At 70.1% G+C, this 110058-nt stretch carries 111 protein-coding genes, 5 tRNA genes, 1 other RNA gene and 1 pseudogene (2 of these 118 cut by a window edge); 64 read left to right on the top strand and 54 right to left on the bottom strand.

What is annotated here, in order from left to right; translation table 11 throughout:
- Positions 1-1113: the 3' portion of a bifunctional diaminohydroxyphosphoribosylaminopyrimidine deaminase/5-amino-6-(5-phosphoribosylamino)uracil reductase RibD gene (gene ribD / locus VB738_RS09960; RefSeq protein WP_323305597.1), read on the top strand. 21 nt of this gene lie to the left of the window's left edge; only the last 1113 of its 1134 coding nucleotides appear in the window; the start codon falls outside the window, past its left edge; it ends in the stop codon at positions 1111-1113.
- Here ribD and VB738_RS09955 read toward each other — a convergent pair.
- From VB738_RS09955 to VB738_RS09945, 3 genes are read right to left on the bottom strand one after another with little or no spacing between them, the layout of a single operon-like run.
- Positions 1079-1561, bottom strand: a complete 483-nt coding sequence (locus tag VB738_RS09955) for a DUF427 domain-containing protein (RefSeq protein ID WP_323305596.1) — start codon at positions 1559-1561, stop codon at positions 1079-1081. The two genes, ribD and VB738_RS09955, sit on opposite strands and share 35 nt — an antisense overlap.
- A 5-nt stretch (positions 1562-1566) precedes the next feature.
- The gene (locus VB738_RS09950) at positions 1567-1821 is read right to left on the bottom strand and encodes a Nif11-like leader peptide family RiPP precursor (RefSeq protein WP_323305595.1); all 255 of its coding nucleotides are present in this window, start codon (positions 1819-1821) and stop codon (positions 1567-1569) included.
- A gap of 26 nt (positions 1822-1847) precedes the next feature.
- A complete protein-coding gene (locus VB738_RS09945) occupies positions 1848-2564 on the bottom strand; it encodes an SOS response-associated peptidase (protein ID WP_323305594.1) in 717 nt (238 codons plus the stop codon).
- Positions 2565-2671: 107 nt separating this feature from the next.
- Between VB738_RS09945 and ftsH the strand changes: the two genes are divergently transcribed.
- From ftsH to VB738_RS09910, 7 genes are all read left to right on the top strand, one after another.
- Entirely contained in the window at positions 2672-4564 is a 1893-nt protein-coding gene (gene ftsH / locus VB738_RS09940) for an ATP-dependent zinc metalloprotease FtsH (RefSeq protein ID WP_323305593.1), read from the top strand.
- A 61-nt stretch (positions 4565-4625) separates the two neighbouring features.
- The gene (locus VB738_RS09935) at positions 4626-6149 is read left to right on the top strand and encodes a hypothetical protein (RefSeq protein WP_323305592.1); all 1524 of its coding nucleotides are present in this window, start codon (positions 4626-4628) and stop codon (positions 6147-6149) included.
- Between the two features lie 57 nt (positions 6150-6206).
- The gene (locus VB738_RS09930; protein WP_323305591.1) at positions 6207-7739 is read left to right on the top strand and encodes a hypothetical protein; all 1533 of its coding nucleotides are present in this window, start codon (positions 6207-6209) and stop codon (positions 7737-7739) included.
- A 46-nt stretch (positions 7740-7785) separates the two neighbouring features.
- Positions 7786-8748 (top strand): ornithine carbamoyltransferase, encoded by a 963-nt coding sequence (argF, locus tag VB738_RS09925; protein WP_323305590.1) that lies wholly within the window; start codon positions 7786-7788, stop codon positions 8746-8748.
- An 83-nt stretch (positions 8749-8831) separates the two neighbouring features.
- Complete coding sequence (gene lexA, locus VB738_RS09920; protein WP_416233169.1) at positions 8832-9446, top strand: transcriptional repressor LexA; 615 nt, start codon at positions 8832-8834, stop codon at positions 9444-9446.
- Between the two features lie 63 nt (positions 9447-9509).
- A tRNA-Ala gene (locus VB738_RS09915) sits at positions 9510-9582 on the top strand.
- Positions 9583-9721: 139 nt separating this feature from the next.
- Positions 9722-10108, top strand: coding sequence for a hypothetical protein (locus VB738_RS09910; RefSeq protein ID WP_323305589.1), 387 nt, complete (start codon positions 9722-9724; stop codon positions 10106-10108).
- A 1-nt stretch (position 10109) separates the two neighbouring features.
- Here VB738_RS09910 and VB738_RS09905 read toward each other — a convergent pair whose 3' ends face one another.
- Both VB738_RS09905 and VB738_RS09900 read right to left on the bottom strand, forming a co-directional pair.
- Positions 10110-12710: an arylsulfatase gene (locus tag VB738_RS09905; protein ID WP_323305588.1), complete on the bottom strand. Its 2601-nt coding sequence runs from the start codon at positions 12708-12710 to the stop codon at positions 10110-10112.
- The gene (locus VB738_RS09900; protein ID WP_416233172.1) at positions 12703-13653 is read right to left on the bottom strand and encodes a formylglycine-generating enzyme family protein; all 951 of its coding nucleotides are present in this window, start codon (positions 13651-13653) and stop codon (positions 12703-12705) included. Before VB738_RS09900 ends, VB738_RS09905 begins: the two co-directional genes overlap by 8 nt.
- A gap of 360 nt (positions 13654-14013) precedes the next feature.
- On the opposite strand from VB738_RS09900, the gene VB738_RS09895 reads away from it, so the two are divergent.
- From VB738_RS09895 to VB738_RS09875, 5 genes are all read left to right on the top strand, one after another.
- Positions 14014-14538 carry a type IV pilin-like G/H family protein gene (locus VB738_RS09895; RefSeq protein ID WP_323305587.1) on the top strand — a complete coding sequence of 175 codons (525 nt, stop codon included), beginning with the start codon at positions 14014-14016 and terminating at the stop codon, positions 14536-14538.
- Between the two features lie 66 nt (positions 14539-14604).
- Complete coding sequence (locus tag VB738_RS09890; protein WP_323305586.1) at positions 14605-15669, top strand: AraC family transcriptional regulator; 1065 nt, start codon at positions 14605-14607, stop codon at positions 15667-15669.
- Positions 15670-15766: 97 nt separating this feature from the next.
- Entirely contained in the window at positions 15767-16474 is a 708-nt protein-coding gene (locus VB738_RS09885; protein WP_323305585.1) for a hypothetical protein, read from the top strand.
- A 162-nt stretch (positions 16475-16636) separates the two neighbouring features.
- Complete coding sequence (locus tag VB738_RS09880; protein WP_323305584.1) at positions 16637-18202, top strand: mechanosensitive ion channel family protein; 1566 nt, start codon at positions 16637-16639, stop codon at positions 18200-18202.
- Positions 18203-18258: 56 nt separating this feature from the next.
- Positions 18259-19314 carry a mechanosensitive ion channel family protein gene (locus VB738_RS09875; protein ID WP_323305583.1) on the top strand — a complete coding sequence of 352 codons (1056 nt, stop codon included), beginning with the start codon at positions 18259-18261 and terminating at the stop codon, positions 19312-19314.
- A 23-nt stretch (positions 19315-19337) separates the two neighbouring features.
- Here the strand turns inward: VB738_RS09875 and VB738_RS09870 are convergent, their stop codons facing one another.
- A complete protein-coding gene (locus tag VB738_RS09870; protein ID WP_323305582.1) occupies positions 19338-20813 on the bottom strand; it encodes an apolipoprotein N-acyltransferase in 1476 nt (491 codons plus the stop codon).
- Between the two features lie 68 nt (positions 20814-20881).
- Between VB738_RS09870 and VB738_RS09865 the strand changes: the two genes are divergently transcribed.
- From VB738_RS09865 to VB738_RS09855, 3 genes are all read left to right on the top strand, one after another.
- The gene (locus VB738_RS09865) at positions 20882-21223 is read left to right on the top strand and encodes a hypothetical protein (protein ID WP_323305581.1); all 342 of its coding nucleotides are present in this window, start codon (positions 20882-20884) and stop codon (positions 21221-21223) included.
- A gap of 37 nt (positions 21224-21260) precedes the next feature.
- Complete coding sequence (locus tag VB738_RS09860; RefSeq protein ID WP_323305580.1) at positions 21261-21932, top strand: FKBP-type peptidyl-prolyl cis-trans isomerase; 672 nt, start codon at positions 21261-21263, stop codon at positions 21930-21932.
- A 69-nt stretch (positions 21933-22001) separates the two neighbouring features.
- Entirely contained in the window at positions 22002-22601 is a 600-nt protein-coding gene (locus VB738_RS09855; RefSeq protein WP_323305579.1) for a superoxide dismutase, read from the top strand.
- 54 nt (positions 22602-22655) lie between these two features.
- Here the strand turns inward: VB738_RS09855 and queA are convergent, their stop codons facing one another.
- The 5 genes from queA to lipB are packed head-to-tail and all read right to left on the bottom strand — an operon-like array spanning position 22656 to position 28397.
- Complete coding sequence (gene queA, locus VB738_RS09850; protein ID WP_323305682.1) at positions 22656-23777, bottom strand: tRNA preQ1(34) S-adenosylmethionine ribosyltransferase-isomerase QueA; 1122 nt, start codon at positions 23775-23777, stop codon at positions 22656-22658.
- Between the two features lie 31 nt (positions 23778-23808).
- The gene (locus VB738_RS09845) at positions 23809-25155 is read right to left on the bottom strand and encodes a dihydrolipoamide acetyltransferase family protein (RefSeq protein WP_323305578.1); all 1347 of its coding nucleotides are present in this window, start codon (positions 25153-25155) and stop codon (positions 23809-23811) included.
- Positions 25156-25201: 46 nt separating this feature from the next.
- Positions 25202-25645, bottom strand: coding sequence for a YlqD family protein (locus tag VB738_RS09840; protein WP_323305577.1), 444 nt, complete (start codon positions 25643-25645; stop codon positions 25202-25204).
- A gap of 59 nt (positions 25646-25704) precedes the next feature.
- Positions 25705-27654 (bottom strand): AMP-binding protein, encoded by a 1950-nt coding sequence (locus VB738_RS09835; RefSeq protein WP_323305576.1) that lies wholly within the window; start codon positions 27652-27654, stop codon positions 25705-25707.
- A gap of 26 nt (positions 27655-27680) precedes the next feature.
- Positions 27681-28397 carry a lipoyl(octanoyl) transferase LipB gene (lipB, locus tag VB738_RS09830; protein ID WP_323305575.1) on the bottom strand — a complete coding sequence of 239 codons (717 nt, stop codon included), beginning with the start codon at positions 28395-28397 and terminating at the stop codon, positions 27681-27683.
- 63 nt (positions 28398-28460) lie between these two features.
- Here lipB and hpf point away from each other — a divergent pair, with 63 nt between their 5' ends.
- The 7 genes from hpf (at position 28461) to VB738_RS09795 (ending at position 35144) form a co-directional block, all read left to right on the top strand.
- On the top strand, positions 28461-29048 hold the full coding sequence (gene hpf, locus VB738_RS09825) for a ribosome hibernation-promoting factor, HPF/YfiA family (protein WP_323305574.1): 588 nt from the start codon (positions 28461-28463) through the stop codon (positions 29046-29048).
- Entirely contained in the window at positions 29011-29715 is a 705-nt protein-coding gene (gene deoC, locus VB738_RS09820) for a deoxyribose-phosphate aldolase (RefSeq protein WP_323305573.1), read from the top strand. Before hpf ends, deoC begins: the two co-directional genes overlap by 38 nt.
- Positions 29708-30514: a DNA repair protein RecO gene (gene recO / locus VB738_RS09815; protein WP_323305572.1), complete on the top strand. Its 807-nt coding sequence runs from the start codon at positions 29708-29710 to the stop codon at positions 30512-30514. The genes deoC and recO overlap by 8 nt, the downstream gene beginning before the upstream one ends.
- The gene (locus tag VB738_RS09810; protein ID WP_323305571.1) at positions 30511-31851 is read left to right on the top strand and encodes an MFS transporter; all 1341 of its coding nucleotides are present in this window, start codon (positions 30511-30513) and stop codon (positions 31849-31851) included. Before recO ends, VB738_RS09810 begins: the two co-directional genes overlap by 4 nt.
- A gap of 48 nt (positions 31852-31899) precedes the next feature.
- Positions 31900-33087 (top strand): glycosyltransferase family 4 protein, encoded by a 1188-nt coding sequence (locus VB738_RS09805; RefSeq protein WP_323305570.1) that lies wholly within the window; start codon positions 31900-31902, stop codon positions 33085-33087.
- A 75-nt stretch (positions 33088-33162) separates the two neighbouring features.
- Positions 33163-33642 carry a response regulator gene (locus VB738_RS09800; protein WP_323305569.1) on the top strand — a complete coding sequence of 160 codons (480 nt, stop codon included), beginning with the start codon at positions 33163-33165 and terminating at the stop codon, positions 33640-33642.
- 14 nt (positions 33643-33656) lie between these two features.
- Positions 33657-35144 (top strand): HAMP domain-containing sensor histidine kinase, encoded by a 1488-nt coding sequence (locus tag VB738_RS09795; RefSeq protein ID WP_323305568.1) that lies wholly within the window; start codon positions 33657-33659, stop codon positions 35142-35144.
- Here the strand turns inward: VB738_RS09795 and VB738_RS09790 are convergent.
- The 3 genes from VB738_RS09790 to VB738_RS09780 form a co-directional block, all read right to left on the bottom strand.
- On the bottom strand, positions 35138-37000 hold the full coding sequence (locus VB738_RS09790) for a glycosyltransferase family 39 protein (protein ID WP_323305567.1): 1863 nt from the start codon (positions 36998-37000) through the stop codon (positions 35138-35140). The two genes, VB738_RS09795 and VB738_RS09790, sit on opposite strands and share 7 nt — an antisense overlap.
- A 114-nt stretch (positions 37001-37114) precedes the next feature.
- Positions 37115-37279 (bottom strand): hypothetical protein, encoded by a 165-nt coding sequence (locus tag VB738_RS09785; protein WP_323305566.1) that lies wholly within the window; start codon positions 37277-37279, stop codon positions 37115-37117.
- Positions 37280-37364: 85 nt separating this feature from the next.
- The gene (locus VB738_RS09780) at positions 37365-38327 is read right to left on the bottom strand and encodes a DMT family transporter (protein ID WP_323305565.1); all 963 of its coding nucleotides are present in this window, start codon (positions 38325-38327) and stop codon (positions 37365-37367) included.
- A 97-nt stretch (positions 38328-38424) separates the two neighbouring features.
- On the opposite strand from VB738_RS09780, the gene sppA reads away from it, so the two are divergent.
- The 12 genes from sppA to VB738_RS09720 all read left to right on the top strand — a co-directional run bounded on the left by sppA (position 38425) and on the right by VB738_RS09720 (position 47498).
- Positions 38425-39237, top strand: a complete 813-nt coding sequence (gene sppA, locus VB738_RS09775; protein ID WP_323305564.1) for a signal peptide peptidase SppA — start codon at positions 38425-38427, stop codon at positions 39235-39237.
- Between the two features lie 4 nt (positions 39238-39241).
- Complete coding sequence (gene aroH, locus VB738_RS09770; protein WP_323305563.1) at positions 39242-39658, top strand: chorismate mutase; 417 nt, start codon at positions 39242-39244, stop codon at positions 39656-39658.
- A 56-nt stretch (positions 39659-39714) separates the two neighbouring features.
- On the top strand, positions 39715-40332 hold the full coding sequence (locus VB738_RS09765) for a DUF2808 domain-containing protein (protein WP_416233171.1): 618 nt from the start codon (positions 39715-39717) through the stop codon (positions 40330-40332).
- Positions 40333-40360: 28 nt separating this feature from the next.
- The gene (rpmH, locus tag VB738_RS09760; protein WP_015108935.1) at positions 40361-40498 is read left to right on the top strand and encodes a 50S ribosomal protein L34; all 138 of its coding nucleotides are present in this window, start codon (positions 40361-40363) and stop codon (positions 40496-40498) included.
- 18 nt (positions 40499-40516) lie between these two features.
- Positions 40517-40927, top strand: coding sequence for a ribonuclease P protein component (gene rnpA, locus VB738_RS09755; protein WP_323305561.1), 411 nt, complete (start codon positions 40517-40519; stop codon positions 40925-40927).
- On the top strand, positions 40902-41348 hold the full coding sequence (locus tag VB738_RS09750; protein ID WP_323305560.1) for a PH domain-containing protein: 447 nt from the start codon (positions 40902-40904) through the stop codon (positions 41346-41348). Before rnpA ends, VB738_RS09750 begins: the two co-directional genes overlap by 26 nt.
- A 75-nt stretch (positions 41349-41423) precedes the next feature.
- Positions 41424-42563 (top strand): membrane protein insertase YidC, encoded by a 1140-nt coding sequence (gene yidC / locus VB738_RS09745; protein ID WP_323305559.1) that lies wholly within the window; start codon positions 41424-41426, stop codon positions 42561-42563.
- Positions 42560-43048: a DUF177 domain-containing protein gene (locus VB738_RS09740; protein ID WP_323305558.1), complete on the top strand. Its 489-nt coding sequence runs from the start codon at positions 42560-42562 to the stop codon at positions 43046-43048. The genes yidC and VB738_RS09740 overlap by 4 nt, the downstream gene beginning before the upstream one ends.
- Before the next feature lie 3 nt (positions 43049-43051).
- Positions 43052-44542, top strand: a complete 1491-nt coding sequence (locus tag VB738_RS09735; protein WP_323305557.1) for an AAA family ATPase — start codon at positions 43052-43054, stop codon at positions 44540-44542.
- Between the two features lie 160 nt (positions 44543-44702).
- Positions 44703-44891 carry a hypothetical protein gene (locus VB738_RS09730; protein ID WP_094585404.1) on the top strand — a complete coding sequence of 63 codons (189 nt, stop codon included), beginning with the start codon at positions 44703-44705 and terminating at the stop codon, positions 44889-44891.
- Positions 44892-44969: 78 nt separating this feature from the next.
- The gene (locus VB738_RS09725) at positions 44970-46172 is read left to right on the top strand and encodes an SGNH/GDSL hydrolase family protein (RefSeq protein WP_323305556.1); all 1203 of its coding nucleotides are present in this window, start codon (positions 44970-44972) and stop codon (positions 46170-46172) included.
- Between the two features lie 162 nt (positions 46173-46334).
- Positions 46335-47498: an aminotransferase class V-fold PLP-dependent enzyme gene (locus VB738_RS09720; protein ID WP_323305555.1), complete on the top strand. Its 1164-nt coding sequence runs from the start codon at positions 46335-46337 to the stop codon at positions 47496-47498.
- Here VB738_RS09720 and aqpZ read toward each other — a convergent pair.
- The 4 genes from aqpZ to yidD all read right to left on the bottom strand — a co-directional run bounded on the left by aqpZ (position 47480) and on the right by yidD (position 50486).
- On the bottom strand, positions 47480-48202 hold the full coding sequence (gene aqpZ, locus VB738_RS09715; protein WP_323305681.1) for an aquaporin Z: 723 nt from the start codon (positions 48200-48202) through the stop codon (positions 47480-47482). The two genes, VB738_RS09720 and aqpZ, sit on opposite strands and share 19 nt — an antisense overlap.
- A gap of 100 nt (positions 48203-48302) precedes the next feature.
- The gene (locus VB738_RS09710; protein ID WP_323305554.1) at positions 48303-49832 is read right to left on the bottom strand and encodes a UDP-N-acetylmuramoyl-L-alanyl-D-glutamate--2,6-diaminopimelate ligase; all 1530 of its coding nucleotides are present in this window, start codon (positions 49830-49832) and stop codon (positions 48303-48305) included.
- Between the two features lie 55 nt (positions 49833-49887).
- Entirely contained in the window at positions 49888-50154 is a 267-nt protein-coding gene (locus tag VB738_RS09705; protein ID WP_323305553.1) for a glutaredoxin family protein, read from the bottom strand.
- Positions 50154-50486: a membrane protein insertion efficiency factor YidD gene (gene yidD / locus VB738_RS09700; protein WP_323305552.1), complete on the bottom strand. Its 333-nt coding sequence runs from the start codon at positions 50484-50486 to the stop codon at positions 50154-50156. Before yidD ends, VB738_RS09705 begins: the two co-directional genes overlap by 1 nt.
- Positions 50487-50550: 64 nt before the next feature.
- Here yidD and rpsD point away from each other — a divergent pair, with 64 nt between their 5' ends.
- Positions 50551-51159, top strand: a complete 609-nt coding sequence (gene rpsD, locus VB738_RS09695; protein WP_094585400.1) for a 30S ribosomal protein S4 — start codon at positions 50551-50553, stop codon at positions 51157-51159.
- Between the two features lie 109 nt (positions 51160-51268).
- A complete protein-coding gene (locus VB738_RS09690) occupies positions 51269-52030 on the top strand; it encodes a class I SAM-dependent methyltransferase (RefSeq protein ID WP_323305551.1) in 762 nt (253 codons plus the stop codon).
- Here VB738_RS09690 and VB738_RS09685 read toward each other — a convergent pair.
- The 7 genes from VB738_RS09685 to VB738_RS09655 form a co-directional block, all read right to left on the bottom strand.
- Positions 52002-53837 (bottom strand): V-type ATP synthase subunit A, encoded by a 1836-nt coding sequence (locus VB738_RS09685; protein ID WP_323305550.1) that lies wholly within the window; start codon positions 53835-53837, stop codon positions 52002-52004. The genes VB738_RS09690 and VB738_RS09685 overlap by 29 nt on opposite strands.
- A gap of 8 nt (positions 53838-53845) precedes the next feature.
- The gene (locus tag VB738_RS09680; protein WP_323305549.1) at positions 53846-54529 is read right to left on the bottom strand and encodes a hypothetical protein; all 684 of its coding nucleotides are present in this window, start codon (positions 54527-54529) and stop codon (positions 53846-53848) included.
- Positions 54530-54536: 7 nt separating this feature from the next.
- Positions 54537-55238, bottom strand: a complete 702-nt coding sequence (locus VB738_RS09675) for a hypothetical protein (RefSeq protein ID WP_323305548.1) — start codon at positions 55236-55238, stop codon at positions 54537-54539.
- Between the two features lie 80 nt (positions 55239-55318).
- On the bottom strand, positions 55319-55771 hold the full coding sequence (locus VB738_RS09670; RefSeq protein ID WP_094585394.1) for an ATP synthase subunit C: 453 nt from the start codon (positions 55769-55771) through the stop codon (positions 55319-55321).
- Complete coding sequence (locus tag VB738_RS09665) at positions 55768-57576, bottom strand: V-type ATP synthase subunit I (RefSeq protein ID WP_323305547.1); 1809 nt, start codon at positions 57574-57576, stop codon at positions 55768-55770. Before VB738_RS09665 ends, VB738_RS09670 begins: the two co-directional genes overlap by 4 nt.
- On the bottom strand, positions 57573-58175 hold the full coding sequence (locus tag VB738_RS09660; protein WP_323305546.1) for a V-type ATP synthase subunit D: 603 nt from the start codon (positions 58173-58175) through the stop codon (positions 57573-57575). The genes VB738_RS09665 and VB738_RS09660 overlap by 4 nt, the downstream gene beginning before the upstream one ends.
- 5 nt (positions 58176-58180) lie before the next feature.
- Positions 58181-59545, bottom strand: a complete 1365-nt coding sequence (locus VB738_RS09655; RefSeq protein ID WP_323305545.1) for a V-type ATP synthase subunit B — start codon at positions 59543-59545, stop codon at positions 58181-58183.
- A gap of 326 nt (positions 59546-59871) precedes the next feature.
- On the opposite strand from VB738_RS09655, the gene VB738_RS09650 reads away from it, so the two are divergent.
- Positions 59872-60774: a polyphosphate kinase 2 family protein gene (locus VB738_RS09650; protein WP_323305544.1), complete on the top strand. Its 903-nt coding sequence runs from the start codon at positions 59872-59874 to the stop codon at positions 60772-60774.
- 28 nt (positions 60775-60802) lie between these two features.
- Here the strand turns inward: VB738_RS09650 and trpC are convergent, their stop codons facing one another.
- The 5 genes from trpC to VB738_RS09625 form a co-directional block, all read right to left on the bottom strand.
- A complete protein-coding gene (trpC, locus tag VB738_RS09645) occupies positions 60803-61687 on the bottom strand; it encodes an indole-3-glycerol phosphate synthase TrpC (protein ID WP_323305543.1) in 885 nt (294 codons plus the stop codon).
- A gap of 1 nt (position 61688) precedes the next feature.
- Entirely contained in the window at positions 61689-63176 is a 1488-nt protein-coding gene (locus VB738_RS09640) for a dihydrolipoyl dehydrogenase (protein ID WP_323305542.1), read from the bottom strand.
- A gap of 21 nt (positions 63177-63197) precedes the next feature.
- The gene (locus VB738_RS09635; protein ID WP_323305680.1) at positions 63198-64022 is read right to left on the bottom strand and encodes an RNA methyltransferase; all 825 of its coding nucleotides are present in this window, start codon (positions 64020-64022) and stop codon (positions 63198-63200) included.
- 32 nt (positions 64023-64054) lie between these two features.
- Positions 64055-64303: a hypothetical protein gene (locus VB738_RS09630; RefSeq protein ID WP_323305541.1), complete on the bottom strand. Its 249-nt coding sequence runs from the start codon at positions 64301-64303 to the stop codon at positions 64055-64057.
- A 10-nt stretch (positions 64304-64313) separates the two neighbouring features.
- Positions 64314-64397: transfer RNA gene (locus VB738_RS09625), tRNA-Leu, on the bottom strand.
- A 177-nt stretch (positions 64398-64574) separates the two neighbouring features.
- Between VB738_RS09625 and murA the strand changes: the two genes are divergently transcribed.
- The 5 genes from murA (at position 64575) to VB738_RS09600 (ending at position 69080) form a co-directional block, all read left to right on the top strand.
- Positions 64575-65882 carry a UDP-N-acetylglucosamine 1-carboxyvinyltransferase gene (gene murA, locus VB738_RS09620; protein ID WP_323305540.1) on the top strand — a complete coding sequence of 436 codons (1308 nt, stop codon included), beginning with the start codon at positions 64575-64577 and terminating at the stop codon, positions 65880-65882.
- Positions 65883-65894: 12 nt separating this feature from the next.
- A tRNA-Leu gene (locus VB738_RS09615) sits at positions 65895-65976 on the top strand.
- Entirely contained in the window at positions 65952-67193 is a 1242-nt protein-coding gene (locus VB738_RS09610; protein WP_416233168.1) for an aspartate aminotransferase family protein, read from the top strand. Before VB738_RS09615 ends, VB738_RS09610 begins: the two co-directional genes overlap by 25 nt.
- Positions 67194-67206: 13 nt before the next feature.
- A complete protein-coding gene (locus VB738_RS09605; protein WP_323305539.1) occupies positions 67207-68535 on the top strand; it encodes a bifunctional folylpolyglutamate synthase/dihydrofolate synthase in 1329 nt (442 codons plus the stop codon).
- Positions 68532-69080: a pentapeptide repeat-containing protein gene (locus tag VB738_RS09600; protein WP_323305538.1), complete on the top strand. Its 549-nt coding sequence runs from the start codon at positions 68532-68534 to the stop codon at positions 69078-69080. The genes VB738_RS09605 and VB738_RS09600 overlap by 4 nt, the downstream gene beginning before the upstream one ends.
- An 18-nt stretch (positions 69081-69098) precedes the next feature.
- Here the strand turns inward: VB738_RS09600 and VB738_RS09595 are convergent, their stop codons facing one another.
- From VB738_RS09595 to VB738_RS09585, 3 genes are read right to left on the bottom strand one after another with little or no spacing between them, the layout of a single operon-like run.
- Positions 69099-70499 (bottom strand): FAD-binding oxidoreductase, encoded by a 1401-nt coding sequence (locus VB738_RS09595; protein WP_323305537.1) that lies wholly within the window; start codon positions 70497-70499, stop codon positions 69099-69101.
- Complete coding sequence (locus tag VB738_RS09590; protein WP_323305536.1) at positions 70492-71766, bottom strand: amidohydrolase family protein; 1275 nt, start codon at positions 71764-71766, stop codon at positions 70492-70494. Before VB738_RS09590 ends, VB738_RS09595 begins: the two co-directional genes overlap by 8 nt.
- Positions 71767-71822: 56 nt before the next feature.
- Positions 71823-72257 carry a DUF4359 domain-containing protein gene (locus VB738_RS09585; RefSeq protein ID WP_323305535.1) on the bottom strand — a complete coding sequence of 145 codons (435 nt, stop codon included), beginning with the start codon at positions 72255-72257 and terminating at the stop codon, positions 71823-71825.
- Positions 72258-72303: 46 nt separating this feature from the next.
- Between VB738_RS09585 and VB738_RS09580 the strand changes: the two genes are divergently transcribed.
- Positions 72304-72376 (top strand) — tRNA-His (locus VB738_RS09580).
- Positions 72377-72390: 14 nt separating this feature from the next.
- Here VB738_RS09580 and VB738_RS09575 read toward each other — a convergent pair.
- Both VB738_RS09575 and VB738_RS09570 read right to left on the bottom strand, forming a co-directional pair.
- Positions 72391-73470: a DUF1611 domain-containing protein gene (locus VB738_RS09575; RefSeq protein ID WP_323305534.1), complete on the bottom strand. Its 1080-nt coding sequence runs from the start codon at positions 73468-73470 to the stop codon at positions 72391-72393.
- Complete coding sequence (locus VB738_RS09570; RefSeq protein ID WP_323305533.1) at positions 73457-74536, bottom strand: dipeptide epimerase; 1080 nt, start codon at positions 74534-74536, stop codon at positions 73457-73459. Before VB738_RS09570 ends, VB738_RS09575 begins: the two co-directional genes overlap by 14 nt.
- A 79-nt stretch (positions 74537-74615) precedes the next feature.
- On the opposite strand from VB738_RS09570, the gene miaB reads away from it, so the two are divergent.
- The 5 genes from miaB to ftsZ all read left to right on the top strand — a co-directional run bounded on the left by miaB (position 74616) and on the right by ftsZ (position 79780).
- On the top strand, positions 74616-76025 hold the full coding sequence (gene miaB / locus VB738_RS09565) for a tRNA (N6-isopentenyl adenosine(37)-C2)-methylthiotransferase MiaB (RefSeq protein ID WP_323305532.1): 1410 nt from the start codon (positions 74616-74618) through the stop codon (positions 76023-76025).
- A 26-nt stretch (positions 76026-76051) separates the two neighbouring features.
- Complete coding sequence (locus VB738_RS09560) at positions 76052-77164, top strand: D-alanine--D-alanine ligase family protein (RefSeq protein WP_323305531.1); 1113 nt, start codon at positions 76052-76054, stop codon at positions 77162-77164.
- Complete coding sequence (locus tag VB738_RS09555) at positions 77161-77571, top strand: hypothetical protein (protein WP_323305530.1); 411 nt, start codon at positions 77161-77163, stop codon at positions 77569-77571. The genes VB738_RS09560 and VB738_RS09555 overlap by 4 nt, the downstream gene beginning before the upstream one ends.
- 29 nt (positions 77572-77600) lie before the next feature.
- Positions 77601-78464, top strand: a complete 864-nt coding sequence (locus VB738_RS09550; protein ID WP_323305529.1) for a cell division protein FtsQ/DivIB — start codon at positions 77601-77603, stop codon at positions 78462-78464.
- A 227-nt stretch (positions 78465-78691) separates the two neighbouring features.
- Positions 78692-79780, top strand: coding sequence for a cell division protein FtsZ (gene ftsZ, locus VB738_RS09545; RefSeq protein ID WP_015108978.1), 1089 nt, complete (start codon positions 78692-78694; stop codon positions 79778-79780).
- 16 nt (positions 79781-79796) lie between these two features.
- On the opposite strand, the gene ffs is transcribed toward ftsZ, so the two are convergent.
- An RNA gene (gene ffs / locus VB738_RS09540) (signal recognition particle sRNA small type) lies at positions 79797-79893 on the bottom strand.
- Between the two features lie 45 nt (positions 79894-79938).
- On the opposite strand from ffs, the gene panB reads away from it, so the two are divergent.
- The gene (gene panB / locus VB738_RS09535) at positions 79939-80781 is read left to right on the top strand and encodes a 3-methyl-2-oxobutanoate hydroxymethyltransferase (RefSeq protein WP_323305678.1); all 843 of its coding nucleotides are present in this window, start codon (positions 79939-79941) and stop codon (positions 80779-80781) included.
- Here the strand turns inward: panB and hemW are convergent.
- Positions 80693-81922 (bottom strand): radical SAM family heme chaperone HemW, encoded by a 1230-nt coding sequence (hemW, locus tag VB738_RS09530; RefSeq protein ID WP_323305528.1) that lies wholly within the window; start codon positions 81920-81922, stop codon positions 80693-80695. The two genes, panB and hemW, sit on opposite strands and share 89 nt — an antisense overlap.
- A 93-nt stretch (positions 81923-82015) precedes the next feature.
- On the opposite strand from hemW, the gene VB738_RS09525 reads away from it, so the two are divergent.
- The 6 genes from VB738_RS09525 to cbiB all read left to right on the top strand — a co-directional run bounded on the left by VB738_RS09525 (position 82016) and on the right by cbiB (position 87757).
- Positions 82016-83179 (top strand): PIN/TRAM domain-containing protein, encoded by a 1164-nt coding sequence (locus tag VB738_RS09525; protein WP_323305527.1) that lies wholly within the window; start codon positions 82016-82018, stop codon positions 83177-83179.
- A gap of 31 nt (positions 83180-83210) precedes the next feature.
- Positions 83211-83882 carry an ATP-dependent Clp protease proteolytic subunit gene (locus VB738_RS09520; RefSeq protein WP_323305526.1) on the top strand — a complete coding sequence of 224 codons (672 nt, stop codon included), beginning with the start codon at positions 83211-83213 and terminating at the stop codon, positions 83880-83882.
- A 114-nt stretch (positions 83883-83996) separates the two neighbouring features.
- A complete protein-coding gene (locus VB738_RS09515) occupies positions 83997-84608 on the top strand; it encodes an ATP-dependent Clp protease proteolytic subunit (protein ID WP_094587343.1) in 612 nt (203 codons plus the stop codon).
- Positions 84609-84661: 53 nt separating this feature from the next.
- On the top strand, positions 84662-85657 hold the full coding sequence (gene ilvC / locus VB738_RS09510; RefSeq protein WP_323305525.1) for a ketol-acid reductoisomerase: 996 nt from the start codon (positions 84662-84664) through the stop codon (positions 85655-85657).
- A 10-nt stretch (positions 85658-85667) separates the two neighbouring features.
- Positions 85668-86747, top strand: coding sequence for a hypothetical protein (locus VB738_RS09505; protein WP_323305524.1), 1080 nt, complete (start codon positions 85668-85670; stop codon positions 86745-86747).
- Positions 86744-87757 carry an adenosylcobinamide-phosphate synthase CbiB gene (gene cbiB, locus VB738_RS09500; RefSeq protein ID WP_323305523.1) on the top strand — a complete coding sequence of 338 codons (1014 nt, stop codon included), beginning with the start codon at positions 86744-86746 and terminating at the stop codon, positions 87755-87757. Before VB738_RS09505 ends, cbiB begins: the two co-directional genes overlap by 4 nt.
- A gap of 23 nt (positions 87758-87780) precedes the next feature.
- Here cbiB and VB738_RS09495 read toward each other — a convergent pair whose 3' ends face one another.
- Both VB738_RS09495 and VB738_RS09490 read right to left on the bottom strand, forming a co-directional pair.
- The gene (locus VB738_RS09495; protein WP_323305522.1) at positions 87781-88497 is read right to left on the bottom strand and encodes a sugar transferase; all 717 of its coding nucleotides are present in this window, start codon (positions 88495-88497) and stop codon (positions 87781-87783) included.
- Between the two features lie 65 nt (positions 88498-88562).
- Positions 88563-89756 carry a glycosyltransferase gene (locus VB738_RS09490; protein ID WP_323305521.1) on the bottom strand — a complete coding sequence of 398 codons (1194 nt, stop codon included), beginning with the start codon at positions 89754-89756 and terminating at the stop codon, positions 88563-88565.
- 107 nt (positions 89757-89863) lie between these two features.
- Here VB738_RS09490 and VB738_RS09485 point away from each other — a divergent pair, with 107 nt between their 5' ends.
- Positions 89864-90106 (top strand): hypothetical protein, encoded by a 243-nt coding sequence (locus VB738_RS09485; protein WP_216916086.1) that lies wholly within the window; start codon positions 89864-89866, stop codon positions 90104-90106.
- Between the two features lie 46 nt (positions 90107-90152).
- Here VB738_RS09485 and VB738_RS09480 read toward each other — a convergent pair.
- Positions 90153-90237 (bottom strand) — tRNA-Ser (locus VB738_RS09480).
- Between the two features lie 64 nt (positions 90238-90301).
- On the bottom strand, positions 90302-92302 hold the full coding sequence (locus VB738_RS09475; protein WP_323305520.1) for a ComEC/Rec2 family competence protein: 2001 nt from the start codon (positions 92300-92302) through the stop codon (positions 90302-90304).
- 153 nt (positions 92303-92455) lie between these two features.
- On the opposite strand from VB738_RS09475, the gene VB738_RS09470 reads away from it, so the two are divergent.
- Positions 92456-94072, top strand: a complete 1617-nt coding sequence (locus tag VB738_RS09470) for a mechanosensitive ion channel family protein (RefSeq protein ID WP_323305519.1) — start codon at positions 92456-92458, stop codon at positions 94070-94072.
- Between the two features lie 3 nt (positions 94073-94075).
- Here VB738_RS09470 and VB738_RS09465 read toward each other — a convergent pair whose 3' ends face one another.
- The 7 genes and pseudogenes from VB738_RS09465 to VB738_RS09435 all read right to left on the bottom strand — a co-directional run bounded on the left by VB738_RS09465 (position 94076) and on the right by VB738_RS09435 (position 99008).
- Positions 94076-94225 (bottom strand): hypothetical protein, encoded by a 150-nt coding sequence (locus VB738_RS09465; RefSeq protein ID WP_323305518.1) that lies wholly within the window; start codon positions 94223-94225, stop codon positions 94076-94078.
- A gap of 27 nt (positions 94226-94252) precedes the next feature.
- Positions 94253-94702: pseudogene (locus VB738_RS09460) on the bottom strand (Uma2 family endonuclease); the annotation flags it as partial.
- A 97-nt stretch (positions 94703-94799) separates the two neighbouring features.
- A complete protein-coding gene (locus VB738_RS09455) occupies positions 94800-95666 on the bottom strand; it encodes a bile acid:sodium symporter family protein (protein WP_323305517.1) in 867 nt (288 codons plus the stop codon).
- A gap of 32 nt (positions 95667-95698) precedes the next feature.
- A complete protein-coding gene (locus VB738_RS09450) occupies positions 95699-96094 on the bottom strand; it encodes a YidH family protein (RefSeq protein ID WP_323305516.1) in 396 nt (131 codons plus the stop codon).
- Between the two features lie 9 nt (positions 96095-96103).
- The gene (locus tag VB738_RS09445) at positions 96104-96508 is read right to left on the bottom strand and encodes a DUF1622 domain-containing protein (protein ID WP_323305515.1); all 405 of its coding nucleotides are present in this window, start codon (positions 96506-96508) and stop codon (positions 96104-96106) included.
- The gene (locus tag VB738_RS09440; RefSeq protein ID WP_323305514.1) at positions 96505-97416 is read right to left on the bottom strand and encodes a formylglycine-generating enzyme family protein; all 912 of its coding nucleotides are present in this window, start codon (positions 97414-97416) and stop codon (positions 96505-96507) included. Before VB738_RS09440 ends, VB738_RS09445 begins: the two co-directional genes overlap by 4 nt.
- Positions 97417-97502: 86 nt before the next feature.
- The gene (locus tag VB738_RS09435; protein WP_323305513.1) at positions 97503-99008 is read right to left on the bottom strand and encodes an arylsulfatase; all 1506 of its coding nucleotides are present in this window, start codon (positions 99006-99008) and stop codon (positions 97503-97505) included.
- A 64-nt stretch (positions 99009-99072) separates the two neighbouring features.
- On the opposite strand from VB738_RS09435, the gene VB738_RS09430 reads away from it, so the two are divergent.
- On the top strand, positions 99073-100110 hold the full coding sequence (locus VB738_RS09430) for a helix-turn-helix domain-containing protein (RefSeq protein WP_323305512.1): 1038 nt from the start codon (positions 99073-99075) through the stop codon (positions 100108-100110).
- A 26-nt stretch (positions 100111-100136) separates the two neighbouring features.
- Positions 100137-101057 (top strand): hypothetical protein, encoded by a 921-nt coding sequence (locus tag VB738_RS09425; protein WP_323305511.1) that lies wholly within the window; start codon positions 100137-100139, stop codon positions 101055-101057.
- A 3-nt stretch (positions 101058-101060) separates the two neighbouring features.
- Here VB738_RS09425 and VB738_RS09420 read toward each other — a convergent pair whose 3' ends face one another.
- From VB738_RS09420 to ubiE, 3 genes are all read right to left on the bottom strand, one after another.
- On the bottom strand, positions 101061-101243 hold the full coding sequence (locus VB738_RS09420; protein ID WP_323305510.1) for a hypothetical protein: 183 nt from the start codon (positions 101241-101243) through the stop codon (positions 101061-101063).
- Positions 101240-102118, bottom strand: coding sequence for a glycine--tRNA ligase subunit alpha (glyQ, locus tag VB738_RS09415; protein WP_323305509.1), 879 nt, complete (start codon positions 102116-102118; stop codon positions 101240-101242). The genes VB738_RS09420 and glyQ overlap by 4 nt, the downstream gene beginning before the upstream one ends.
- Before the next feature lie 62 nt (positions 102119-102180).
- The gene (gene ubiE, locus VB738_RS09410; protein ID WP_323305508.1) at positions 102181-102882 is read right to left on the bottom strand and encodes a bifunctional demethylmenaquinone methyltransferase/2-methoxy-6-polyprenyl-1,4-benzoquinol methylase UbiE; all 702 of its coding nucleotides are present in this window, start codon (positions 102880-102882) and stop codon (positions 102181-102183) included.
- A gap of 134 nt (positions 102883-103016) precedes the next feature.
- On the opposite strand from ubiE, the gene VB738_RS09405 reads away from it, so the two are divergent.
- On the top strand, positions 103017-105035 hold the full coding sequence (locus VB738_RS09405) for a tetratricopeptide repeat protein (protein ID WP_323305507.1): 2019 nt from the start codon (positions 103017-103019) through the stop codon (positions 105033-105035).
- Positions 105036-105059: 24 nt separating this feature from the next.
- On the opposite strand, the gene VB738_RS09400 is transcribed toward VB738_RS09405, so the two are convergent.
- Both VB738_RS09400 and hisF read right to left on the bottom strand, forming a co-directional pair.
- Complete coding sequence (locus VB738_RS09400) at positions 105060-105401, bottom strand: hypothetical protein (protein ID WP_323305506.1); 342 nt, start codon at positions 105399-105401, stop codon at positions 105060-105062.
- Positions 105402-105463: 62 nt separating this feature from the next.
- A complete protein-coding gene (gene hisF, locus VB738_RS09395; protein WP_323305505.1) occupies positions 105464-106261 on the bottom strand; it encodes an imidazole glycerol phosphate synthase subunit HisF in 798 nt (265 codons plus the stop codon).
- A 43-nt stretch (positions 106262-106304) separates the two neighbouring features.
- Here hisF and VB738_RS09390 point away from each other — a divergent pair, with 43 nt between their 5' ends.
- The 3 genes from VB738_RS09390 to VB738_RS09380 are packed head-to-tail and all read left to right on the top strand — an operon-like array spanning position 106305 to position 109744.
- Positions 106305-106517: a DUF2862 domain-containing protein gene (locus VB738_RS09390; RefSeq protein WP_094586115.1), complete on the top strand. Its 213-nt coding sequence runs from the start codon at positions 106305-106307 to the stop codon at positions 106515-106517.
- A 12-nt stretch (positions 106518-106529) separates the two neighbouring features.
- Complete coding sequence (gene chlG, locus VB738_RS09385; RefSeq protein ID WP_323305504.1) at positions 106530-107546, top strand: chlorophyll synthase ChlG; 1017 nt, start codon at positions 106530-106532, stop codon at positions 107544-107546.
- Positions 107543-109744 carry a PBP1A family penicillin-binding protein gene (locus tag VB738_RS09380; protein ID WP_323305503.1) on the top strand — a complete coding sequence of 734 codons (2202 nt, stop codon included), beginning with the start codon at positions 107543-107545 and terminating at the stop codon, positions 109742-109744. The genes chlG and VB738_RS09380 overlap by 4 nt, the downstream gene beginning before the upstream one ends.
- Positions 109745-109749: 5 nt before the next feature.
- Here the strand turns inward: VB738_RS09380 and VB738_RS09375 are convergent, their stop codons facing one another.
- Positions 109750-110058 carry the 3' portion of a 16S rRNA (cytosine(967)-C(5))-methyltransferase gene (locus tag VB738_RS09375; protein WP_323305677.1) on the bottom strand. 1119 nt of this gene lie beyond the right edge of the window, so 309 of the gene's 1428 nt are visible here — the last part of the coding sequence; the start codon falls outside the window, past its right edge; it ends in the stop codon at positions 109750-109752.

The following is a 110058-nucleotide window of genomic DNA, read 5'->3' as shown; positions in this document are numbered from 1 at the left end:
CGCCGGTGGATGGCCCGGGCCCTGCAGCTGGCCGCCCTCGCCGAGGGCCGCACCAGCCCCAATCCCCTGGTGGGCGCCCTTGTGCTCGACACAGGCGGACAGCTGGTGGGGGAGGGATTCCATGCCCGTGCCGGCGAAGCCCACGCGGAGGTGGGGGCCCTGGCCCAGGCGGGCGAGCGGGCCCGGGGCGGCACCCTGATCGTCACCCTGGAGCCCTGCTGCCACCACGGCCGCACCCCCCCCTGCAGTGAGGCGGTGCTCGCCGCCGGCATCGCCCGGGTGGTGCTGGCCATGGCCGACCCCAACCCCCGGGTGGCCGGCGGCGGCATCGCCCGCCTCCGGGCCGCGGGCCTGGAGGTGATCGAGGGGGTGATGGAAGCCGAGGCGCGGCGGCTCAACCGGCCCTTTCTGCACCGGATCGCCACCGGCCGGCCCCTGGGGATCCTCAAATGGGCCATGAGTCTGGATGGCCGCACGGCGCTCCCGAACGGCGTCAGCCAGTGGATCAGCGGGCCGGGGGCCCGGGAGTGGGTGCACCGCCTGCGGGCCCGCTGCGATGCGGTGATCGTCGGTGGCGGCACGGTGCGGGCCGACGACCCCCTGCTCACCAGCCGGGGGCGACGCAGCCCCGAACCACTGCGGGTGGTGCTCAGCCGCGGCCTGGATCTGCCGGAGAAGGCCCGGCTCTGGGATCCGGCCCCGGCGCCGACGCTGCTGGTCCATGGGCCGGAGGCGCCGCAGGATCGCCGCGAGCGGTTCGATCGGCTGGGGGTGGAGCGCCTGGCTCTGCAGGCCTGCGAGCCGGCGGCCCTGGCGATCGCCCTGGCCGAGCGGGGCTGCAACCGGGTGCTGTGGGAGTGCGGGCCGGAGCTGGCGGCGGCGGCCCTGCGCCAGGACTGCGTGCAGCAGCTGGCCGCGGTGATCGCCCCGAAACTGCTCGGCGGCCACGCGGCCCGCACCGCCCTGGCGGACCTGGGTCTGGAGAGCCTGGAGGGAGGCTGGTCCCTGCGGGACGCGGCCATCGGCTGGCTGGGCCCGGACCTCCTCTGGCAGGGCGCGGTGGATCGTGGCCCCGCGCTCAGCGCAGCTCCGGATGCCGCGGATCCCCCTTGAACGGGCCCTCCACGGCGCTGGTGATCCAGCCGCCGTAGAAGCCGCCGGGCTGGGGGATGACCCGCTCCCCGTCCACCCAGCAGCCGTCCATCAGCGCCGGGTAGCAGGCCAGCCAGCCAGCCAGGGCCTCGAAGGCCGGGGTGGGTGAGGGGTAACTCCACAGCGCCCTTCGCAGGCGGCGCTCGCCACCCGCGCCGTCCGGGGCCACCAGGTCGAAGTAGCGGGCCACACCCTTCCACTCGCAGAAGCTGGAGCCGGCCGCGGGCTCCAGCAGGCTCAGGTCCACATCCTCCGGAGAGAGATAGAAGACGGGGGGATGGAAGGTTTCGAGCACCCGCAGGCTGCGGTGGGTGTCGCACAGCACCCGGCCCAGGGCCTCCACCCGCACGTGCTGGCTGCAGGGCAGCAGCGCCGGGGGTCGGGGAAAACTGGCGACGCGCTCGGCCATGGGGATCAGCCGGGGATGAAATGACGCAGGCGCCGCGCCTCGGCCCCTGCCCGGGCCTGCAGCTCCTCATCGCTGAGGCCGGCCTCGGCCCGCTGCTGGGCGGCGATCACATCGGCCTCGTCGACGGCGTAACCGGCGCCGCGGGCCAGGGCCAGAAAGGCCGCCAGATCGGGGGGGTCGGCCGGGTCGTGGAGGCGGCGATCAAGGGCGGCATCGGCGCGGGCGTGGGCCAGAAAGGCATCCAGCTGGTCGAGGCTCATGGGACCGGCATCAGGGCCATCCCTCTCTAGCCGCCCGGCCGGTCGTCCGCCGGGTCGTCCGTCGTGGCGGCCAGCAGATCGAGCTGAACGGCGGCCGGCGGCCTCGCCTCCAGCTTCACCGCCTCCCACGGCGCCGGGTCCCAGGGGGCCGTCAGGGGTTCCAGGGCCCGCAGGGCCGGACCATCGACGGGCTCCAGCCAGGCCTCCTCGAGCCCGTCGGGGATCACCACCGGCATGCGGTCGTGCACCCGGGCCAGCAGGTCGTTGGGGGCGGTGGTGAGCACGACGCAGGTCTCGAGCTCACCACCGTCCGCCCCCAGCCAGCGGTCCCAGAGCCCGCCGAGCCAGAAGGGTCGCCGGTCCCGCCGCCGGAACAGCCAGGGCTGCTTGACGGCACGGCCGTCCACCGTCTTCGCCTGCCATTCGTAGAAGCCATCGGCGGGGATCAGGGCCCGGCGGTGGCGCCAGGCGCCGCGGAAGAAGGGTTTCTCCCCCACCGTCTCGCTGCGGGCGTTGATGGGTCGGCGGCGGGCGCCGGGGTCAGGGCACCAGTCCGGCACCAGCCCCCACAGGGCCAGGGCCACCTCCAGGCGGCCGTGCTCCTGGCGCTGCAACAGCAGCGGCTCCCCTGGCCGCACCTGGGGGCGGGGGGCGTAATGGGCCTCCAGCCCAGACGGCAGCGGGCCCTTCAGCCGGGGCAGCAGCCGGTCGAGGCTGGTGGCCAATGAGTAGCGGCCGCACATGGGGGGTGGGAAGCCGAGGGGGCGGGGCGTTCGGTTCTCCCGACCGGGGGTGGGAACGGCGGGTGACGACCAGACCTAGCTTGGGCCCATTCGACGTTGCGCGCAGCATGGCCATCCGTCAGGACGACAACCGCCCCACCCGGCGTTTCGGACTCGTCAACCTGCTCCTGATCGGCTTCGGTGTGCTGCTGCTGTTCAGCAACTTCCTGCCCAACCCCGCCACCCAGGTGCCCCGGGTGCCCTACTCCCTGTTCATCGACCAGGTGAACGACGACAACGTCAAGCGGGCCTACATCACCCAGGACCAGATCCGCTACGAGCTCACCAAACCCCCGGAGGAGGGCGCCCCCACGGTGCTCTCCACCACGCCGATCTTCGACATGGACCTGCCCCAGCGGCTGGAGCAGCACGGGGTCGAGTTCGCCGCGGCGCCGCCGAAGCGGCCCAGCTTCATCACCACCGCCCTGAGCTGGGTGGTGCCGCCGCTGATCTTCATCCTGGTGCTGCAGTTCTTCGCCCGCCGCAGCGGCATGGGCGGCGGCGCCCAGGGGGCCCTCAGCTTCACCAAGTCGAAGGCCAAGGTCTACGTGCCCGATGAGGAGTCGCGCGTCACCTTCGCCGATGTGGCCGGCGTCGACGAGGCCAAGACCGAGCTCACCGAGATCGTCGACTTCCTCAAGACGCCCCAGCGCTACATGGACATCGGCGCCCGCATCCCGAAAGGTGTGCTGCTGGTGGGCCCTCCGGGTACCGGCAAGACCCTGCTGTCCAAGGCCGTGGCCGGGGAAGCCAGCGTGCCCTTCTTCATCATCTCCGGCTCCGAATTCGTGGAGCTGTTCGTGGGGGCCGGCGCCGCCCGGGTGCGCGACCTGTTCGAGGAGGCCAAGAAGAAGGCGCCGTGCATCATCTTCATCGACGAACTCGACGCCATCGGCAAGAGCCGCTCGGGTTCGATGGGCGTCGTGGGCGGCAATGACGAGCGGGAGCAGACCCTGAACCAGCTGCTCACCGAGATGGACGGCTTCACCGCCCAGGACAAGCCGGTGATCGTGCTGGCGGCCACCAACCAGCCCGAAACCCTCGATGCCGCCCTGTTGCGTCCCGGCCGCTTCGACCGCCAGGTGCTGGTGGACCGTCCGGACCTCTCGGGCCGCAAGATGATCCTCGACATCTACGGCAAGAAGGTGAAGCTGGCTGAAGGCGTGGATCTCGACAAGATCGCCCAGGCCACCAGCGGCTTCGCCGGCGCCGACCTGGCCAACCTGGTGAATGAAGCGGCCCTGCTGGCCGCCCGGGCCTATCGCACCACCGTGGAGCAGGCCGACCTCAACGAAGCGATCGAACGGGTGGTGGCGGGTCTGGAGAAGAAGAGCCGGGTGTTGCAGCCCGACGAGAAGAAGGTGGTGGCCTACCACGAGGTGGGTCACGCGATCGTCGGGCACCTGATGCCCGGCGGCAGCAAGGTGGCCAAGATCTCAATCGTGCCCCGCGGCATGGCGGCCCTCGGCTACACCCTGCAGCTGCCCACCGAGGAGCGCTTCCTCAATTCCAAGGAGGATCTCGAAGGCCAGATCGCCACGCTGCTGGGCGGGCGGTCCGCCGAGGAGGTGGTCTTCGGTGAGGTCACCACCGGCGCCGCCAACGACCTGCAGCGGGCCACCGACATCGCCGAGCAGATGATCGGCACCTATGGCATGAGCGAGACCCTCGGCCCCCTCGCCTACGACAAGCAGGGCGGCAGCCGCTTCCTGGGGGGCAACTCCAACCCCCGCCGGGCCGTGAGCGATGCCACCGCCCTGGAGATCGACAAGGAGGTGCGCGGTCTGGTGGATCGGGCCCACGAGCGGGCCCTGGCGATCCTGAACCACAACCGCGAGCTGCTGGAGACCATCTCCCACAAGATCCTCGAGAAGGAGGTGATCGAAGGCGAGGAGCTCAAGGAGCTGCTGGCCTCCAGCCAGCTGCCTGATGCGTCGGTGCTCGAGGGAGCCGCCGTTTGAGGGGGAATCGGGGAGGGAATGCGACCTAGATTCCCTCCCAAAGTTTCAACGTTTCCAGGTGATGGCCGACCCGACAGATCCGTCGGACCCGACACACCTGAAGCACCTGTCCTCGCGCTGGTTGCCGCCGGCGCTGAGCGCTCTGCTGATCCTGTTCTGTCTCTGGCAGGCGGGCCATGGCCTTGGAGAGGCCTACTCCTACTGGTCCGATGAGCTCTGGTCCGTGGCCGCAAGCCGCAGCGACTGGGGCATTCTGGTGCGGGACTGGCTGCTCCCCGACGTCCATCCGCCCCTGTACCAGATCCTGCTGAAGCTCTGGATCGGGGCGTTCGGTGACGGGGAGCCCGCCACCCGCAGCCTCAGCTTTCTGATCGCCGCCCTGGGCCTGGTGGCGGCGGCCGTGTGCAGTTCAGGGCGCGGTGCGGGCCGGCGCCTGTTCACGGTGGCCTTCCTGGGCACCAGCCCTTCCTTTCTCTTCTATGCCCAGGAGACCCGCAGCTATGCCCTGTCGCTGACCCTGTCGACGCTGATGCTGGGCACGGCCCTGCTGCTGCGCCAGCGAACAGGACGCCACGAAGCCACCCTGCGCTGGGGGTTCGGGATCTCCTGCCTGCTCCTGTCCCTCACCCACTACTTCTCGCTGATCTTCGTGGTGGTGGTCCTGGCGGTGGCCACCGCCGAGGGAACGGTCTTCCGATCGCGGACCGATGCGATCCCCCTGCTGCTGCTCGTGATGCTGTGGCCGCTCCTCCACGCCCTGCTGAGCCCCCCCGCGCAGAATCTCACCCGCATCGACTGGATTGGGGTCACGCCCATCAGCGGCACGATCACGCAGTTCCTTGCCGGAACGCTGCCGCTGCTCGATCCACGACAGGGTCCGCGAGGCCTGCTGATCCTGATCGGCCTCGTCGGCGGCATCGGGGCCGCCACCTTCCCCCTGCTCAAGCCCGGAGCCTGGAGCCGAAGGGCACCCGCCACAGGGGAAGCCCGCTTCCTTCTGACGCTAATCATCACCTTCGTGGCACTCATTCTGGCGATCGATCCGGTCCGGCCGCTGTCCCAGAGCCGCTACTACATCGTGGTGCTGCCGGCCCTGGCCTACCTGGTCGGAATCGGCTGGGACATCAGCGTCGGTCTCGGCCGCGTTCGCCGCATCGCCCTGGCCAGCCTGCTCTGCGCCGCGCTGCTGCTGCAGCTGCGCATCGGCACCCAGCACCTGGCCGTCAAGCAAGGCCCCCTGGAGAACCACAAGCTCCTGGCCAGCTTCGTGGCCGAACGAGATCTCTGCCGGAAGGGCGAGGGGTGCTGGTCCAGCGGATGGTTCCTGGCGGCGCTGACGAACACCTATTTCAGTTCCCGCGAGCTGATGGCGTTCGATCCCGGTACGCCGCTGGCCGAGACGCGACTGGATCGTCCGCTGCTCGGCTTCCGCAGGGCCTACCCGAAGCTGAAGGGCCTCATGGCCAACAACCCCACCATGGCCTGCTGGGAAGCCCCAGGGTCCTGGAAGGCCACCTCCTTCATCCTGTTGCCCCGCACCAGCCCGGCGCAGCCGGCGCGCCACGGCCTGCGCCCCTGCCCTTGATGCGAAAGGCGTGAATCAGGCCTAGGGTCCCGCCACGGGTCTCAGTTCAGCCGTGTGATGGTGGTCGGGACAGAGGCTTCGGCGCCCCCACCCGCCAGCCGATCGCTGCAGCGGCCTCCCCGCCGGCTTCTGACCGCCGTCCTGATCCTGTGTTGTCTCGGGTTCGCCGGGCAGGGGCTGACCACGCCCTATTCCTACTGGTCCGATGAGATCTGGTCGGTGGCCGCCAGCAGCGCCGACTGGAGCGTGCTGTTCCGGGACTGGCTGATCCCCGACACCCATCCCCCCCTGTACCAGGTCCTGCTGAAGCTCTGGATCGGGGTCTTCGGCCGCGGGGAGACCGCCACCCGTGGCCTCAGCTTTCTGATCGCGGCCCTCGGCCTGGGGGTCGCGGCCCTGGGCAGTTCCGGGCGCGGCAGCGGTCGCCGTCTGGCCACGGTGGCCTTCCTGGGCACGAGCCCCTCCTTTCTCTTCTATGCCCAGGAGACACGCAGCTACGCCCTCTCGCTGACACTCTCGACGCTGATGCTGGGCACGGCCCTGCTGCTGCGTCAGCGCACGGGACACCACGAGGCCGCCCTGCGCTGGGGATACCTGCTCGCCTGTGTTCTGCTGTCCCTGACGCACTACTTCTCGCTGCTGTTCGTGCTGGTGGTGCTGGCGGTGAGCGCCGTCGATGGACGGGTGCTGCGGCGACGGCGGGACGCGGCCGTCCTGGGGCTGCTGCTGCTGCTGCCGCCCCTCGCCCATGGCCTGGTGAGCCCGGTGGGCGCCAAGTTCAAACGGATCGACTGGATCGAGGTGGAGCCGATCATCGGCACCCTGATGCAGTTCAGCCGCGGCCTGCTTCCCCTGCTGGACCTGCACCAGGGACAGCTGGCCCAACTGGGCCTGATCGGACTGGTGGTGGGGATCGGCTGCGCCTTCGGCTCCTGGCGGAACCTGCGCCGCTTTCTGGTGGGGCCCACCCGGCAGCTGCCCAAGGCCCTGGGGGAGGCCCGCTACCTGCTGCTGGTGATCGGCCTGTTCCTGGCGCTGATGCTGGTGATCGATCCGATCAAGCCCATGAGCCAGGCCAGGTACACCATCGTGGTGCTGCCGGCCGTGGCCTATCTGGTGGGGACGGGCTGGGAGCTGGCTGCCGGTCTGGGCCGCTTCCGTCGCAGCTCCCTGGCCGTTCTGCTGGTCGCCGTGCTGCTGCTGCAGCTGCAGATCGGCCAGCGGATGCTGGCGGACAAACGGGCACCACTGGAGAACTATCGGGCCATGGCGGCCTTCGTGAACAGCACCGGCGTCTGTGAGGGCGGCTGCTGGAGCACGGGCTGGCGCCCCGATGCCCTGATGGGCGCCTACTTCCGGCCCGGCCAGCTGCGGGATCTCGAGGAGCGCGACCCAGCGGACCCCGGGCCCCTGCAGCAGCCGCTGCTGGCGTTCCACGGCAGCCGGGAACGGATGAAGGAGCTGGGCGGCGCCAACCCGCAGCTGGCCTGCTGGGAAGCGCCGGGAGCCTGGCAGGCCAAGTCGTTCATCCTGCTGCCCCGCACCAGAGCGGAGCAGCCGGCACGCCACGGCCTGCGGCCCTGCCCTTGACGTGGGGGGGGTCGATCTCGCATAAGGGTTCTTTGGGACGTGGGCCATGGTGTCCCCCTCAGCCCCGCTCGCCGCCCTCAGGGGCCGCGATCTGCTCTCCTCGGCCGACCTCGACGGCCCCCAGACCCTCGCCCTGCTGGAGCTGGCCCGCCAGCTGAAGGTGGGTGAGCGGCGCATCGACCTGGCCGGCCGGGTGCTGGGGCTGATCTTCTCCAAGGCCTCCACCCGCACCCGGGTGAGCTTCATCGTCGCCATGGCCCGGCTCGGCGGTCAGACGATCGACCTCAACCCGGCCGTCACCCAGGTGGGCCGGGGCGAGCCGATCGCCGACACCGCTCGGGTGCTGAGCCGCTACTGCGATGCCCTGGCGATCCGCACCTTCGCCCAGGAGGACCTGGTCGACTACGCCCACTGGGCCTCGATCCCGGTGATCAACGCCCTCACCGACCTGGAGCACCCCTGCCAGGCCCTGGCCGATGCCCTGACAATCCAGGAACGCTTCGGCCATGGCCCCACCGACCTGCACGGCCTCACCCTGGCCTACGTGGGTGACGGCAACAACATGGCCCACTCGCTGATGCTCGTCGGGGCCCTGCTGGGGATGGATGTGCGCATCGGCAGCCCCGACGGTTTCGCCCCCAGACCTGCCGTGGTGGAGCAGGCCCGGGCCCTCGCCGGCGGGCGGAGCGCGATCACGGTGCTGCAGGACCCGGTGGCGACGGCCCTGGGCGCCCACGTGCTGTACACCGACGTGTGGGCCTCCATGGGCCAGGAGGAGGAGCAGGCCCAGCGGGAACGGGCCTTCGCCGGCTGGTGCCTCGACGAGAACTTGCTGGCCGAGGCCGATCCGCGGGCGATCGTGCTGCACTGTCTCCCCGCCCACCGGGGCGAAGAGATCAGCGCCGGCGTGATCGAGGGGGACGCCAGCCGGGTGTTCGACCAGGCGGAGAACCGCCTGCACGTGCAGCAGGCCCTGCTCGCCACCCTGCTGGGGGGCGTCAGCGACTGAGGGTGCCACCGGCAGGCGCAGACCCGGCTCTGGACAAACCGCCCGCGGGATGGCAGAAAGGGACTGGTTCATCCGTACTGCCCGTGGTCGCCACCCACCAGGAGCTCACCGAGGCCCAGCGGGAGCTCTATGCCTGGCTCGCCGACTACATCGGCAGCCACCGCCACAGCCCGTCGATCCGCCAGATGATGGAGGCCATGGGCCTGCGTTCGCCGGCGCCGATCCAGAGCCGCCTGCGCCATCTGCAGCAGAAGGGCTGGATCACCTGGCAGGAGGGCCAGGCCCGCACGCTGCAGCTGCTCGGCGAAAGCCGCCCCGGCATCCCGGTGCTCGGGGCCGTGGCCGCCGGCGGCCTGGTGGAAACCTTCGACGACGTGCAGGAGCACCTCGATCTGGCCCCGGTGCTCGACACCCGCGGCCTGTTCGCCCTCACCGTCAACGGTGACTCGATGGTGGACGCCCACATCGCCCATGGCGACGTGGTGCTGATGGAGCCCGTGGCCGACCCCTCCCGGCTGCGGGAGGGCACGATCGTGAGCGCCCTGGTGCCAGGCAGCGGCACCACCCTCAAGCACTTCCACCGCCAGGGGGCCCAGGTGCGGCTGGAGGCCGCCAACCCCGCCTATGCCCCGATCCTGGTGCCCGCCGACCAGGTGAGCGTGCAGGGCCGCCTGGTGGCGGTCTGGCGTCAGGTGTGAAGGGATCGGGCCCGCACCACCACGTTGTAAGCTCCTCAAGCACCGGTTCACCGGCGCATCAATGGGGCCATAGCTCAGCTGGTAGAGCACCTGCATGGCATGCAGGGGGTCAGCGGTTCGAGTCCGCTTGGCTCCATTTCATTGGTACGGGGTCTCCCTGGAGTCCCTCGATTGGCTCCACGGCGGTCCTTGGTGCTGTGCTCAAGCTGGCAGGGCAGGAATCGGCTGGTGCCCATGCGGCCGACAGGATGGCCGGATTCCCTGCCCGTTGCCCCTTGGCCACCCGACCCCTCCGAGCCCCATCGCGACGATGTCGGGCCGCCGGCTTCGCGACGGCCCTGGCCCTGCTCGTCCCGTCCATCCTTCCGTCCATCGGCCGGGCGCAGGGGATCGTGGAACCCAACAACAGCTCCCTGGCACCGATCGATCGGGAGGCCTTCCGCCAGCAGTACGGCCAGGAAGGCCTGTTCCGGCTGCGGCTGGGGGTGGATGCGGCCGAACAGCTGCCCAAGGCTGGAGCCGATCCCCAGCCCTGCCCCGCCGCCACCTGGGCCGGCTCGCCGCAGAAGCAGCGCTACGACGCGGCGATGGGCCTGCGGAAGTTCTACGCCGCCGGAGAAGCCTTGGGGGAATGGCGGCGACTCTGTCCCACCAGGCCCTGAGTCACTCACTGGCCGCCTTGGTGCGCATGGCCGCCTCCAGGTTCCTGATCTCTTCCGGCGACAGCTTGGGCCGATCCAGCTTGATCGTGAGCTTGTTGAGCGTGCCGGTGAAGCGGAACGGCGGCTGGTAGTCGGCGTCGTTGACGCCGGTGAGGGTGTCGGAGCCGATGTCGAAGCTTTCGTCCCACTGCAGGATCATCGGCAGGGTCTTGGCCATGGTTTTGGTGGCCACCGCCTTGCCATCCACCTTGAGGGTGCCGGTGCCAGGGCGGCCGACGCCGCTGAAGTCGTTGAAGGCAAGGGTGCCGGCCCCCTTGCCGTCGTAGACGAAATCGAATTCAACCTTGTGCTTGCCGGGGGTGAGGGGCTCGGTGCCCTCCCACTTGAGGCGCTCCAGATCCACCATGTTCCAGACCCAGACGGGCTTGCTGTTCTTCAGGTAGAAGCCGTAGCCGCCGAAGCGGCCGCCGGAGGTGAGCAGCATGCCCTCGGCGCCGCCGGCCGGCACATCGATATCGGCGGTGACGCTGTAGGAGGTGTTGAGCAGCAGGGGCGAAGCGCCCTGGGGCAGGCCCACCATCGGATGGGTGTAGACGAACTCGGTGCGTCCGGCGGTGATGTTGGGCCTGGGGGCCACGATCCGCGCCGCCACCGAGGCATCGAGCGGGAACACCTGGTATTTGTTCGCTTCGGCGATGAAGGCCTGCTTCATCTCCTTCACCTTCTGCGGATTCCGGGCCGCCAGGTCGGTGGTCTGGCTGAAATCCTCGTTGAGGTTGTAGAGCTCCAGCACCTGGTTGTTGAGCGGGTCGGGATTGGCCGGGCCGAAGGCGTCCCACGGTGCCCGGTTCACCTTGGTGCTCAGCAGCCAGCCCCTGTCGTAGAGGGCCCACTGACCCATCATCTCGAAGTACTGCCGCTCGTGCCGCGAGGGAACCTTGGCATTCTTGCTGTCGAACGTGTACACGAAGCTGGTGCCCTCGATCGGCTTCTGGGGGATGCCATCCACCACCTCGGGGGCCTGGAGGCCGGCCGCCTCGAGGATCGTGGGCACCACGTCGATCACGTGCACGAACTGCTCCCGCAGGCCGCCCTTGTCCTTGATCCGCGCCGGCCACGACACCACCATGTTCTGGTTCACGCCACCCAGACGGGAGGCGTTCTGCTTGAACCAGCTGAACGGGGTGTCGAAGGCCCAGCTCCAGCCCGCCGACATGTGGTTGTAGGTGAGATCGGTGCCCCAGACGTCGTAGAACTTCATCTGCACCTCGACCGGCAGCTTGTTGAGGCCGTTGAAGAAGGCCACCTCGTTGGGGGTGCCCAGGGGCCCGCCCTCGGCGCTGGTGCCGTTATCGCCGTTGATGTAGACGATCAGCGTGTTGTCGAGCCTGCCGAGGTCCTCGAACTGCTGGATCACCCGGCCGATTTCGTCATCGCTGTAGGCCGCATAGGCGGCGAACACCTCCACCTGGCGGATGAACAGTTTCTGGGCCTCCGGGCTCAGCTGGTCCCAGGGAGTGATCACATCGGCGGGCCAGGGGTCCAGCTTGGCGTCTTTGGAGATCACGCCGAGTTTCTTCTGATTGGCGAAGATGCGCTCCCTCAGCTTCTCGTAGCCGTCATCGAACAGATGCATGGCATGAATCTTCTCCACCCACTCCTTGGTGGGGTGGTGGGGCGCGTGGGTGGCGCCGGGGGCGTACTTGATGAACAGCGGCTTGCTGGGGTTGATCTGGTGCATCCGCGCCATGTAGTCGATGGCGTCATCGGCCATCGCCGTCACCAGGTTCCAGCTGCCGGGATCCTTGCCTTCGAAGGGATAGATCTGGGTGGTGTTGCGGAACAGGTTGGGCTGCCACTGGTTGGCGTCCCCACCCACGAAGCCGTAGAAGTAGTCGAAGCCCATGCCGGTGGGCCACTGGTCGAACGGCCCGCTCTGGCTGGCCTGGAAGGCGGGCACGTTGTGATCCTTGCCGAACCACGCCGTCGAATAGCCGTTGTCCTTGAGCAGGCGGCCGATCGTGGCCTTGTCCCGCTCGATGATGCTGTTGTAGCCGGGGAAGCCCGTCGACTGTTCCGCGATCACCCCGAAGCCGGCGGAGTGGTGGTTGCGGCCAGTGATCAGGGCGGCACGGGTGGGGGAGCACAACGCCGTCGAGAACATGCGGTTGTAGCGGAGTCCCTCACGGGCGATGCGGTCCATCGCCGGCGTGGGGATCACGCCGCCGAAGGTGCTAGGCACGCCAAAACCGGCGTCGTCGGTGATGATCAGCAGCACGTTGGGGGCGCTCTGCGGTGGCACGATCCGCGACGCCCACCACGGCTTGGACTGCAGGGCACCATCCCTGATCACCCCGCCGAAAGGGGGCGCCGGGGCCGGCAGCTGGGTGCCGGGAATCGTGGTGGTGGCATTGGGGGATCCCGGGGTGCCGGTGATGCGCTGGGCCACCGCCGGCATCCAGCCCGCCTGCCAGCCCACCAGAGCCAGGGCCAGGGCCACCAGGAGCAGCCGCCGGCCGAGGCCCGAGGGGCCGGCGACGCCGAAGAAGCGGGCCAGACGAGCGGTCGCGGCGGAAAGGGCCTGGATCAGTCGTTCAGCCATGGGTGGTCAGCAGAGGGGAAGCGAGACGGAAGCCGATGTGGGAAGTGCCGGTGTCGGGGCTTTCGGCCTCCCGCGCCGCCGGCCGGTAGCGGCTGCAGTAGTTCGGGGCGCACAGGAAGGAGCCCCCCTTGATGACGTGCTTGGCCACCCCGGGCTCCCGCGGATCGCTGCTGGCGGCGCGGTCGGCCAGCAGAGGATCGTCCTGGCCGGCGAGGCGATCGTGACCAGGGAGATACCAGTCCGCCGTCCACTCCCAGACATTGCCGGTCATGTCCTGGAGTCCATAGCCGTTGGCGGGAAAGCGGCCCACCGGGGCGGTGCCGGTGTAGCCGTCCTCAGCGGTGTTGCTGAGCGGGAAGTCCCCCTGCCAGGTGTTGGCCTGGCCGGGCTTCCAGGTGTCGCCCCAGCTGAAGGCCCGATCCTTCAGCCCGCCCCGGGCGGCGAACTCCCACTGGGCCTCACTGGGCACGGCCGCGCCGGCCCAGGCCGCGTAGGCCTCGGCATCCGCCAGCGACACCTGCACCACCGGATGGTCGAGCCGGTCGTCGATGGAACTGCCTGGGCCCTCGGGATGGCGCCAGTCGGCGCCGGGCACCCAGTGCCACCAGCCGAGCTCCTCCAGGGGCTCTCCGGGTGAGGGGGGCAGGAACACCACCGACCCCGGGCGGCGCTCGGCGGCGGAGAGTTCCGGGAACTGCTCCCGGGGCAGGGGCTGCTCCGCCTGGGTCCGGTATCCGGTGGCGGCCACGAAGGTGGCGAAGGCGCGGTTGGTCACCTCCGTGCGGCCGATGCAGAAGGGCTGCAGCCGTACGGTCGCCTCCGCCTCCTCCGGCAGGCGGCCCGCCGCCCCGATCCGGTAGCGGCCGCCGGGGATCGGCGCCATCGACGGCGGACAGCGGTCTGCCGCCCGGGCGGGGGCAGACCAGAGCAGCACCACGCCCATCCCCAGGGCCAGGATCAGCAGGCCGGCCAGCACCGGCAAGCCCCAGGCCTCAGGACGATGCACGGGCAACGATTTGAACAAACACAGATCGGAAGAGCACGATTCGCTGGGCCCTGCGGATGGCTCATGGTCCGCATTTTGGGGGCGAGAAAGAGCGGTTCGGGGTCGCATCGATCACCTTCGACACACTCGTTGGCACAACGGATTCGCCCAACGCATCGTCGCCACCATCGGCCCTGGGGCCGCCGTTGAACGCAGGACGGCAAGACTGTCGCAGTGGCGCAAATGTGCGGCGCCAATCCTGTCAGGAATGGCGGGCCACGTGGCACGGTGGCGCGTCAGACGATCGGAAACCCGCCCATGGCCTCCCCCCTTCGCCGCCATGCCAGCCCGGCATTGCTCGCCACCGTGGGCCTCGGCCTCGCCATGGTCTGCCCCGGGGCCGGGGCGCAGCCGCAGGCCAGCCCTGATCAGGCGGCGGCGCTGAACGCCGTGGCCCGGATGATGGAGGCACAGCGCACCTACTACCAGAAGAACGGTGCCTTCCGGGCCACGGTCGCGAACATCCAGCAGGATTTCGGCATCACCCTGCCGGCCTCCTTCAACTACGCCGTCCGCACCACCACCGAAGCGGCCTACAGCTATGTGATTCCGGCCCAGTCGCCCAAGGTGGGGCAGCTGAATGCCTATGTGGGGGTCGCCTTCCTCACCCCCACCCAGAATCCCAGGATCACCACGATCATCTGCATGAACCTCCAGCCGGGCCAGATCCGTCCGTCGGATCCCCAGCTCGTGCTCGGCAGCCTGGTGGCCAATCCCACCGGCCGGATCGTGCAGTGCGGCGATGCCTCGGTCGAGGTCACGGCCTCGATCGTCAACGAGTGACGGCCGAGGCGGTCCTCCTTCGACGCCTGGCCGGCCTTAACCTTGGGCCATGGTGTTCACGGCGCCGTGATCCAGCCCGCTGAAACCACGAGCAAATCCACCAGAAAATCCACCAGTGATCCCACCAGCACGATCCCGCTGACCCTGCTGGAGTCCCGGGCGGTGGACGTGAGGGACCCCGACGCCCTGCTGGGCCGGGTGGCTCAGACCTTCCCCCTCAACGCCTTCCTGGAGGGACCCCAGGCCCACGGCTTCTTCCATCGCAGCGGGGTGATCCATGTCGGCGGCGTGGCGGTGTCCTGCAGCCGCCACTCCCCCCTCGAGATCGGCTTCGACGACGCCGACCTCGCCACCCTGACCCTGCCGCTGTCGGGGGAGGCCCGGGTGGAAACGGATGGGCAGACGCTGCGGCTGCAGGGGGGGCCGATGGCGGCCTACCTGCCCGGCGCGGCCTTCACGGCCAGCACCGGAACCTTCGAGGAGGTGATGATCTGCCTCGATCGTGGGCGTCTGGCCGCCACGGCTTCCCTGCTCGAGGGCACCGCTCGGGATCCCCGCCGGCACCTGCCCCGCTTCGAATCCGCCCAGGTGGTGGATGGCAGCCCCTCGGGCCGGCAGGCCGAGCTCCTCCGCCACCTCCACCTTGCGCTGCAGATGCTGGACGCGCCGCTGCTGGGGCCGGTGGGTGGACTCGCGGCCCCCCAGCTCGAGGATCTGCTCTACCGCCTGGTGGCCGCCCTGGTCTGCCCGGAAACGATCCGGGGGATCGACGGCGCTCTCCCTGAGGCCCATCGGGATCGCCCCTTCGACGAACTCCTGGAATGGATCCGGGCCCATCTGCACGTCCCGATCACCGTGTCCGAGCTCAGTCGGCGCAGTGCCTACTCCCTGCGCAACCTGCAGTATCTGTTCCAGAGGCGGTTCGGCTGCAGCCCCATGCAGTGGGTGAAGCGGCAGCGACTGGAGGCGGTGCACCGCGATCTGCAGCGGGCCCAGCCCGGCGAAACCGTGGCCACCATCGCCCGCCGCCATGGCTTCGTGCAGATGTCCTCGTTCGCCGCCAGCTTTCGACGCCACTACGGCATCGCGCCTTCGTTGCTGCTGCGCCGTTCCCGCATCGACGCCGGCTGAGGCGAGCGGCTCCCCACCGGGGGTGGAGCGCTTCGCTACCGACAGGCCGCCCCGCGCAGACTTAGAGCAAAGCCAGCGTCCTTCCCCCCGCACGCCGATGTCATCCTCCTTCAACCAGGCGGTCGAGGCCCTCACCGCCCAGGCCCAGAGCCTGATCGCCACCACCACGGGCGAACTTGACGCCCTGCGCGAGGAGCTGGAGCAGGAGCGCCGCTTCCGCCGCCACCTGGAGGCCGCTGCCGCCGCCAAGGCCCATGAGGTGGCAGCCGAGCGGCAGGAGGCCCGGCTGGAACGGGAACGGCTCGAAGCCGAGCTTGCTGAAGCCCTCGAGGGCCGGCGCCAGGCCGAAGCGGAGCTGGTGCGCTTCCACGAAGCCATCCGTCAGCAGCTGGCCATCGCCGAAGCGGAGCAGGCCGCCCTGGAGGAGGCTGAGCGGGAGCGGGACCGGCTGCGCGAGGAGGCCCTGGCGCAGCGCCTGCAGGAGGCCGCCCAGGCCGCTGCTGCCCGGGAAGCCGAGCTCCAGGAAGCCGCCGAACGGCAGCGTCTGTCGCTGCTGCAGGACCTGGAGCAGGAGCGGCTGGCACGCCAGAAGCTGGAGCGTCGCCTCTCGGGGGTGCGCCAGGCCGTGCTTGATCTGCTCGAACCCCTGGACGATGTGGAGGATGGCGGCGGCACGGTCCTCGAGCGGAACGGGGCCGGCCTGGAGGCCTGGGGAGAGTTCGCCGACGGGACGGGGCGTGCGGGCCTTCGCAAGATCCTGGTGCCCCGTACGGTCGGCCAGAGCTCCCAGCCGGCCCTCACCTGACGTCCTACCGCCCGCCTGACGGGCAGGCCGCCACCCGGCACGACGGGTGAACGGATCGGCGTCAAGCTGGTCGCAACCCCCGCCCCCATGCCCATCCAGCCCATCCTGTCGACACGCCGATGGCCACGGGTCGGCCTCGGCGTTCGCTCCCGAGGCCGCCTGTTGGTTCTGGCGGCCCTGGCGATCCTGCTGGTGGTATTACCGCTCCACGGCGCCAGGGCCCAGGCCAGGCCGGAGATTCCGGCGACAGTGGAGCTGGATGGCCACCGGCTGTTCGAGGTCACCGCCTCGAAGGACTACACGGCCAGGCAGCGGGTGGAGCGGGCCAACCGGCTGCTGCAGGACGTGGTGGCGTCGACGCAGCCGGGAACGATCGGCGTCAGGGAGCTGAACAACCTGCCCGTGATCACCCTCGATGGCGACGTGATCCTCACGGTCACCCGCCGCGACACACCCGAGAGCATGGCCGTCGGGCAACAGGCCGAACTGTGGCGCCGGACCATCGCGTCGGCCATCGCCCGTGGACGGGCCCAGCGTCAGCCCGCCTACGTGGCCCGGATGATTCCCGTGTCCCTTGGCATCCTGGGGCTGGCGTTCCTTGTGCAGCGGCTGCTGCTGCGGCTGTGGCAACGGTTCCTGCCTTCGGCCCTGACCCAGCCGCTGGCCAGCGAGCCCGGCACTGTCCGGCCGCTGCGGGGCATGGACTGGCTGCTGCATGGGGTGCTGGTGGTGCTGCGGTTCGGGATCTGGGTGGCGGCGGTCCGGGTGATCGCCGGCTTCTTCCCCGTCACCCGGTTGCTGATCGGCCGCCTGTTCGATGCGGTCACCGAGAGCCTGGGATCCCCGTTCCTGCCCCTGGGGGGACGCAGCTATTCGGTGCTGGACGCCGTCATCCTGGTGGCGCTCTTCCTGGTGCTGGTGCGCTTGGTGGCGTTCCTGACGGGGATGCTCCGCATCCGCGTGCTGCAGCGCACGGGCATCGAGCCCGGTTCCCAGGAAGCGATCGCCTTCATCCTTCAGTACGGACTGCTGTTCCTCGGCACGCTCGTCCTGCTGCAGCTGTGGGGCCTCAATCTCACCTCCCTCGCCCTCTTCGCCAGCGTCCTGGGGGTGGGGGTCGGCCTGGGGCTGCAGGGCATCGCCAAGAATCTGATCAGCGGCCTGATCATCATGTTCGAGCGGCCCATCCAGGTGAATGATTTCGTCGAGGTGGGCGACCTTCAGGGCACCGTGACTCGTGTCAATCTGCGCAGCACCGAGGTGGTGACCCTCGACCGCATTTCGATCATTGTTCCCAATGCGGAGTTTCTCGAATCCCGCGTTGTCAACTGGAGCCACGGCAGTCCGATCTCGCGCCTCAGGATTCCTGTGGGAGTGGCCTACGGCTCCGATTGCCAGCTGGTGCGCCAGGCCCTGCTGGACGCCTGCGAGGGCTTCCCCGACATCCTCGCGGCACCGCCCCCGTGGGTGTTCTTCACCGGCTTCGGAGAGAGTTCCCTGGACTTTCTGCTGCTGGTCTGGATCAGCCAGCCCCGGCGTCAGTACGAGATCCGCAGTGAACTCAACTTCCGCATCGAAGCGATGCTGCGCCGTCACGAGCTGACGATCCCGTTCCCGCAGCGGGATCTGCACCTGCGCAACGAACGGATCGAGGTGGCCCTTCCCGCCGAGATCACCGCCGCCCTGATCGCGCGCCTGTCCCCACCACCACAGGACGAGGACGCCTGAGGCGCGTCGGTACACCGACCGCCTGTGCAATGGTGTTCCGAGCCGCTCAAGAACCCATGACGAGCCTCGGCGTCACGTTCCTCACGGCCACGATCCAGTTCCTGGCGGGATCAGCCGCCGTCTGGCTGGCCACGTCGCTGCTGGGGCGCATCCTGTCGCGGATCACCCGCCGCACCGCCAGCAGCACCGACGACACCCTGCTGCGGCTGGTGCTCGGCACCGTCGCCCCCCTCGGGTATCTGGCCATGTTCTTCTGGGGCTGGCAGACCGTCGTCAGGGGCTGGGACGGCCTGTCGTTCGAGCAGGGACCGCACCGATTCGTGAGCGCTGCCGTTTTTCTGGTAGCGCTCCTGCTGGTGGTGCGGCTGGTCAACAGAACGCTTCTGCTGCTGCTCAACCGGACCATGCATCGGCTGGGCCGCGATGAACAGCTGGCCACCCTCGATGGGCTGGCCCCCATGATCCGCACGATCCTCTGGATCATCGGCGCCCTGGTGTTCCTCCAGAACCAGGGGGTGGAACTGGGCGCGGTCTACGCCTCCCTGGCCGGTGCCGGCATCGGCCTCGGCCTGGCGCTGCGGGGCCCGTTCACCAACTTCATCAACTACATCACGATCCTGCTGGACGAGCCCTTCCGCATCGGCGACTTCATCGTGTTCGGCGACGTGCTCGGGCCGGTGGAACGGGTGGGGCTGCGCTCCTCGATCATCCGCAGCCTGAGCGGTGAGCGGATCGTGATCAGCAACGAGGAGTTGCTTGTCCAGACCATCCGCAACTTCGGAGACCTGCCGCGGCGGCGCGTGGCCCATACCATCGGCGTGGTCTACCAGACACCCGTGGAGAAGGTGGCCGCCATCCCCGAGCTCGTGGCCAGGGTCATCGCCGAGCATCCCCCCGCCGAATTCGACCGCTGCCACTTCACCGGCTTCGCCGACAGCGCCCTGGAATTCGAGTTCGTGTTCTTCGTCCCCGATGGCGACATGGAGCTGTATCTCGACCTGCAGCAGAAGATCAACCTCGGCATCCTGCGGCGGTTCGAGGAGCAGGCCATCGCCTTCGCCTATCCCACCCAGACCCTCTATCTGGAGCGCGCCGCCGCCCAGGCGGCCTGAATTCAGCGGCAGGCCGGAGGCCCTCAGGCCTGCCAGCGCCGGAGGCCGGCCAAGGCCGCGATCCCCAGCAGCGGTGCCTCCCCCCAGCGGTCATAGGGGGTGAGGACCGAGCGCTGCCGCACCGGGAGAACGGCAGCGATCGCACGTCCCGGCGGCAACTGCCGCACCAGCCGGCCGCGGGCATCCACCACCAGGCTGGGGCCGGTATTCGCCGCACTGATCAGCCAGCGGCCGGTCTCGATCGCCCGCAGCTGGGCCAGCGCCCGGAACTGCCCCTGAAGCAGCAACGGGTAGGGATCCAGATTGGCCGTCGCCAGCAGCCAGCTGGCCCCCTCCCGGCTGGCGGCGGCCAGGGCGACGCCATCGGAGATCTCGTAGCAGATGGCCACCCCCACCGGCCCGCCCGGCCGCTCCAGCAGCCGGGACGCCGCACCGGGTTCGATCCCCCCGACCGCCGACAGTCCGCTCCAGCGCCACAGACCGGCCAGCGGCACCCACTCCCCGAGCGGCACCACCCGGTGCTTGTCGATCCAGCTGCTGGGCCTCTGCTCGTCCGGGGCGAACCGCAGGACGCTGCTGCGCTGCTCGAGGCCCTCGACGCGGAAGCCTCCACTGAGGACCTCCACGGTCGCCGGCTGGGGCAGGGGCTGGCCCAGGGCCAGCGCCCCCTCAGGCAGCAACAGCCCCGTGACCTCTGCCGGCGTAGCAGCGGAAAGCCGGGCCTGTTCCTGGGCAGCGGCCAGCTGGCGCAGCAGCCGCTGCCGTTGCTCGGGCAGGAACTTCTGGCGGGTGGGTGTGGCCGGCTGCAGCACCAGCCAGCGCTCCATCGGCCCGTCCGCGCTGGGGCCGTCGGCCAGCCGTGCCATCCCGAACAGATGGGCGGCCAGCACCAGGGCCAGGGTGACGCCGAGGGCGCGCCCTCGCCGGGCGGATGTCGTGAGGCTGCGCCACAGCCCCCAACCGATCAGGAGCTGAACGGCGGCCAGCATCCCCGCCCCCCCGATCGTGGCCAGACCGGCCAGGGCCCGGTCGCCGGGCAGGGCGGAAACACCCAGCCCCATCCAGAACAGGGGGCCCCGCGACAGCGTCACCTCGACGATCCCCCACAACGCCGCCATGAGCACGGCCGTGCTGGGGCGACGGCCATCCAGGCGCCACACCAGCCAGCCCCAGGTCCCCACCAGGGCTCCGCCCGCCAGGCCACAGGCCAGCCACAGGGCCAGACAGATCGGCAGGCTCAGGGGACCCGGCACTCCGATCCAGTCGAGGGGATGGAGCCAGAGCAGCCAGCGGTGGCTCACCAGCACCGCGCTCAGGCCCCACCAGCCGCCGGCCCTGGCGGCGCCCCATCCCGACCCGGCCGTCGGCGCCACCAGCCCCCAGAGCACGGCCACGGCGGGCCAGAGCAGCCACGGCCAGCCCAGCGGCGGCAGGGCCGCCCCTGCCAGCAGTCCAGCGGCGGCGGCGGCGACCCAACCGGCACGCCGGTCATTGCCCATGGTCGCCGGGCCCGGGAGGCGCCAAGGTCAGGGAAGAGTGACGCCGTTTCCCCAAGGAAACCTCTTTCATGGACCAGGGCAATCTGCTGCAGATGCTGCTGCTGCGCGGCCTCGGCACCACCTCGCTGGTGGCCGACCGGCTCAAGTACGTCAGCCAGGAATGGGTGAGCAGCGGCCGCCTCGACCCCAGCCACGCCTCCGCCCTGGTGGAGGACGTCATGCGCGCCCTGCGGGGTGAGACGCCGGAGGTGGAGCAGCAGGCGGAACGCCAACTGGAGCGCAACCGCGACCAGCTGCTGCAGGACCTGGGCCTGGCCCGGCAGCGGGAACTGGACGAGCTGCGCGGCCGCATCGATCGGCTTGAGCAGTCCCTGCGCCAGCGCCAGAACAGCGGCGAAGGGAACGACTGATCGCACTGGCAGAATCCCCCCATCCGGGTCCTTCCGCATGCGCGACATCCTGATCAGCTCGATGGTCTGCGTGGCCTGTCTGATGCTGGCCTTCGTCAGCCAGCTGGTGGCGCCCTCCCAGGTGGAGGCCGCCGCACCGGCCCCCGCCGAGGCCGGCGTTCAGCAGGCCCTGGCCCGTTCCGGCCCGGCCACCGCGCCACAGGCCAATCCCGCCACCGCACCGGTGGCCAGACAGGCCGTGGCGGCCCCCCTCGAACTGGACCCCGACGTCCCCAACCCCACCCTGTTCACCATGGCCCCCGATTCCTCCAGTGCCGACCTGGCCTCCAGCGGTGCTGCGGCCCTGGGCGGCGAGCTCGTCTCCCCCACCGAGCGCACCACCCCCAGCGGCCTGCGCATCACCGACCTGGCCCTGGGGGAAGGCGACGAAGCCAGGAGCGGCCAGACCGTGGTGGTCAACTACCGCGGCACCCTCACCAACGGCAAGGAATTCGACAGCAGCTACGGCCGCGGCCCCTTCTCCTTCCCCCTCGGCGCCGGCCGGGTGATCCGGGGCTGGGACGAGGGCGTGGCGGGGATGAAGGTGGGGGGCAAGCGCAAGCTGGTCATCCCACCCGATCTGGCTTACGGCGAACGTGGCGCCGGCGGGGTGATCCCCCCAAACGCCACCCTGGTGTTCGAGGTGGAGCTGCTGCAGATCAAGGGCTGAGGCCGGGCCCCGGGAAGCCAGGATTCGGGTGACGATCGTTACAATGCCGCGTAACCCGAACCGTTTCCCATGGCTCACCAGCTGCCCGAACTGCCCTTCGGCCTCGACGCACTCGAGCCCCACATCTCCCGCCAGACCCTGGAGTTCCACCACGGCAAGCACCACGCCGCCTACGTCACCAACCTGAACAAGGCGATCGAGGGCGGCGACCTCGAGGGCAAGAGCCTCGAAGAGGTGATCCTGGCGGTGGCCGGTGACGCCTCCAAGGCGGGCGTCTTCAACAACGCCGCCCAGGTCTGGAACCACAGCTTTTACTGGCAGTGCATGAAGCCCGGCGGCGGCGGCGCCCCCACCGGTGCCCTGGCCGAAAAGATCACCGCCGACTTCGGCAGCTACGAGGCCTTCGTGGAGCAGTTCAAGGCCGCCGGTGCCACCCAGTTCGGCAGCGGCTGGGCCTGGCTCGTGCTCGATGGCGGCACCCTGAAGATCACCAAGACCGCCAACGCCGATCTGCCCCTGGCCCATGGTCAGAAGGCCCTGCTCACCATGGATGTGTGGGAGCACGCCTACTACCTCGACTACCAGAACCGCCGTCCCGACTACATGACCACCTACCTCGACAAGCTGGTCAACTGGGACTTCGTGGCCGCCAACCTGGCCGCCGCCTGATCAGGCTCCGGCTCCAAGCACCAGCCCCCGGGGATCCCCGGGGGCTTTTTTTTTTCAGGCTGGCCTGGCCGCTGGCAGCACCGCCTCCGGAGCGATCCACATGGCATCGCCGTAGGAGAAGAAGCGGTACTGGCGCTCGATCGCCTCGGCGTAGAGAGCCAGCAGGCGTTCGCGGCCGATCAGGGCACTCACCAGCAGCAGCAGCGAGCTCCTGGGGAGGTGGAAGTTGGTGAGCAGGCCCTGCACCACGGCGAAGCGGTAGCCGGGCTGGATCACCAGGTTCACCGGGCCGGTGTGGGGGCGGAGCTCGCCGCCATGCAGCTGGGCCACGGCCTCCAGGCTGCGCACCGAGGTGGTGCCGATGGCGATCACCCGGCCGCCGGCCGCCCGGCAGGCCGCCACCGCCTCCACCAGCGCCGGGCTCACGTCCACCCATTCGCTGTGGAGCTCCAGAGCGCCCAGGTCTTCCGTTTCGATCGGCCGGAACGTGCCCAGGCCCACATGCAGGGTGGTGGTGGCCACCCCGACACCCCGCTCCCGGATCGCAGAGAGCAGCTCATCGCTGAGGTGCAGGCCGGCGGTGGGGGCGGCCACGGCGCCGGGACGGGCGGCGTAGCGGGTCTGGTAGCGCTCGTTGTCGCTGGCGTCGTGTTCGTGGATGTAGGGCGGCAGGGGAATGGCGCCGTACTGCACCAGCAGGGGCTCGAGGGCGGCCGCATCGGCGCAGTCCGGCGGGAACTGCACGATGCGGCCGCCGGTGGAGGCATCGCTGCCCACCACCGCAACGGCCAGGGGCGGCTGGCCCTCGGCCACCACCTCCAGGCGGTCACCGGGCCGCAGCTTCTTGGCGGGCCTCGCCAGGCACAGCCACTGGCCCGACCCGCCCGGCCAGGGCTCAAGCACCAGCAACTCCACCGCACCGCCGCCGGGCCGCCGCGCCTTCAGCCGGGCCCGCAGCACCCGGGTGTCGTTCACCACCAGCAGGTCGCCGGGCCTGAGCTCGTGCTGCAGATCCCAGGCGCTGAGATGGCGGGCCTGGGGGGAAGGCCCGGCCCCCGCCGGATCCACCACCAGCAGCCGCGCGGCATGACGGGGCTCCACAGGCCGCTGGGCGATCCGCTCCTGCGGCAGGGCGAAGTCGTAGCTGGACAGACGCAGGTCGGCGGGATCCGGCACGGCGGAGGTAGCCAAGCGAAAGGGAGGCGCCCTAGAGGGCCAGGCTTTCGGGCCGGTTCTCGATCAGGTCGGCGAGATCCTTGAGGAAGGCGGCGGCGTGGGTGCCGTAGATGACCCGGTGATCGGCGGTGAGGTTCACCTGCATCTGGCGCCGCACGGCGATCGAACCGTCCTTGAGGGCGGCCACCACGGGCCTGGAGGCGGCGACCGCCAGGATCGCACCGGTGCCCGGGGGCAGGATCGCGTCGAAGCGATCGACACCGAACATGCCCAGGTTGGAGAGGGTGAAGGTGCCGGTGGTGTACTCCTCCGGCTTGAGCTGCTTGGAGCGGGAGCGGGCCACCAGATCGGCCCAGTTGCGCGAAAGGGAGTAGAGATCGGTGCGGTCGGCGGCGGCCAGCACCGGGGTGATCAGGCCGCCGTCGTCCATGGCGACGGCCACGGCCACGTTGACGGAGGCCGGGTAGGCCATGCCCGCGTCGCTGGCGGAAGCATTCACCTGGGGGTGGCGGGCCAGGGTGACGCCCACGGCCTTGGCCAGCAGGGCCGTCATCGTGACGCCCTTGGCCTTCACCTGCTTGTAGAAGGCGTCGAGCCGGTCGGTGGTGATCGTGTAGCCGACGTGGAAGCAGGGGACCGCCAGGCTGGCGTTCATGTTGCGGACAACCGCCTGCTGCAGGGTGTTGAAGGCCACCGTCTCACCGGCGCGGCCGAAGGCCTGGCCAGCGGGGGCGGCGGGGGCGACGGCCGCCCCGTTGCCGGCGGGGGCGGCCATGGCCGGGGCGGTGCCTTCGGCCACCCGGGGCACGCTCACCGGCTGGCCGGTGGCCTGCTCCACGTCCTCGGCCTGGATACGGCCGTTGGGGCCGCTGCCCCGCACGGAGGCCAGGGCCACACCCAGCTGGGCCGCCAGCTTGCGGGCCCGGGGGGTGGCCACCACCCGGCCGTCAGTGGCGGCAGCGGTAACCGCCACCGGCGCCGGGGCAGGTGCGGCCACGGGGGCCGGGGCGGGCGCGGCCGTAGCTGGGGTGGGGGCCGCCGCAGCTGGAGCGGGTGCGGGCGCCGCAGGGGCCGCCGGAGCGGGGGCCGCCGCAGCTGGAGCCGGTGCCGCGGCCCTGGCCGCCGCGATTTCCGCCTCGCTCTCCACGATCAGGCCGATCGTCTCACCCACCGGAGCGGTGCTGCCCGCCTCCATCAGCACGGCGGCCAGGAAGCCCTCCTGAAAGGCCTCCACATCCATGTCCGCCTTGTCGGACTCGACCACGAGCACCGACTCGCCCCGCTCGACCCGCTCGCCGGGTTTCTTGAGCCACTCCACGATCTTGCCCTCCGTCATGGTGGAGCTGAGGGCCGGCATGAAGATTTCGTGGGTGGCCAACGGGGGACTGCCTCTGTGATGGGGGGGATTTTAGGCGGCGGGAGGCTCAGCCCCCCTCGATCGCCTCAATCACCCCGTCCCTCACCAGCACCGCCACCTGCAGCTTCTGCACCAGGTTGTCGCCCACCTGGACATCGCAGAAGCTTTCGATCTGCCCCTGCTCCACCACCTGCTCCATCTCCAGTTCCCGCACCTGGCGCTGCTGCTCCAGCACCTGGCGTTTCTGCTCCTCGAACTCAGCGCGCTTGGCGGCCACCTGCTGCTGGACCGAACCCACCTGCTCCTGCACCCGGGGATCCAGGGGGTTGATGCTCTGACGGCGGATCTCCTCGATCAGCCGCTGGCCCTCCTGCTCCAGTTGGGCCAGCTGCTGGTCGAAGTTGGTGAGTGCATTGCTGAGCTCCCGCTCGGCATCCTCCTTCCAGCGCGGCGTCACAACGGCACGCACCGTGATCGATCGCTTGATGTTGAGGCTGTTGCCGTCGGCCATGGGACTTCAGGTGCAGGGATCAGGCTGTCAGGCGACGGGGGATCCGGTCAACCATGGGTTCAGCTCTCGCCGTAGAGCGCGGCAATGACGCTGCGGTCACGGTCGGCGATGCGATCGCGGCGCTGCTTGAGGGTCTGGGTGAGCAGGCCGTTGTCGATGCTGAAGGGCTCCACCAGGGCAACGCCACCGAGCCGCTCATCGGCCCTGGAGCCCGGCCGGGCCGCCAGCAGGCGATTGCACTCGCGGCAGAGGGCCCGCAGCAGGGCCGGATCGGCGTCGGAAAGCGGGTCTCCGGGCTCGAGGCAGGGGAGATTCGCCGCCGCAGCGAACCCCTGGAGCGCCTCCGGCTTGGGCACCACCAGGGCTCCGAGCTGCTTGCGGTCCTGGCCCACCAGCATCACCTGCTCCACCAGCGGTGAGGCCACCAGGGCCTCCTCCAGGGGACCGGGCTCGATGTTCTCGCCGCTGCTGAGCACGATCGTGTCCTTGGCGCGGCCGGTCAGCACCAGGGTTCCATCGGCCAGCAGCAGGCCCAGGTCACCGGTGTCGAACCATCCCTCGCCATCCAGCACCTTCGCCGTGGCCTCCGGCTTGTTGTGGTATCCCCCCATCACCTGGGGCCCCCGGGCCAGCACCAGCCCCCGCTCACCGACCGGGAGCGGGGTCCTGGTGGCGGGGTCCACCACCTTCAGGGCGGTGTCCGGCAGGGGCTGGCCGGCACTGCCGCGGCGGTTGCTCCAGGGCCGGCGGCAGGCCAGCACCGGGCTGGTCTCGGTGAGGCCGTACCCCACCAGCAGCTCGATGCCGACGGCCTCGAAGAAGCCGTCCACGTGAATGGCCAGGGCCCCGCCGCCGCTGATGGCGGTGCGCAGACGCCCCCCCACCAGCTGGGCGCGCACCTTCGGCCACAGCAGGGCGCCGGCCGCCCCATGCAGCGGCCAGAGCAGCAGGGCGCCGCCGGCGGCCAGGAGCCGGTCGGCCGCCCCTACCGGCTTGAGCGTGAGATCCAGGGCCGTCCGCCGCCGCCGGTGGAAGGCCCGGCTGACGCCGAGGGCCCGGCGCAGCAGCCGCTGGCGGGAGGCGGGCATGGCCGCCAGGGCATCCTCGAAGCCGGAGAGCAGCGCCTCCCACAGCCGCGGCACGCTGATCAGGTACTGGGGCCGGACGTTCTGCAGGTCGGAGCGCAGCTGCTTGAGGGTGGTGTAGGTCTGGCGGCAGCCGCAGCTGAGCAGGAAGTACTCGGCGGTGCGTTCGTAGGCATGCCAGATCGGCAGCACGGAGAGCACGTGATCGCCGGGGCTCGGCGACACCGCCACCCCCAGCGTGCGCAGCTGGTGCAGCAAGTTGGCGTGGCTGAGCGGCACCCCCTTGGGCTGGCCGGTCGTGCCGGAGGTGTAGAGCAGCGTGGCCAACCGACCGGGTCCGCCCGCGGGGACGGGCGGCAGGGGGCTGGCGGCGCCACGCTGCAGCAGATCGTCCCAGGTGAGGCAGGGCATCGGCAGCGGAATGGCCGGGGCCTGCCCCTCCAGCAGCACGATGAAGCGCAGCCGCCGCAGCGCTGGCCCGTCGAGGGACAGCCGCTCCAGCAGGGCGGCCGACTCCAGCACCGCCCCCACCGCGCCGGCGTCCTCGAGGATGTAGCGCAGCTCCTCGGCCGGTGCGGCACTGCCACGCACGGCATCGGCCGCCCCGGCCCGCATCAGTCCCTGGTCGGCCACCAGCCAGCGGGGACCGTTCTCCGCGAACAGGGCCACCACATCACCGGCCCCCACCCCCAGGTCGGCGAAGGCCGCCGCCGCCCGGTCGATCGCCTGGCGCAGTTCGGTGTAGCGCAGCGTCTCCGGATGGCGGCCGTGGGGGGCTTCCAGCGCCACCCGGGGGCCATGCAGGCGCTCCAGTTCCGGCCAGAGACCCTCGATCCCCTCGAGCCGGCTCCAGTCGGCGCGACCGTCGAGGGCACGGCGGTCGCGGGGGCTGCCGCCCCAGTGGATCTCAGCTCTGGCGTTCATGGGCGGCCGGCGTGGCGAACGGGAGATCAGGATTCTCCCAGTCCCGACCGGCCTTCCCCCTCCCCCAGGCCAGCCAGTCCCTCCTGTGGCCCCGGCGGCCGCAGGGCCAGTCCGAAGCGGCGGGCGAAGGCCGCCAGCAGCAGCGGCGCCACCTGGGCGGCGGTGAGGGCGGGTCGCCAGTCCACCAGCCGACCCACCGGCCGGTCGGCGAGCCCGCAGGGGACGATCGCTCCGAAGCCCTCCAGGGAGCAGTCGACGTTCAGGGCCAGGCCGTGCTGGCTGATCCAGCGCCGGGCTCCGACCCCGATCGCCGCCAGCTTGCGGCCCTCGAGCCAGACCCCGGTGAGGCCTTCGATCCGCTCCCCCTCCAGCCCCAGCTCCTGCAACACGGCCAGCACCACGTCCTCGAGGGCCCGCAGATAGAGGTGCAGATCGCCGCCGTGGCGCTGCAGGTCGAGCACCGGGTAGAGCACCAGCTGGCCGGGCAGGTGGTGGGTCACCTCGCCGCCCCGGTCGATGCGGTGCAACGGCAGGGGCGGGTGGGCCGGATCGAAGCCGAGGTGCTCCAGGCTGGCCCCCCGGCCCAGGGTGTAGCAGGGGGTGTGCTGCAGCAGCAGCAGGGCATCCGGCGCGGCGGGATCGTCGAGGCGGCGCCGCTGCAGACGGCGCTGCCACTCCCAGGCCAGCGGGAAGGGCACCGGGGAACGGGCTTCAAAAAGAATTGCGGGAGTGTTGGGGGCCATGCAGGGGCGTTCCTAGCTTGAGGTTGTCCCAGAGCCAGAATTCCTCTGGAGGCGCGCACCCGCATGAAACTGCTGATCCACGGCCGCAATCTCGACGTCACACCGGCGATCAGGGAGTACACCGAAACCAAGCTCAATCGCGCCATCAGCCATTTCGATGGCATCGTCAAGGAAGCCGACGTGCATCTGTCGGTGGCCCGCAATCCCCGTGTGCCGCAGCAGACGGCGGAAGTCACGGTCTTCGCCAACGGGGTGGTGATCCGGGCCCAGGAACGCAGCGAGAACCTTTACGCCAGCATCGATCTGGTGGCCACCAAGCTGAGCCGCCAGCTGACCCGCTACAAGGACCGGCTCCAGGAGCGCAGCCAGGGTCCGGTGCACCGCTCCGCCGCCGCCGAGGAAGCCGGAGCCGCCACCCTGCCCGACCCCGGGGGCTCCCTCACCGATGGCCTCGAACCCGCTGTGCCCCACCGCGGCGTGCGTCGCAAATACTTCGCCATGCCGGCGATGGACCTGGAGGAGGCCCTGCATCAGCTGGATCTGATCGATCACGACTTCTACATGTTCCGCGATGCGGCCACCGGCCAGATCCAGGTGGTCTACCGCCGCAACCATGGCGGATTCGGCGTCATCCAGGCCCGTGACACCTGAGCGGGAGACCGAACGGCCCGACCTCGCCCCGCTGATCGACCACGCCCTGCTGGACCCTCACCAGGGCCGGGAGGCGATCCTCCGCTGCTGTGATGAGGCCCGCCACTTCGGCTTCGCCGGGGTGTGCCTGGCCTCCCGCTGGCTGCCGGTGGCCCGCGAGCGTCTGCCGGTCGACGGGCCGGTGAAGCTGATCACCGTGGTGGGGTTCCCCTTCGGGGCCATCCCCGCGGCGATCAAGCGGGCCGAGGCGGAGTGGGCCGCCGCCGCCGGTGCCGACGAACTCGACGTGGTCCCGGACTTCGGCGCCCTGGCCGATGGCGACGGCAGCGCCGTGCTCGACGATCTGGCGGCCATCACCGACCTGGGCCTGCCGGTCAAGGTGATCCTGGAGATGGGCCGCCTCGCCCCCGAGGCCCTGGACCTGCTGGTGGAGATCAGCATCGATGCCGGTGTGCGCCATCTCAAGACCGGCAGCGGCTTTGGCCCACCGGTGACGCCGGAGCAGGTGGCCCGGCTGGTGGCCCTGGCCAGGGGCCGGGCGGCGGTGAAGGCCGCTGGTGGCATCGCCGATCTCGACCAGGCGCTGGCGCTGGTGGCGGCCGGTGCCGGCCGGCTGGGCACGAGCCGGGGCGTGGCCCTGATGCAGGCGCTGCGCACCGGTGCCTGAACAGCACCTGGAGGGCCTGGCCCTCACCTGCCGCCCCCTGGGGGAGCACGACCGGCTGCTCACCCTGCTGAGCGAGAGCGAAGGCCTGACCCGGCTGGCGGTGCCGGGGGCGCGGCGGCCGAAGAGCAGCCTGGCGGCGGCGGTGCCCCTGGCCCATCTGGTGCTGCAGGTGGGGGGCCGCAGCGGCCTGCGGCGGGTGCGGCAGCTGCGGGTGCTGCGCAACTACAGCGGCCTGGCCCAGCGTCTGGAGACCCTGGCTGCCGCCCAGGCGCTGGCCGAGCTCTGCCTGAAACTTGTGCCCGCCGAGACGCCCGCCCCGGGGGTGCTCGCCGATCTGCTTCTCCAGCTCGGGCGCCTGGAGGCGGTGGTGACGGAGCGTGCCGAGCGGGTGGAGGCCCTGGCGGTGGCCGTGCAGGGCAGCGTCCACCTGCTGGCCCTGGGCGGTTTCGCCCTGCCCCTGCAGGAGTGCGTCCGCAGCGGCGACCCGCTGCTGCCGCCGATCGGCGACTGGGCCTGGCGCTGCAGCCTGCTGCCGGGGGAGGGGCTGGCAATCGGTGCGGTGCCCGGAGCCCGGGTGATGCTCAATCCCTCCGAGCTGGCCCTGCTGCAGCGGCTGACGCGCCCCGCCCCACCCCGCTGCCGGGACGGCCGGCTGATGGGGCCGGAAGCGGTGTGGCTGCACCTGCTCGACCTGGTGGAGGCCTGGTGCGGCGAGCACCTCGGTCAGAGACCGCGAGCCTTCAGACTGCTGCGGACCGCTTGCGACCCCATGCCCTCCCAACCGTCCGAGCCAGCATGAGCCCGAGCGGCAAGACCGAGAGGGGAGTGGCCGGGGTGCTGGCCCTGCCGGGATTCCGGCGACTCTGGATCGGCCAGGTGTTCTCCCAGCTGGCGGACAAGTTCTACATCGTGCTGATGGTGTTTCTGATCGCCCAGTACTGGGTGACGGACACCCCGCAGAACAACGCGGCCCTGGCCGAGGCGGCCGCGGCCTTCCGGATGGGCTTCGAGACCCGAGCCCAGATGATCACCCTGCTGGCCACCGGCATCTACGTGGCCAACACGGTCCCGGCGATGCTGCTGGGGACGGTGGCGGGCGTCTGGGCCGACCGCTGGCCGAAGCGCACCGTGATGGTGGCCTCCAATGGCCTGAGGGCCGCCCTGGTGATGCTGGCCCCCCTGTGCCTGCTGCCCGGACCGATGTGGCTGGGGCTGAGCTGGGGCTACTGGGCCCTGGTGGCCATGACCTTCTGCGAGTCGGTGCTCACCCAGTTCTTCGCCCCGGCGGAGCAGGCGGCCATCCCGCTGCTGGTGAGCAACCCGCAGCTGCTCGCCGCCAATTCGGTGTACCAGGCCACCAGCATGGCCGCCACGATCGTCGGTTTCGCCCTCGGCGACCCGATCCTGCGGCTGCTGCGCACGCTTCTGGCCCAGGTGGGGATCCCCGGGGGGGAGTTCGTGCTGCTGCCGCTCTGCTACGGCGCAGCGGCCGTGGCCATCGCCGGAATCGTGATCCCCGAACCGCCGCGGGTGCCGCGCTCGATCTCCGTCTGGGAGGAGATCGGAGAAGGGGTGCAGGTGCTGCGGGAGCGGCCCAACGTGCGCAGCGCCATGCTCCAGCTGGTCCTGCTCTACAGCCTGCTGGCGGCCCTCTACGTGCTGGCCATCAGCCTGGCGGCGGCGATCGGCGGGCTCGGTCCCACCCGCTTCGGCGTGCTGCTGGCGATGAGCGGGCTGGGGCTGGCCCTGGGGGCCCTGGCCATGGCCCAGCTGGGTGAACGCTTCAGCCGCCGCGGGCTGGCCAGCGCAGGCCTCGGGACCATCGCCTGGTGCCTGGTGCTGCTGGGCCAGCTGCGGGGCAACCTGGTGTTCACCCTGCTGCTCTGCGGCCTGCTTGGGGTGGGCGCCGCCCTGCTGGCGATCCCCGCCCAGACCACCATCCAGGAGGACACCCCGGAAAACCAGCGCGGACGGGTGTTCGGCCTGCAGAACAACCTGATCAACATCGCCCTCAGCCTGCCCCTGGTGCTGGCGGGCACCGTGGTGAGCCGCTACGGGCTGCTGCCGGTGCTCTGGGGGCTGGCGGCGATCGCGGCGATCGCCGCCCTGAGTGAACGCCCCTGGCGCCGCAGCTGAGCGTCCGCCCAGCGCTGCTACATTCCGCTGTTGCGTGGGGCCATACAGGTGATGCACATTGCCTGGCTGGGCAAGAAATCTCCGTTCTGCGGCAACGTCACCTACGGCCTTAGCACCACCGAAGCCCTGCGGCAGCGCGGCCACGCGGTGAGTTTCATTCACTTCGACACGCCCACCCCCTCCCTGGGCCGGCCGGAAGCAGGGGCCGGCGAACTGGATCCGCCGGGGGGGCCGGAGGCCAACCCCGAGGTGGCCCTGCCCTATCTGGTGAAGTCGCAGGTGTACACGATCCCCTCCCCGGGGGCCCAGCGGGAATTGCGGGAGTCCCTGGAGCGGCTGCGCCCCGACCTGGTGCACGCCAGCCTCACCCTCTCTCCCCTTGACTTCCGGCTGCCCGACCTCTGCCAGCAGCTGGGGCTGCCCCTGGTCGCCACCTTCCATCCCCCCTTCGACGCCGGGCTGCGGAACCTCACCGCCGGCACCCAGCAGCTCACCTACCAGCTCTACGCCCCCTCCCTGGCGAAATTCGACCGGGTGATCGTGTTCTCCGAGCTGCAGGCCGAGGTGCTGGTGCGCCTGGGGGTGCGGCGCGAGCGGCTGGCGGTGATCCCCAACGGGGTCGACACCGACACCTGGGCGCCGGCCGCCCCTGGCCGCGAGCCCGATCTGGCCCAGCTGCGGCTCCGGGTGGGCGGCCGGCGCGTCTTCCTCTACATGGGGCGGGTGGCCACCGAGAAGAACGTCGAGGCCCTGCTGAAGGCCTGGCGGCTGGTGCGTCCCCAGGGCTGCGTGCTGGTGATCGTGGGAGACGGGCCGCTGCGCTCCTCGCTGCAGAGCGGCACGGAGTCTGATGTGATCTGGTGGGGCTACGAGGCCAGCCGGGCCCGTCGGGTGGCGCTGCTGCAGCTGGCCGAGGTGTTCCTGCTGCCGTCCCTGGTGGAGGGGCTCTCCCTGGCCCTGCTGGAGGCCATGGCCTGCGGCACCGCCTGCGTGGCCACCGATGCCGGTGCCGACGGGGAGGTGCTGGAGGGGGGGGCCGGCATCGTGATCAGCACCCAGGGCGTCACCACCCAGCTGCGCACCCTCCTGCCGGTGCTGCGGGACCAGCCGGTGCTCACGGCCGAGCTGGGACGCCGGGCCCGCCAACGGGCCCTGGAGCGTTACACCCTCACCGGCAACATCGACGCCCTGGAGCGGCTCTACGGCGAACTCAGTCCGCAGCCGGTGGCGGTCTGACCGCAGGCTCCGGCTCCCTCCCGGCACTGCCGATCGGCGCGGATCGCGTCAAGATGAGGCCAGGTTCCAGGTGCGATGAACTCCCCCCTCCCCCTCCAGGGACGTTCGGTACAGCAGGCGGTCGTCCCCATCGCCACCCAGGTCGTGAGCGGCTCTGACGGGCCCATCACCGCGCGGCCCACCGTCTCGATCGTCGATGATGACCCCCACATCCGGGCCATGGTGGCCGAGGAGCTGGCGGACTCCGGCTGCGAGGTGGTGGCGCTGACCAACGGCCATGGCCTTGAGACGATGCTGGCCGAGGGGGGGATCGATCTTGTCATCCTCGACGTGCAGATGCCCGACTGCGACGGCATCGAATGCCTGCGGCTGCTGCGCAGCCGGGGCTGCACCGTGCCGGTGGTCATCTTCACCTCCCTGAACGACCCGGAGCGGCGCCGCCAGGCGCAGGAGGCCGGCGCCGACGACTACGTGCTCAAGCACGAACTTCTCGACAGGCTGCCCGACCTGCTGGAACGGCTCCTGCCCATGAGGAGCGAGAACCGCCACCTGTGACGACCAACCCACCGATGGCCCCCCTGCCCGGGGCCCCTCCCCGTGGCTGGCGTCACCAGCTCTTCGGCAGCCTTCTGGGCCAGCTCCGGCTCGCGGCCTTCACCTCGGTCTTCCTGGGGTTCAGCGCCGCCTCCGCCTTCACCCTCGCCATCAACCGGGACTGCCTGCTGCATCACCAGAACCATGATCAACGGCTGGAGGCGGGTTCCCTGGCCGACGCGCTCGATCGGCTCGTCGCCGATCCGTCCGCCACCCACGCCGCCCAGCTCCGCGGGGAGCTGGAGCGCCGCAGTGGCCGGGAGCGATTCTTCTGGGTGCAGCGCGGGGATGGCGCCCTGCTGCTGCCCGGGCCGGTCGTCGGCGAGCTGGTGGCCCTTCCCCGCCTGGTCGGACAGGCGATGACGGCGCACGGCAACGCCTGGTCGCTCCGATCCTTCACGCCCCTGCTGATCGGCACGGATCGCCGCCTGGTCAAGGATCCGGAGGGCAACAGCTACCTCACCTACACCCTGCACCGTTCCCCCGAGGGCAGCCAGCTCTGGGTCGCCGAGGACATCAGCACCAATGTCGCCAGCCTGCGCAGCATGCTGCTGGGGCTGGCCGTGGTGTGGATCCTGAGCCTGGTGCTCACCCTGGTGGCGATCTCGGTGTTCACCCGCCGGCTGCTCCAGCCGCTGCGGGATCTCCATCGCATGGCGGCCGGCGTCACCAGCGAAAGCCTGGCCAGCAGCCATCTCAAGCTGGAGAAGGCGCCCCTGGAGGTGGAGGAGCTGGCCCAGTCCTTCAACGGCCTGCTCGACCGGCTGGCCCTGGCCTGGAGCCAGCAGCGGCACTTCGTGGGGCTCGTCTCCCATGAACTGCGCAACCCATTGATGATCATCGGCGGCTACCTGCGCCGCCTGCAGCGCCGCGGCCAGAACCTGGACCCCGAGCAGATGCGCGCCCTCGCCACCACCGAGGCCGAGACCCATCGCATCACCCGCATGCTCAACGATCTGCTGGATCTTTCCCGCAGCGAGTCGGGCCAGCTGCAGATGGTGCTGGCCCCGGTGGCGGTGGATGAGGTGCTCACCACCGCCTGCGACCTCGCCCGCAGTCAGTTGTCACGCCCCCTGCTGCTCACCCTTCCCGAGGAGGCTGCTGAGGGGCCGATCCGGGCGGTGGCCGAAACCGATCGCCTCCAGCAGGTGCTGCTCAACCTGATCGAGAACGCCGACAAATACTCCCCGCCGGGTCGACCGATCAGCCTGGAGCTCACCAGGAACGACGCCGAACTCTGCATCAGCGTCCGTGACCAGGGGATCGGCATCCCCCCGGAGGACATCCCCAAGGTGTTCGATCGCTTCCACCGGGGCCGCAACGCCATCGAGCACGAACGGGGCTCGGGCCTCGGCCTGTCGGTGGTGAAGCTGCTGGTGGAAGCGATGGGGGGCTCCATCGACGTCGACAGCGAGATCGCGGTGGGGAGCCGCTTCCACATCCACCTGCCGGCAGCTCAGTAACGCTCCGGCCGGGGGTCCTGCCAGTCGGGCGCGAAGCCCTTGAGGCGCAGCACGGCCACGGCCTCTTCGAGGCGGCGGCGGTCGAGGCGCCACAGCCGGTAGACACCGGCGTTGTCGAGTTCGCTGGCACCCAGATGGCGCCAGAACGGGGCACGGGCGGTGGTCTGATCGATCACCACCAGCACGCTGGGCTGCTCCTCCGGCGTGCTGGGCCGCTGGCCCGCCCGGCGCTCCCGCCTCAGGCGCTCCGCCAGGTTGAGGGGACCCTCCACGCCGATGCCCTCGTAGATCACCACCCGCCGGCTGTAGTAGTGCAGGGAGGGCTTGAGCACACCCACCATCGCCACGGGTTCCCCCGGTCGGCCCTCGCGCTGCAGGGCCGCCGCCATGCGCCGCACGGGCTCACCCCGGAGGCGATCGCCCACGCTCCACAGCGGCAGCAGGGCCGTGGGCACGAACACCACCAGGGGCAGCTGCAGGGCCAGCAGGCGCAGGGGCGGGCGGCGACGCCGGGTGCTCCAGCCCAGCAGGGCGGCCAGCAGCCAGCAGGCGGCCACCACCGGCACCAGGGGACTGCCCCGCAGCTCCGCCGCCAGCGTCGGCATCTCCGGGTCCTGGATCAGCGGCAGCCAGAGGGGCGCCGCCAGGAACGCCAGTCCCAGCCCGCTCACCAGCAGCAGGCTGAGGCCCCAGGCCCAGCGCTCCCAGGGCCAACCATCTGCTCCGGACCAGCCCGTCTGGGCCGTCAGGGCGATCAGCAGGGCGGCGGCGGGGGTGGCCGGCAGCCAGTAGCTCGGCAGCTTGGTGGCGGCGGCGGTGAAGAACAGCAGCACCGCCAGCAGCCAGCAGGCGGCGAAGCGGGCCAGGGAGGCGGCGGGGAGCTGGGGCCAGGTGGGGCACCAGGAGCGGCGCAGCGGGCCGATCGCCCGGGCCAGGCCGACGAGCAGCAGTGGGGAAACGGGCAGGCTGGCCACCAGCATCACCGGCACGAAGAACCACCACGGCTGCAGATGGCGGTTCACCACTTCGGTGAAGCGCTGGAGGTTGTGGTAACCGAAGAAGCTGTCCCAGAACGGCCGACCCTCGCTGTGCAGGGCCAGCAGGTACCAGGGGGCCGCCACCAGGGCAGTCAGGGCCAGTCCCCGCAGCGGCCGCAGCCGCCGCCACAGCCCGGCGATATCGGCCTGGAGCCAGCCGAACAGCAGCAGAGTGAGGCCCAGGAGCACCACCGCCACCGGGCCTTTGGCCAGCACGGCCAGCCCGAGCACGGGCCATGGCAGCCACCAGCGCCGGGTCGGGTCGGCGTAGGCCTGCCAGCAGAGCAGCAGCGCCAGGGCCACCAGGCCGCTGAACAGGGAATCGCTCACCGCCGTGCGCCCCCAGGCGAGCACCAGGGGCGAGAGGCCGAAGGCGAGGGCGGCGGTGAGGGCCGTCAGGCCCGGACGCTCCGGCGCCGGCGGGGATGGGGCGGGGGGAGCGGCGGAGACTTGGAACGGTGGCTGGGGCCAGCGCAGCAGGGTGTCCACCAGGGCCAGCATCACGCCGATGGCGGCCAGGGCGGAGGGGAAACGGGCCGCCCAGGTCCCCAGGGGATTCCAGTGCGGCTGGCCGGGGAGGGCGTAGACGAGCCCCATCAGCCAGTACACCAGAGGTGGCTTGTCGTAGCGGGGCAGGCCGTTGACCCGGGGGATCAGCCAGTCACCCGTCTCCGCCATGGCCCGCGCCGAGGCCGCGAACAGGGGCGGTGTCTCATCCACCAGACCCGTCGTGCCCAGCTGCCAGGCGAACAGGGCCAGGCCCAGGAACAGGGTGATCAGCAGCAACCGGCGGCGCTGGGGGCGGGGCAGGGCGGGCAAACCGGCTGGGCGAATCCGAGGGAACCTATCGCTCCCCCGCCGTTCCATCCTGTGTCGCCGCACAGGCCGTCTGCCGATCCACGAGCTCGTGCTGCGGAGACGGGCAGACCCGGCTCAAAGCGAGCCGTTCCACCACCGTCCACCGGGCCTCCCGCCGCCAGCCGCTCGGCCAGGCCGGTGATCGAAGACATCCACCAGCAGAGCGATGCGGCCGTTGTCGATCACCTGCTCCACCGGGGCCGTGGGCCTGACCCGCTGCAACCGGGGGAGCATGCCCATGACGGTAGGGAAGCCGCGCCAGGGGTGGCAGAGGTCGGTGCGGGCCGGGGACGTTCTGACTGGTGAACGAGGGGAACCGCACGGGTCATGGCGGCACCGGCTCCGTCCGCCCGCCCACCTGCCAGAGCCGGCCCCGCTGGTTGATCAGCAGGACCGAAAGCAGGGCCAACGCCGCCCCCAGCCACTGCAGGGGACCCAGCCGTTCGTCCAGCAGCAGCACCCCGCACAGCACCGCGAACACCGGCGTCAGGAAGGTGAGGGCGGTGAAACCGGTGAGGTCGCCGCTGCTGGCGAACCAGAAGAAGAGGCCGTAGGCCAGGGCACTGCCCAGCAGGGCTGCATAGGCCATCAGGCCCCACTCCAGCGGGCTCCAGTGGGGCCAGAAGCTCACCGTCTCGGGGCGCAGCAGCGCCTCGCCGCCGGCCACCAGCACCAGGGGCACGCCCCCCAGGAGCATGTGCCAGCCGGTGACGGCGACCGGGTCGCTGCGCCGGGTGGCGTAGCGGCAGAGCACGGTGCCGAGCGCCATCGCCGCCGCCGCCCCCAGCATCCAGGCTTCGCCATGGCTCCAGGCCTGCCCCTGCAGGGCCGGCGGCCCCTGCAGCCACCAGTGACGCAGCACCTCCCCGGGCAGTCCCAGGCAGAGGATGCCCAGCAGGCCGATCAGCAGGCCCAGCCAGCCCACCGGGTTGATCGCCTCGCCGAACAGGGTGCGGGCCAGCAGGGCCACCAGCAGGGGCTGGGAATCGATCAGCACCGAGCCCAGGCCCGCGCCGGTCTCGCCCAGCCCGCGGGCCAGAAGCCCCTGGAACAGGCTGCCGTCGACGGCGGCGAACAGCAGCAGCCAGGGCCAGTCCACGGGATCGACCCGCCAGGACCGCCCCAGCAGGCGGGCCGCCAGCAGCAGCACCACCCCGGCGGGCAGCAGCCGCAGGCTGGCCAGCATCGCCGGCGACGCCCCACCCAGCAGCGGCTTCATCGCCGCCATCGCCGTGCCCCAGAGCGCGAAGGGCAGGAGCATCAACACCCAGCGCAGGGTCCGGGGCATGGGGCGTGCGTCCTGGGGCGACGGTGGAGGAACGGAGGCCGGCGGGCAGGCCGCTCCGGGCCTTCTTTTTAAGATCCAGCCACCGCGCATCTCCACAATGCCCTGGCCCTGGTGCCGCAAGTCCCGACGAACCCTGGCGCGCATCGCCATCGAGGGGCCGATCGCCGGGGGCACCCGCGTCCGGGTGCTGAAGGCCATCGAGCAGGTGCAGCAGCGGGAGTGCCCCGCGCTGCTGCTGCGCATCGACAGCCCCGGCGGCACCGTCGGCGACAGCCAGGAGATCCATGCGGCCCTGCTGCGGCTGCGGGAGAAGGGTTGCCGCGTGGTGGCCAGCTTCGGCAACATCTCCGCCTCCGGCGGGGTCTACGTGGGGGTGGCGGCGGAGAAGATCGTCGCCAATCCCGGCACCATCACCGGCTCCATCGGCGTGATCCTGCGGGGCAACGATCTGTCGCGGCTGCTGAAGCGGATCGGCATCCGCTTCGAAACCGTCAAGAGCGGCCTCTACAAGGACATCCTCTCCCCCGACCGCGCCCTCTCCGAAGCCGAGCGCCAGCTGCTGCAGGAACTGATCGACGCGAGCTACGGCCAGTTCGTGGCGGCGGTGGCCGCGGGCCGGGGCCTGGAGCCGGACGTGGTGCGGGCCTTCGCGGACGGGCGGGTGTTCAGCGGCGCCCAGGCCCTGGAACTCGGCCTGGTGGATGTGCTGGGGGACGAGGAGAGCGCCCGTCGCCTGGCGGCGGAGCTGGCCGGGCTGGATCCGGAGAAGACCCGGACGGTCAGCTTCGGCAAACCGCCCAGGAAACTGCTCGGTCTGCTCCCGGGCAGCACACTGATGCAGCAGGTCTCCCAGTCCCTGAGCCTGGAGCTGGCCTGGAGCGGCCAGCCCCTCTGGCTCCATCGCCCCTGACGTCATGAAGCCTGGTCTTGAGCTGAGGGCCCTGCGGGGAGCCACCACCGCCAGCGCCAACACCGGTGAGGCGATCGCGGAAGCCGTGGCGGAACTGATCGAGGAGTTGCTGCAGCGCAACGACCTGGCGGGGGACCGGGTGCTCTCGGTGACCTTCTCCGTCACCGCTGATCTGGACGCCTGCTTCCCGGCCGCCATCGCCCGGCGCCGGGCCGACTGGGGCCGGGTCGCCCTGCTGGATTGCCAGCAGATGGCAGTGGCCGGGGACCTGCCCCGCTGCATCCGACTCCTGGCCCACGCCTGGCTCGATGCCAGACGGGAGGTGGTCCACCCTTACCTGCGGGAGGCGGCGCGGCTGAGGCCCGACCGGGCCGATGTGGCCCAGCCGTCGGCTCCAGCCAGCTCCCCCGCCGACCACTGAAGGCACGGCAGACGCACGGGCGTGTTGAGACTTTCAGCATGAAGTTCCTCCCCGCCATGCCCTCCTCCCCGCGCGAGCGGTCCCATCCCCTGTCCCTGATCAGCCGTCTGGGCACCGCGGCCCTCGGTGCCCTGGCCCTCTCCGGCGCCACCCTCCTCTCCCCGCTGGCCCCCGCCCCCTCCCTGGCCCAGGGCACACCCGGCCTGATGGAGTTCCGCTGGGAGAACAACAGGGACTACCGCAAGCTCTACTTCTTCACCACCGACACCACCCGCATGCAGCGGGCGGAGTACTACCTGATGCTGCGACCGAAGGATCGCAAAACGGCGATCCTCAAGCTGAGCATCAGCGTTCCCAGCCACTTCGACAGCAAGATCGATCCCAAGCAGGTCAAGCTCTGCCGGATGAGTGAGGGCGGCATGCTCAAGAGAACCCGCTGCCTTGAGACGATCCCCGCCACGATCGAGGTGTCGGAGAACGGGCGATCCATCGAGATCTTTCCGGAAACCCCTGTCTCTGACAAGGACACGATCGGTGTCTACATGAACGTGTTCAACCCGTTCAACGCCGGCATGTATCAGTTCAACGCCCTGGCCCAGGCCCCCGGCGACATCCCGGTCTCGGGCTACCTGGGCAGCTGGCTGATCCAGATCGTGCCCAACAGCACCAACTGATAGGGTGGCCGACTGAGCCGAAAGCAGCATGACGAAGCGCACACTGGAAGGAACGAGCCGCAAGCGCAAGCGCGTGTCCGGTTTCCGGGTACGGATGCGCACCCACACCGGCCGCCGGGTGATCCGCACCCGCCGTCGCCGCGGTCGGGCTCGCCTGGCGGTCTGAGGTCGACCGGGAAGGTCCGTGGCCCTGCCGCAGCAGCACCGGCTGAAGGGCCGACGGGTCTTCGATCGTCTGTACCGCCAGGGGCGCCGCTACCAGGGGTCGGGGCTGCTGCTCCGGGTGCTGGCGGCGGATCCGTCCCTGCCGCCCCCCGGCACACCCCCCAGCTCCTGGCGCTGCGGGATCGTGGTCAGCAGCAAGGTGAGCAAGCTGGCGGTGCGCCGCAACCGCCTGCGGCGCCTCTTCCACGACCACCTGCGCCGCCAACCGCCGTCACCGAGCCAGCCCCTGTGGCTGCTGATCACCCTCAAGCCCGGCTGCCTTGAACGCAGCGACGATCAGCTGCTGGGAGAATGCGACCAACTGCTGCGCCAGGCAGGATTGCTCCTTGACCCCGGAGGACAGGGTGGAGAACAAGCTCGAGATCAATGAGACGGTCTTCTACGAGGGCGGTCCCGCCAGGGGCGACCTGATCGTCAACCTGCTGTTCGGTCTCACCCTGATCGGCATTCCCTTCGCCGTGGGGGCCATCGTCCGGGCCCTGTGGCTGCGCTTCCGCATCACCAGCCGGCGCATCAGCGTCAGCGGCGGCTGGCTCGGCCGTGACCGCACCCAGGTGGTCTACAGCCAGATCCGCGAGGTGCGCTCGGTGCCGCGGGGCTTCGGTGCCTGGGGCGACATGGTGGTGGTGCTCAACGACGGCGCCAAGCTCGAAATGCGGGCGGTGCCCCGCTTCCGGGAGCTCGAGGCCTACATCGAGGAGCAACGCGAGAGCCGCGGAAAGGCCGCCGCCCGCACCCCCGGATCCACCGGTGCCGCCGGCTTCGCCCCCCCGGCCCGTGAAAGCGCCTGACCACCGGACCCCCAGCCGGTCTCCCCGGTCGGGCACACTGGCTGCCGAGAGTCCCCACCCCAGCGCACCCCTGCCGTGATCGGCTACATCTCCGACAACCTGCTGCTCCCGATCCTCGATTTCTTCTACGGATTGGTTCCGAGCTATGGGCTCGCGATCGTGGCCCTCACCGTGGTCATCCGCCTCGCCCTGTTCCCGTTGAGCGCCGGCTCGATCCGCAGCGCCCGGCGCATGCGCATCGCCCAGCCGGTGATGCAGCAGCGCCAGGCGGAGATCAAGGCCAAGTACGCCAACAACCCCCAGAAGCAGCAGGAGGAGCTGGGCGGCCTGATGAAGGAGTTCGGCAGTCCGCTCTCGGGCTGTCTGCCGCTGCTGGTGCAGATGCCGATCCTGTTCGCCCTGTTCGCCACCCTGCGGGGGTCCCCCTTCGCCGACGTCCCCTACGCGATCAACCTCAAGGTGCTCCCTTCCGAGGAGATCGCCGCGGTGGAAGCCAAGCCCTTCAACAGTGCCAGCCATTCCATCTTCATCAGCGAGACCGAGCACGTTCCGGTGATCGCCAGCCTCGAGGGCGGCACCAAGCTCGGCGTCGGTGACAGCACCCAGGTGGAGCTGCACGGCAAGGACGGCACCAGCTTCGCCTCCCTGCTGGGCACCGTGGAGCACGGTGACAGCTTCACCCCCAGCTGGGTGGTGACCAAGGGCGAGAGCGTGGTGCAGGTGGACGACCACGGAAGGATCACGGCCCTGGCCCCCGGCGACGCCACGGTGGAGGCCCGCATCCCCGGCCTGGCGGCCCGCAGCGGCTTCCTGTTCATCAAGGCCCTGGGCCAGGTGGGCTTCTACACCGACGGCGCCGTCAACTGGGACATCGCCATCCTGGTGGGGGCCTTCGGCGCCACCCTGTTCGCCTCCCAGCTGCTCTCGGGCATGGGCATGCCCGCCAACCCCCAGCAGGCGACCGCCAACAAGATCACCCCGGTGATGATCACGGCCATGTTCCTGTTCTTCCCCCTGCCGGCGGGGGTCCTGCTCTACATGGTGGTGGCCAACGTGTTCCAGGGGGTCCAGACCTTCCTGCTCACCCGTGAGGCCCTGCCCGACAACCTGCAGGCGATCCTCGACAAGCAGCTCGCCCAGCAGCCGGCCACCGCCACGGCCGGCGGTGGCAGCGCTGGCGGCCGCCTGCCCTTCGAGCCGAAGACCAAGAAATGACCCGGCTGCAGCCGCTGCCCCTGCAGGAGTTGCGGCTGCTGAGCGAGGGCCGCACCTGGCCGGTCGACCAGTCCATCGCCGGCCTGGCCAGCCTCACCCCCGTCCGCGGCCGGGTGCGGGCCCTGCACCACGGCACGGTGCTGGAGGTGGAGGGCTCGGCCGAGACGATCATCACCCTCTGCTGCGACCGCTGCCTGCAGACCTACAACCACGCCCTGAGCGCCAAGGCCCGGGAGCTGCTGGAGATCGCCGTGGCCGGCCCCGAGGAGGAGGAGGTGGTGTTCGCGGCCGAGGATCCGGTGGAGCGCCTCGATCCGGGCGGCAGCTTCGATCCGGAGCGCTGGCTCTTCGAGCAGCTCAGCCTGCAGCTGCCCCTGGTGAACCGCTGCGGTGCCGACTGCCCCGGCCCGCCGCTGCCCACCGGCGACGCCAGCGGGGAAGGGGACGTTGACCCCCGCTGGGCGGCCCTCCGCTCCCTGCGCTGAGCCATGGCCCACGACCTGGCCGATCAGCTGGATCTTCTGATCCGCTCCCGCACGCCGATCCTCTGGATCCGCAGCCTCGAGGAGGAGCGGGTGGAGGGGCTGCTGGAGCGGGCCGCCCAGCGACTGGGGGGCCGCACCCTGCTGCGCTGGGACTTCATCGGCGGGCTGAGCGGGACCCCGGGCCTGGAGGGTCAGGCGGTGCGTCAGCCGATGGGGGCCCTCGGCGCCCTCGACGGGCTACCCAACGAGCAGGGGGCGATCCTGCTGCTGAAGGACTTCCACCGCTACGCCGACGATCCCGGCGTCTGCCGGCGCCTGCGCAACCTGGCCGCGGGCCTGCGGCAGGTGCCCCACACCCTGGTGATCAGCGCCCCGGAATGGCAGCTGCCAAGGGAGCTGGAGGACAGCGTCACCCTGCTGGAGCTGCCCCTGCCAGAGGCCGGGGAGATCGGCCGCCTGCTGCGGGCCATCGCCGAGGCCAGCGGCCAGCCCCTGGAGCCTGGGGTGCTCGAGCAGCTCACCGCCGCCTGCCACGGGCTGAGCGAGCAGCGGGTGCGCCAGCTGGCGGCCCGGGCCCTGGCCCGGCGGGGACAGCTGGGCATCGAGGACCTGGCGGAGGTGCTGGAGGAGAAGCGCCAGGCCATCGCCCGCAGCGAACTGCTGGAGTACTGCCCCACCGAAGCCACCCCGGCCGACATCGGCGGGCTGGAGACCCTCAAGCACTGGCTGGAGCAGCGCCACCGGGCTTTCAGCGAAGAGGCCCAGCGCTACGGCCTGCCCCTGCCCCGGGGGGTGCTGCTGATCGGCCCCCAGGGCACCGGCAAGTCGCTCACCGCCAAGGCCATCGCCCACAGCTGGGCCATGCCCCTGCTGCGCCTCGATGTGGGCCGTCTGTTCGCCGGTCTGGTGGGGGCCAGCGAGGCGCGCACCCGGGAAATGATCCAGCGGGCCGAGGCCATGGCCCCCTGCGTGCTCTGGATCGATGAGATCGACAAGGGCTTCGGCGGCGGCGATGGCCGCAGCGACGGCGGCACCAGCCAGCGGGTACTGGCCAGCCTGCTCACCTGGATGGCCGAGAAGAGCAGCGCCGTGTTCGTGGTGGCCACCGCCAACGCTGTGGAGCGCCTGCCGGCGGAACTGCTGCGCAAGGGCCGCTTCGACGAGATCTTCCTGCTGGAGCTGCCCGATGCCGAGGAACGCCGGGCGATCCTGGATCTGCAGCTGCGGCGACGGCGGCCGGCCCACACGATTCCGCTGGAGGTGCTGGTGGACCGCACCGCCGACTTCTCCGGCGCCGAACTGGAGCAGACCGTGATCGAGGCCATGCACCTGGCCTTCGGCGAGGGCCGCGAGCTGGGGGAGGCCGACCTGATCGCGGCGGCCAGCCAGGTGGTGCCCCTCTCGCGCACGGCCCGGGAGCAGCTGGAGGCGCTGCGCAGCTGGGCCAGCAGCGGCCGGGCGCGGCCGGCCTCCGGCGCCGGGCGGGCTTCCTGAGACGAATCGGCACCAAAGTGGAAGACTTTCAATGCATCGAAGCGGCCCGATGTAACGGCTTCATGAAGAACAACCACGCCTGGTAACAGCTTCGCCGGGCTGGCGGTGCCGAACGATTCCTCGCCCGTAGCGTCAGGCCATCAATCGTGACGAAGCCGCCGTGACCCCGAGCCCCAGCCCCCGCTCCGGCAGCGAACTCACCTCCCAACTCGCCGTGGCCAGCCTCGGCGCCGGTGTGATCACCACCCTGGCGGTGGCCCAGGGCCAGAGCCCCCTGACCGCCCTCGGCATCACCCTGTTCTCGGCCGTGGCGGCCGTGGTGGTGGGCCAGGTGATCTCCAGCAACTGACGGAGCCGTGGGTGTAAACCCTGCGGCAAGGACTTCAGCTTTTTGCCGGTAGGCTTCCCGGGACCACGTGGATGGGACATGGGTAGGGTTCTGCCATGGCTTGGTCTGGCCGCGACCTTCTCGGCCCTGCTGCAGCCCCTTCCCGCCCAGGCACGGATCGCCAGGCTTGAGCACCTCTTTGTGGTGGGCGACAGCGTCCTGGACGGTGGCAACGCTGGCCTGAGAACCCAGCTGCAGTCAGGTGGCTCGGTGTTCTTTCCGCCACCGCCCTATGCCGATGGACGCTTCAGCAACGGCCCAACGGCGGTGGAATTTCTGTGGAATCGCTTCCATCCGCGAGATCCTTTCTTCAGTGCCGCCAATCCACTGGCGCCCTTCCGGCCCTCTCTGGCTGGGGGCACCAACTACGCGATCGGCGGGGCCACCACGGGCGTGGCCAACAACAACAGCGTATCGCCGGTCCTCGGCCCGGTGATCCCTGGCTTCTTTGAGAATCTGGGCAATGCCTGGCAGCGGAATGCCTTCATTTCTGCAGCACCGGCGTTCAATCCGGCCACATCCTTGTTCGTGATTCAGCTGTTTCCCAATGACGTTCTGTATACCCAGACCACGGCGGCAGTGACGCAGTCCCCGGGACTGCTGGCCGGCAGTTTCGACGGCGCTCTCCAGCCTGCGCCCCCGACGATTCAGCCCCCGCCACCATCTGTCGAGGGGCAGGTGTTTCAACAGGTCATCAGCAACGCCGTCAACAACATCGTGGCGACGGCCGTTGACTTCCATCAGCGGGGTGCTCGCAACATTCTGGTGTTCAACTCCCCGGACCTGGGGCGCCTCCCGGGGGCAGGCCCTGGGGGTGGGCCTCAGGCCCAGACCCTCAGCCTCCTTTCCACCATCTTCAATGCCTCGATCGAAAGCGCCCTGGAGCAGGTGCGCCCGACCCTGGCGGGATCCAGCCTGACGCTGTTCGACTTCCACGGCTTGACCAACAGGATCTATGACGACCCCGGTTCCTTTGGCCTGGATGACTCCCTGGTGCCCTGCATCCGCGACATCGCCTGCCTGAGCGATCCCCAGCTAGCTGCCCGGCGCCTGTTCTGGGACGATCTCCATCCCAGCACCGCCGTCCATCAGCGCGTGGGACTGGCTCTCCACGGCGGGGTGGTCGCACAGGTTCCTGCTCCCCTGCCTGTCGTCGGCCTCGGCGTGGCCTTCGGCTACAGCCGCCAGCTGCGCGAACGGATCAACCGCCGCAAGCCTTCGGGCGTCGGGGCGCTGCGCTGATCCGCCAGCCGAATCGAAGGAATCGAGGAACGGTGCTGTCGGCCGGTGGGACCCCACTGCCATGCTGCCTGGACGCCACCCCAGCCCCCCTTGAGCACCGACCTTGGGCCCCATCTCGGGCCACGCCCGGAGGCCAACGCCCCAGTTCCCCTTCGGGATCTGATGCCCGCTCTGGCCAACAAGACGTACTTCAATTTCGGCGGCCAGGGGCCCCTGCCCTCGCCGTCGCTGGCGGCGATCAGCGGGGCCTTCGCCACCATCCAGGAGCTGGGCCCCTTCAGCGACAACGTCTGGCCCTACGTGAACCGCACGGTGGGGGGGCTGCGGCAGCGACTGGCGGCCTGGTTCGGTGTGGCGCCGGAGCGGGTGGCCTTCACCGAGAACGTCACCGCGGGGTGCGTGCTGCCCCTCTGGGGCCTGCCGTGGGAGCCGGGCGATGAGCTGCTGGTCGGGGATGCCGAGCACTACGGCGTGGTGGCCGCCCTTGAGGAACTGGCCCGGCGCCACCGGCTGCGCATCACCTCCCTGGCGGTGGCCGATCTCACCGAAGACGGGGACGCCACGGCGGGGGCGGTGGGCGAGCGGCTGGAGGCGGCCCTCACCCCCCGCACCCGGCTGGTGGTGCTCTCCCACCTGCTCTGGAACACCGGCCAGACGATGCCGATCGCGGCGGTCGCGGCCCGGCTGGCCGGCCATCCCCGCCACCCCTGGCTGCTGGTGGATGCGGCCCAGTCGCTTGGCAGCCTGCCGGTGGCCGAGGCGGCCGCCGCCGCCGACATCTACGCCTGCACCGGTCACAAGTGGTGCTGCGGACCGGAAGGGCTTGGGGCGGTGGCCGTCTCCGAGCGGCTGTTGGAGGCGAGCAGCCCCACCCTCATCGGCTGGCGCACCCTGGAGCACGACGGCCCCGGGGCCGGCGGTTACCACCGCGACGCCCGGCGCTTTGAGGTGGCCACCTCCTGCACCCCTCTGTTCGCCGGGCTGGATCGCTCCTTGCAGCTGTTGGAAGCCGAAGGCGATGCCGACGTGCGGCTGGCAGCGATCCGGCAACGCAGTCGCCAGCTGTGGGACGGTCTGCAGCGGATTCGAGGAATCCGCACCCTGATGACAGTGCCCCCGCCGGCGGGGCTGGTGAGCTTCACGATGGCCGATCCTGGGGGAGCCCCCCTGGATCCGGCCGCCGTCGTGAAGCAGCTGGGGGATCGGGGCACCTGGCTGCGAACCCTGGAATCCCCCCGCTGCGTGCGGGCCTGCACCCACCTGGTCAGCACCGCTGACGAGGTGGAGAAGCTGCTGGCCCAGCTGACTCAGCTTTCGGTGGGCTGAAAGGCGGCCTTGTAGAACCAGCCGGCCAGCAGGGCACCGACGATGGGCGCCAGCCAGAACAGCCACAACTGGCCGATGGCCTCGCCTCCCACCCAGAGGGCGACGCCGGTGCTGCGGGCCGGGTTCACCGAGGTGTTGGTGACGGGGATGCTGATCAGGTGAATCAGGGTGAGGGAGAGGCCGATGGGCACGCCGGCAATGGCACCGAGTTCCTGCTTATGGGTGGCTCCCAGGATCACCAGCAGGAAGATGAAGGTGAGGATCACCTCGATCACCAGGGCCGCCAGCAGGCCATAGCCGCCGGGGGAGTGGGCACCGAAGCCATTGGTGGCCAGGGGGGTAGGGCCCGTGAGTTCAAAGCCGGGGCGGCCGCTGGCCACCAGCTTGATCACGCCGCCGGCGATCACGGCCCCCAGCACCTGGGCGACGATGTAGGGCAGCAGGCCGGAACCTGGGAACTTGCCGCCGGCCCAGAGGCCGAAGCTGACCGCCGGGTTGATGTGGCAGCCGGAGACATGGCCGATGGCATAAACCGCCGTGAGCAGGGTGAGGCCGAAGGCCAGGGAGACGCCAAGGAAACCCAGGCCCAGGGGGTTGGCGGCGGCATTGTCATAGGGGAAGACGGCCGCCAGGACAGCGCTGCCGCAGCCGCCGAGGACGAGCCAGAAGGTGCCGATCAGTTCCGCCAGGAACTTCTTCGGCATGGGAAGGGAAGCGGACATGAAGAGGGATGGGGTGGACCGGGAAGTTACACCCGAGGCCCCCCGCTACAGGCGGATATGTTCATCACATGGCACAGCGGCGTCAGCCGCTGACGCGAGCCTGCAGCGCCCGGGCGGCCTCCTCCCGATCATCGAAATGCACCTTGGTGGTGCCGAGGATCTGGTAGTCCTCATGGCCCTTGCCGGCGATCAGCACCAGGTCCTCCGGCGCCGCCGCGGCGATGGCGGCGGCGATCGCCGCTGCCCGGTCCCCTTCCACCACCAGCTCGGTGCCGGCGGGGATCCCCGCCACCACGTCCTCAAGGATCCGCTGGGGATCCTCGGTGCGGGGGTTGTCCGAGGTCACCACCACCGCGTCGGCGAGGCGGGCGGCGATCGCCGCCATCAGGGGCCGCTTGGTGCGGTCCCGGTCACCGCCGCAGCCGAACACGCAGATCAGCCGCCCCTGGCTGAAGGGCCGGCAGGCGGCGAGGGCATTGGCGAGGCCGTCGGGGGTGTGGGCGTAATCGACCAGCACCGACGGCAGCGGAACCCCCGCCGGCCCGCTGACCCGCTCCATGCGTCCCGGCACACCCCGGAAGCTGGCCAGGCCGTCGAGCAGCGGCGGCAGGGCCAGACCCTGCTGCAGCAGGGCCCCCACCGCCTCCAGCAGGTTCATCAGGTTGAAGCGTCCCACCAGGGGCGAGCGAAAGGCCCCGTCCCCGAGCGGGCTGTGCAGCCGGCCGCTCACCCCATCGGCGCCCATCACCAGATCGCTGATGTGCAGTTCCACCGATGGATCCTCCAGGGAGCAGCGCCAGCAGGGGCCGGCGCCGGGGCCCCGGCCGGCCGTCCCGAGCCGCTCGGCCAGGCGGCCCCCCCAGGGGTCATCGACATTGACCACGGCGCCGCCGTCGAGCAGATCCGAGGCGAACAGCCGCGCCTTGGCCTCGAAGTAGGCCTCCATCGACAGGTGGTAGTCGAGGTGGTCCTGGGTGAGGTTGGTGAACACCGCCCCGGCGAAGCGGCAGCCGGCCACCCGCCCCTGATCGAGGGCGTGGGAGCTCACCTCCATGGCGGCGATGGCGCTGCCGGCCGCCACGGCCTGGGCCAGATCGGCCTGCAGCAGATCGGCGAAGGCGGTGGTGTGGGTGGCGGTGGCGCTGTAGCCGGGCCAGCGGTTCTGCAGGGTGCCGAACAGGGCCGACGGGTGGCCCGCCGCCGCCGCCAGATGCTCGATCAGGTAAGTGGTGGTGGTCTTGCCGTTCGTGCCGGTGACGCCGATCAGGGCCAGCCGCCGGCTGGGCTGGCCCCAGAACGCCGCCGCCAGCCGGCCGGCCCACAGGGCCAGGGGGGCCTCCACCACCAGCACCGGATCGCCGGGGGCCGGAGGCCGGGCGGCCGCCGCCGCCGGCCCGATCACCGCCGCCACCGCGCCGGCGGCCAGCACCTCCGGCCAGAAGCTGCCGCCGTCCACCGCCGTGCCGGGCAGCCCCACGAACAGGGTGCCGGGGCCGACGCGGCGGGAATCGCAGCTGACGCCGCTGACCACCGCCTGGGCCAGGGCGCCGGAGGGGTCGGGCAGCGGCGGCAGGCCCACCTGATGCAGGAGCGGCTGAAGCAGCGGTGACATGGCGGTGCCGGCGGCGTCCGGCGGGACGAAGCTGGCGCCTGTCCTAGCGTGAAGCTCAGCGCACGCCCTGCTTGATCAGCCAGGCCTGCAGCTGGGCTCCCGCCAGTCGGGGGGACACCCGGGGAAGCTCCCGCAGGGGACCGTCGGCGCCGGCCGCCACCGCCAGCACGGGCACGGCCAGCCCATAGCGCCCCTGCAGGGCCGGATCGGTGTCCACGTCGATCACCTGCAGGGGCTGGGGGGGATCCAGTGCCTTCAGTTTCTCCTCGAGACCTTCGCAGAGGCAGCAGCCCTGGCGCGAGAAGAGCAGCAGTTCCTGCATCAGTCCGGGACCGGGTCGCAGCCGCAGGGGGTGAAGGGGTGGCAGCGGCAGACGCGCTTCACGGTCAGCCAGCCGCCGCGCCAGGGTCCATGGCGGCTGATCGCCTCCAGCCCATAGGCGCTGCAGGTGGGAATGAAGCGGCAGCGGGGGCCCAGCAGGGGGGAGATCCAGCGCCGGTAGGCGCCGATCAGGGCCAGCAGCACGGCGGCCACGGCGGCCGAGAGGGGGGAGGCGGGAGCGGCCGGCAGGGCGCCCTGGAGGAGGCCGGGACCGTCGCCGCCTAGGGTAGGTGGTTGGCGCAGCACGCGCGGGCATCCGGGTTTCCCCAGCATGCCGCAACCGTGAACCACGCCGTCCGGCCTCCAGGTCGCACCATCCACCCCGTCACCTTCCCTTATGTCTCGCTACCGCGGCCCTCGCCTGAGGATCACGCGGCGCTTGGGGGACCTTCCCGGTCTCACCCGTAAGGCCGCCAAACGGTCTTATCCCCCCGGTCAGCACGGCCAAGCCCGTCGCAAGCGCTCCGAATACGCGATCCGTCTCGAAGAAAAGCAGAAACTGCGTTTCAACTACGGCATTTCCGAACGTCAGCTGGTGCGCTACGTGAAGAAAGCCCGTGCCCAGGAGGGTTCCACAGGAACCAACCTGCTCAAGCTGCTCGAGAACCGACTCGACAACATCTGTTTCCGCCTCGGCCTCGGTCCCACCGTCCCGGGCGCCCGCCAGCTGGTCAACCATGGCCACGTGACCGTGAACGGCCGCGTCGTCGACATTCCCAGTTACCAGTGCAGGGCCGGCGACGTGGTCGCCATCCGCGAGCGCAAGTGCAGCAAGGCCCTGGCCGAAGCCAACCTGGCGTTCCCCGGCCTGGCCAACATCCCCCCCCACCTCGAGTTCGACAAGGCCAAGATGACCGCCAAGGTGGGCGGCCGCATCGAGCGCGAATGGGTCGCCCTCGAGATCAACGAACTGCTGGTGGTGGAGTTCTACAGCCGCAAGGTCTGAGCCCCACCCCCATCACCAACCGCCGGCGAATCGTCTCCGGCGGTGTGCCGTCCGCGTCCGCTGCCGCTAGGTATGGGCACGGGCGGCATTCTTCTGTGGGCCCGAGGCGATGAGCGGCAGCTTCAGCGACCATTTCGGCACCGTCTCCGGGGCCTACGCCCACTACCGGCCCACCTATCCGGCGCCCCTGTTCGCCTGGCTGGCCGGGGTGGCCCCCGCTCGCCGGCGGGCCTGGGACTGCGCCACCGGAACAGGCCAGGCCGCCATCGCCCTGGCCGCCCATTTCGAAGCGGTGGTGGCCACCGATGCCAGCGCCGGCCAGCTCGCCGCCGCCCGTCCCCATCCCGGCGTCCACTACCGGCAGGCGGCGGCGGAGAGCTCCGGCCTTGAGGCGGACAGCATGGATCTGGCCACGGTGGCCCAGGCGCTGCACTGGTTCGACCGGGACCGGTTCTTCGCCGAGGTGGAGCGGGTACTCCGCCCCGGCGGCGTGCTGGCTGTCTGGAGCTACGGCACCCCCCACCTGGAGGGCGAGGCGCCCGATGCGCTCCTGCAGCACTTCTACACCGAGATTGTCGGCCCCTATTGGCCCCCCGAGACGGCGCTGGTGGAGAACGGCTACCGCGACCTGGCGCTGCCCTTCGAGGGCCTGCCGGCCCCATCGTTCGCGATGGAAGCCAACTGGACCCTGGAACAGCTGCTAGGCTACTGCTCCAGCTGGTCAGCCAGCGCCCGCTACCGGGCCGCCCTCGGCCACGACCCCCTGGAGTTGATGCGTCCGGCCCTGGCGGCCGCCTGGGGGGCGGTCGAGACACCACGGTGCGTGAACTGGCCGCTGACGGTCAAGGCGTCGCGACTGGGTTCGGCGTAGGGGTTCCGGAGAGGGCCTGGATCTGCTGCAGAAAGCTCCTGTACGTGGGCGAACCGGTGGCTGCGTAGTTGAGGTTTCGGTACAGACCCGTGAGCTGGGTGTAATAGTCCCGGGCGGCCGTCTTGTCGGTGAAGGCGGGATCGCGGTGCAACAGATCGAAGACCAGATCGAAGGAGGTCTTCTGCCGTTCCAGGGGCGTGGTGGAATCGACCACATCAAAGGCATCCTGCTGCAGATAGACCATATCCAGAAACAGGGCCTTCTGGAACACGATGAAATCCTCCAGGCTGACGCCTTCCTCCCCGGTCACCTGAATCATCTGGCCGACACGGTCGCCCTCCTTGAGCAACCCGTTCATCTGGGCAACGCGCCCCACCCACTCCGGTGACAGGTGCTGGGAGAACCAGCCTTCCAGCTGCTGGAAATAGCGTGACCAGGAAAGGAGGATATCGACGGCCGGATAGAAGCGTTTGTAGGCCCGCTCCGCACTCAGCCCCAGGAAGGCCTTGACCGTTCCCAGGGTGCACTGGGTGACCGGCTCCTCGAAGTTCCCCCCTGCGGGTGAGACCGTGCCGATCATGGTGAGACTGCCGATGGAGCCATCACAGGTGCGAATGATTCCGGCCCGCTCGTAGACGCTCTTGATCGAAGAATCGAGATAGGCCGGAAACGCCTCTTCACCGGGAATTTCCTCCAGCCGCCCGGAGGTCTCCCGCATGGCCTGCGCCCAGCGGGAGGTGGAATCCGCGATCAGCAGCACGTTGTAGCCCATCTGGCGGTAGTACTCCCCCAGGGTGAGCCCCGTATAGATGGAGGCTTCCCTGGCCGCCACCGGCATCGAGGAGGTGTTGCAGATGATGATGGTGCGGTCCATCAGCGAGCCGCCGGTCTTCGGGTCGGACAACTTGGGGAATTCGGTGATCGTTTCCACCACCTCTCCGGCGCGCTCCCCGCAGGCCACCACCAGCACGATGTCCACATCGGAGTGGCGCGAGATCAGATTCTGGAGCACGGTCTTGCCGGCGCCGAAGGGGCCGGGGATGCAGCCGGTGCCGCCGCGGGCGATGGGCAGAAAGGTGTCGATGATCCGCTGGGTGGTGATCATCGGCTCCTGGGGGTAGAGCCGCTCGCAACGGTTCATCTCCAGCAGCGCCTGGGGCAGCGCGCGCCGCACCGGCCACTGTTGCGTGAGGGTGAGCGGGCGTTGCGCCCCGCTGCCCTCACGGATCCGGGCCACCGCCGTGTCGATTGTGAAACTCCCCTGCTGAATCCAGTCAAGGGTGACGGCACCCTGCTGATCGAAGGGAACCATGATCTTGTGGCTGAAGCGGCCCTCCTGGACCGTGCCGATCACATCCCCGGCAAGGAGGGTGTCACCGATCTTGGCTCTGGGCTGAAAGGACCACTTCTTCTCCCGATCCAGGGGCGACACTTCGGCCCCACGGGGCAGAAACGTTCCGTAGCCGGCGGCGATCTGGGCCAGGGGATTCTGCAGACCGTCATAGACCTGGCCCAGCAGTCCAGGGCCAAGTGTGACCGAGAGCTGCTCGCCGGTCTGGTCCACCGGATCACCGATGCCGACTCCCTTGGTGCTTTCGAACACCTGGGCATCGGCCAGCCGGCCACGTACCCGCAGGACCTCGGCTTTCAGCTTCTCCTGGCGCTCCTCACCACGACGCTGCAGACAGATATAGATCACCTCATTCTTGAGCAGAGGCCGTGGCTGTGACTCCGCCATCTGAATCGTGACCAGATCATCCTGCACGGCAACCACGCTGGCCGGATGGTAATCAGCGAGGAGATCCATGCTGTTGTTCATTGAGATGCACTCGAAAGAATTTCTTTGTGGTTACCGAGACCCGCATCGACGAGCTCCCGAAACCGAGTGACGGCGATATCTCCGTTGTAGCATGACCAACGACTGACAAGACTCCAGCGCGCCAGATAGATGATGAGCGCTTCGAAGTCGAAGGTATGGCCAAATTCAAGGCGGTTCAACATGGCCCAGACAACGGAGAACTGCAACGTCTCGAACCCAACCAGATCGTCCTTCTCCAGCAGGTCGTGAGCCTGCCTGACCCATGGGAAGATCACCTCCAATTGAAATGTCGGCGCGCTCCAGTTGCGCTCGATCAAGCCCACCCATGCACCGAATCCCCAGACCTCACCGGTGGGGGGCTGGGATTCACCGCGACGGCGGCGGCGAAACGCCGCCACGATCGTGCGCAGCTCAAGGCGCTGCGTCACCAGGCGCCGCAGGGTGGGGCTGCGGTTGGACGCCAGGAACCGATGGGCCTCCTCGATGAAGGCAGCATCGGTGCGCTCCAGGGGCCGGGTTGGCCAGGCGATCAGGTGGGCGATCTGCTCGAGGGTCTGAAGGTCCGCCGCCTCCAGCAGGCCCAATCGACTCTCCAGCTTGAGTCTGGAAATCGGCGGTGCCGTCGCCTCAAACAGCGACCCGAGCGGCGGCAGGCTGGCCATCAGCACGACGTACTTCATCGGGCCCTCACTTCACCACCCCCTCCAGCAGGGCACGGAACCGGGGCTGCAGGTGGGCCAGCAGGGTCTGGGCGATCGCCGCATCGGTGAGGTCGAGGACCACATCACGGTCCACCAGCCGCAGCTTCAGTCCGGCCTGGGATCCCTTCGCCACCCCGAAGCTGACCCCCTCCCGCAACAGTCCCCGGGCGGTGAGACGCACGAAGCGGCTGAGGATGCCCTGCTCCAGCTCCTCCGGGTGCTGGCTGAGTTCGGCCAGGCCGGCGATCCGACGTGGCAGCAGCACCTCCACCTGCTCGGACTGGTCGGCCTCCGGACGGAGCGTGCCGACGATCTCCAGGATCATCCGCTCCAGGATCTCCTGCTTCTCCTGCTCCTCACCGACGAGCTGACGCACCTCACCGGTGAAGCGATCACTCAGTTGGGCCTTGAGGGCCAGGTTGGCGTCGCGAAAGGCCAGTTCCAGTGCCTGCTTTCCCGAAGTCTGCAACGATTCGGCCTCCTTGCGGGCCCGATCGACGATCTGGTGGGCCTGCTCGTCCGCCTGCGCCACCAGGGCAGCGGCCTTGGCCCGGGCGTCCTGCAGCAGACCTTCAGCCTCCGCGCGACCCTGCTCCACGCCCTGATCCCGCAGGCGCGCAATCAACTCCTCCACACCGGAGGCCACCGCCAGGGGAGTGTCGTGCCGGAGCTTCTTCGGGTTGGCCATGGGAACTGCCCGGCTGGGGAGAAACGTCGGAAAGGAAGCTGGAACGCAGAAGCCTGAGCGAGCCAGGCGCTGCGGCGGTGCTATTTGGGTATGCCCCCGGCCGCCACCAGGGCGAAGACGAAGGCGAACACAGCGAAGCCCTCGACGATCGCCGCCGGTGCCAGGGAGAGGCCGAAGATCTCCGGCTTTGCCTTGGAGCCGGATATGGCGGAGGCGCAGCACAGTCCCTGGTAGATCGCCGCCATCAGGAACGCCAGGCCCGACAGGAGGCCGATGCCGAAAAGGCCACCGGAATTGGCCGGGGTCACCGGTCGGTTGAGGATGAACATCACGACGATGCCGTAGATCGACATCGAGGAAGGCAGCGCCGACAGACCGACGAACCGCCCGTAGCCGCTGCTGACCTCCATCATGGCGCCGATCGCCGCCTGCCCTGCCGTGGTGCAGCCGATGGAGGCACCGATCGCCGCCAACGCCACTGGGGCATAGATACCGATCCAGCCAAGGACCAGAATGGATGTGTCGTTGTTCATAAGGCCGTCTCCTTTTTACTGAAGGGTGCGAAGGGATAGCCTTCTTCGTCAAGGCTCCAGTTGAAGAATTCGATGAAGTTGAGCCGCAGGCCATGGACGAAGCCGCTGATGATGGCCAGCAACAAATTGATACCATGGCCAAGGACAAGGATCAACAGCGCAATGACCACTCCCAGGGGCACATCGGAGCGATAAACTTCGGCCGCCAGTTGATTGAAGGTCAAGGCCAGAGAGGCACTGGCCAACCCTAGGGCAAATAACCGAAGGTAACTCATCACGTCTCCAAAAAGTTTGGAGAGTTCCGCCAATGAAGAAAGTCCGTCAAACAATCGCAGCAGAAGGCTGCCCGGCGAGTTAACCGGCCGCTCGCTGCTCAGCAGCAGGATGGTGAGCAGCCCGCCGCTGCCGAGGCCGATGGCCAGATCGCGGGCTGTCGACGCGCCTCCGCCGAGGTAGAGCGTGAGGCCCGCCAGGATGATCGCGATCCAACCGATGGGCTTGGCGCGCTCGGCGATCGAAACCCCACGCGCCGCCACGATCCCATTGGCGAGGATCAGATGCAGACCACCCACCACGAGCGACACCTTCATCATCGCGTTGAAATCATCGAGATGCAGCACCTGAAGGTGAGCCAGGAAGGAGCCGGCCGGGGGAGGAGCCCCGAAGTAACTTCCGGCCAGCATCCCGTAGAGCAGCGAGAACAGCAGACCGACCATCGCCAGGACGCGGAACCGGCGTGTGGACGGCCTGGTTCCCATCCCCCTCCAGAACATGGCGAGCAGCACACCCAGCACCAGGGCATACCCCGCATCCGCCAGGATCATGGCGAAGAAGATGGCAAAGGAGAAGAAGACCACCAACGAGGGATCCCAGTCGCGATAGCCCGGCGTCTCATAGAAGGTGACGAGATCCTCTCCGCCCGCCAACAGATCCGGATTCGTCATCAAGGTGGGAGGGGAATCCTCTGATGTCGGACTTTCGGCCCAGGAGGCCAGCCCCATCCGCTCGACAAAGGACGTCAGTCGGGGGAGGTCCTGACGCGGCATCCAGCCCTGCACCTGAACGACGTGACCCAGATCGGCCGTCTGCTCGCCAGCCTGTCGGAGGGCCACCTGCTCATCGGCACGGATGAGGTGCTTGGAGAGCAGAAAGATCCAGCGACTGAGGGCTACATGCTCGGCCTCGATGTCATCGAGCGCGACATGGGCCTGGTCGAGCTCGGCCCTGAGATCCTCCGGGGATTCGGAACCCACATGTGACCGCTGGACCGGCAGGAGGCTCTGGTCGGGTTCCTGTTCAGCGATGAGCACCAGATAGCCATGCCTGGGGCTGGCATGGATCCGCTGCCACGGCAGTGCCAGCCCTTCGAGCGCCTGCTGGAAGGGCTCCTGCTTGGAATGGGGCACCCGGTAGAACCACAGGCGCTGGCCACCAAGCTCCCCCAGGTCGGGCAGCCGGAAGTTCCCCCATGGGGCCAGTTCGGCAAGATGGTGGCGCAACGCCAGAATCCTGTCCTCGGCGGCCCGTTTCCGTGCCCGGTTCGCCAGGGCCCTCGCCACCACCGCATCGAGCTGGAACGTGGGATCGACCTTCAGCGGATAGCGGCGCTGGCGCACATCCATCAGGTAGCGCAGGGCCTCGCGTGCTTCCCCATCGGGCTGGGAGGCCGGGAAATCAGCAGCGCCATCCGGAGCTCCCAGGGTAATCAGATGCAGGCATCCAAGGGCTTGCAGTCCCTCCAGGAGGACCTGCTTCTCGGCCGCCAGAGCGAAGATCGAGACTTTGGCCAGGGCAACGATCGTCATGCCGCCTCGCGCTCCTTCTTGCGTTTGGCGATCTTGGAATTGACGACACCGGCCCGTTCCGCATCGGCCAGGACAATGGAGATTTTGCGAATGTTCTGCCTAGCCCTGGGAATCAAAACTTTGTCAAACAAGTTGTAGCGTTGAGTGACGATCCTTTCGGCCTTTTCGAGCCGTTCGACGCGGCGTCGGGCCACCTCGATGCGGAGGGTCTGCTCCATGGCCTGCTGGAGCACAACGACCAGGCTGTCAACCCAGAACGGCTTGGTGAGAACGCCATAGGGACTGACCCGGAACGTGAGGGTCTGGAGGACCGGCAGATGGGTGCCCAGCAGGTTCTCCTCGCCGATCTCCAGCGTCGCGATGGCCACAAGATCCGTCAGATCGATCGATTGATTCGCGACCATCGGCAGCCTGGCGGCCACATCCGGCTCGATCACCGCCGCCCTCTCGAGGGCCTCGGCCAGCAGACGCCGGGCCTTCTCCCGCTCCGCCCCGATCTGGCGACGCTTCATGTCCAGCGATGGCAGGACATCCTCAAAGGTCCGCAGCAGGGACTTCTCCTTCGTCAGTGAAGCCTTGGTGAGCGAGAGCCTGGCCATCGGAATTACGCGGAGATAGGCGGGGACGGGGCCGTGCCAGGGAAGTACTTCTCGAGCAGCTCCTGCTTCATCAGCAGCTCACTGGGCTGAAAGCACTCGGCCAGGGTCGCCCAGGCCAGATCCAACGCATCCTCGAGGGAGATATCCACATTGATGTCCATGAACCTGGCCTTGAACAGGCCTCCGAACCGGATCAGCCGCTGGTCGTAATCGGACAGCTCGAAGGCCATGGCCTGTTTCTGCTCCGCATCCCGCGCTCCGGAGTAGAGGCGAATGCAGGTGTTCATGATCTGGTTGTGGTCCTCGCGGGTGACCTTGCCGATCACGTTCTGCTTCAGTCGGGACAGCGAGCCGAAAGGGTCGAGGACTCCGTCATGCAGATAGAACTGCCCTTCGGTGATATACCCCGTGTTGTCGGGGACGGGATGGGTGATGTCGTCGCCGGGCATGGTGGTGACCGTGAGCAGGGTCACAGAGCCGCCCTTGGCATAGTCGGCCGCCTTCTCGTAACGGCGGGCCAACTGGGAATAGAGATCGCCCGGATAGCCGCGGTTGGCCGGGACCTGGTCCATGGCGATGCTGATCTCCTTGAGGGCATCGGCAAACGAGGTCATGTCGGTGAGCAGCACCAGCACCCGTTTTCCCTCCTCGACGGCGAACCGCTCCGCCACTGCCAGGGCCATGTCTGGAATCAGCAGGCGCTCGACGATCGGATCGGAGGCCAGGTTGACGAACATGACGGTGCGGGCGAAGACGCCCGCATCCTCGAAGGTCTGGCGAAAGGCGTAATAGTCATCGAAGATCAGACCGAGGCCTCCAAACACCACCACATCGGCATCTGCCTGGATTCCGATGCGGGCCAGGAAGGCGTTATAGGGCTCCCCGGAGACAGAGAAGATCGGAATCTTCTGACTCTCCACCAGACAGTTAAAGACATCGATCATCGGCACGTTCGTGCGGATCATTTTTGAGGCCAGGACCCGACACATGGGATTGACCGAAGGTCCGCCGATGGGCACCTTGGGATCCTCAGAAAGTCCGGGGCCTCCGTCGATCGGTTCTCCCGTGCCCCGAAACACCCTGCCGAGGATGTTGCTGGAGTAGGTGGCCTCCATCGGGTGGCCCAGAAAATGCACCGCCGAATCAGTGGCCACCCCCTTGGTACCGCGGAACACCTGCAGCGACACGGAGTCCCGCTTCAGGGCGATGACCTGCGCCAGGGACGACGTCCCATTGCGGTTCTGAACCACGGCCAGATCGTTGAACCGGGGCGCCCCATCCCTGCGGTCGGCATCGGCCGGCACCTCAACCCGGAGAATATCGCCGACGATCTCCAGGATCTTCGAGTAACTGACCAGAGCGGCGGGCATGGGGAGCTCGACCAGAGGATCAGGGAAAGGGCCGTCAGGACGCCGGTCAGTTCTCCTCCTTCACTGTAATCAGCAACGCCGGAAAAACCACCCGGATAAGTTTTCTGTCATGGCTGCGGTTGCTGCACACCGTGGCTATGGTGATTGATCGCGTCGGCCCGGGCGAAGCCGTGCCTGCCTGCAAAATTATGAGAAATGTCTGACGACTATGCTCGAAAAATGTGTTTGACGAATGAACGCGATGCATGGTTTACGAATGATGGCGACAGGATCCGGGAACGCACAGGGTCGGTCTAACACTGGAAACGAAGCCGGGAGATAAAGGCATGGACAAGCAGGACTTCCTTGAGCGCGCCAGACCATTCGCCAAGCCCTTCCGGATCGAGGATGGGAAGAACTTCCATCTGAAAGATTTCGATCCCGGCGATACACTGCATCTGGATCAGGACGACAAAGCCCGCGCCCAGGAGGCGCTCTCGATGGGCGTGCAGATGCTGGCGCACTTTCAGGATCTTCTCTATGCCCAGGATCGCTATGCCCTGCTGCTGATCTTCCAGGCGATGGATGCGGCGGGCAAGGACGGCACCATCAAACATGTGATGAGTGGGGTCAATCCCCAGGGATGCCAGGTGACCTCGTTCAAAGCACCTTCATCAGTGGATCTGGACCATGATTTCCTGTGGCGATCCAACAATGCCCTGCCGGAAAGGGGCCGGATCGGCATCTTCAACCGCAGCTATTACGAGGAGACACTGGTGGTTCGGGTGCATCCTGACATGCTGGCCCGGCAGACGCTTCCGGCCGATCGCGTCACCAAGAACATCTGGGATGAGCGATTTCAAGACATCCGGAACTACGAAACCTATCTGAACAACAATGGCATCATCGTCCGGAAGTTCTTTCTGAATGTCTCCAGGGAGGAGCAGCGCAAGCGATTTCTGGCGCGCCTCGACCGTCCACAGAAGAACTGGAAGTTCTCCGCAAATGACATCAAGGAACGGGCCTTCTGGGATGACTACATGGACGCCTACAACGAAACGATCCAGCACACCGCCAGCCGCCACGCCCCCTGGTATGTCGTACCCGCCGACAACAAATGGTTCACCCGCATCGCCGTCGCGGCCGCCATCATCGAAACCCTCGATTCACTGCATCTGAGTTACCCCAAGGTGAGTCCGGAAGCCCGTGCCCAGCTGGATGCGGCCCGGGCCGTCCTGGAGAAGGACTGATCCGCGTGAACCGCGCCCCGGCAGGTGATCAGCCCCCGATCAGGATCTCCAGGCCCGCCCTCACGTCGTCCTGGCGCATCAGCGCCTCCCCCACCAGCACCGCATCGGCGCCGGCACTGACGGCCCGATCCAGATCCTCCCGGCTGAAGAGGCCCGATTCGCTCACCAGCTGGGCGCCGCGGGCACGCAGCTGCTCGCCGAAGCGTTCCATCAGCTGTTCGGTGGTGGCCAGATCCACCGTGAAGCTGGCCAGATCACGGTTGTTGATGCCGATCAGGTTCACACCCTCAAGGCGCAGCACCCGCTCCATTTCCGCCGCGTCGTGCACCTCCACCAGCACCGCCAGCCCCAGGCCCCGGGCCACCTTGAGCAGATAGGCCAGGTCCTGGTCGGTGAGGATCGCCGCGATCAGCAGGGCTGCGTCGGCCCCGGCGGCCCGGGCCTGGAACAGCTGGTAGGGGGTGAGGATGAAGTCCTTGCAGAGCAGGGGAAGCTCGACGGCCTCCCGCACCGCCACCAGCACATCGAAGCCCCCCTGGAAGAAGCGCTTGTCGGTGAGCACCGACAGGCAGCTGGCGCCGCCGTCGCGGTAGCCCCGGGCGATGGCGACGGGGTCGAAATGCTCCCGGATCACCCCCTTGCTGGGGCTGGCCTTCTTGATCTCGGCGATCACCGCCGGCTTGCGGCAACTGGCCCGCAGGGCCGCCGCGAAATCCCGGGTGGGGGGCAGGTCGGCCACCTGCTGCTTGAGGGACTCCAGGCTCACCCGTTCCCGGGCGGCGGTCACTTCCCGGTCCTTCTCCCAGACGATCTCCTCGAGGATGTGGCGGGGGCTCTCCTCGGGATGGGGGGTGCCGAATTCCAGGTGGGCCACCCGCACCGAGGGGTTGGGGGGCCGGCGACGGATCTCCATCTCAGGCACCCACCGCGGTAGCCAGGCTGGCGGCGGCCTGCTTGTAGGCCACTTCCACCACCTCGCTCAGGGTGGGGTGGGTGTGGACCTCGCTGGCCAGCTGCCGCACCCCCTGGCGCCGGGCCACCGCATTGGCGATCTCCTGGATCAGATCGGCGGCATGCAATCCATAGATGTGGGCTCCGAGCACTTCGCCGGTGTCCTTGCGGAACAGCAGCTTGAGCAGGCCGTCGCTCTCCAGTTCGGCCAGGGCCTTGGAGTTGGCCTTGAAGTAGCTGCGCACAGCTCCCAGTTCGAAGCCCTCGGCTGCGGCCAGCTCCCTGGCATCGGCTTCCGAGAGCCCCACCGAACTGATCTCCGGGTGGGTGAAGGTGGCGGCGGGGATCGAGCGGTAGTCGATGCGGCGGGCGTGGCCGAGGATGTTGTCGATCGCCACCGTGCCCTGGGCGGCGGCGGTGTGGGCCAGCATCATCTTGCCGGTGACGTCACCGACGGCCCACAGGTGCGGCACCGGCGCCCCGTTCGCCAGCACCCGCAGACCGTCGTCGACGGGGATGAAGCCCCGGTTGGTCTCCACCCCCACGCTGGCCAGGTTGAGGTCCTTGCTCACCGGCACCCGACCGGTGGCCACCAGCACCGCATCCACCTCCAGGGTCTCCACCGGCTCGCGGGTGGCCATATCCACCAGTTCGATCTTGACCGGGCAGCCGGGGGTGATCCTGCTGGCCAGCACGCCGGAGCGGGCGTCGATGTCGCGGCCATCGATCAGGTGGCGGGCGGCGATCTTGGCGATGTCCGGATCGAATGTGGGCATCACCCGGTCGAGCGCCTCGATCATCGTCACCTCGCAGCCCAGGGCCGTGTAGACGTCGGCGAATTCCAGGCCGATGTAGCCGCTGCCGATGATCGTGATCCAGCGGGGCAGCCACTCCAGGTTGATGGCCTCATCGCTGGTGAACACGGTGCGGCCGTCGGTCTCGATGCCCGGCGGCACGAACGGATCGGAGCCGGTGGCGATGATCACCTCGCGGGCCGCATACACCCGCTCCACGCCGCTGGCCTCCCGCACCGCCACCCGCTGGGGGCCATCGAGGCGGCCCTTGCCCCGCAGGATCGTGGCGCCGGCCCGCTCCAGCGTCCTGGTGAGGTTGGTGCGGATCGTGGCCACCAGCTGGGCGGCATGGTCGGCGATCTTCTGGCGCTCGAAGCGCACCGGGGCCGCGTGGATGCCGAACCCCTTGAGGTGCTCGGCGTCGGCCAGTTCCCGCACCCGGCCGCTGGCCGCCAGCAGGGCCTTGGAGGGAACGCAGCCGCGGTTGACGCAGGTGCCGCCCATGTCGCGGGATTCGACGATCGCCACCTTCAGGCCGTGCTCGGCGCCGTGCTTGGCCGCATCGAAACCGCCATACCCGGCACCGATCACGATCACATCGAAATCGAACCCGGAGGGAGGGGAGGCGGGTGCTGCGGTCACCGGACGGGGCTGCATGGGTAGCGGCATTCTCCCCTGTCAGGCCCCGGGCCGGCCGTGGGCCTGGCGGGGGCGCTCCAGCAGCAGCAGGGCGGCCGCGGCCGCCACATTCAGCGACTCCACCGCCGGGCTGTGGGGGATCGTCACCCGCCGGTCGGCCAGCCGGGCCAGCGTCGGGGCCAGCCCCGCCCCCTCATTGCCCAGCAGCAGGGCCGTGGGGCGGCACCAGTCCAGTTCCCAGTAGGGCTGGGCGGCGCCGCCCGCCTCGGGCACCACCGCCGCCACCAGCTGCACGCCCCGCTCCCGGGCCGCAACCAGGCGGCCGGGCAGGTCGGTGGCCGCCAGCCGCTCGATCGGCAGGGCCAGGGCCGCACCGCTGGAGGCGCGCAGCACCTTGGGTTGCAGCGGATCGGCCCCCTCCGACAGCCACACCTGCTCCACCCCCGCCGCCAGCGCCGTGCGCAGCAGGGTGCCCAGGTTGCCCGGGTCCTGGAGCCGGTCGAGGACCAGCACGAAATCGGGAGTCGCCTCCGCCGGGGCGGGGAGATCGGCCGACTCCAGGGTCAGCAGCACCCCGTCGGGGTGGCCGGTGGTGGCTGCGGCGGCCAGAACCTCGGGGCTGGCGATCCGCAGCCGGCCCGGATCCGGCAGCCGTTCGACCAGGGCGCCATGGCGGGCCAGCCAGTCGGGGGTGGCCAGCAGTTGGCGGGGCCGCAGGCCCTGCGCGAGGGCCTCCTGGAGCAAGTGGGTACCCTCCAGCAGGATCAGGCCCTGCTCCTTTCGGCCACTGGGCCGGTGCAGGCGCCGCAGCGCCTGGACGAGGGGGTTGCGGACGCTGCGGATCGGCTCGCTGCCCGGCTGCAGAGTGCGGTGGTCAGGGGAGGGACCCGGTGATGTCAGATCGTCTTGCGGCGCCGGAGCTTGAGTTGATCGTGGATGACCAGGTCGTCATCGCTGAGGTCGAGCCCCTTGAAAGCGGCCACCTCGCCCCGGATGCCCTCCGCCTTGAGGTTCGCCACCAGACGATCGATCACGATGTCCTCCACCTTGGTCTGGTCGTACTCGTCCGGAGTCAGCCGCTCCAGAAACCGGCCGATGTTCGCCGCGACGACGTCGGACGCGTTGGTGATCTTGAGGACAATCATAAAAAAATGATGCGGATGGGGAGACTTGAACTCCCACGACATTGCTGCCACTAGTACCTGAAACTAGCGCGTCTACCAATTCCGCCACATCCGCGGGCGATTAGCCGCCACGGAGACCGCGGCGCTGAACGGAGCATAAATCATCACCGGCGACCCACCCCCCGGACAACGGCGGCCCGTGGCGGGCAAGACAGTTTGAGCGGCGACCCCCTAGACGACGGGATCATTCGTTGTCAAGATGCCCCCGAAATTGATACCAGGACTCCTGTCCATGACCGTATCCCCCATGCCTGTCAAGGCCATCGCCGGCACCAGGCTGGAGATCAGTGGTGGACGGCGTCTGGACGGGGAACTGAGGGTCAGCGGCGCCAAGAATTCGGCCCTGGTGCTGATGGCCGCCTGCCTGCTCACCGAGGACGCCCTGCGGCTGAGCAATGTGCCTCCCCTGACCGATATCACGGCCATGGGGGAGATCCTCTCCGCCCTCGGGGTGCGGGTGCAGCGCGGAGGCGACGCGATCGTCCTCCACGGCGACCACATCACCACCGCCGCCCCGCCCTATGAGCTGGTCAACAGCCTGCGGGCCAGCTTCTTCTGCATCGGCCCCCTCCTGGCCCGCATGGGCATGGCCCAGGTGCCCCTGCCAGGCGGCTGCCAGATCGGCACCCGCCCCGTCGTGGAGCACGTCAAGGGACTCAAGGCCCTCGGCGCCCAGGTCACCATCGAGCACGGCGTGGTCACCGCCGTGGTGCCGGGCCGCCAGCGCCGCCTCACCGGCGGCCACATCCACCTCGACTGCCCCAGCGTCGGCGCCACCGAGACCCTGATGATGGCGGCGGCCCTCGCCGACGGCGAAACGGTCATCGACAACGCCGCCCAGGAGCCGGAGGTGATCGACCTGGCCCGGCTGCTGCTGGCCATGGGGGCCAAGGTGCGCGGCGCCGGCACCCCCACCATCACCATCGTCGGGGTGGAACGACTCCACGGTGCCGACTACGCCGTCATCCCCGACCGCATCGAGGCCGGCACGTTCCTGCTGGCCGGCGCCATCACCCGCTCCCGGCTGCGGGTGTTCCCGGCCCTTCCGGAGCACCTCGGTGCCGTGATCACCAAGCTCGAGGAAGCGGGCTGCCGCATCGAGGCCGATGGCCAGGGCCTGATCCTCACCGCCAGCAAGGTGCGGGCGGTGGATCTGCGCACCCAGCCGTTCCCCGGCTTCCCCACCGACCTGCAGGCCCCGTTCATGGCCCTGCTGGCCACCGCTGAGGGCACCAGCATGGTGGTGGAGAACATCTTCGAGAACCGTCTCCAGCACGTGGCCGAGCTGCAGCGCATGGGCGCCTCGATCCGCATGCAGGGCAACACCGCCTGCGTCGAAGGGGTGGCCCGCCTCAGCGGTGCCCCCGTCCACGGCACCGACCTGCGCGCCTCCGCCGCCATGGTGCTGGCGGGCCTGGCCGCCGACGGCATCACCACCGTGCGGGGGCTGGAATACCTCGACCGGGGCTATGCCGATCTGGAGGGCAAGCTCAACGCCGCCGGCGCCTCGATCCGCAGGCTGCCCACCGTCGCCGCCTAGAGTCGCTCCTTCGGGAGCGTGCCGGAATTGGTAGACGGACTCGACTCAAAATCGAGCGCCTTCGGGCATGTGGGTTCGAGTCCCACCGCTCCCATCCAGACGGCACCCGTCGCGACGTCGATCGCCCCGGTGATGGACACCTACGGGCGTTATCCCCTGGCGCTGAGCCGGGGCCGCGGCGTCTGGCTCTGGGACGACCAGGGACGGCGCTATCTGGACATGGTGGCCGGCATCGCCGTCTGCACCCTGGGCCACAGCGATCCGGTGCTGCAGCGGCGGCTCTGCCGGCAGCTGGGCCGGCTCCAGCACGTCTCCAACCTCTACCGGATTCCGGAGCAGGAGGCCCTGGCCGCGGCGATCACCGCCCGCAGCTGCACCGACCGGGTCTTCTTCTGCAATTCCGGCGCTGAGGCCAACGAGGCCGCCATCAAGCTGGCCCGCAAGCATGGCCACCAGGTGCGCGGCATCGCCGATCCGCTGATCCTCACCGCCGAGGCCAGCTTCCACGGCCGCACCCTGGCGGCGGTGACCGCCACGGGCCAGCCCAAGTACCACCAGGGTTTCGAGCCCATGGTGTCGGGCTTCCGCTACTTCCCCTACAACGACACGGCCGCTTTCGAAGCGCTGCTGGCCTCCTGTGAAGCCGATGGGCCCCGGGTGGCGGCCGTGCTGCTCGAACCCATCCAGGGCGAGGGCGGGGTCCACCCCGGCGATCCCGCCTTCTTCCGGCGCGTGCGGGAGCTCTGCGATGCCCATCGGATCCTGCTCATCTTCGACGAGGTGCAGATCGGCGTCGGCCGCAGCGGCCACTGGTGGGGGTACGAACAGCTCGGGGTCGAGCCCGACGCCCTGACCATGGCCAAGGGCCTGGGCGGCGGCATCCCCATCGGCGCCCTGGCGGTGAAGGCCACGGCCGACCACTTCCGCCCCGGCGACCACGCCAGCACCTTCGGCGGCAACCCCTTCGCCTGCCGCGCCGGCCTCACGGTGATCGAGGAGATCGAACGGCGGGGCCTGCTGGAGAAGGTGGGCGCCAACGGTGCGCTGCTCCAGTCCCTGCTCCAGGAGCTGGTGGCCCGGCATCCCGACCGCCTGGCCGGTGAGCGCGGCTGGGGTCTGCTGCGGGGCCTGGTGCTGCGCGAGGGCGGACCCACCGCTGCGGAGATCGTCAAGGCGGCCATGGCCGAAGGCCTGCTGCTGGTGCCGGCCGGGCCCGGGGTGGTCCGGTTCGTTCCGCCGCTGGTGATCAGGCCCCGCCAGCTGCGCAAGGCGGTGAAACGCCTGGAGAAGGCGCTCCACAGCCTGGCCTGATCCGTCCCTGTCCGTGCCGTCCCCGCTGCCCCCCCCGGTCGACCTGGGCGACCTGCTCGAACCCTTTGCCCGCCGCGGCGTCGACCTGGGCCTGGAGCGGCTGGCCGGCGCCCTGGCCGAGGGGGGCCACCCGGAGCGGCGCTTCGCCGCCGCCCAGGTGGCCGGCACCAACGGCAAGGGCTCGATCTGCACCTTCCTGCACGCGATCCTGCGGGCCGCAGGTGTCCACGTCGGCACCTACCGCTCCCCCCACCTGGTGAGCTGGTGCGAGCGGATCCAGGTGGATGACGCCTGGATCACCCCCACCACCCTGCGGGACGGCCTGGCCCGCTGGCAGCCCCTGGCCCGCCAGCACCGGCTCACCCCCTTCGAGCTGATCACGGCGGCGGCCTTCGAGCACTTCGCCCGCGAGCGGGTGGATCTGGCGGTGCTCGAGGTGGGCCTGGGGGGACGGCTCGATGCCACCTCCGTCCACCCCCACCGGCCGGTGATCGGCTTCGGGGCCATCGGCCTCGACCACCGTGAACACCTCGGCGACACCCTGGCCGCCATCGCCGCCGAGAAGGCCGCCGTGATGGGACCGGGCTGCCGGGCCTTCAGCGCCGCCCAGGAACCCGAGGCCCGCCGGGTGCTGGAAGCGGAAGCCCGCCGCTGCGGCGCCAGCCTGCAGTGGCTGGACCCCCTGCCGGCCGTGGCCGACGGCGGGCCCCGCCTGGGCCTGGCGGGGGAGCTGCAGCGCCATAACGGCGCCGTGGCAGTGGCCATGGCCCGGGCCCTGACCGCCCCGGACGGCCCCCTGGCCAGCACGCCCCTGGACGCGGAGACGATCCGCGCCGGCCTGGAGGCGGCCCGCTGGCCGGGGCGGCTGGAGCGGCACCGCTGGCGGGGCCGCGAGCTGCTGATCGACGGGGCCCACAATCCCCCGGCGGCGGCGACCCTGCGCCGCGAGCTCGACCAGCTCGACGGAGGCGAACCAGGGGGCGTCGACGGGGGCCGGCCGCGCCGCTGGCTGCTGGGCATCCAGCGCCACAAGGAGGGGGCGCTGATGCTGGAGCTGTTGCTGCGCCCCGGCGATCGAGCCACGGTGGTGGCGGTGCCGGAGCACGCCAGCTGGACGCTGGAGGAGCTGGCCGCCACCTGTCCGGGGAAGGCTGACCAGCTCGAGCCGGCCGCCAGCCTGGCCGCCGGACTGGACAGCCTGCTGCCAGGCGGGCCGCTGCCGGTGGTGGCCGGCTCCCTGTTCCTGCTCGGGGCGGTGCTGCCCCTGTTCGACGCCCCCGAGGCTGACGAAGTCCCCGGGGCGGGCCAGCCTGGAGGGGTCCCCGGCAGCCACGGTCCATGACGACGGCCCCCGCCTCCGATGCCCCCCGGTCTGCGGGCAGCCCCCGTCGGCCTGGCCTGCGACTGACCGGCGCGCTGCTCGGCCTGGTGCTGGGCCTGCTGCTGCTGGCCCCCTCCGGCGCCCTGGCCGACTTCCAGGACCGGGTCGACTACACCCTCACCAACCAGAGCGGCAAGGACTTCAGCGGCCAGCAGCTGGCGGGCAGTTCCTTTGCCGGGGCCACGGGCCGCCAGGCCCGCTTCAGGGACGCGGATCTGCACGGGGCGATCCTCACCCAGGCCGCCTTCCCGGAGGCCGACTTCCATGGCGCCGATCTCAGCGACGCCCTGATGGACAAGGTGGACATGAGCGGCACCGACCTCACCGGTGCGGTGCTGCGCGGAGCGATCGCCTCCGGCAGCAACTTCACCGGCGCCACGGTGACCGATGCGGACTTCACCGATGCCCTGCTCGACCGGGTGGATCAGCGCAACCTCTGCCGCGAGGCCCGGGGCACCAACCCGGTGACCGGCGCCGACACCCGCCTGAGCCTGGACTGCCGCTGAGGCATTGACGGAACGTCTCTAGCCCCGCCAGCCCCGCAGCTTGCCCGGGTTCATCAGTCCGGCCGGGTCGAAGGCGGCCTTGGCCGCCACCTGATCGGCGTCCACCACCCCCAGGCCCCCATCCTCGACGGTGATCACGTGGGGATCGAAGGGCACCGCCCCCAGCGCGCGGCACTGGGCGACCAGGTCGGCCAGGGCCTCGGGCCCCTGCCAGCGCACTAGGGGCAGGGCCGTCAGCCGGGGAGCCCCCAGGTGGCGCACCCCCTCCAGGTGCCAGAGCACGTCGGTGCCCCAGCGCCCGCGCACCGCCTCCAGCAGGGGCGCCTCCGGCCGGGGCAGCAGCAGCTGCAGGTAGGTCCACTCCGGCGCCTGGGCCCGCCAGTGCAGGGTGGTGTGGTTCCAGGTGAGTTCCGCCAGGGGCAGGCCCCGCCCCCGTCCGGGCTCCGGCCGGCGGCCCTGCCAGAGGATCCGGCCGCCCCGGGCCGCCAGCCAGCCGGGCAGCGGCTCCAGGCTGTCGGGGGCGGCATGCAGCAGCAGCCGGTGCTCTCCGGAAGCGGCGGCGGGGCAGCCGGCGGGCCAGGGCATGGCCGCCGCCACCGGGGCCTCCAGCAGGCAGAGGGCGTTGAGCAGCAGGGCGGTGGTGGGCAGCTCACGGGCAGTCTCCAGGGCCTCCTCCCAGCGGGCGAACCCCACCACCAGCGGCTCCCAGGCCACCGCTTCGGTGGTGGCCATCCGCAGGGCGGTGATGATGCCGTTGGTGCCGTAGGCGTGGTTGAGGGGGGCACTGGCGGCGGCATCGAGCCGCAGCAGCCGCGGCTCGGCCTCCAGGGTCACCGCCTCCAGCCCCAGCAGGTGACCCGGATCGCGCAGGAATCCCCAGCGCAGGGACCCCAGGCCGCCCGATCCGCCGGCGATGAAGCCCCCGAGGGTGGCGCTGCGGTAGGTGCTGGGCGCCAACCGCAGGGCCCGGCCGTGGGCCACCAGCTGGCCATCCAGCTGGGCCAGGATGCAACCCGACTCCGCCTCGATCACGCCGCTGTCCGGGTCCAGCGACCGCAGACGGTTGAGGCCGCCCATGTCGAGCACCAGGCCCCCGGCCAGGGGCACGCACTGGCCGTAGTTGCCGGTGCCGGCACCCCGCAGGGTCAGCGGCACCCGGTGGCGGGCGCAGGCCCCGGCCACCGCCATCACCTGCTCCACCCGCTCCACCTTCACCGCCAGCTGGGCACGGCGGCCCTTGAGCAGGGGCTCCAGCACGGGGGAATAGTCGTGGAAGTCGGCCGAGAGCCGCCCCAGTTCGGCGGGGGCGAGGATCGGCGTCAGGCCCAGCGGGCTGGCAGCCAGCTCGGCCGCCAGGGCCCCGATCCGTTCCGGATCGGCCGGTGCGGGGAGCGGGGCCGGGAAGGCGGTGTCAGGCATGGCAGGCGGCCAGGGATGGGGACGGTTCTTCGCAGGGGGGAGGCTCCAGCCAGCGGCCCGCCCGCAGCACCCGCCGCCGGGGGGGGCGGGCCAGCAGTTCGGTCCAGGAGGGGGCCCCCAGCACGATGAGATCGGCCGGGGCCCCCTCCCGCAGAACCCCGTCCCACTCCAGGCCCAGCAGCTGGGCCGCGGCGGTGCTGAAGGGGCTCAGCCCCAGCCGCCGCCAGGGCATCAGATGGCTGGAGGCCAGGCTGAAACGCAGCAGGGCGATGGGATCGAAATCCCCCCCCGGAAACCAGGGATCCTGAACATTGTCGGCCCCCACGGCCACGGTCACCCCGGCTTCCTGCAGCTGGCGGATCGGAGCCTGGGGCCGCAGGGACGGGGTGCGGCGGTGGTGCTTGCCCAGCAGCCAGAGATTGGTGGTGGGCAGGGCCACCACCCCCACCGCCGCACTCGCCATCGCCTCCGCCAGGCGGCGGCAGGGGCGGTCGGCCAGCAGGCCCATGCTGCTGGCGTGGCTGCAGGTGAGCGGCACCTCCATGCGGTGCCGCAGCAGCAGCTCGCTGACCAGGGCCACGCCCCGGCCGTGGTCCTCGGCGCTTTCGTCGACGTGCAGATCCACACCGCAGCCGAGGCGCTCCGCCAGCCGCAGCAGGGCCAGCAGTCCGGCGCGGTCAGCCGGGGTGGAGCGGAAGGGGGCGCCGAGCACCCCCCCCAGCAGGCCGCCGCGGGCGGCGACCCAGGCGGCGAACGCTTCCCCCTCGGGCGTGCGCCAGTGGCCCACCGGCACCAGGGCCACCAACTGCAGCTCCACCCGGCCGCGCCAGTGGTCGCGCAGCTCCAGCAGCACCTCCCAGCTTGGGGTGGCCCAGGGGCCGAGGCTGTCGATGTGGCTGCGGATCGCCCGCAGGCCGTAGCGCCAGGCCCGCTCCAGGGCCCGCTCCCCCCGCCGGCGCACCGCCTCGGCCTGGCGGTCGGCCGCCTCCCGGCCGTTCGCCGCCATGGCGCCCGCCATCGTGCCCTCAGGGTTGGGGAACGCAGCGCCGCTGAAGGCCTTGTCGAGATGGGCGTGGGGCTCCACCAGCGGCGTGAGCGCCAGGGGCGCCGCCGAGCCGCCCTTCCCGTCGCCGCCGGAGCCGGCGGCCAGCCCGTGGATGGCGCGGATCCGTCCATCGCCATGCTCCAGCTGCACCGTCACCAGCCCCTGGTCGTCAGCGGCCGGCAGGGGGACCCAGGGGTCCAGCAGGAGCCTGGGGATCCGCATCGGTGGCAGGCAGCCAGGCGGAAGGGGCAGGCGGCCAGGCGGAGGGGCCGCCCCGCTCACGGCATCGGGCTCCCTGGCGTGCTCTCGCCGGCGCTGAGGAGCACGAAATGGCCGGCCATCGCCAGGGTGACGGCGTCGTAGCGGGGGATGCTCCAGTTGGGCAGGACCTTCTCGCCCCCCAGCCGGGTGCCGTAAATGCTGAGCAGGCCGAAGTTGTAGCGGCGGGAATGCTCCCGGGCCAGGCGTCCCAGCACCTTGCGCTGGGATCGCACCAACTCCGGACAGTTCTGGATCAGCAACCGGGCCAGCAGCGGCAGCCCCTCGTTGCGGCACAGCTCCTCGCTGGCCAGTTCGGTGAGTTTGTCGGCGGCGAACTCCTCGAAGGCCGCCGGTCCGGGGTTGGTGACGGCCAGGCCGATCAGGCCTCCCGCGACGGCGGTGAGGCCCAGGAGGCCGGAAACGGTGCGGGTGGCGGTGGTCGGCGGTGGCAAGAGGGGGGGCCAGGCAGGCTCACTTGATACATTGGCAAAGACCGCGGCGGGCGTCGCCAAGTGGTTAAGGCAGTGGCTTGTGGCGCCACCATTCGGGGGTTCGAGTCCCCTCGCTCGCCCTTCAGGCCCGGCGCTACGGCGTCGGGCTTCTTTCTTGGCTGAGCAGCAGCGTCAGCAGCGCCTCGCCGCCCTGCCGCACCGGATCGAAACAGGGCAGCCCCGTCTCCCTGGCGGTGGCCGCCATCGCCGCCGCCGCCGAGGCCACATCGAGGTGGGCGGTGTTCAGGGCGATGGCCCTCACCTTGGGGGCCGGAGCGGATCCCGCCGGCCGGCCCAGGGCCGCCAGCGCCTCGACGGCGGTGATCACCTGGGGCAGGGGGGGGAGCGGGCAGTCCGACAGCCGCTGGATCGTCTGCTGTCCGGCGCGGTGCACCAGCAGCAGATCGGTGGGCTGGCTGCCGCGGATCAGGGGCAGGGTGGCGCTCGATCCCGGGTGGCAGAGGGAGCCCTGCCCCTCGACCAGCATCAGGGTGTCCGGGCCGGCGCCCGCGGCGGCGTCCAGCACCGCCGCCTCCACGGCACCAGCTGCGTAATCGATGCGCACGGCATCGAGGGCCACCCCCCCGCCGCTGATCAGGATGCCGGCCTGACCGGTGCCGACGAAGCGGGCATCGCGGCCGCGGCGCCGGGCGGCGGCCAGCAGCTCCAGGCAGGCGCTCATCTTGCCCACCGACATGTCGGTGCCCACCGCCAGCAGGCGGCGGCCCGGCAGCTCCGCAGCACGGCCGGAGGCCACCGTCAGGCCGGGCGGCTCCCGGCGCAGATCCCAGATCCAGCGGTCCGGCCGCACCAGGCCCACCAGGGCCGGATCGTCCGCCAGGCGGCTGTGCAGACCGCTGGCCAGCGACAGCCCCGCTTCCAGGGCGGCCGCCACGTCGGGGACCATGGCCGGCGGCAACCGGCCGCCGGAGGGCGCCAGCCCCACCACCGCCACCTGGGGAGCGAAGGGAAGGGCCTCCGCCAGCGACCCCACCACCGGCACGGCCCGCTCGATGCCGGTGAGCGCCCGCAGGTCGGCTCCGGGGTGGTCCGGATCCACCACCGCCACGATCGGACCGTGGCGGTAGCGCAGCATCGCCAGCCCGGTCTTGCCGCTGAGGTTGTCCAGGCCCCCGTGCTGCAGCAGCACGATCGGGACGTCAGAACCGAGCATCGAGCACCCCCAGGCCAGGAGCCGTCCCCGGCCGCAGCCGATCCCCCTCCAGGGCGGGACCGCCAAAAGGGTCGTCCACCAGGTTCAGGTGGCTGTCGAGGTCCGGCCAGCGCACCAGGGGCAGCAGCTGGGCGGCGGCCCCGTTGAGCAGGGCGCTGTCGGAGTAGCAGCCGAGCATCACCCCGAGGCCCAGGCGCCCAGCGGCCCTGGCCATCAGCAGGGCCTCCGCCAGCCCGCCGCTCTTGAGCAGCTTGATGTTCACGCCATCAACGTAGGGGGCGAGCCGCACCAGGTCGGCCAGGTTCCAGCAGCTCTCGTCAGCCACCAGGGCGATGGGACAGTCGAGCTCCAGGGCGGCAAACGCAGCGCAATCGGCCTCCGGATCCTCGAGGGGGGCCAGGGGCTGCTCCACCAGAGCCACACCCTGGGCGTCGAGCCAGCCGAGCATCGCCCGGGCCTGCTCCAGGCTCCAGCCCCCGTTGGCATCCACCTGCAGCTCACCGGCCACCCCATGGCTCTGGTGGCGCCGCTCGAGCGCCTGGGCCACCGCCCGCACCAGGGCCCGGTCATGGTCGAGGCCCTCCGGGCTGCCAAGCTTGAGCTTGATGCGGCTGGCGGGCAGCTGCTGCCACCAGCGCTCCAGCCGCTCCAGCACCGCCGCCTCGCTGCCCAGGCCCAGGGTGACGCTGGTGGGGACGATGGCGCCGCCATCGAGGCCCCAGAGCCGCCACAGCGGCTGGCCCAGCCGCTGTCCCCACCAGTCATGCAGGGCCAGGTCGACGGCGCAGCGGGCCGGGGGCGAGAGGGTGTCCAGCAGGGGGGCGAGGGCCTGGAACGGCTCCGGGATGGCGCTCTCGAGGGCCGGCAGGACAGCCTCCAGCTCGGCGGCCAGGTCGTCGGTCCGGTAGGCCCTGTGGCCGGTGTCGAAGCCGCCGGTCTCGCCGCGGCCGGTGATGCCCTCGTGCTCGAGTTCCAGCAGCAGGTGCTCGACGGCGGCGGTGGTGCCGCGGCTGATGGCCAGCGGTACCGCCTTGGTGAGGGGAAAGCGGCTCAGGCGGCAGCGCATGCCAGAAAGGGGCCGGGAGATTCACGCTGCCACAGACGCCGCGCTGACGCCGGCAGGGCGATAGCGGAAACTGGATCCCATGACAGCCACCGTTTCCGGCCCGCAGGCCGAGCAGGCGCCGTCGGCACGGCGCGGCAGCTACTGGATCACCACCTTCGGCTGCCAGATGAACAAGGCGGATTCCGAGCGCATGGCCGGCATCCTCGAAGCCATGGGGTACAGCCCCGGCAGCGACGAGCACAGCGCCGATCTGGTGCTCTACAACACCTGCACAATCCGGGACAACGCCGAGCAGAAGGTCTACAGCTACCTGGGTAAGCAGGCCCAGCGCAAACGGGCCAACCCCTCCCTCACCCTGGTGGTGGCCGGCTGCGTGGCCCAGCAGGAGGGCGAGTCCCTGCTGCGGCGGGTGCCGGAGCTGGATCTGGTGATGGGCCCCCAGCACGCCAACCGGCTCGAGGCCCTGCTCACCCGGGTCGAGACCGGCCAGCAGGTGGTGGCCACCGACGAGCACCACATCCTCGAGGACATCACCGCCGCCCGGCGGGACAGCGCCGTCTGCGCCTGGGTGAACGTCATCTACGGCTGCAACGAGCACTGCACCTACTGCGTGGTGCCCTCGGTGCGGGGCCGGGAGCAGTCGCGCCTGCCCGAGGCGATCCGCCTGGAGATGGAGGGGCTGGCGGCCCGGGGCTACCGGGAGGTCACCCTGCTGGGCCAGAACATCGACGCCTACGGCCGCGACCTGCCCGGCATCACCGCCGAGGGCCGGCGGGCCCACACCCTCACCGACCTGCTGCGGGAGGTCCACGACGTGCGAGGCCTGGAGCGCATCCGCTTCGCCACCAGCCACCCCCGCTACTTCACCGACCGGCTGATCGACGCCTGCGCCGACCTGCCCAAGGTCTGCGAGCACTTCCACATCCCCTTCCAGAGCGGTGACGACGACGTGCTGCGGGCCATGGCCCGGGGCTACACCGTGGAGCGCTACCGGCGGATCATCGAGCGCATCCGCCAGCGCCTCCCCGATGCCGCCATCAGCGCCGACGTGATCGTGGCCTTCCCCGGCGAGACCGACGCCCAGTACCGCCGCACCCTGGACCTGATCGAATCGATCGGCTTCGACCAGGTCAACACCGCCGCCTACTCGCCGCGGCCCGGCACACCGGCGGCCGACTGGCCCGACCAACTGCCGGAGGCGGTGAAGGTGGAACGGCTGCAGGAGCTCAACGCCCTGGTGGAGCGGGTGGCCGCCCAGCGCAGCGCCCGCTACCTGGGGCGGCGGGAGCAGGTGCTGGCCGAGGGGATCAACCCCCGCGACCCGGAGCAACTGATGGGCCGCACCCGCACCAACCGCCTCACCTTCTTCGCCGCCGACCCCGGCGATGGCCGCCCCTTCGCCCCCGGCGACCTGGTGGACGTCGCGATCGAGAGGGTGCGTCCGTTCAGCCTCAGCGGCCGGCCCCTGGGCCGGAGCGGCATTCGCTGATACGTTTGGCCCTCTTTCCTGTGCCGATGGCCCCCACCCCCACCCGCGTCGGCCTGGTGTTCGGGGGAGCCTCCGGCGAACATGCCGTCTCGATCCTCTCGGCCCGCACCGTGCTGCGGGGCCTGCGCAGCGGGGCCAACACCGAGCGCTACCGGGTCAGCAGCTTCTACATCGACCGCGGCGGCCGCTGGTGGCCTGACGCCGTGGCCGCGGCGGTGCTGGAGCGGGGAGTGCCGGCCGAGCCCGCGGATCTGCCGGGATCGGCGGAGCCGGGGGGCTTCCGGGGCTTCCCCGACGGCGCCCTGGAGATGGAGGTGTGGTTCCCGGTGCTCCATGGCCCCAACGGGGAGGACGGCACGATCCAGGGACTGTTCACCCTGATGGGGGTGCCCTACGTGGGCTCCGGGGTGCTGGGATCAGCGCTGGGGATGGACAAGCAGGCCATGAAGGCCGCCTTCGCCGCCGCCGGCCTGCCCCAGGTGCCCTACGCCTGCGTGGCGGCCCATGAGCTGAGCGCCGCCGGTGGGAGAGAAGCCCTGCTGGAGCGGCTGGAGAGCAGCCTCGGCTACCCCTGCTTCGTCAAGCCAGCCAACATGGGCTCCTCGGTGGGCATCAGCAAGGCCAGCGACCGGGCCGGCCTGCTCAAGGGCCTGGAGCTGGCCGCGGGCCTCGACCGGCGCCTGGTGGTGGAGCAGGGCGTCAGGGCCCGGGAGCTCGAATGCGCCGTGCTGCGGCGGCAAGGGGGCCCGGGCGACGGCCTCAGCGCCTCGGTGCTCGGGGAGATCCGGTTCGACTCCGACTGGTACGACTACGAGACCAAGTACAGCGAAGGCCACAGCCACACCGTCATCCCCGCCCCCGTGGGCGAGGCGGTGAGCGAGCGGGCCAGGGCCATGGCGCTGGCCGCCTGCCGGGCGGTGGACGCCGGGGGGCTGGCCCGGGTCGACTTCTTCTACGACGAGGCCACAGGCAACCTCTGGCTGAACGAGATCAACACCCTGCCGGGCTTCACCAGCCAGAGCATGTACCCCATGCTGTGGGAGGCCAGCGGATGTCCACTCCCCGACCTGGTGCACCAATTGCTATCCAGCGCGGGAGGATCGGAGTTCCGGATGAACGTGGAAGGAACGGCGCCATGATCCATGGCCTGCTGTGGCTGCCCCTGCTGGCGGCGTTCGTGCTCCTGGTGGCCCTCGGCTGGGTCGAGCGGCGGCGCCAGCAGCAGTTCCGCGACTGGGCCAGCGGCGCCGAACTGGCCAAGCTGGACGGCTGCGGGGCCGCCCGGCTCGTCAACGGGGAATTGACCTGGAGCCGGTTCGTGGCCGGCAGCTTCCAGCCCGTGGGCCGTTTCACCATCAAGCAGCTGGAAATGGTCGAGCTGCTCTCCCTCAGCTCCGGGGAGGCCCCCCTAACCGAAGAGAGCGAAGGAGCCTGCCGCCTACGGCTCGTGGGGGGCGGCCAGCAGGAGGAACTGCCCTTCTCCGATGCCCGTCGGGCACGCACCTGGATGGATGAACTCATGGCCCGCTCCCGCTGCGAGCTGTGAAGCAGGTCACGCCGTCGCCGGGAGCGCCGTTGCCGCCAGGTGTGCTGCGCCGCAAGGAACTGCGACGTCAGCGCCGCGGCGAGCGGCTGCGCCAGCTGTGGCGGATCCTGGTCTTCAGCGGCATGTCCGTCGGCCTGGGCTACCTGCTGCTGCGGCAGGGCTGGACCCTGCGGGAACCGAACCAGGTGGAGGTGCTCGGCAGCGCCGTGGTCAGTCGCGACCAGGTGATCACAGCGGCGGGCCTGCGCTTCCCCCAGCCCCTGATGGCCCTGCAGCCCCGACTGGTGGCCAGCGACCTGATGGGGGCCCTGCCGGTGGAGCAGGTGAAGGTGAGCCGGCTGATGCTGCCGCCGCGGCTTCGGGTGGAGCTGAAGGACCGGGAGGCGGTGGCCCGGGCGGTGCGCCGCACCGACCGCGGCCCGGAGATGGGCTTCGTCGATGGCCTCGGCAACTGGATCAGCATCCGCCAGCACATGGGCATCCGCAGCCAGGGGGACCTGTCCCTGCTGGTCGTCGGCTGGAACGCCCGCCACCGGTCGGCCCTGGCCCAGGTGCTGAAGGAGCGTGAGGTGCTGGGACCGGGCCTGCGGGAGATCCGCTTCGAGCCGGACGGCAGCCTCTGGCTCAGCACCAGCCAGCTGGGCCGGGTGCGCCTGGGCCCCCCGGACGCCCGGCTGCCCCGACGGCTGGAGGTGGTGGCCCACCTCAGCCGCACCCTGCCGGCCACCATGAAGGGGGCCCCGCCCCAGCTGATCGATCTGACCGATCCGGAGCAGCCGGAACTGAGCCTGGGCAACAGGGGGGGCAGCGGTTCAGCGGCCCGGCCCTCGCCGCCCCCTCGCCCCGGGCCCGCCACCGGATCGCCCCGCCCCGCTCCCGCCGGCACCCAGTGAGGGCTGTTGTGTGGGCTGGGGGCGCGCGGCACCCAGCCAGACAATCCTCACAGGCCGTTGCGCCCTGCTGAGATTCGGTCCAATGTGATCTATCGGCAACTCTGGCTGAGCTGGCCACCGACATAATGCAGCCGCAGATCAACGGCCACACTCCCCCTCCCGCGATGTCGCGCGATCAGGACCGCCCATACCACGTCGATCTTTCGTCCCCGCAGGAGCCCCACGCGATGAGCCAGATCTCGCCCAGCAGCAACGGGATCGTCCCGAGCCAGTCGGCCCGGATCGAGGTGATCGGCGTGGGGGGAGGCGGCAGCAACGCGGTCAACCGGATGATCGCCACCGACCTCAACGGGGTGGGCTACCGGGTGCTCAACACCGACGCCCAGGCCCTGCTGCAGTCGGCCGCGGGCCAGCGCATCCAGCTGGGCCAGAAGCTCACCCGGGGCCTGGGGGCCGGCGGCAACCCGGTGATCGGCCAGAAGGCGGCCGAGGAATCCCGGGCCGACCTGCAGCAGTCCCTGGAAGGCGCCGACCTCGTCTTCATCGCCGCCGGCATGGGCGGCGGCACCGGCACCGGCGCGGCGCCGATCGTGGCCGAGGTGGCCAAGGAATGCGGCGCTCTCACCGTGGGCATCGTCACCAAACCCTTCGGCTTCGAGGGCCGCAAGCGGCTGCGGCAGGCGGAGGAAGGCATCGCCCGCCTGGCCGAGCATGTCGACACGCTGATCATCATTCCCAACGACCGCCTGCGGGACGCCATCGCCGGGGCGCCGCTGCAGGAGGCCTTCCGCGCCGCCGACGACGTGCTGCGGATGGGCGTCAAGGGCATCACCGACATCATCACCAGGCCCGGCCTGGTGAACGTCGACTTCGCCGACATCCGCTCGGTGATGGCCGACGCCGGCACCGCCCTGCTGGGCATCGGCGTGGGCTCCGGCCGCTCACGGGCCATCGAGGCGGCCCAGGCCGCCATGAGCAGCCCCCTGCTGGAGTCGGCCCGCATCGACGGGGCCAACGGCTGCGTCATCAACATCAGCGGCGGCAAGGACATGACCCTGGAGGACATGACCACCGCCTCGGAGGTGATCTACGACGTGGTCGATCCCGACGCCAACATCATCGTGGGCGCCGTGGTGGACGAATCCCTGGAGGGGGAGATCCACGTCACGGTGATCGCCACCGGCTTCCAGAGCGGCGGCCACTACCGGCCGGAGCGCCCCGCCGCCAGCTTCGCCGACACCCTCACCCACACGCCCGAGGAGCGGGGGGCCATGATCCCGCCGTTCCTGATCAACCGCCAGAACCGGGTCGACTGACTCCCGGTTGGAAGAGGGTGACCCGGAGTCCACGCCTGCCCTGAGCATCCCGTGTGGCTGCTCCCTTCCGGTCCTGACCAGATTTGGGCGTCAGAGCCGCGTGGGTCCGAGTCGGGTCGATGCTAGCAATGCCCCCTGCGACCCCCCGTGCCGTGCCCCTGCGACCCGCTGATCTGACACGGCGCAAGCAGGCGGGCCTGCCGATCACCGTGCTCACCGCCTGGGACGCCCTCTCCGCCGCCGTGGTGGCCGGCGCCGGGGTGGATGCGGTACTGGTGGGCGACTCCCTGGCCATGGTGGTGCTGGGCCACGCCACCACCCTGCCGGTGACCCTGGAGGAGATGCTCCACCACTGCCGGGCCGCCGGCCGGGGCCTGGCGGCGGCGGCGCCCCAGGATCCGCCACTGCTGATCTGCGACCTCCCCTTCCTCAGCTACCAGTGCGGCGCCGATGCCGCCGTCGCGGCGGCGGGCCGGGTGCTGAAGGAGACCCCCGCCGTGGCGGTCAAGCTGGAGGGTGCCGAACCCGAGACCCTAGCCGTGATCGACCGGATGGTGCGCAGCGGCATTCCGGTGATGGGCCACCTGGGGCTGACCCCCCAGTCGGTGCATCAGCTGGGCTACCGCCGCCAGGCCGGCGATCCGGTCAGCCAGGAGCGGCTGCGGCGGCGGGCCCTGGCCCTGCAGGAGACCGGCTGTTTCGCCCTGGTGCTCGAGCATGTGCCGGCGGAGCTGGCCACGGAGCTGAGCGCCAGCCTGGCGGTACCGGTGATCGGCATCGGCGCCGGTGACGGCTGCGACGGCCAGGTGCGGGTGACGGCCGACCTGCTGGGGCTCACGGCCCGCCAGCCCCCCTTCAGCCCGCCGCTGCTGCAGGGCCGGTCCCTGGCGGTGGACGTCCTGGGCCGCTGGGTCAGGGAGCAGGGGCCCGGTACGGCTGGGGCGAAGGCCGTTCCAGCTCCTGCCACCAGGCCAGCATCTCCCGCAGCACCCCATTGCTGAGGGCCAGCCCCTCCGGATCCGCCAGCCGCCAGCGGGGCCCCTCGACGCGCAGCAGGCCGCGGCGCTCATAGTCCCCGAGCCGTTGGCGCAGCCCGTCGAGGAGCGAGGGGGCCAGGCGCTCCTGGCGGGCGAGGCGCTCCAGATTCACCCCCTCCCGGCAGCGCAGCCCCACCATCAGCCGCTCGTCGAAGGGCATGCCGTCCTCCTCCGCCACGCCCTCGGCCTCCCCGCCCAGCGCCGCGGTTGACGCCAGCATCTCCGCATAGCCGGCCCGGGTGCGGGGGTGGGCCCGCCGGCGGCCGCGGGGGGCGCCGGTGGCCCCCATGCCGAACCCCCACCAGCCGGCACCGCTCCAGTAGACGCGGTTGTGGCGTGACGCGTGGCCGGGCAGGGCGAAGTTGGACACCTCGTAGTGGCCGTAGCCGGCGGCGGTGAGCCGGCCCCAGGTCAGGTCCATCAGGTCGGCGGCCAGATCCTCCGGCGGCAGGGCGAGCTGCCCCAGGGCCAGGCGCCGCTCAAAGACCGTTCCGGACTCGATGCTCAGGTCGTACACCGACAGGTGGGGGGGCTCCAGGGCGATGGCCTCGGCCAGCTGGCCGTCCCAGTGGGCCAGGCCCTGCCGGGGCAACCCCTGGATCAGATCCAGGCTCCAGCTGGCCAGCTCCCCCCGGCGCCGGGCCCGGCGCAGCCAGCCGGCCGCCTCCCGAAGGTCCGCCCCCCGGTGGCGCCGGCCCAGGTCCGCCAGCACCCGGTCGTCGAAGCTCTGGCCGCCCAGGCTGACCCGGTTGATGCCCGCGGCCAGGTAGTCGGCCAGCCGGGCCTGATCGAAACTGGCCGGATCCAGCTCCAGGCTCAGCTCCGCCCCCGGGGCCAGTCCGTAGCGGCCCTCCAGGGCCTGCAGGATGTCGGCCACCTGGGCGCCGGTCAGCATCGAGGGGGTGCCGCCACCGAGGTAGACGGTCGCCAGGGGCGGACCGGACGGGGCGGTGGCGATCTCCTGGTGCAGCAGGGGCAGGTAGGCGGCGATCGAGCCGGAGGAGGCCCCGTCGGCCCGATCCCCCAGGGGCACCACCGGGAAATCGCAGTAGAAGCAGCGCCTGTGGCAGAAGGGAATGTGGACGTAGGCGGATCGGGGATCCATCACGGGCGGTAATCCCTGGGACCCAAACGGCGGAAGATCAGCCAAGCTTCTTTCCATACCTGCCGGGCGGCCGAGGCGTCGGGACTTCGAAGCATGGTGGACACCCTCATCTTGCTGCTGTTCCTGATCTCAGGGGCAGCCACCGGCTGGCTCGGGGTTGACCTGCTGCCGGAACAGCTGCTGCTGGAGGTGACCAACCAGGAAGGTCTGCGCTCCGTGATGGGGGGCTTCGGCGCCTTCTTCGGGCTGATCGCCGGCATCTTCTTCCAGCAGCTGCGGCGGCGCCTGATGGCCCAGGTGCGCAGCATGCCCACCGACCTGCTGATCAGCCGGGCGGTGGGACTGATCCTGGGCCTGCTGGTGGCCAACCTGCTGCTGGCGCCGATCCTGCTGCTGCCCCTGCCCTGGGAGGTGGTGCTGGTCAAGCCGCTGGCGGCGGTGCTCAGCAACGTCTTCTTCGGGGTGCTGGGCTACAACCTGGCGGAGGTGCACGGCCGCACCCTGCTGCGCCTGTTCAACCCGGCCAGCACCGAGGCCCTGCTGGTGGCCGATGGGGTGCTGCTGCCCGCCAGCGCCAAGATCCTCGACACCAGCGTCATCATCGACGGCCGCATCCGCGGTCTGCTGGCCTCCGGGCTCCTGGAGGGCCAGGTGATCGTCGCCCAGGCCGTGATCGATGAACTCCAGGCCCTGGCCGACTCCTCCAACGGCGAGAAGCGCGCCAAGGGACGGCGTGGCCTGAAGCTGCTCACCGAACTGCGGGAGAACTACGGCCGCCGGCTGGTGGTCAACAGCACCCGCTACAGCGGCAACGGCGCCGACGACAAGCTGCTCAAGCTCACCGCCGACACCGGCGGCACCCTGCTCACCGCTGACTTCAACCTGGCCCAGGTGGCCCAGGTGCAGGAGCTGCGGGTGCTCAACCTCAGCGAACTGGTCATCGCCCTGCGCCCCGAGGTGCAGCCGGGGGATGGCCTGCAGCTCAAGATCGTGCGCGAGGGCAAGGAGGCCGACCAGGGCGTCGGCTACCTGGAGGACGGCACCATGGTGGTGGTGGAGGATGCCCGGCGCCGCATCGGCGAACGGCTGCCCGTCACCGTCACCGGAGCCCTGCAGACCCCCACCGGCCGCATGGTGTTCGCCCGCTGCGACCGCAGCCCGGAACGGCCCGGCGAACGGGGCAACGGCCGGGGTCCCGACAAGCAGGGCGGGAAACCCGTCGCCTTGCAGGAGCACCAGCCTCCTGGCCCCGGCTAGGCTCCTGCCTCACGACTGCTGGTGAGCGCGGATGACGGTGTCGGCCCCCTATTACGGCGATTCCGCGGTGATGCGCACACCGCCGCCGGATCTGCCGTCCCTGCTGCTCAAGGAGCGGATCGTGTATCTGGGGCTGCCCCTCTTCTCCGACGACGACGCCAAGCGTCAGATGGGCATCGACGTCACCGAGCTGATCATCGCCCAGCTGCTCTACCTGGAGTTCGACAACCCGGAGAAGCCGATCTTCTTCTATATCAACTCCACCGGCACCAGCTGGTACTCCGGCGATGCGATCGGCTTCGAGACCGAAGCCTTCGCCATCTGCGACACCCTGCGCTATGTCAAGCCGCCGGTGCACACGATCTGCATCGGCCAGGCCATGGGCACCGCCGCCATGATCCTCTCGGCCGGCACCAAGGGCCAGCGGGCCGCCCTGCCCCACGCCTCGATCGTGCTGCACCAGCCCCGCTCGGGCGCCCGCGGCCAGGCCAGCGACATCCAGATCCGGGCGAAGGAAGTGCTGCACAACAAGCACAGCATGCTGGAGATCCTCTCGGAGAACACGGGCAAGAGCATCGACGCGCTCTCCCGCGACTCCGACCGGATGACCTACCTGACCGCCGAGGAGGCCAAGGCCTACGGCCTGATCGACCGGGTGCTGACCAGCCGCAAGGAGCTGCCGACGGCCACCCCGGTGGCGTGACGCACCCGCTGGGCTGAGCCCACCGGAGGGCACCGCCCCTCACCCCCACCCGGCCCCCAGGCCGCCCCTGTCCACCACCTCCTCTCTCCGGCTCCGAACGGGAGCCTTCCCGCCATGCCCATCGGCACCCCCAGCGTTCCCTACCGTCTCCCCGGCAGCCAGTACGAGCGCTGGGTCGACATCTACACCCGCCTCGGGGTGGAGCGCATCCTGTTCCTGGGCCAGGAGGTCACCGACGGGATCGCCAACAGCCTGGTGGCCCAGATGCTGTACCTCGACTCCGATGACAGCTCCAAGCCGATCTACCTGTACATCAACTCGCCCGGCGGCTCGGTGACCGCCGGCCTGGCGATCTACGACACCATGCAGTACGTCAAGTCCGACGTGGTGACGATCTGCGTCGGCCTGGCGGCCTCCATGGGCGCCTTCCTGCTGGCGGCCGGCACCAAGGGCAAGCGGCTGGCGCTGCCCCACAGCCGGATCATGATCCACCAGCCCCTGGGCGGCACCAGCCAGCGCCAGGCCAGCGACATCGAGATCGAGGCGCGGGAGATCCTGCGCATCAAGGACATGCTCAACCAGTCCCTGGCCGGGATGTGCGGCCAGTCCCTGGAGAAGGTCACCAAGGACACCGACCGCGACTACTTCCTCAGCGCCGCCGAAGCCAAGGAGTACGGCCTGATCGACCGGGTGATCGCCCACCCCTCGGAGGCCTCCGGCGGCTGAGGCCCGTGCGGACGCACACCTAAAGTCTGCGTTTGCCCTGCCCGCCGCCCGGAATGGCCCAGCTCTTCTACGACTCCGACGCCGACCTCAGCCTGCTGAACGGCAAGACGGTGGCCATCATCGGCTACGGCTCCCAGGGCCATGCCCACGCCCTGAACCTCAAGGACAGCGGTGTCAACGTGGTGGTGGGCCTCTACGACGGCAGCCGCTCCGCCGCCAAGGCCCGCGCCGATGGCCTCGAGGTGCTGAGCGTGGCCGACGCCTGCGCCAAGGCCGACTGGATCATGGTGCTGCTGCCGGATGAGGCCCAGAAGGCCGTCTACGCCACCGAGATCGCCCCCCACCTCAGCGCGGGCAAGGTGCTGAGCTTCGCCCACGGCTTCAACATCCGCTTCGGGCTGATCCAGCCCCCCGCCGACGTGGACGTCGTGATGATCGCCCCCAAGGGGCCCGGTCACACCGTGCGCTGGGAGTTTCAGAACGGCCAGGGCGTGCCCGCCCTGTTCGCCATCCAGCAGGACGCCTCCGGCAACGCCCGCGCCCTGGCAATGGCCTACGCCAAGGGGATCGGCGGCACCCGCGCCGGCATCCTCGAAACCAACTTCAAGGAGGAGACCGAAACCGACCTGTTCGGTGAGCAGGCCGTGCTCTGCGGCGGTCTGAGCGAACTGGTGAAGGCCGGTTTCGAGACCCTGGTGGAAGCGGGCTACCAGCCCGAGCTGGCCTACTTCGAGTGCCTGCATGAGGTGAAGCTGATCGTCGACCTGATGGTCAAGGGCGGCCTCACCGCCATGCGCGACTCGATCTCCAACACCGCCGAGTACGGCGACTACGTCAGCGGGCCCCGGCTGATCACCGCCGACACCAAGGCGGAGATGCGGCGCATCCTGGCCGACATCCAGGACGGCACCTTCGCCCGCAACTTCGTGGCCGAGTGCGACGCGGGCAAGCCCGAGATGGCCAAGGCCCGCGAGCGCGATGCCGCCCATCCGATCGAGCAGGTGGGCAAGGGGCTGCGCTCCATGTTCAGCTGGCTCAAGGCCGCCTGATCCCCTGCCGATGCGCCGGCGCCTGCTGACCCTCGCCTGGAGCAGCAGCCAGGCCAGCGGCACCCTGGCCATCGGCGCCACCGCCTGGCTGCTCAGCGGCCTCACCCCGTCGCCGCTGGTGAACGGGGTGCTGCCGGCCCTGGCCACCCTGCCGCTGCTGCTGCCCCTGCCCCAGCGGATCCGGCTCGGCTCCCTGTTCCAGGTGCTCAGCCTGCTGCTGCTGCTGGCCGTGGCGGCGGGCCTGCTGGGCCGCTCCGTGCTGGCCCCCCTGCTGGCCATCGCCCTGCTGGCCGTGGGCCTGCGCCTGGGCCAGGAACCGCTGCAGCGCCTACTCCATGGCCGCGGTGGGGTGCCGATCGGCGAGCTGCGGGCCGGCGCCGAAGCGGGCCGCCTGGCGGGCAACCTGCTCACGGCGCTGCTGTTTCCCATCGGCAAGGCCCTGCTCCAGTTCGGCGGCGCCCTGGTGCTGCTGCTGCCCCTGGCACCGCTCGTCGCCGCCCTACAGGGCGGCGGTTTCCGGGCGGAGCGCCGCGAGGGCGATGCGAGGGCGGCGGCAGCGGCGGCCTCCACTGCGGTGGAGCCGGCCCCCTGGCGCCTGGAAGCGGGCGGGGTGCTGCAGGGGCTGCTGCTCGGCGGCCTGTTCGCCCTGCTGCCCCTGTGGGTGCGCCAGCAGGCAGCGGGCAGCTGCTTCGATTTCGGCCTGCTGCTGACGGCCTACGGCCTGGGCCGCACCGGCGCCGAAGCCTGGGGCCTGCGGCTGCCGCCGCGCCTGCCCTACCTGCTGATGGCTGCCGTGCTGGTGGCGACCCAGTTCGTCGGCGGCTGGGGGGCCGTGCTGCTGTTCGTGCCCTTCGGCCTGCTGGCCGCCGTGGCCGATGCGCGCCTGGCCCTCGGCGTCGATCCGGCCGGCGACCTGCAGCAGAACTGGATCGTCCTGGAGCGTTCCTCGGCCCTGGGGGGCCTGGCCGGCAGTCTGGGGATGGGGCTGGTCGCCCAGCTGATCGGCCTGGGGGCCAGCCTGCCGATCCAGCTGGCGGCCTTCCTTGGGGCGGGTGTGCTGCTGCCCCTGCTGCAGCGACACCGGCATTGAGCCCGGCCCTGCTTGTGCTGCTCGCCTGCGGGCTCGACCGGTTGGTGGGCGACCCCCTGTGGTCGCCGCATCCCGTGCAGGCGATGGGCTGGGCCATCACCGGCCTGCGCCGGGCCGTGGAGGCCTGGGCCGGCGACGTCCCCCGGCGATTGCGACGGGGGGGACTGCTGCTCACCCTGCTGGTGGTGGGCGCCAGCGGCCTGGCGGGCTGGGGCCTGGAGATCCTCGCCCGCCGGCTTCCTGCAGTGGGGGTGCCGCTGCTGGTGCTGGGCCTGGCCAGCGCCCTGGCGGGCGGCAGCCTGGGGCGGGCCGTGCGGGCCGTGCTGGTGGCGCTGCCCGACCTGCCCCTGGCCCGGGCGCGCCTCGCCCGGATCGTGGGCCGCCAGGTGAGCCACCTGCCGGAGGCGGAGATCCTGCGGGCCGCCGCCGAAACCGCCGCCGAAAACGCCGTCGATGGCCTGTTCGCGCCGCTGTTCTGGATGCTGGCCGGGGCGGCGCTGCTGCAGCTGGGGCCGCCCCTGCCGTCCTTGCCACTGCCGGGCCCCCTCGCCCTGGCCTGGGGCTTCAAGGCCGCCAGCACCCTCGATTCGATGCTGGGCTATCGCCATGGGCGGCTGCGCTGGCTGGGCACCGCCGGCGCCCGCCTCGACGACCTGCTCACCTGGCTGCCCACCCGGCTGGTGGCCCTCAGCCTGCCCCTGGCCGCGGGCCGACCCCGGCAGACGGTCCCCTGGCTGCGGGCGGCCCTGCGGGACGGGGCCCCCGACCCCTCCCCCAATGCCGGCGTATCAGAAGCGGCCTTCGCCCATGCTGCCGGCGTACGGCTGGGCGGGGCCAACGTCTACGCCGATGGGGTGCGCCTCAAGCCCACCCTGGCCGCTGATGGCCGCCCCCCCGACCGCGCCGGGGTGGAGCGGATCCTGGCCCTGGGCGACCGGCTGCAACTGCTCTGGCTGCTGGTGGCCCTGCCGGCCCTGGCCCTGTTCGATGGCGCATGGGCACCTCGCTGAGGCGACGGGGCAGGCCCCAGAGCTCAGTAGGCGCCGCGGTCGCGGGGGTCGAGCATGACGCCGATCGTGCGCACGATGATGCGCAGATCCATCAGCAGGGTGCGGCGGCGGGCGTAACGGACATCCAGCCGGACCCGCTCGGGGTAGCTGAGGTTGTTGCGGCCGGACACCTGCCACAGGCCCGTCAGGCCGGGACGCACCGCCAGCACTTCATCCATGCGGCTGCCGTAGCGCTCAAGTTCGCTCTTCACGATCGGACGGGGGCCCACCACGCTCATCTCACCGCGGAGCACATTGAGGAACTGGGGCAGTTCATCGAGGCTGGAGCGGCGCAGGAACTTGCCCAGACGGGTGATGCGGGGGTCGTTCTTCAGCTTGAAATCATTGCGGAACTCCTCATCCAGGTCCGGAGATTCGGCCAGCAGCTTGGAGAGCAGCCGATCGGCGTCCCGCCGCATGGTGCGGAACTTGATGCAACCGAAGCTGCGGTAATCGCGGCCCACCCGTTGCTGCACGTAGAACACCGGCCCGCGGGAGGTGACCTTCACCAGCAAGGCCAGGGTGAGCAGCACCGGCGACCCGAGGGTGAGCACGGCGAGAGAAAAAAGGATGTCGCCGCCGCGCTTGATGACGCGGTCGCGCTTGGACTGGAAGGCGATCAGTTCTTCCGCGGTGAGCACCTGCGCCTGAGCCGTCACAAGCTGCCGAGAGGCGTAGGGGGTCCCGATGGAAGAGAGCATGGGGGACGGGTTCGTTAGAAGAAGTTAAGGATCAGCGCGTGCCGAACTCCATGGCGGAGGGCCACTCAGACCAGAGGCACAGGACGGCGGAGGCGGCGTCGGTGCTGCTGCCAGAGCTGGTCGAGCAGGGTGTCCATGCGGCGCCGGAAGAGCGGGGGCGCGAAGCGTTCGGCCCGGCACCGTTGCCCCTCCGCCGGCAGGGATCGCCACAGCCGGCCCGCCTCGAAGTGCTCTAGGGCCGCCGCCAGGCTGGCGGCGGTCTGCTCCGGGAACAGCAGACCGGTGGGGGCGGCTTCGCCGTCGCTGAGGCAGCGCACGCTGTCGAGCACCCCGCCCTGCCCGAAAGCGATCACCGGGGCACCGGCGGCCATGGCCTCCACCGGCGCGATGCCGAAATCCTCCAGGCCGGCGTACACATAGGCCCGGGCCCGCTCCAGCCAGGCGGCGGTCTCCTGATCCGGCAGGCGACCGAGGAAGCGGGTGGCCGGGCCCGCCATCGCCTCCAGCCGCCGCCGCTCAGGACCGTCGCCCAGCACCACCAGGGGCAGGCCGGTGCGCTTGAAGGCCTCCACCACCACATCCACCCGCTTGTTGGGCACCAGCCGGCAGAGGCTCACATAGACGTCGTCCCGGGGCTGATCCCAGCGGAAGCGCTCCACCGCCACCGGGGGCGGCAGCACGTGGGCGCGACGGCGCCAGAAACTGCGGATGCGGCGGGCGGTGAAGCGGGAGTTGGCCACCAGGGCATCCACCCGGGCGCTGCTGACCACGTCCCACTGGCGCAGCTGGTGCAGCTGCAACCGCACCAGGGGGCCCAGGGGCCCGCGGGCCAGGGCCGAGCGCTCCAGGTAGGTGTGCATCTGATCCCAGGCGTAGCGGGCCGGGGTGTGCACATAGCTGACATGCAGCTGGTCCGGACCCGTGAGCACCCCCTTGGCCACCAGGTGGCTGCTGCTGATCACCAGGGGATGGCCGGAGAGGTCGAGCTGCTCGATCGCCAGCGGCAGCAGCGGCAGGTACTGCTGCACATGGCTCACCCCCCAGGGGAGCCGCTGAATGAAGCTGGTACGGACCTGGCGGCCGGCCAGCCAACTGCCGGGCCTGGAGCTCTCGCCATCCACCAGGGCGAACAGGGCCGGGAGGGTGCCCCGGCCGGCCAGGAGCCGGTCGAGCTCCTCCACCACCTGCTCGGCCCCGCCCACCGAACGGGGGGTGAACCACTCGTGCACCAGGGCGACTGGGCTGGGAAAGGCCTCCATGGCAGGCACCGTAGGAGCCAGTATCACGAAAACTCTCAGCCGATTGCCCTGGCCGAGGTCTCTGCCGAAGCTAAGGCGACGACTGGGATGGCGAGAGCCGGGACACGATGGCGATCCGCGAGCTTCTCGAAGACGCCCTGCAGGAGCCTTCCATCGGGACAACCGCCTGCTTCCGCTGGCATGCCACCTCCGTGGGGATTGCGGCCCTCTGGTGTGACGGCAAACCGCCTCCGGCGCCTCCCTTCGATGTGGCCCTCAAGGAGGGTCTGCAGGTGGGACTGGATCTGAGCCGGGAAGAGAGGGAGTTTCACCAGGTGAAATCCGGCCTGGTGCTGCTGTTCCATTCCTGACGCGCGCAGGCCAGGCCTGACGGCGCGGAGGCCAGGCCTGACAAAACGGAGAGGGTGGGATTCGAACCCACGGAAGGTTGCCCTTCAAACGATTTCGAGTCGTTCGCTTTCGACCACTCAGCCACCTCTCCACACCCCTGCATCCATGGCGCGCCGCCGCAGCGACTCGACCCTGTCTCCGGGGATCGGTTCACTTTACGGAGCGGTCAGCGCACCGCTGGCCCCACTGGCCCGCCAGCCCCGCGGCAGGGGGGCGCCGGCCGGCAGGGACCCACTGAGCCACACCTGCGGCGGCCCGTGCGCCAGCAGGGCCCGCTGCTCGGCGGGCCGGGGCCGGACCCCCAGCCACACCCCCTCAGCGGCGGCCGGACGACCCAGCCGCCAGGTGGTCTGCGCCTGGCGGTCGGGCAGCAGCAGCCAGCGGTGGCGGCCCAGCTGCAGGCGCAGGGCGTGGCTGTCCATGGCCAGGGCCTCCACCGCCAGCCCCCGGCTCGCCAGCCGCTGGCCGGCGGCCAGGGGAGCCGCCCCACCGCCGTAGGCGAGCACCCGGCCGGCCTGGAGGCTCCAACAGGCGGGGTCGTCAGCGGCCACGGGATCCAGCAACAGGGTCCAGTCGAAGCGGGCCACGCCCAGGGCCTGGGCCAGCTGGCCCGCCTGGCGGCAGCTGAACCCATCGGCACGGGTGCTGACCAGCGCGGCGCGGCCCCGGTGCCGGGCCAGCAGCAGGTCGCGGGGGGGACCGCCCTCCCCCTGGTGAACCAGCAGCAACTGGTCGCCGCCCAGGAGCACCAGATGGGCCGCCAGCACCCCGATGCCCAGGCCCGCCGCCAGGCCTTGAAGGCGCCGGCCCGTCCCCGGCAGCACCAGAGCCAGCAGGGCCAGGCTGAACAGGAGCACCAGCAGCGGCAGGGGCCGGCCGCTCTGCCATTGCGCCATGGGCAGGCCAGCAACCCCATGGGCGAGCTGCAACAGCAGCTGGGCCAGCCAGCCGAGGGGGACCAGCAGGTGTGCCAGCAGGGACGGCACCAGCACGGCCACGGCCGCGAGGGCCATCGCCCCAAGGGTGAGCGGCGTCAGCAGGGGGGCGGCCAGCAGGTTGGCCGGCACGGCGTACAGGGGCACCACCCCGAAGTGGAGCAGCTGCAGGGGCAGGGTCCAGAGGCTGGCCGCCACCGGCACCGCCAGGGCCGGGGCCAGCCAGCTCCGCCACCAGCCCGCCGGCCCGGGGGGGCCACCGGGCAGCCGCCGGGCCAGGGCCTGCTCCAGGGGCCGGGCCGTCAGCACCAGGCCGGCGGTGGCGGCGGCGCTCAGCTGGAAGCCCACATCGTGCAGCCAGGCCGGACGCAGCAGCAGCATCCCCGCCAGGCTGAGGCCCAGGATCCCCAGGGGCCGGCCACGGCGGCCGCTCTCCAGCAGCACCAGGGCGATGGCCCCCATCAGCACCGCCCGCACCACCGAGGGCTGGGGGCCGGCCAGCAGCAGGAAAAGGGCCATGGCCCCGGCCCCCAGGCCCAGTCGCGCCCAGCGGCCGAGGCCCCGACCGATGGCCAGCACCGCCCCCAGCAGGACCGTGAGGTGGAACCCCGAGGCGGCCAGGGCGTGGGAGAGGCCGGCGACGCGGAAGTCGGCGCGCAGCTCGGCGGGCAGGGGCACCACGGCGCTGCCCAGCACCAGGGCCGCCAGCAGGCCGCCCCGCTCCGGGCCGGCCGCGGCCACGAAGCGCTCAGCGATGCTGCGGCGCAGATCGGCGATCGGGGTGGGGGGCCGGCGCAGCACCTCCAGCCGTTCCACCGCCAGGCGGGTCCAGGCACCCTGGCGGGCCAGGCGCTCGGCCGGTCCGGCCAGCAGCGGGTGGGGGGCCGGCCGGGGACGCCGCAGCAGCCCGCTCACCCGCACCTCCCAGCCCTCGCGCAGGGCCGGACAGGCAGGGAAGCCCAGTTCGCTGCGGCCCCCGGCCGTCTGCAGCAGCACCCGGCAGGGACCCGGAGCCGTCGCCTGCCTCGCCTCCCCGGCCGCTGGGGCCCCGGCGGCCGCCGGGTCAGCCAGCAGGCGTCCGTGCAGGATCACCGGCTGCGGCCCATCCCCGCCGGCGAGCAGCCGCAGCGGATCGGCCGGACCGGGCTGGAGCGGCCGCAGCTGGGCCTGCACCAGCACCACGAGCAGCAGCAGCAGCGGCAGCAGGGGAGAGCGGGGCATGCTCCAGGGTTCCCGCCGGCGGCCGTGGCCCCACAGCCATCGACACCCGGGCTGGCGCCAAGGGACAATCCAATGGGCAGATCCAGAGGATCGGTGATGCAGCGGCACAGGATCCAGTGGCGACCATGGCCGCTCGCACGGCGGATCGGCCTGTTGGCGCTCCTGCTCGCCCTCGGGCTTGGCCTGGGCCTGGATCCAGCCCGTCCTGCCCTGTCCGTCGAGGACGCCACCCCGGCGGAATCCAGGCAGGGATGCGCGGTCAAGCCCGCCTTCATCGGCCTTGATGGACGCCGGTATCTGGAGATCCGCCGGGCACCGGCGGCCCAGCAGGTGGACGATTACGTGCGGCGCGGCAACGCCCGGCTGCTCGTACTGGCGCAGGATCGCAGCTTCGATCCGAATCAGCTCGTGGTGAAGGAGGAGCCCCCCTTCTCCCTCGTCGGGTTCCGGGAGCCGGACGGCCGCTTCACGGCGGAGATGGCCGTGGGCGATCGGGCAGCAGCCTGCTTCGGGGTGACGCGGCAGCAGCTGGCGTTGCGCTACCGGGATGGGCTGCGGCGGGCGATCACCTCCTACCGAGGCACCCACACCTTCAGCGCCTGGATGCAGGGAACGGCCCTGGCGGCCCTGGTGCTGGGGATCTACATCCTCTGGCTTCGGGGCCAGGGGATCCTCAACGAACGGATCCGTCAGCAGATCGCCCAGCGTCAGCGCTTCGTCCTGCAACGGCTGAGCCGGCTGGGACTCAGCGGCTTCGTCGAGCCCGACCAGGTGCGCGATGGGATGCAGCGCCTGCGGCAGCTGGTCCACTGGAGCCTGATCCTGCTGATCAGCTACCTGCTGATTCCCCTGCTGCTGGGTCTGTTCCCGCCCACCCAGGGCATCGCCGAAGGGCTGCGGGGCCAGATCCGGGACCTGCTGCTGTCCTTCCTGGGCGGGGTGGTGCAGGCGATTCCGAACCTGCTCTCGATCGCGGTGATCCTGGCGATCACGATCCTGGTGATCCGGGCCAGCAACAGCTGGTTCCAGACCGTCGACCGGGGACGGGTGCGCATCCCGGGCTTCTACCAGGAATGGGCCCTGCCCACGGCGCGACTGGTGGCGATCCTGCTCAGCATGGCGGGTCTGGCGGCGGCCTTCCCCTACATTCCCGGCTCCGACAGCAAGGTGTTCCAGGGGGCCGGGCTGTTCATCGGCGCCCTGGCGGCCCTGGGCTCGAGCGCCGTGGCCAGCAACATCATCAGCGGACTGATGCTCATCTACACCCGGGCCTTCCGGGAGGGCGACCGGGTGGAGATCAACGGCGTGGTGGGGGTGGTGCAGGACCGGGCCCTGCTGGTGACCCGCCTCCAGACGCCCCGCAACGAACTGGTGAGCATTCCCAATGCCAGCGTGATCGGCGCCTCGGTGGTGAACTTCAGCTTCTCCCGGCGGGAGATCAGGCAACCGGTGGCGCTGGCCACCACGATCACCATCGGCTACGACGTGCCCTGGCGGCAGGTGCACGCGCTGATGCTGGCGGCGGCCGTCAGCGTGGCGGGGATCACCGATGAGATCGAGCCGTTCGTGCTGCAGACCTCCCTCAACGACTTCCACATCAGCTACGAACTCACGGCCTTCGTGCGCGATCCGTCCACCTACCGCCAGACCCTCTCGGAGCTGCTGGCGGCCCTGCAGGATCAGTTCGCCGCCGCCGATGTGGAGATTCTCTCCCCCGGCTATCACGCCATCCGCAACGGCAACCGCAGCACGGTCCCGAAGACGACCTGAGCCTCAGGGCTCGCGCTGCTCCAGCTGGATGGAGCGGCCGATCAGCACGTCGATGTTCACCGCCAGATCGAAGGGGCCCAGCAGGGCGAACAGGATCGTGGTCAGCCTCGCCAGAGGAAGGACTTGAACGCTGGGCACCCAGGTGAGGCCCACGGTTCAGGGGGCGAACATCTGCAGGATTCAGACCTCCCAGATCCGCTGCAGATCGATCACCAGTCCCGGGAAGTGCGGGCCCGCCTCCAGGCCCCCCGGATCGCCGAGTGCCCGGGGCTCGCCCGGGCCAGCCTCCCAGACCTCCACGCAACGGGCCTGGGGCAGCAGCAGCCAGCCCAGCCGGGCGCCGTTGGCGAGGTAGGAGGCCAGCTTCCGCCGCAAGGCCTCCGGGGCATCCGACGGGCTGGCCAGCTCCACCACCAGTTCAGGGCACAGCGGCGGAAAGCCCTCCCGTTCGGCCTCGCTCAGGGTCTGCCAGGGCTCCAGCCAATCGCCAGAAGAACGGGCCCAGGCGTGCAGCTGGAAGACCAAAGCGGTGTTGCGCGCTCCCGTACGGCCGCCGGTGGGGGTCATCTCGATGAGGGTCCCATCGGCATCGAGTTCCAGCACCACCTCCGGGTTCGCAGCGCACACCTCAGCGAACTGCTCCGAGGAGAGCTGAAGCGTGGGAAGCTAGGCCTGAATCCTTCATCCAGGCCCTGATGTTTCATCCTGGCCGCAGAGGGTCGCCGGCTCAGACCGGCGCAGCCACCTGCTGGCGCCAGAGCAGCAAGGGGATCTGGAGGATCACGGTGATCAGCAGATAGAGCAGGATCGCCAGCTTCAGTCCCGCCATGGCGGGGGCATGGGTGGTGGCGAAGAGCAGCGCCAGGCCCGGATTGCGCAACGAGGTGACCAGGCAGACCGTGGTGCGCTCGACCGGATCGCCGCCGGCGGTGAGCCAGCCGATCGCCAGCGAGGCGAGCACCATCAGCGCCATCCCTCCGATCGCCGGCAGGTTGGCGGCCGCGAAGGGGAGGAGGAGGGGAAGCGCCTTCAGCAGGACCGCCAGGATCAGCAGCAGCAGCAGCAGATTGGCCAAGCGGTCGAAGAAACCCTCCCAGCGTCCGGCCCAGTCCGGCCGCCAGCGGCGCAGCAGCAGGCCGCAGGCCAGCGGCAGAATCTGCACCTTGCCCACCTGCAGGGCCACCTGGCCGGGGGAGATCTCCCAGCCCCGAACCCCGAAGACCGCGGTGAACAGCTCGGCCATCAGCGGGATCGAGACGATCGCCGTCAGGGCGGCCGCGACCTGGAGGTGCGCCGCCAGCTGGCGGCTGCCGTGGGCCTTGCCAGCCTTGCGCAGGGTGAGCGGAGCGCTGGGGCAGACCGCCATCAGGGCGATGGCGAAGCGCGCCGGAACACTCCACTGGGCGGCGATCGGCAGACGCAGCAGCAGCAGGGCCACCAGCGGCACGAGCACGCAGCTGCCCAGCAGCACCCGCCGCAGCAGGGCGGGGCGGTGGCGCAACAGGTCGAACCGGTCGCCGGGCAGGCCCAGCCCCAGAGCGAACATGATCGTGAACAGGGTGGCGCTGACCAGGGGCGTGGCGATCGGGGGCATGACGGGAAGGAAGGGGGGCCGGAGGCAGGGGGTCAGGAAGCTGCGCTGCGGAAGGCTCCCTGCATCAGCACGAGGAACGCGACGGCACCGATCACCATCAGCGCAAGGGCGGTGAGCACCCCGATCGAGCGCTCCCCGCCGCTGTAGACGAAGTCATCGCGGCGGATGCGCTTCAGGTCGCGGCTGTGCTGCAGCGTCGCGGCGGCCAGCGCGACGATGCCCGTGAGGACGAAGCCCATCGACAGCAGGCGCACGCTGAGGTCGACCTGGGTGCTGCTCCCCAGGCGGGAGCGCTCGATCGCGCCGATGATCTTCTCGAGGCCGAAGCCGAAGCTGATCAGCGAGAGGCAGGTGCGGATCCAGGCCATCAGGGTGCGTTCCGCCGCTGCCCGGTTGCGTTCCTTGGCCAGTTCGTTGGTGAGGTTCATGGGCGGGGGTCACGCGGTTGGGGTGAGGTTCTGACGCTCCCCCTCCAGCCGCTGCTCCGCCTCGATCTCTCGGGCCAGGAACAGGTTGAGGAAGGTTCGGATCACGGCGACGGCCGCCAGCTGGATCAGGTTCGCGCCGCTCGGCGCCGTGGTGGTGGAGACGATGTCGGCACCGAGCTGGAATTCCAGGGCCATCGACAGCCAGCTGGCGAAGGTCAGCCGGAGGCCGGTGGCGGGCCGATGACGGCGACGCCAGGGGGACGGCAGAGCCAGCCGCAGGATGGCGAGCAGCCCCACTGCCACGCACAGCACCGAGAGAAGCTCCAGCACCAGGCGCAGCCCACCCGCCAGGCCGGTCAGGAGATGCTCCAGCGAAGCGATGCCGCCGATCGCCGTGAGGAGGGGTCCGCTCATCGCCCCCCCAGCTCCGCAAGGGCCGGCCGCACGATGCAACGAAAGCCCATGTGGCAGGTGGAGGTGTCGATCCCCTGGGCCATCCGGGCGGCGGGGCGGTAGCGGCGGCAGTAGCTGGGGGCGCAGAGAAAGGAGCCGCCCTTCACCACCTTGCGCGGCTGGTGCCCGTGCTGGGAGCCCGCATCGATGCTGGCCTCCCGGCAACACCCGTCGGGGTTGTCGGTCCCGGTGGCATGGTCCGCGTACCAGTCGTCGGTCCACTCCCAGACGTTGCCGATCATGTCGAGCAGGCCATAGTCGTTCGGCGGGAAGGCCCCCACCGGTGAGGTGCGCGCCCAGCCGTCGAGGAGGCTGTTGTGGTGCGGGAAATCCCCCTGGAAGGTGTTGGCCATGGGCCGGCCGCCGGGGTGCAGTTCGTCCCCCCAGGCGAACTCACCCTCCTCCCTGCCGCCGCGGGCGGCCCGCTCCCACTCGGGCTCGCTGGGCAGTTGCTTGCCGGCCCAGACGGCATAGGCCGCCGCGTCAGCGTGGGCCACGTGCACCACGGGGTGGTGCTCCCGCATCCGGATGGAACTGCCCGGTCCCTCCGGATGGCGCCAGCAGGCTCCCGGCCGGTACTGCCACCAGCGGTAGGGATCGCCGGTCGCCACCGGCCCCGGCGGCGGCACGAACACGATCGAGGCCGGAGCCAGCAGCTCCGGCAGGGCTCCCGGATAGTCGGCCGGATCGGCCGGCCGTTCCGCCAGGGTGATGTGGTCCGTGGCTTTCACGAACTTCTGGAACTGGGCGTTGGTGACCGGGGCGCGGTCGATCCAGAACCCCGCCACCGCCACCCGGTGGGCCGGAGCCTCCTCCGGGTAGTGATGGTCGGAGCCCATGGTGAAGGTTCCGCCAGGGATCCAGGCCATGTTCGGGGCCGGCGGGCGCCCCGGCCGGAGAGGCGGGGCCAGTGAACGATCCTTGGCCATGGCGGCTCCGCTGAGCGATTCGTGCCTCAACCGCCGCCGCTCGCCGCGGCGGTCATCTTCTCCATCACCTCCTCGAGCGAGAAGCTGGCCGCCTTCTGACGGGGTGGATACTCCTGGAAGGTGGCCAGGAATCTCCCCACGATCGTCTGGGCCGGCACCAGCGCAAAGGCATGGTCGAGCATCCAGTCCCAGTAGGTGTTGGAGGTGACGTCGGCCCGCTCGTAGGGATCGGTGAGCAGGTTGAAGATCTTGGGCAGACGCAGCACGATGAAGGGTTCCGCCCAGACCTGAAGGGTGCCAGCGGCGCGCTGTTCCATGAACACAAACTTGAAGTTGTCATAGCGCAGGCCGGTGAGATCGCCGTCGTCGGAGAAGTAGAAGAACTCGATCCTGGGGCTTTTGTCGGACTTGCCCGTCCAGTAGTCGAGCATGTTGTAACCGTCGAGATGGATCTTGAAGGTTTTGGATCCCACCTGATGGCCGGCCTTGAGCTTCTCCTTGACCTCGGGCTCACCGGCGGCGGCCAGCAGGGTGGGCAGCCAGTCGAGGTGGCTGACGATGCCGGTGAACAGGCTGCCAGGGGCGATCTTGCCGGGCCAGCGCACCAGGGCCGGCACCCGGTAGGCCCCTTCCCAGTTGGAGTTCTTCTCGTTGCGGAAGGGGGTCATGCCGGCATCAGGCCAGCTGTTCATGTGCGGCCCGTTGTCGGTGCTGTACATCACGATCGTGTCGTCGGTGACGCCCAGCTCATCGAGGAGGTTGAGCATCTCGCCGATGCAGTTGTCGTGATAGATCATCACGTCGTGGTACTCCGACTGCCAGCGCCCTGACTGACCGATGTCCTGGGGTCGGGCGTGGGTGCGGAAGTGCATGTGGGTGGTGTTGAACCACACGAAAAACGGCTCACCGGAGGCCACGGCATCACGGATGAAGCGCTTGGCTTCAGCCATGAACTCCTCATCGCAGTTCTCCATCCGCTTCTTGGTGAGCGGGCCGGTGTTCTCAATGCGCTGGGTGCCGTCGCCATTGGCCCAGCAGTGCAAAACACCACGGGGGCCGAAGTTCTTCTGGAAATCGGGGAAGTCTTCCGGCTTGGGATAATCGCGCAGCTCCGGCTCCTCCTCGGCGTTGAGGTGGTACAGATTGCCGAAGAACTCGTCGAAGCCGTGCATCGTCGGCAGGTGCTCGTCGCGGTCGCCGAAGTGGTTCTTGCCGAACTGGCCAGTGCGGTAGCCCAGCGGCTGCAGCAGTTCGGCGATGGTGGGATCCTCGGCGCGGTAGCCCAGTTCGGCGCCCGGCAGGCCCACCTTGCTGAGGCCGGTGCGGAAGACGCTCTGGCCGGAGATGAAGGCCGCCCGGCCGGCGGTGCAGCTCTGCTCGGCGTAGTAGTGGATGAAGCGGCCACCCTCGTTGGCGACCCGGTCGATGTTGGGGGTCCGGTACCCCATCAGGCCGTCGCTGTAGCAGCTGAGGTTGCTCTGGCCGATGTCATCGCCCCAGAGGATGAGGATGTTGGGCTGGCCGTTGGGCATGGCGGAGAACACCCGGCGGGTGAAGGAGTGGGTTAGGAAGAAGGCAGAGGTCCCCAGTCATCACGTGACGCTCGCCACGGATCGGGAGGACGCTTCCCCAAAGGATGCACAGAGCGGAGCGATCCGAACACTCAGAAAGTGCGGTTCCCGCTCCCCCCTGACCCGCAGCGTCGCCGACATCGTGCGCCTGGAGGGGGCGATCGGCAGCCTGCTGCCGGTGGAATTGACCCAGCTGGCGGGCGGTCGCCTGGGCGCCGAGATACTGCCGCTCGACCTCGGAGCACTCCAGGTGGTGCGCCTGCGTTTCGATCGCCCGCTGCATGCGGGTGGGCCCAAACCCGGCGGCCGCCAGCTGATCGCCCTCGACCTGGAGGAGCACCCCGGCCGGCCCGTGATGCGCTCCCACGGTCTGGAGCTGCCGGCCACGGCGTTCTTCGGCCTGGCCACTGACGGGGAGATCCACCTCACCACTCCCGAGCGCAGCAGCCTGGCGGTGCTGAGCCTGGATCGGGAGACGTTCCTGCAGTGGGCCCTGGAGCTGGGCGGCCCCGGACTGGAGGAGCCACTGGAGGGGGCTAACTGGGAGGCGATCGATCCCCTGCGCTTCGAGGGGGTGAGGGCTTGCCTGCGGCGGATCTTCCGCCTGGCCGAGCGCTCGCCGGCCCTGATGGCGGATCCGGCCATCCGCCGCCGGCTGGGCGAGGATCTGGTGCCGCTGCTGGTGGAGGCCCTGGTGCACCGCACCGGCCACGGCGAGCGGCTGGCCCGGCCGCCGGCCCGGATCGAGCTGGTGAAGGCGGCCCAGGCCTGGATGGCGGACCATCCCCACGAACCGATCAGCCTCGACGGGCTCTGCCGCCAGGTGGCGGCCGGTCGCCGCAGCCTGCTGCAGGGGTTCCGGGAGCACCTGGGGATGGGCCCGATGGCCTACCTCAAGATCCGTCGCCTGCACGGCATGCGGCAGGCCCTGCTGGCGGCCGATCCTCGGACCACGACGATCTCCCAGTTGGCCGCTCAGTGGGGATTCATGAACGCGGGGCACTTCGCCCGCGATTACCGCAGCCTGTTCGGCGAACATCCCCGGACCAGCCTCCGGGCCTGAGCGTCCTGAACTCCCCTCCCCTGCCCATGAACACGCGTACGCCCTGTCCGGCGCAGCTGCTGGCGTGCCTGGCCCTGGCGCTTCCGGCCCCGGCGCTCGCGGGCGCGCCGGAGACCCCCCAGGCGGAGACGGCCCCTGAAGCCCCCCTCTGGAGCGGAACCGTCGAGCTCTATGGCTTCGCGCCGCTGCGTTCCACCGGCTCGGTCACCATCCGGGGCCAGGAGGCGGAGGTGGACCAGGACCTGGGGGAGATCCTCAGCGTGCTGCGCTTCGCCGCCTCCGCCCGGGGCAGCATCGAGAAGGGCCGCGTGGGACTCCAGGGCGACCTCTGGTATATCAATCTGGGGGACCAGGCCAGCCGGCTGGTGGGTCAGCGCAACCTGTTCACGACCACGGCCGACGTGGGCCAGACGCTGGGCATCTACGACCTGGCCCTGCGCTACCGGTTCGGCGAGCGGGAATCGGCCATCGGCAAGCCCGGCTCCTACTCCGTGATCCCCTATGCCGGGGTGCGGCTCATCGACGGCCGCCTGAGCCTGGCGGCCGCCCTCGATGGCCCCTTCGGACGCACTCTGCTGGAGCCCACCCGCAGCTTGCAGCGCACCTGGGTGCAGCCCCTGGTGGGCACACAGGCCAGCGTGTTTCTCTCGCCGCGCCTGCGGGCCTTCGCCCGCGGCGACATCGGCGGCTTCGGCCTGGCCGGCCAGCAGGACCTCAGCGGCAACGCCCAGGTGGGCCTGGGCTACGCCATCGGCGACAACACCGACCTGAACATCTCCTGGCGGTACATGGGCCTGAAGTGGAACAACGGCGAGGCCCAGTCCAACGGTTTCGTCTCCAACCTGAACGGCATCGAAATCGGTGTGAAGGTCTTCTTCGGCGGCGCGCCCAGGGGCACGGCGGTGGCCACCACACCAGTCACCGAACCCACGCCGACGGCGCCCTGAGCCTCAGAAACTCGGCAGCTTGAGCATCAGATCACAGAGCTGGGGGCTGGGCAGTTCCTGACCCAGCAGCGGGGCGACCAGGGCGGCCAGGGGCCGCAGCCGGCAGGGCCAGATGGCCCGCTCGGTGAGGCGGCCGGCCTGGAAGGCGCCGACCACCAGCACCGCCACCAGCAGGGTGCGCTTCACGCCGGCGGCGCGTCCAGCAGGGGAAAGCCCAGGGCGCGGCGCTCCTCCAGCCAGGCCTCGGCCACCTGCCGCGCCAGATGGCGGATGCGGCCGATGGTGGCGGTGCGCTCGGTCACCGAGATCACGCCGCGGGCCTCCAGCAGGTTGAAGGTGTGGCTGCACTTGAGCACGTGGTCGAGGGCCGGGGCCGGCAGGCCGGCCGCCACCAGATCGGCGGCCTCGGCCTCATGCAGGGCGAAGAGCTGCAGCAGGCGTTCGGGGTTGGAGGCCTCGAAGTTGTAGGTGCACTGCCCCTTCTCGAAGGGCAGCCAGATGTCGCCGTAGGTGCGCTCGCCGTTCCAGCGCAGGTCCCAGATGCTCTCCACGTCCTGGAGGTACATCGCCAGCCGTTCCAGGCCGTAGGTGATCTCGATCGACACCGGCCGGCAGTCGAGGCCGCCGCACTGCTGGAAATAGGTGAACTGGGTCACCTCCATGCCGTCGAGCCACACCTCCCAGCCCACGCCCCAGGCCCCAAGGGTGGGGGATTCCCAGTTGTCCTCCACGAAGCGGATGTCGTGGTCGGCGGCGTGGATGCCGAGGGTTTCGAGGGAGGCCAGGTAGGTCTCCTGGATGGCATCCGGGGAGGGCTTGATCAGCACCTGGTACTGGAAATAGTGCTGGGCCCGGTTGGGGTTGTCGCCGTAGCGGCCATCGGTGGGACGCCGGCAGGGCTCGGGGTAGGCCACCGCCCAGGGCTCCGGGCCGATCGCCCGCAGCACGGTGTGGGGGCTCATGGTGCCGGCGCCCTTCTCCGTGTCGTAGGGCTGCAGGATCAGGCAACCCTGGTCGGCCCAGAACCGGTTGAGGCTGGCGATGATGTCCTGGAAGAGCATGGCGGGCCGGTCGGGTACGGGCCAGGACGGCAGGGAAGTCGGCTTGATGCTGCCAGATCGCCTCAGGCCTGCAGCTCCAGCAGGCCCATCAATCCGCCGGCCAGGGGGCGGTGGCGGGCCGCGGCGAAACCGGCGGCGCAGGCCAGCTCCTCCTGCACCGGGCCGGTGGGGAAGCGGGCCAGGCTCTCCTCCAGCCAGGCGTACTGATCGGGCAGGCCCACGGCGCGGGCGGCCGGCACCACCAGGCGGCGCAGGTAGAAGCGCTGGAAGGTCGCCGGGGCCGAGGCCGAATCGGGCCGGTTGAAATCCAGCACCACCGCCCGAGCACCCGCCCGCAGCAGGCGCCGCAGCTCCGCCAGGCCGGCGGCGGGATCGGCCAGGTTGCGCAGCCCGTAGGCCATCACCGCCCCATCCGCCCAGCCGTCGGCCAGGCCGGTGGCCAGGGCATCGCCCTGCTGCCACTGCAGGGGAAGCCAGGGCTGGCGCTCCGCCCGGCGCTGGGCGATGGCCAGCGGGGCAGCAGCCGCATCCAGGCCCAGCACCAACCCGCCCGGACGGACGCGGGAGGCCAGCAGCAGGGCCAGGTCGCCGGTGCCGCAGCAAAGATCGAGCAGGCGCTGGCCGGGGCTGGGGCGCAGCCAGAGCAGGGCCTGCCGCTTCCAGAGACGGTGCAGCCCCAGGCTGAGCAGATCGTTCAGCTGGTCGTAGCGGGGAGCGATGGTGTCGAACAGATCGCTGATCTGCCGGGGATCAACGGTGGCCAAATCGGGGCGGCGGCTGGTGAAAGGAGTATGGATGCTCAGCCCATCACCCTGGCCTTCAACTGGCCAGGTGTGGCGTTCCGGAAGAACGCGCCAGCCCATGCCGACGGTAAGGAAATCAGTGGAGGGTGAAGGGCTTGCTCGACTATCCGTTCTCACCTGGAAGACTTCGTTTCGAATTCTATTTGGGTGATTGTCAGATCAGCTTGCCGAAACATCTAAGATTGATGGTAGCTCGCAGGTCATCATTCGGCATGGAACACGGTGCCTGTGATCAACCTCTCGCAGTCGAGAGTGCACTTGAGCGCGCTTCAACACTGGAGCGGCTGGGCCAACTGGAGCCAGCGGAGGCGATTTATCGCGAGCTGATCGACAACCACGCCTGCGGCCCGGTCGCCTGCCAAAAGCTCGGCGTCATCTGCGGCAGGACGGGGCGGCTTGAAGAAGCTTGTCTCTTGCTCAGCAGGGCCATTGCCCTTCAGCCAGACAATGCCGAAGCCCTGTCCTGCCTGGGGATCGTCCACCGGATGGAAGGCCGCATCGAGGCTGCGATAGGCGCCCAGAAGCAGGCACTGGCGCTACGCCAGGGATTTACAGCGGCCCATGCCCGTCTTGGCGTGGCCCTCGCCGCTGCTGGCTGTCGTAAGGAGGCTATTCAATCCTTGCGGGAGGCCATCCGGCTGGATCCCGGTCATCCGGAGGCCCTCGCGAATCTCGGTTCCATCCTTCTGGATGAGGGTGATTGGCCAGAGGCCATCGATCTGCTGCGCAGGGCTCTGGACGCGGGGCCAAGGTCATCCCATCTTCTGACCAGCCTGGCCCAGGCACTCCACGCCCAGGGCCAACCATTGGAGGCCATCGATTGGTACATCCAGGCACTCGCGCAGGAGCCTAATGATCCCCATCTGCTTTCGAACCTTGGGGTGGCCTATCAGGAGACAGGGGACCGCGACACGGCGATCGTTCACTACCGGCAGTCCCTGGCGATCAGGAGCGACGATGCGACCACCTGGTTCAACCTGGGCACCGCATGGAAAGAGTGTGAGGATTTTGATGAGGCCATCCGTGCCTTTACGATTTCCCTCGTCCACGACCCCACGCTCGCGAAGACGCACATCAGCCTGGGTCGTGTCTTTGTTGAGCAGGGAGACCTCGATTCAGGGATCAATGCCTTTGCCGCTGCCGTCCAGGCTGAGCCAGGTAATCCCGATGCCCATCTGAACCTCGCCCACGCTCTGCTCAAAGCAGGGGATTACACGAGAGCCTGGGATCATTTCGAATGGCGGTTCATGACCCCTGAAGCCCTTGGGCAACTCCGAGAGCCCCAGCTTCCCCGTTGGGACGGCAGCTCCGGGCCGGGAATCGAGTTGCTGTTGGTTGGGGAACAGGGTCTAGGCGATGTGATCCAATTCATGCGTTTCTGCCGCAGGATTGGTCGCGAGGTTGGTTCGGTCTCTCTCTGTGTTCCTGAGTCTTTGGTGGAGCTGGCACGGTATTCCGCCGTGGCAGAGAGAATTTATTCACCCACTGAGGCTGAAACGCTTACCCGTGGCCAGTGGCTTCCTCTGATGTCTGCGCTGCGCTTTCTGGATCTGACCGTCGACCGACTCTCCGGCCCATCAACCTATCTCCATGTGCCTGCTGCGCTAACAAGCCGCTGGAAGGACAAGCTCGCAGGGGAAGGTCAACCCATCGTGGGTATCCACTGGCAGGGGAACCCATTCACGGAGGCATCAGGACTTCAGGGCCGTTCCCTGCCGCTGGAAGACCTTTCACCACTCGGAGATCACTGCGGAGTCCGCCTGCTCTCGCTTCAGAAGGGCCATGGCTCCGAACAGCTCAGTACATGTTCCTTCCTTGAGAGGTTCGTGTCCTGCCAGGAAGAAATCAGTGCCACCTGGGATTTCGTTGCCACCGCCGCGATGGTTCAAGCCTGTGATCTCGTGATTACAACGGACTCCGCCCTGGCCCACCTCGCAGGGGGGCTGGGGCACCCCACCTGGCTACTCCTGCACCACTCACCTGACTGGCGCTGGGGAGTCAATGGCGAGACGACTCCCTGGTATCCCAACATGCGGCTGTTTCGCCAGCAGACCAAAGGAAACTGGAAGGAAGTCATGGAGCGGGTCCGGGGCGAACTTGCGGCCTGGTTGTGAACCTGCGCCAGCATCAACCGGATGTCAGCCCTCGCCCTGCAGCGTCAGGGAGTCGTCCCAGGGCAGCACGATCGCATCCAGGCTGACGCCGGACGGTCCAGTCTCGGGGGCCACCAGACCGCGGGCCTCGAGCCGCACCGGGCTGGTGAAGGTGAGCACCATCACCGTGGCCAGGCCCACCGCAGCGGAACAGACCATGCAGCCGGCGAGCATCAGGGAGAACTCACGCCGGTCGTTGGCGGCCTGCATCAGCTGGAGCGCCCAGGCCACCAGCGCGATCACCACAAGCACCACCACCAGCGCGATCACGGTCACCAGGGGCGTCGGCAGCAGCAGGAAGGCGTTCACCGATGCACCAGAAGCCACGGACGTTTCTCAATGTTACGGGGAGTGAAGGAGGCGGTGCGATCGCCGCGGCCCCGGGAGGTTCAGCCCGTCGCCAGGGCCGTCAGCAGGGGCCGCACCGGAAGGCCCCGCTGCAGCAGGTCGGTCTTGATCTCCTCGACGGTGAGCACCCCGTCATGGAGCAGGGAGGCCAGCAGGGCAGCCGAGGCCCCGGCGACCTCGAGGGCGTCGGCGATGTGGTCGATGCAGCCGGCGCCTCCGGAGGCGATCACCGGCACCTCCACCGCCTCGACCACCGCCCGGGTCAGGGCGAGATCGTATCCCGCCTGGGTGCCGTCACCGTCCATGGAGGTGAGCAGGATCTCCCCGGCCCCGAGCGCCACCACCCGACGGGCCCAGGCCACCGCGTCGAGGCCGGTGTTCTCCCGCCCCCCCTTGACGAACACATCCCAGCCGGGGGATTCCTCGCCGCCGGAGGGGCGACGGCGGGCGTCGATGGCCACCACGATGCACTGACAGCCGAAGCGATCGGCGCCGGCCGTCACCAGCTCGGGGCTGCGGACCGCCGAGGAATTGAGGCTCACCTTGTCGGCGCCGGCCCGCAGCAGCTCGGTGATGCCCTCGACGCTGACGATGCCGCCGCCCACCGTGAAGGGGATCGTCACCGCCTCGGCGGTGCGGCGCACCATGTCGACGAGGGTGGCGCGGCCCTGGTGGCTGGCGGCGATGTCGAGGAAGACCAATTCGTCGGCCCCGGAGGCGCTGTAGCGACAGGCCAGTTCCACCGGGTCGCCGGCGTCCCGCAGCCCGACGAAATTCACCCCCTTCACCACCCTGCCGTCGGCCACGTCGAGACAGGGGATGATCCGCTTGGCTACCACGGGTTCGCTGTTAGGGTTGCGCGACTTTCTAATCGCGCCGGACATGGCCCAGGCTGGCATCACCATCGGTTCGAAGGTGCGGGTCACCCGCGTGCGCGATCGGATCCCGGCCGGTCTGGTGGCTGCCCTCAAGGCGGATGCCACCGGTACGGTGAAGGATTTCCGTGTCACCGACGGCACCGGCATCGGAGTGGTGGTGGAGCTGAGCGGCGGCACCACCACCTGGTTCTTTGACGACGAGATCACCCCTGCCTGAGACGGCCCACCCATGAGCCAGAGCCCCGAAACCAGCGCCGGCTCCCCAGGCGTCTCCGGAGGCGCCCGACAGCTGCTCGGGATGAAGGGCGCCGCCGGCACCTCCAACATCTGGAAGATCCGGCTGCAGCTGATGAAGCCCGTCACCTGGATCCCCCTGATCTGGGGGGTGATCTGTGGGGCGGCGGCCTCAGGCCATTTTCACTGGACCCTGCCGGAGGTGGGGGCGTCCGTGGCCTGCATGCTGATGAGCGGGCCGCTGCTGGCCGGCTACACCCAGACGATCAACGACTACTACGACCGCGAGATCGACGCGATCAACGAGCCCTACCGGCCGATCCCGTCCGGGGCCATCCCTCTGGGCCAGGTGCGCCTCCAGATCGTGGTGCTGCTGCTGGCCGGGCTGGCGGTGGCCTGGGGCCTCGATGTCTGGGCCGGCCACAGCACCCCGGTGCTGCTGCTGCTGGCCCTGGGCGGCTCCTTCGTGAGCTACATCTATTCGGCGCCACCGCTGAAGCTGAAGCAGAACGGCTGGCTCGGCAACTACGCCCTCGGCGCCAGCTACATCGCCCTGCCCTGGTGGGCCGGCCAGGCCCTGTTCGGCCAGCTCACCTGGGCCACGGCCCTGCTCACCCTGGCCTACAGCCTGGCGGGGCTCGGCATCGCCGTCGTCAACGACTTCAAGAGCGTCGAAGGGGACCGGGCCCTGGGGCTGCAATCCCTGCCGGTGGTGTTCGGCGTCCAAAGGGCCAGCTGGATCAGCGCCGGAATGATCGACCTCTTCCAGCTGGCGATGGTGGCGGTGCTGATCGCCATCGGCCAGCACTTCGCCGCCGTTCTGCTCGTGCTGCTGATCATTCCCCAGATCACCTTCCAGGACATCTGGCTGCTGCGTGATCCCGTCGCTTTCGATGTGAAGTATCAGGCCAGCGCCCAGCCCTTCCTCGTGCTGGGGATGCTTGTCACCGCCCTGGCGATCGGCCACAGTGACCTGACCCCTATCGCTGCGCTGACGGCACCGCTGCCATGACCAGGGTGGGCCTGTCCACGGCCACCACCGGGCCGCGGCAACCCGGTGAGCCTCCGCCCAGCCGACCGTCGCGTCCGTCGCGCTCCTCCGGGTGGCGCCTGCTCGTGCCGGCCCTGGCGGCCGCCGCCGCCGGCGGACTGGTGGCCCTGGGACAGACGACCCTGGTGCGCAGCCTCGACGGCATGCTGCCCGATGCGGGCCGCATCACCAGTTTCAACCGCCCGGGGACGATCACGATCCTCTCCTCCGATGGCCAGGTGGTGCTCAAGAAGGGCCCGGCCACCCGTGAGAAACTGCCCGCCGGCAAGATGCCGCTGCTGATCCAGCGGGCCTTCGTGGCCGCCGAGGACCGGCGCTTCTACCAGCACGACGGCATCGATCTGTTCGGCATCAGCCGCGCCCTGCTGCGCAACCTCCAGCAGGGGGCCGTGGAGGAGGGCGCCAGCACGATCACCCAGCAGCTGGCCCGCACGGTGTTCCTGAGCCAGGACCGCACCATCATGCGGAAGCTCAAGGAAGCCGCCCTGGCCGGAAAGATCGAGCGTCAGCTGAGCAAGGCGCAGATCCTTGAGCAGTACCTCAACTACGTGTACCTCGGCTCCAGCGCCTACGGCGTCTCCGATGCCGCCTGGATCTACTTCTCCAAGCGTCCCGACCAGCTCACCCTGCCGGAGGCCGCCCTGATCGCCGGCCTGCCGCCGGCCCCTTCGGTGTATTCGCCCCTGGTGAATCCGGAGGTGGCGCTGCGACGGCGATCGATCGTCCTGCAGCGCATGCGGGAGGCGGGCTTCATCGACGATGGGCAGCTGCAGCGGGCCGAGGCCGCCCCCCTGGCGCTGAAGCCGGCGGAGCCGAAGTTCTTCTACAACCCGGCGCCCTGGTACACCAGCTGGCTGGAGCAGGAACTGCCCAAGGTGCTCAGCAAGGAGCAGCTGGAAGTGGGCGGACTCACGATCCGCAGCGGTCTGAACGCGGCCTGGCAGGCGCAGGCCCAGAAGACGATCGACTCCTACGCCACCGGCAGCATGGAGGGGGCCCTGGTGGCCATGGAGCCCGGCACGGGCCTGGTGCGGGCGATGGTGGGGGGCAAGGACTGGGAGAAGACCCAGTTCAACCGGGCCTCCCAGGCGCTGCGCTCCCCGGGCTCCACCTTCAAGCTGATCGTGTATCTCACGGCCCTGAAGCAGGGCATGAAGCCGGAGGACACGGTGGTGGACTCCGCCCGCTGCTTCGGCAAGTACTGCCCGAGGAATTTCGGCAACCGCTACATGGGCCGGGTGAGTCTGGCCACGGCGCTGCAGAACTCCCTCAACATCGTGGCGGTGGCGCTCCTGCAGAAGCTCGGCTACGACCCGGTGATCGCCACCGCCAAGAGCCTCGGCCTGCATCGAGAGCTGGGGCGCTACCTGTCGATGGCGATCGGCTCCAACGACCAGACGGTGCTGGACATGACGGCGGCCTATGCGGCGCTGGTGAACCGCGGTGTGTACATCCAGCCGCTGCCCTTTGAGGAGATCTACGGGCCGGAGGGGGAACTGCTCTGGTCGCGTCGGGCCAACGGCCCCCGCGGCACCCGGGCCGTCAGCAGCGACATCGCCGACGCGATGGTCTGGATGCTGCAGCAGGTGGTGCGAGGCGGCACCGGCGGCGGCGCCGCCCTGGCCGACCGGCCGGTGGCGGGCAAGACCGGCACCTCCGAAGGGGGGCGGGATCTCTGGTTCATCGGCTCCATCCCCCAGCTCACCACCGGCGTCTGGCTGGGGTACGACAACAACCGGGAGACGGGCACCACAAGCGTGCTGGCCACTTACGCCTGGCGGAGCTTCATGGAACCGGTCACCAAGGGGGTGCCGGTGAAGGCATTTCCGCCCAAGCCAACGCTCACCGGCAGCTTCAAGCCGGGGCCGGCCAGGAAGAACGCCGAGCGCGATGCCCGGCCCCAGGACAGCGGCGGCGGCGAGACCCCGCGCTGGCAGCCGCCGGTTCAGGAGCCCAGCCGCACCTCCCCCCCCGACCGGGAACCTTCCACCGAGCAGCCGCCGTCCCCGAACGAGCCGACCCAGACCGCACCCCCCAACAATCCCGTCGCCGCACCCCGCTCCCGCGACGCGGCCATACCCCCGCCGCCGCCGCCGGAACCCGCCGCCCCCCTGCCTCCGCCACCCCCCGTCGCCGCCCCGCCGCCACCGGCGCCGTGAGCGGCTCAGTCGTCCGGTGACACCCCGGGCCCCCGCAGCAGGGCGGCGTAGAAGCCGTCGCCGCCGCCGCTTTCCGCCGTGGCGGGGGTGGGCCACCACTGACGCTCCTCCAGCAGGGTCCAGTCCGGACGGGCGGCGAGCAGTGAGGCGATCAGATCGCCGTTCTCGCGTGGCTCCACCGTGCAGGTGGCGTACAGGAGCCGGCCGCCGGGGGCCAGCAGCGGCAGCATCGCCTCCAGCAGCTGGCGCTGCAGGGTCACCAGGCCGTCGATGGCATCGGGGCTGATCCGCCAGCGGGCGTCGGGGTGGCGGGC

The organism is Cyanobium gracile UHCC 0139 (assembly GCF_034931325.1).
Taxonomy (GTDB): domain Bacteria; phylum Cyanobacteriota; class Cyanobacteriia; order PCC-6307; family Cyanobiaceae; genus Cyanobium; species Cyanobium gracile_B.
This window is presented reverse-complemented; position numbering and strand designations above follow the sequence as displayed.

What these genes read in the sequence shown, in the direction of transcription:
- VB738_RS09955 (WP_323305596.1), bottom strand. Translation starts at nt 1,561, where the DNA reads ATGGCCGAGCGCGTCGCCAGTTTTCCCCGACCCCCGGCGCTGCTGCCC.
- VB738_RS09950 (WP_323305595.1), bottom strand. Translation starts at nt 1,821, where the DNA reads ATGAGCCTCGACCAGCTGGATGCCTTTCTGGCCCACGCCCGCGCCGAT.
- VB738_RS09945 (WP_323305594.1), bottom strand. Translation starts at nt 2,564, where the DNA reads ATGTGCGGCCGCTACTCATTGGCCACCAGCCTCGACCGGCTGCTGCCC.
- ftsH (WP_323305593.1), top strand. Translation starts at nt 2,672, where the DNA reads ATGGCCATCCGTCAGGACGACAACCGCCCCACCCGGCGTTTCGGACTC.
- VB738_RS09935 (WP_323305592.1), top strand. Translation starts at nt 4,626, where the DNA reads ATGGCCGACCCGACAGATCCGTCGGACCCGACACACCTGAAGCACCTG.
- VB738_RS09930 (WP_323305591.1), top strand. Translation starts at nt 6,207, where the DNA reads ATGGTGGTCGGGACAGAGGCTTCGGCGCCCCCACCCGCCAGCCGATCG.
- argF (WP_323305590.1), top strand. Translation starts at nt 7,786, where the DNA reads ATGGTGTCCCCCTCAGCCCCGCTCGCCGCCCTCAGGGGCCGCGATCTG.
- VB738_RS09905 (WP_323305588.1), bottom strand. Translation starts at nt 12,710, where the DNA reads ATGGCTGAACGACTGATCCAGGCCCTTTCCGCCGCGACCGCTCGTCTG.
- VB738_RS09900 (WP_416233172.1), bottom strand. Translation starts at nt 13,653, where the DNA reads ATGGGCGTGGTGCTGCTCTGGTCTGCCCCCGCCCGGGCGGCAGACCGC.
- VB738_RS09895 (WP_323305587.1), top strand. Translation starts at nt 14,014, where the DNA reads ATGGCCTCCCCCCTTCGCCGCCATGCCAGCCCGGCATTGCTCGCCACC.
- VB738_RS09885 (WP_323305585.1), top strand. Translation starts at nt 15,767, where the DNA reads ATGTCATCCTCCTTCAACCAGGCGGTCGAGGCCCTCACCGCCCAGGCC.
- VB738_RS09875 (WP_323305583.1), top strand. Translation starts at nt 18,259, where the DNA reads ATGACGAGCCTCGGCGTCACGTTCCTCACGGCCACGATCCAGTTCCTG.
- VB738_RS09870 (WP_323305582.1), bottom strand. Translation starts at nt 20,813, where the DNA reads ATGGGCAATGACCGGCGTGCCGGTTGGGTCGCCGCCGCCGCCGCTGGA.
- VB738_RS09865 (WP_323305581.1), top strand. Translation starts at nt 20,882, where the DNA reads ATGGACCAGGGCAATCTGCTGCAGATGCTGCTGCTGCGCGGCCTCGGC.
- VB738_RS09860 (WP_323305580.1), top strand. Translation starts at nt 21,261, where the DNA reads ATGCGCGACATCCTGATCAGCTCGATGGTCTGCGTGGCCTGTCTGATG.
- VB738_RS09855 (WP_323305579.1), top strand. Translation starts at nt 22,002, where the DNA reads ATGGCTCACCAGCTGCCCGAACTGCCCTTCGGCCTCGACGCACTCGAG.
- VB738_RS09840 (WP_323305577.1), bottom strand. Translation starts at nt 25,645, where the DNA reads ATGGCCGACGGCAACAGCCTCAACATCAAGCGATCGATCACGGTGCGT.
- VB738_RS09835 (WP_323305576.1), bottom strand. Translation starts at nt 27,654, where the DNA reads ATGAACGCCAGAGCTGAGATCCACTGGGGCGGCAGCCCCCGCGACCGC.
- lipB (WP_323305575.1), bottom strand. Translation starts at nt 28,397, where the DNA reads ATGGCCCCCAACACTCCCGCAATTCTTTTTGAAGCCCGTTCCCCGGTG.
- hpf (WP_323305574.1), top strand. Translation starts at nt 28,461, where the DNA reads ATGAAACTGCTGATCCACGGCCGCAATCTCGACGTCACACCGGCGATC.
- deoC (WP_323305573.1), top strand. Translation starts at nt 29,011, where the DNA reads ATGGCGGATTCGGCGTCATCCAGGCCCGTGACACCTGAGCGGGAGACC.
- VB738_RS09810 (WP_323305571.1), top strand. Translation starts at nt 30,511, where the DNA reads ATGAGCCCGAGCGGCAAGACCGAGAGGGGAGTGGCCGGGGTGCTGGCC.
- VB738_RS09800 (WP_323305569.1), top strand. Translation starts at nt 33,163, where the DNA reads ATGAACTCCCCCCTCCCCCTCCAGGGACGTTCGGTACAGCAGGCGGTC.
- VB738_RS09795 (WP_323305568.1), top strand. Translation starts at nt 33,657, where the DNA reads ATGGCCCCCCTGCCCGGGGCCCCTCCCCGTGGCTGGCGTCACCAGCTC.
- VB738_RS09785 (WP_323305566.1), bottom strand. Translation starts at nt 37,279, where the DNA reads ATGGGCATGCTCCCCCGGTTGCAGCGGGTCAGGCCCACGGCCCCGGTG.
- VB738_RS09780 (WP_323305565.1), bottom strand. Translation starts at nt 38,327, where the DNA reads ATGCCCCGGACCCTGCGCTGGGTGTTGATGCTCCTGCCCTTCGCGCTC.
- sppA (WP_323305564.1), top strand. Translation starts at nt 38,425, where the DNA reads ATGCCCTGGCCCTGGTGCCGCAAGTCCCGACGAACCCTGGCGCGCATC.
- aroH (WP_323305563.1), top strand. Translation starts at nt 39,242, where the DNA reads ATGAAGCCTGGTCTTGAGCTGAGGGCCCTGCGGGGAGCCACCACCGCC.
- VB738_RS09765 (WP_416233171.1), top strand. Translation starts at nt 39,715, where the DNA reads ATGCCCTCCTCCCCGCGCGAGCGGTCCCATCCCCTGTCCCTGATCAGC.
- rpmH (WP_015108935.1), top strand. Translation starts at nt 40,361, where the DNA reads ATGACGAAGCGCACACTGGAAGGAACGAGCCGCAAGCGCAAGCGCGTG.
- VB738_RS09740 (WP_323305558.1), top strand. Translation starts at nt 42,560, where the DNA reads ATGACCCGGCTGCAGCCGCTGCCCCTGCAGGAGTTGCGGCTGCTGAGC.
- VB738_RS09735 (WP_323305557.1), top strand. Translation starts at nt 43,052, where the DNA reads ATGGCCCACGACCTGGCCGATCAGCTGGATCTTCTGATCCGCTCCCGC.
- VB738_RS09725 (WP_323305556.1), top strand. Translation starts at nt 44,970, where the DNA reads ATGGGTAGGGTTCTGCCATGGCTTGGTCTGGCCGCGACCTTCTCGGCC.
- VB738_RS09720 (WP_323305555.1), top strand. Translation starts at nt 46,335, where the DNA reads ATGCCCGCTCTGGCCAACAAGACGTACTTCAATTTCGGCGGCCAGGGG.
- aqpZ (WP_323305681.1), bottom strand. Translation starts at nt 48,202, where the DNA reads ATGCCGAAGAAGTTCCTGGCGGAACTGATCGGCACCTTCTGGCTCGTC.
- VB738_RS09710 (WP_323305554.1), bottom strand. Translation starts at nt 49,832, where the DNA reads ATGTCACCGCTGCTTCAGCCGCTCCTGCATCAGGTGGGCCTGCCGCCG.
- VB738_RS09705 (WP_323305553.1), bottom strand. Translation starts at nt 50,154, where the DNA reads ATGCAGGAACTGCTGCTCTTCTCGCGCCAGGGCTGCTGCCTCTGCGAA.
- yidD (WP_323305552.1), bottom strand. Translation starts at nt 50,486, where the DNA reads ATGCTGGGGAAACCCGGATGCCCGCGCGTGCTGCGCCAACCACCTACC.
- rpsD (WP_094585400.1), top strand. Translation starts at nt 50,551, where the DNA reads ATGTCTCGCTACCGCGGCCCTCGCCTGAGGATCACGCGGCGCTTGGGG.
- VB738_RS09690 (WP_323305551.1), top strand. Translation starts at nt 51,269, where the DNA reads ATGAGCGGCAGCTTCAGCGACCATTTCGGCACCGTCTCCGGGGCCTAC.
- VB738_RS09685 (WP_323305550.1), bottom strand. Translation starts at nt 53,837, where the DNA reads ATGGATCTCCTCGCTGATTACCATCCGGCCAGCGTGGTTGCCGTGCAG.
- VB738_RS09680 (WP_323305549.1), bottom strand. Translation starts at nt 54,529, where the DNA reads ATGAAGTACGTCGTGCTGATGGCCAGCCTGCCGCCGCTCGGGTCGCTG.
- VB738_RS09675 (WP_323305548.1), bottom strand. Translation starts at nt 55,238, where the DNA reads ATGGCCAACCCGAAGAAGCTCCGGCACGACACTCCCCTGGCGGTGGCC.
- VB738_RS09670 (WP_094585394.1), bottom strand. Translation starts at nt 55,771, where the DNA reads ATGAACAACGACACATCCATTCTGGTCCTTGGCTGGATCGGTATCTAT.
- VB738_RS09665 (WP_323305547.1), bottom strand. Translation starts at nt 57,576, where the DNA reads ATGACGATCGTTGCCCTGGCCAAAGTCTCGATCTTCGCTCTGGCGGCC.
- VB738_RS09660 (WP_323305546.1), bottom strand. Translation starts at nt 58,175, where the DNA reads ATGGCCAGGCTCTCGCTCACCAAGGCTTCACTGACGAAGGAGAAGTCC.
- VB738_RS09655 (WP_323305545.1), bottom strand. Translation starts at nt 59,545, where the DNA reads ATGCCCGCCGCTCTGGTCAGTTACTCGAAGATCCTGGAGATCGTCGGC.
- VB738_RS09650 (WP_323305544.1), top strand. Translation starts at nt 59,872, where the DNA reads ATGGACAAGCAGGACTTCCTTGAGCGCGCCAGACCATTCGCCAAGCCC.
- trpC (WP_323305543.1), bottom strand. Translation starts at nt 61,687, where the DNA reads ATGGAGATCCGTCGCCGGCCCCCCAACCCCTCGGTGCGGGTGGCCCAC.
- VB738_RS09640 (WP_323305542.1), bottom strand. Translation starts at nt 63,176, where the DNA reads ATGCAGCCCCGTCCGGTGACCGCAGCACCCGCCTCCCCTCCCTCCGGG.
- VB738_RS09630 (WP_323305541.1), bottom strand. Translation starts at nt 64,303, where the DNA reads ATGATTGTCCTCAAGATCACCAACGCGTCCGACGTCGTCGCGGCGAAC.
- murA (WP_323305540.1), top strand. Translation starts at nt 64,575, where the DNA reads ATGACCGTATCCCCCATGCCTGTCAAGGCCATCGCCGGCACCAGGCTG.
- VB738_RS09600 (WP_323305538.1), top strand. Translation starts at nt 68,532, where the DNA reads ATGACGACGGCCCCCGCCTCCGATGCCCCCCGGTCTGCGGGCAGCCCC.
- VB738_RS09595 (WP_323305537.1), bottom strand. Translation starts at nt 70,499, where the DNA reads ATGCCTGACACCGCCTTCCCGGCCCCGCTCCCCGCACCGGCCGATCCG.
- VB738_RS09590 (WP_323305536.1), bottom strand. Translation starts at nt 71,766, where the DNA reads ATGCGGATCCCCAGGCTCCTGCTGGACCCCTGGGTCCCCCTGCCGGCC.
- VB738_RS09575 (WP_323305534.1), bottom strand. Translation starts at nt 73,470, where the DNA reads ATGCTCGGTTCTGACGTCCCGATCGTGCTGCTGCAGCACGGGGGCCTG.
- VB738_RS09570 (WP_323305533.1), bottom strand. Translation starts at nt 74,536, where the DNA reads ATGCGCTGCCGCCTGAGCCGCTTTCCCCTCACCAAGGCGGTACCGCTG.
- miaB (WP_323305532.1), top strand. Translation starts at nt 74,616, where the DNA reads ATGACAGCCACCGTTTCCGGCCCGCAGGCCGAGCAGGCGCCGTCGGCA.
- VB738_RS09560 (WP_323305531.1), top strand. Translation starts at nt 76,052, where the DNA reads ATGGCCCCCACCCCCACCCGCGTCGGCCTGGTGTTCGGGGGAGCCTCC.
- VB738_RS09555 (WP_323305530.1), top strand. Translation starts at nt 77,161, where the DNA reads ATGATCCATGGCCTGCTGTGGCTGCCCCTGCTGGCGGCGTTCGTGCTC.
- ftsZ (WP_015108978.1), top strand. Translation starts at nt 78,692, where the DNA reads ATGAGCCAGATCTCGCCCAGCAGCAACGGGATCGTCCCGAGCCAGTCG.
- hemW (WP_323305528.1), bottom strand. Translation starts at nt 81,922, where the DNA reads ATGGATCCCCGATCCGCCTACGTCCACATTCCCTTCTGCCACAGGCGC.
- VB738_RS09525 (WP_323305527.1), top strand. Translation starts at nt 82,016, where the DNA reads ATGGTGGACACCCTCATCTTGCTGCTGTTCCTGATCTCAGGGGCAGCC.
- VB738_RS09520 (WP_323305526.1), top strand. Translation starts at nt 83,211, where the DNA reads ATGACGGTGTCGGCCCCCTATTACGGCGATTCCGCGGTGATGCGCACA.
- VB738_RS09515 (WP_094587343.1), top strand. Translation starts at nt 83,997, where the DNA reads ATGCCCATCGGCACCCCCAGCGTTCCCTACCGTCTCCCCGGCAGCCAG.
- ilvC (WP_323305525.1), top strand. Translation starts at nt 84,662, where the DNA reads ATGGCCCAGCTCTTCTACGACTCCGACGCCGACCTCAGCCTGCTGAAC.
- VB738_RS09505 (WP_323305524.1), top strand. Translation starts at nt 85,668, where the DNA reads ATGCGCCGGCGCCTGCTGACCCTCGCCTGGAGCAGCAGCCAGGCCAGC.
- VB738_RS09495 (WP_323305522.1), bottom strand. Translation starts at nt 88,497, where the DNA reads ATGCTCTCTTCCATCGGGACCCCCTACGCCTCTCGGCAGCTTGTGACG.
- VB738_RS09490 (WP_323305521.1), bottom strand. Translation starts at nt 89,756, where the DNA reads ATGGAGGCCTTTCCCAGCCCAGTCGCCCTGGTGCACGAGTGGTTCACC.
- VB738_RS09485 (WP_216916086.1), top strand. Translation starts at nt 89,864, where the DNA reads ATGGCGATCCGCGAGCTTCTCGAAGACGCCCTGCAGGAGCCTTCCATC.
- VB738_RS09475 (WP_323305520.1), bottom strand. Translation starts at nt 92,302, where the DNA reads ATGCCCCGCTCTCCCCTGCTGCCGCTGCTGCTGCTGCTCGTGGTGCTG.
- VB738_RS09455 (WP_323305517.1), bottom strand. Translation starts at nt 95,666, where the DNA reads ATGCCCCCGATCGCCACGCCCCTGGTCAGCGCCACCCTGTTCACGATC.
- VB738_RS09450 (WP_323305516.1), bottom strand. Translation starts at nt 96,094, where the DNA reads ATGAACCTCACCAACGAACTGGCCAAGGAACGCAACCGGGCAGCGGCG.
- VB738_RS09445 (WP_323305515.1), bottom strand. Translation starts at nt 96,508, where the DNA reads ATGAGCGGACCCCTCCTCACGGCGATCGGCGGCATCGCTTCGCTGGAG.
- VB738_RS09440 (WP_323305514.1), bottom strand. Translation starts at nt 97,416, where the DNA reads ATGGCCTGGATCCCTGGCGGAACCTTCACCATGGGCTCCGACCATCAC.
- VB738_RS09435 (WP_323305513.1), bottom strand. Translation starts at nt 99,008, where the DNA reads ATGCCCAACGGCCAGCCCAACATCCTCATCCTCTGGGGCGATGACATC.
- VB738_RS09425 (WP_323305511.1), top strand. Translation starts at nt 100,137, where the DNA reads ATGAACACGCGTACGCCCTGTCCGGCGCAGCTGCTGGCGTGCCTGGCC.
- glyQ (WP_323305509.1), bottom strand. Translation starts at nt 102,118, where the DNA reads ATGCTCTTCCAGGACATCATCGCCAGCCTCAACCGGTTCTGGGCCGAC.
- VB738_RS09390 (WP_094586115.1), top strand. Translation starts at nt 106,305, where the DNA reads ATGGCCCAGGCTGGCATCACCATCGGTTCGAAGGTGCGGGTCACCCGC.
- chlG (WP_323305504.1), top strand. Translation starts at nt 106,530, where the DNA reads ATGAGCCAGAGCCCCGAAACCAGCGCCGGCTCCCCAGGCGTCTCCGGA.
- VB738_RS09380 (WP_323305503.1), top strand. Translation starts at nt 107,543, where the DNA reads ATGACCAGGGTGGGCCTGTCCACGGCCACCACCGGGCCGCGGCAACCC.